A 111,718-nucleotide genomic window follows, 5' to 3' on the forward strand; every position below is an offset into this window, starting at 1 on the left:
GTTGTTGTACGCGCTGGTAACTCCGAGTCCTCGCAACGCTCTTGCTGCCGAGTATGGGTCCCGGCCTTCGCCGGGACGACGACGGGGTGTGTGGCGCCAGCGAAACCTACAACGCCTCGCCCTTCAGCAGCCGCGGCACCTCGCCCGTCAATCCCGCGGCCTGGCGGATGAAGAGGTTCTTCAGCGGCGGGGCGCGGTCGACGAGGCCGAGGCCGATGTCGCGGACGGTGCGCAGCAGCGTCGACTGGTTGGAGAACAGGAAGTTCAGCGAGTTGGTGGCAACGCCCATCGCCATGGTGTCGAAGCGGCGCCAGCGCTGGTAACGCTCGAGCACGTCGACGGCGCCGAGATCCATGCCGAGCCGCGCGGCATCAACCACGACTTCGGCCAGCGCCGCGACATCCTTCAGCCCCATGTTGAGGCCCTGGCCCGCAATGGGATGGATGACATGCGCGGCATCGCCGACCAGCGCGAGGCGGGTGGCGATGAAGGAGCGCGCGACGAAATAGGACAGCGGAAACGCGCGCGGCTTGTCGAGCGCCTTCACCTCGCCGAGATGCAGGCCGAAACGCTGCTCGAGCTCGGCGTGAAACTCTTCGTCGCTGAGAGCAATGATGCGCGCGGCCTCAGCTCGCCGCTCGGTCCACACCAGCGACGAGCGTTTTCCCGAGAGCGGCAGGATCGCGAACGGGCCTGCCGGCAGAAAATGCTCTTCGGCGCGGCCCTCGTGATCACGCTCATGGCCGACCGTGACGACGATGCCGGATTGGTCATACTCCCAGCCATGGGTGGCAATGCTGGCGCGCTCGCGCAGCTTTGACCTCGCACCATCGGCGGCAACCAGCAGGCTGGCCGCGATGACGCTGCCGTCCCCGAGCGTCACGTCGATGCCCTCGGCGCGCGCATCGTAGGATGCGACCGTGGTGGCGCGCAGATCGATGCCCTCGGCCTCGGCACGCACCACAAGCGCATCAATCAGGCGGCGGTTCTCGACCATGTGCGCGAAGGGCTCGCCCGGCGCGACATCGCCGGCAAAATTGAGGAAGACCGGACGAGTGGCATCTTCGAGTTTCGAGTCTGTGACGACCATGTCGAGGATCGGCTGCGCCTCGCTCCTGACGTCGTCCCAGGCGCCGATCGCCTCGAACAGGCGACGGCAGGCGGCCACGATCGCGGTGGCGCGGGGGTCGCGGCTCGGCCGGGTGGCGAGCGCGGGGTCGGCGACGATGACGGGAATCTCGGGCCCGAGCCCCTGTCGCAGCGCCAGGGCCAGCGCAAGCCCTGCAAACGCGCCGCCACCAATGACAATGCTACCCTGTACCGACATACCCAAATTCCCGGTCAAATCCTGGTCTTGCTAGCAGACTTGAGGTGGGCGAAACAGTGCGGTGAAACAAGGGCGGAACGGCCCATTGTGTCATTCCGGACCATCCGCCCCGGAACGACGGCGAGAAAGCTCACTCCATGTCCAAAAGCCTGATCGACCTCATTTCGATCCTCGACCTCGAGCAGCTCGAGGTGAATCTGTTCCGGGGCAACAGCCCGAAGACCAGCTGGCAGCGGGTGTTCGGCGGCCAGGTGATCGGGCAGGCGATGGTCGCGGCCTGCCGCACGGTCGAGGGCCGGCTGCCGCATTCGCTGCACTGCTATTTCGTCCTGCCGGGCGATCCGCAGATCCCGATCATCTACCAGGTCGAACGCCTGCGCGACGGCAAGAGCTATTCGACCCGCCGCGTCACGGCGATCCAACACGGCAACGCGATCTTCTCGATCATGGTGTCGTTCCACGCCGAAGAGGAGAGTGCGTTCGACCATCAGGACAAGATGCCCGACGTGCCACCGCCGGAGAAGCTCACGGCGGAGGAGGTGGCGAAGCAGCCGATGTTCAAGGAGATGCCGGAGTTCATCCGCCGCTATTATGAATCCGATCGTCCGATCGAGCTGCGTCCGGTCGAGCTCGGCCGTTATTTCGGCCAGAAGATCGACGACGGCCGCATCCACGTCTGGATCAAGACCGCCGCGAAGCTGCCTGACGATCCAGCGCTGCACATGTGCGCGCTCGCCTACGCCTCGGACTTCTCGCTGCTGGATGCAATCATGGCACGCTATGGCCGCACGCTGTTCGACAAGCGCATGATGCCGGCCAGTCTCGACCACGCGATGTGGTTTCACCGCCCGTTCCGCGCCGACGAATGGCTGCTCTACGCGCAGGATTCGCCGAGTGCGCGCGGCGGCCGCGGCCTGACCCGCGGCTCGATCTTCAAGCCGGACGGTACGCTGGTCGCCTCTGTCGCGCAGGAAGGCTCCGTGCGCGAACGGAAGTCCTAGACATTGGCGGCAGTGCTGCGCTCAATGAGCACGAATTGCGTCGTGCCCCAGGTAAAATACCAGCGCAGCAGCCACGGGATCGGAATGATGAAAAGACAGCCGAGGCAAAACGCGACTGTGCGCCAAAGCAGATCAAGACCAGTGGCGGTGAAGACCATCTCGTGGCGCGTCCCGCTGACGTGGCGGCAAATCCACCGCGTCCACGCGGCCATGACCCAGGCCCAGCCGATGATCGTGAAGACCGCGAGGAACGTCAGGATCTGCCAGCCGACGAAGCCCCAGACGCTGCCTGTGAACGTCATCGGAATCGGCTGACCGTTCGAACTGATATTGGCGACCACCCAGCGCATGACCATCCAGGACAAGAAGGCCTGGAGTGGAATCGTCGCAAGCTGAAAGAGGTCGTGGACGAGACCCGCATAGCCCGCCAGCGCAACCGCGATGAAGACGTACCAGATATCGCCGACCTGGCCGGTGAAGCTGATGTTCGGCCGCTGCGGAACGTGAACGCGAGGGAAGAGCCAGCGGTAGTAGCCGGTGGCGGTCCAGGGCGCCGGCACCACGACGGCGTTGCCGATCACCAGCAGGATGCACCATCCCAGAAACGACCACAGCGGCAGGTCCACCGACAGCCGGCCTTTCGCGTCGCCGCTCGAAGCCACCGCCGGCGATCCACCGGGCACGAGACCGGGGACCGCGCCGGCCTTCTGCCAGCCCGTCATCCCTTCGCTCCAGACCAGCGTATCTGATCGCACGATTCCCCGAGCGATCAGATCGCGGAACTGCGGCTCCGGAAACGGACCCTTCTGCTGGCCTTCAGATGCGTGAAACCAGATTCGATTGGACATCCTGGCTGCTCGCTACCGAAAGCCAGCAGCCATCACATGGCCGCCTGCGACCCGCGCGGCGCAAGAACGGTCTCCGACGCGAACCAGTTCATGATCCAGCGATACACCCACGGAATCGGGATGATCAGGCTGCACAGGATCGCGGCGACGATGCCGCGCCACAGGATGCCGAGACCACTGCCCTTGAACACGATTTCGCGCCGCGTGCCTTCGATGCTGCGGCAGAACCAGCGCATCTGGGCTGCGGCAACCCAGGCCCAACCGATGATGGTGATGATGGAGATCCCGAACAGCAGGCTCCAGCCGATATAGGCCCAGATCGAACCCGTGAAGCTCAAGCCCAGCGGCTGTCCGTTGGAGGCGAGGTTCGCGACCATCCATTTGATCAGGAGCCAGTAGAGCACGATCTGGACGATGAAGAGCAGATTGCTCAGCAGCTGGCTGCCGACGAAAGCTAGCGCGATGGCGAGAACGATGAAGCCGAAATACCACGGCACCAGCGTCATCGCACTGCCGGTGAAGCTGAGGTTCGGCCGCCCCGGGACCTTGACGCAGGACACGATCCATTGCGTGTACCAGACGAATGCCCACGGCGCCGGAATGACGAAGATCATTCCGATCATCAAGACGATGCTGCGCCAGGTGAACTCGAGGACGCCGAAATCGACCGCCAGCGATCCCGCCACTCCGCCTCCGCCGCCGGCATAACCACCGGAGCCCATCATCGGCGGGCCGCCCGCGGGGATCATTGGCGGCGCGCCGCCGCCCCCGACCAGGCCGGGGATTTCGGCGGCCTTTTGCCAGCCGGCCATGCCCTCGGTCCACACCAGCGTATCCGGGCGCACGACGCCCTGGGCGACGAGATCGCGGAATTGCCCTTCCGGAAAGGGCCCCTGCTGCTTGCCCTCGGATGCGTAGAACCAACTCGCCATGAAGCGTCCCCTCAAAATACTTATGTACCGCTTGGCAGGCGCGGGTTCACCGCATCCATGCCAAAAATGCATTGTGAAGGATGAACGGATGCCCTGTACAGAGGCGGCCGTTCATAAGCTCAAACGTTTTTCCGCTTCAGTCTGCAACTTTTTTGTGCCATTTGCCCGGAAAGATGCCAGATTGACGCTGCGCCGGGGACATACGGCGCGGCGCATCCCGGGGAATAGGCCTGACCATGAAACTCGTCGTCGCGATCATCAAACCTTTCAAGCTCGATGAGGTCCGCCAGGCCCTGACGGCGATCGGCGTCCACGGCATGACCGTGACCGAGGTGAAGGGTTATGGCCGGCAAAAGGGCCACACCGAAATCTACCGCGGCGCCGAATATGTCGTGAACTTCCTGCCGAAGCTGCGCATCGAGATCGCGGTCGCCTCCGACGTCGCCGACAAGGCGGTCGCCGTGATCACCTCGACCGCGCGCACCGGGCAGATCGGCGACGGCAAGATCTTCGTCACGCCGATCGACCACGCGCTGCGCATCCGCACCGGCGAGACCGACAGCGACGCGCTCTAGATCTTAGTTTTTGACGCGTTTTCTTCACGCGAACCGATATCCACTTCGCTTGAAAACGCTTTGATCTTCTTCGATCGCACCGGGCAACGACGCCACAATGTGCGACGCCAATTGATGCCGGGGGGAACGACATGGCGGGATATTTGCGCCGCGCAGCTGCCATGGCTGCGCCGATCGGACTTGTGTCGATCATGGCTTCGCCGGCGCGCGCCGCGGCCTCCGAGATCAACACGGCCGACACCGCCTGGATGATCGTCGCCACCGCGCTGGTGCTGATGATGACGATCCCGGGCCTGGCGCTGTTCTATTCCGGCATGGTGCGCAAGAAGAACGTGCTCGCCACCATGGCGCAGAGCCTCGCCGCCGTGACTTTGATCTCCATTCTCTGGGTCGCGTTCGGCTATTCGCTGTGCTTCGTCGGCGACGGCCCGTGGATCGGCACGCTCGACCGCTGGTTTCTCGCCGGCATGACCATGGACAGCGTCAACCCGGCCGCGAAGACCATCCCGGAAGCGCTGTTCATGCTGTACCAGATGACCTTTGCCATCATCACGGTGGCGCTGGTCGCGGGCTCGGTCGCCGACCGGATGCGGTTCTCCGCCTATCTCCTGTTCTCGGTCGCCTGGTTCATCTTCGTCTACATTCCGCTGGCGCATTGGGTGTGGGGCGGCGGCTTCCTCAACAGCATGGGCGTGCTGGATTTCGCCGGCGGTCTCGTGGTGCATCTGTCGGCCGGCACCGGCGGCCTCGTTGCGGCAAAGGTGATGGGGCGCCGTCACGGCTACGGCACCGAAAATCTCTCGCCGTTCGATCTTTCGCTCGCGGTGATGGGCACCGGCCTGTTGTGGGTCGGCTGGTTCGGTTTCAACGGCGGCTCGGCGGGCGCGGCCAATTCACGCGCCGTAATGGCGATCATCGCGACCCATCTTGCCGCCTGCTCCGGCGCGCTGACCTGGGGCGCGATCGAGTGGTCGACGCGGCGCAAGCCGTCCGTGCTCGGCATGATTTCCGGCGCGGTGGCCGGGCTCGGCACCATCACGCCGGCCTCCGGCTTCGTCGCACCCTGGCACGGCATCGTCATCGGCATCATTGCGGGGGCGGTTTGCTATTGGGCCTGCACCTGGCTGAAGCATCGCTTCAACTATGACGATTCGCTCGACGTGTTCGGCGTCCACGGCATCGGCGGCCTCACCGGGACCCTGCTCGCCGGCGTGTTCGCGACCAGCGCCATCGGCGGCACCGCCGGCCTGGTGGAGGGCCACCCGCAGCAACTCCTGATCCAGTTCTATGGCGTCGCCGTCACCTTCGTCTGGTCGGCTGGCCTGAGCTTCATCCTGCTCAAGCTGGTCGGCCTGTTCGTGCCCTTGCGCGTATCCCGTGAGCACGAACTCGAGGGGCTCGATATTTCGCAGCACGGCGAAGCCCTGCAATAAGCGGCGACGCTACTCAATTACCTCTACACTGCCCGGCGCATGAGCAATATTGTGTCGGCAGCCTGTCATGCTCGCATTTTGAGCAGGCATGACCACGTTTTGGGCGCGACGGAATAGCGCACTGCACCGCAATACGCGTTCATCGCGAAAACACCCGTTTTCATAGTCCGTTAGGCAATGCGCCCGATCTGGCACGGCATTTGATTCTAAGGGTCCAGGCTGTGCCCGCGTAGTGAACTTTCTCCCTCGTGGCGAACCAGTCGAGAACGCCCGGCCACGTCCGGACCGGGCCCAAGCGGGGATAGGACCCATGAAAATTGTTATGGCGATTATCAAGCCATTCAAGCTGGAAGAAGTCCGTGACGCCCTGACCGCCATCGGCGTTCACGGTCTCACGGTGACGGAAGTCAAGGGATATGGCCGCCAGAAGGGCCATACGGAAATCTATCGCGGCGCCGAATATGCCGTGAGCTTCCTGCCCAAGATCAAGATCGAGGTCGCTGTCGCCTCCGATCAGGTCGACAAGACTATCGACGCCATCACGTCCGCCGCGAAAACCGGACAGATCGGCGACGGCAAGATCTTCGTCATCAACCTCGACCACGCGGTGCGCATCCGCACCGGCGAGGCCGATGCCGCGGCCCTTTGATTTCGCGCTCAACCTTTATCCAATCAGGAGTGAATAATATGACGTTCAAGCGTCCCTATGGCGCGGGATTGGCGGCTCTCGCAGTCGGCCTGTTCGCTGCGACCGCGGCCTACGCCGAGCCAACGGTCAACAAGGGAGACAACGCCTGGATGCTGACATCGACAGTGCTGGTGCTGTTGATGACGATCCCCGGCCTCGCGCTGTTCTACGGCGGTCTCGTCCGTTCCAAGAACATGCTCTCCGTCCTGATGCAGGTGTTCTACACCGTCTGCGTCGTCACCGTGATCTGGGCCGTGTACGGCTACAGCCTCACCTTCACCGGCGGTTCCGACTTCATCGGCGGCTTCTCCAAGGCCTTCATGATGGGCGTCACCACCGATACGAAGGCCGCGACCTTCTCGGTCGACGCCAACATCTCGGAGCTCATCTATGTGTGCTTCCAGATGACCTTCGCGGCGATCACGCCCGCCCTCATCGTCGGCGCCTTCGCCGAGCGCATGAAGTTCTCGGCGATCGCCCTGTTCATCCCGCTCTGGGTCACGCTGATTTACTTCCCGATCGCGCACATGGTCTGGTACTGGCAGGGTCCGGACCTGATCCAGGATGCGGCCAAGGCGCTCGCTGCTGCCACTGATGCGGCCGCGAAGACCGCGGCGCAGGCCAAGCTCGACGAGATTAATGCCGACGCCGGCTGGATCTTCAAGAAGGGCGCGATCGACTTCGCGGGCGGCACCGTGGTGCACATCAACGCCGGCATCGCAGGCCTCGTCGGCGCTCTCCTGATCGGCAAGCGCGTCGGCTACGGCAAGGAGCTGATGGCCCCGCACTCGCTGACCATGTCGATGATCGGCGCCTCGCTGCTCTGGGTCGGCTGGTTCGGCTTCAACGCCGGCTCCAACCTCGAAGCCAATGGCGGCGCCGCCCTCGCCATGACCAACTCCTTCGTCGCCACCGCAGCCGCCGCGCTGTCGTGGATGTTCGCGGAGTGGATCATCAAGGGTCACCCGTCGGTGCTCGGCGTCATCTCCGGCGCTGTCGCGGGCCTCGTGGCGGTCACCCCTGCGGCCGGCTACTCCGGCGTCATGGGCGCGATCGTCCTCGGCCTCATCGTCGGCGTGGTCTGCCTGTTCTTCTGCACCGTCGTGAAGAACGCGCTCGGCTACGATGACAGCCTCGACGTGTTCGGCGTGCACTGCGTCGGCGGCATCGTCGGCGCCATCGGCACCGGCATCCTCGTCAACCCCGCCCTCGGTGGCGCTGGCGTCATGGACTACACCGCGATCCCGCCGAAGGTCGGCGACTACGACTTCGCGGCGCAGATGATGTCCCAGATCTGGGGCGTCGGCACCACGCTGGTGTGGTCGGGCATCGGTTCGGCGATCCTCTACAAGGTCGTCGACGTGATCGTTGGGCTGCGGACCAATGTCGAGAGCGAGCGTGAAGGCCTCGACATCACCGAGCACACCGAGCGCGCCTACAACATGTAAGTCTCCTCCCGGGCGCGGTCTCCCCGGAGACCACGTCCAGAACTACGGTTCGGGCACATACCCGGCAATGCCCTGACCGTTGAGGGGCTCCAGCGCAAGCTGGAGCCCCTTTCTTTTTGGCAGGGTGCTTTTTGATTTCACAGCCAAGAAAAGGATTGCCATTCCGCACCGCCGGCGCAGAAATATCGACCACAAGAAACGATAATCGGGGAGGTCGTCATGCGCTTGGAAGGCGGATGCTATTGCGGCGAAGTGCGTTACAAAGCCGAAGGTGATCCGATGATGCAGGCCCAGTGTCATTGCCGCGAGTGCCAGTACATCTCGGGCGGCGCACCCAACACCTTCATCGCGATGCCGGTGGCCGGCTTCAGCTACACCCTGGGGCAGCCCAAGCAGTTCACGCGCAAGGATCTCGAACGCGCCGTCACGCGCGAATTCTGCGCCGAATGCGGCACCCATCTGGTGACCAAGGTTCCAGGACTGCCGGCGGTGGTCGTGAAGGTCGGCACGCTGGATGATCCGACCCAGTTCCATCCGCAGATGGCGATCTACACCTGCGACATCCAGGAATTCCATGCGATCCCGGCGGGCATGAAGACATTCGAGAAGCTGCCGGGGCGCTGAAGTTCGAATCAAACCAAGGTGACGGTGCGCTCCCTCTCCCGCTTGCGGGGGAGGGCGGGGTGGGGGTGCCTCCGCGGGCGAGAACCCCAAGAGGAGAGAGCCCTCACCCGGCGCTACGCGCCGACCTCTCCCGCAAGCGGGAGAGGTTGGGGGCCTCGCATCCCGTTGTTATCCGGCCTCATTATTCCTGCTCTGGACGGACCCGCCCGCCGATGGTTAATCGCGTCTTAACCTCGCCCTATCTATGGTGAACTGAACCGCTTCCCGCCGGGGCCTTCGCGCGACCGGCTGTTCCGAGAGTGCTGGCGCCCAGAATGGTCATGACCGCTTCATCCCGTGCGCCACAGGCCAGTGGAAGCTCCGATACCGGACGCTCGCCCTTCGTCCGGCTGAACGAGCTGCTGGCGCCGCATCAACCCGGCAAACCCTTGATTTCGCTTGCGGTCGGCGAGCCGCAGCACCCCGTGCCTGATTTCGTCGACCCGGTGCTGGCCAAGCACATCGCCGATTTCGGCCGCTACCCGATGAATCAGGGCACCGACCCGTTCCGCCAGGCCGCGAGCGCTTGGCTGTCGTCGCGCTTCAAGCTGCCGCGACCGCTCGACCCCAAGAGCGAGATGCTCGTCCTCAATGGCAGCCGCGAGGGGCTGTTCCTCGCCGCGATCGCGGCCGTCCGCTATGTCGGCCCGCGCCCCGGCAAACCGGCGATCCTGATGCCGAACCCGTTCTATCCGGTCTACGGCGCCGGCGCGGGTGCTGCAGCGTGCGAACCGGTGTACCTGCCGACCACGGTCGAGAACGGCTTCCTGCCTGACCTCGATGCCATCGACGAGGCGACGCTGGCGCGCACGGTGGCATTCTATCTGGCCTCCCCCGCCAATCCGCAGGGCTCGGTCGCCTCGCGTGACTACTTCACGCGCCTGAAGAGCCTCGCCGATCGCTACGGCTTCATGGTCCTCAGCGACGAATGCTATTCGGAGATCTATACCCGCGAAGCGCCGGGCAGTGCGCTCGAATGCGCCGGCCCCGATTTCACCCGCGTGGCTGCGTTCCAGTCACTGTCGAAGCGCTCCAACCTGCCGGGCCTGCGCGTCGGCTTTGCCGCCGGCGACAAGAAATTCATCGGCATGTTCCTGGAGCTGCGCAACATCGCGGCGCCGCAGGTGCCGGTGCCGCTACAGCATGTCGCGACCTTTGCCTATGGCGACGAGGCGCATGTCGAGGAGAACCGCCGGCTCTACCGGATCAAGTTCGATCTCGCCGACCAGATCATCGGCAACCGCTACGGCTATCGCCGGCCTGATGCCGGCTTCTGCGTCTGGCTCAACACGTCCGAGATTGGAGATGACGTGTCGGTGACGCTGAAACTCTTCAAGGAAGCAGGCGTGCGCGTGGTGCCCGGCAGCTTTCTGGCGCGGCAACAGCCCGACGGCTTCAATCCCGGTGCAGGCTATATTCGCCTGGCGCTGGTGCAGGATGGCGAGACCACGGCGCAGGCGCTGCACCGGCTGGTCGAGACTCTGGGTTAGGCGGGGCCCATGAGCATGTCGGCAATCGAACGTGTCATTCCACTGGTCGGCCATCTGCCGCCCTCGATCCGCGAGGGGCTGGCGCGGCGCGTGCGCGAGCTCACCGGCTTCGGCCTGATCGCGTTGTCGGGCGTCGCCTCGGCAGCGCTGATGACCTGGTCGGTGCAGGACCCCAGCCTGAGCCACGCGACCTCGAGGCCGATCCGCAACATTCTCGGTTATGCCGGCGCGATCGGCGCCGACCTTGCGATGCAGATCCTCGGGCTCGGCGCCATCATGCTGGTCCTGACCGTCGCGGTCTGGGGCTGGCGCATGATGACCCACCGCCCGTTCGACCGCGAGGCGCTGCGGCTCGGCTCCTGGATTCTCTGCACGGTGATCGCGGCAGGCTTCGTCAGCTGCTGGCCGCATGGCGGCGCATGGCCGCTGCCGACCGGCCTCGGCGGCGTGGTCGGCGATGCGCTCGTACGCGCGCCCGCAGTGATTTTCGGGCCGGCCGGCACGATCTATCGCATCGTGCTGGGCACGATCCTGTTCGCTGCGATGGCCGCGACATTCCTGATCGCATGCGGTCTTGGCGCCCGCGAGCACGACGACGAGCTCTCGGAGATCGAGGACGACGACAAGCCGCTCGACGAGGACGAGGAGAACGATCGCGGCTCGGTGTCGCTGGGCTGGCTGTTCCATGCGCTGATGAGCACGAAGGCGCGGCTGATCTGGCTGTGCGGTGCCGCTTACCGCTCGCTGGTCTCGAGCGGCCCGAAGACCAAGGCCGTCGCGTTCAGCCGCCAGGAGCCGAATCTGGGCGGCGGCCGCGCCGCACCCTCGATCTCGCCGCAGTCCGAGGACGAGGACTACGAGGACCAGCACGAGGAAGAGGAAGAAGACGAGGAGGAAGAGGAGGAGCCCGCCGCGCGCGCCCCGCGCAAGAAGGCCGCCCCGAAAGCCGCCGCGAAGAAATCCTCCGACAAGTTCGAGCTTCCGTCCGTCTCCGTGCTGGCCGCGCCCAAGGCCGGCGATCGCCAGCCGCTCAGCAAGGCCGAGCTGGAAGCCAATTCGCGTTCCCTTGAAGGCGTGCTCCAGGACTTTGGCGTGCGCGGCGAGATCGTCAAAGCCAATCCGGGCCCCGTGGTCACGCTGTACGAGCTCGAGCCGGCGCCCGGCATCAAATCGTCGCGCGTGATCGGGCTTGCCGACGACATCGCCCGCTCGATGAGCGCGCTGTCGGCGCGTGTCGCCGTCGTGCCCGGCCGCAACGCCATCGGCATCGAGCTGCCGAACGCGCATCGCGAAAAGGTCTATCTGCGCGAGCTGCTGATCGCCAAGGAAGCCACCGAGACGGTGGCGAAGCTGCCGCTCTGCCTCGGCAAGACCATCGGCGGCGATCCTGTGATCATCGACCTCGCGCGCACGCCGCACATGCTGATCGCCGGCACCACCGGCTCCGGCAAATCGGTCGCCATCAACACCATGATCCTCAGCCTGGTCTACCGGCTGCGTCCGGACCAGTGCCGCCTGATCATGGTCGATCCGAAGATGCTCGAACTCTCCGTCTATGACGGCATTCCCCATCTGCTCACGCCCGTCGTGACCGACCCGAAGAAGGCGGTGGTCGCGTTGAAATGGGCCGTGCGCGAGATGGAAGAGCGCTACAAGAACATGGCCAAGCTCGGTGTGCGCAACATCGACGGCTACAACACGCGCCTGCTCGAATTGAAGGCCAAGGGCGAAGAGCCGACGCGCACGGTTCACACCGGCTTCGACAAGGAAACCGGCAAGGCGATCTACGAGGAAGAGAAGCTCTCGCTCGATCCGCTGCCCTACATCGTCATCATCGTCGACGAAATGGCCGACCTGATGATGGTCGCCGGCAAGGACATCGAAGGCGCGGTGCAGCGCCTCGCGCAGATGGCGCGCGCCGCCGGCCTGCACGTGATCCTGGCGACGCAGCGTCCGTCGGTCGACGTCATCACCGGCACCATCAAGGCGAACTTCCCGACCCGCATCGCCTTCCAGGTGACGTCCAAGATCGACAGCCGCACCATTCTGGGCGAGATGGGCGCCGAGCAGTTGCTCGGCCAGGGCGACATGCTCTACATGGCGGGCGGCGGCCGCATCAGCCGCGTGCACGGACCTTTCGCCTCCGACGACGAAGTCGAGAAGGTGGTGCGTCACCTCAAGACGCAGGGCCAGCCGGAATATCTCGAAGCCGTCACGGCCGAAGAGCCCACCGAAGACGAGGACGGTGCGGTGTTCGACGCCACCGGCATGGGTGGCGATGGCGGCGGCGACCTCTTCCAGCAGGCCGTTGCGATCGTCAAACGCGACCGTAAGGCCTCGACCAGCTACATCCAGCGCCGCCTGCAGATCGGCTATAACCGCGCCGCATCCTTGATGGAGCGCATGGAACTGGAAGGCATCGTCGGACCCGCCAACCACGCCGGCAAACGCGAGATTCTGGTCGAGGAAGAAGACAGCCATATGTGAGGCAGCCGCCTCCAGACATCATTTCACGCGAAATCGTTATCTGCTTTTGCCCGAAATCACGCTAAAAGACGCCCAGCCACGTTAGGACGACGCGTTGATCAGACATCCGGACATTCGATTCGCTGCCACCATTGCTGCGCGAAGCGCGCGCGTGGCCGGCGTGCTTCTCGTCACCGCTGCGATGGTGACGGCGTCCTCGTTCGCGCAGAACGTCCCGGTGCCGAAACCCGCGCCGAAGGGCCGCGACGGCGGAACGTCCGCCGGCGGCGGGCCCGCTGTCACCGGTGCGACTCAGGCGCCGCCGAATCCGGTGATCCCGGATCCGCGCCGCAACGTGCCGAGCAGCATCTTCCAGACCTTCGATGCCAACCAGAAGGCGCAGGCGGCCAAGGTCAGTGCCTATCTGTCGTCGCTGTCGACGCTGGTCGGGAATTTTGTCCAGGTCGGCCCCGACGGCAGCAAGACGCAAGGCGATTTCTACATCCAGAAACCGGGCAAGGTGCGCTTCGAATATGACGCGCCGAGCCCGATCGACATTGTCGCCGACGGATCCTCGCTGGTGGTGCGCGACCGCAAGCTCGCGACCCAGGACGTCTATCCGCTGTCGCAGACGCCGCTGCGTTTCCTGCTGTCGGATCGCATCGACCTGATGAAGGACACCAATGTCGTTGGCGTCTCGGCCGACGACGTCTTCGTCAGCGTCACCATCGAGGAGAAGCAGGCGCTGGTCGGCACCAGCCGCCTCCTCTTGATGTTCGGCGCCAAGGACGGTCAGTTGAAGCAATGGACCGTCACCGATCCGCAGGGCTACGACACCACGATCGCGGTCTACAATCTGGACTCGAGCAAGAAGCTCGATCCCGGCATGTTCAAGATCGATTTCACCAATTACGGCCCGGCACCGGGATAGGTCTCGTAGGGTGGGTAAAGGCGCACTTGCGCCGTGCCCACGATCTCTCGCCTCATGGCAGGCACGTGGGCACGCTTCGCTTTGCCCACCCTACGAGAGCGCGCTGTGGACAAGCATTTTCCCCGCGCCAATCCATGCTAAGACGCATTTCCCATGCGTTTTTCCCTGACAACCTGGAACATCAATTCGGTGCGGCTGCGCATCGATCTGGTCGCGAAATTCCTCAAGAGCGCGCGGCCGGACGTGCTGTGCCTGCAGGAGACCAAGTGCATCGACGATGCCTTTCCGCTGAAGCGCTTCAAGCGGCTCGGCTATGAGCACGTCGCGCTGAACGGGCAGAAGGGCTATCACGGCGTCGCCATCGTCTCGAAGATTCCGTTCGAATCGACGGACATCCGCACCTTCTGCGACAAGGTGGATTCGCGTCACATCTCCGTATCGTTCGGCGAGAAGGCCAACGTCGCAAAGCCGCTGGTCGTGCATAATTTCTACGTGCCCGCCGGCGGCGACATTCCCGATCCCGCGCTGAACGAGAAGTTCGACCACAAGCTTCGCTTCCTCGACGAGATGACGGCGTGCGAGCCGTTGCATCCGCGCGGGGAGGATCGCCACATCCTGGTCGGCGATCTCAACGTCGCCCCGCACGAGAACGATGTGTGGTCGCACAAGCAGCTTCTGAAGGTGGTCTCGCACACGCCGATCGAAACCGAAAAGCTGCAGGCCGCGCTGGCCGCCGGCGAATGGGTCGACGTCGCGCGCGAGCGGATTCCGATGTCGGAAAAGGTCTACACGTGGTGGAGCTACCGCTCCGCCGACTGGACCGTCGGCGATCGCGGCCGCAGGCTCGACCACATCTGGGTCTCGCGCGCGTTGAAGGATGCGGTCAGCGATTTCAGGATTCTTCGCGATGCGCGGAGCTGGGAGCGGCCGTCGGACCACGTGCCTGTCACGGTGACGCTGGAGGTGTGAGGTCCCGTAGCCCGGATGGAGCGCAGCGAAATCCGGGACAGTTTTTCCGCACGCCAGAATCCCGGATTGCGCTGCGCTTCATCCGGGCTACGACGTCAGCTCGTCAGCTTCGCACCCGCCATCAGGATGTCACTGGCGATCTGGCTGGAACGGACCGCGAATTCATCGCGCAGCCGAACCGCTGCGGCGGGGTCGCTTTCGAGCACGCGCTGAAACAGGCTGCGTGCGACGCGGATGACGGAGGAATGCTCCAGCGCGATCGCGCTCGACGGCCGCTTCATCGGCACCACCAGCGCAAGCTCGCCGATCAGCGCGCCGGGACCTGCGATCATCTCGGCGCCGGCGCCGTCATCGACCCGAAAGGCGCCGCGCTGGACCACGAAGCCGGCATCGGCGTCGTCGCCGAGATTGAACAGGGTATCGCCGCGGACGAAGTTACGCTGCTCGGAGCCGATCGCCAGCATGCGCAACGAGGCGTCTCCCAACAGGCGCAATGTCGGGACACGCTCGAGAAGCGCTACGTCGTCGTCGATTGACATTCAGATCCGAGGCTCAAAGGCATGCGATCTAAAACGATTCGCACGCCCTTCGAGCGTATCACGGCACCAGCTTGTAGCCACCGGCTTCCGTGACCAGGATTTCCGGGTTGGCGGCATCCTTCTCGATCTTCTGGCGGAGGCGGTAGATGTGGGTTTCCAGCGTGTGGGTGGTGACGCCGGAATTATAACCCCAGACCTCCTGGAGCAGGGTCTCGCGCGAGACCGGCATCTGGCCGGCGCGGTAGAGGAAGCGGAGGATCGCGGTCTCCTTCTCCGTCAGCCGCACCTTGCGCGCATTGGCGGCGGTGAGCATCTTGGAGCCGGGCCGGAAGGAGTAGGGGCCGACCGAGAACACCGCGTCCTCGCTGGCCTCGTGCTGGCGCAGCTGGGCGCGGATGCGGGCCAGCAGGACGGCGAAACGAAAGGGCTTTGCCACATAGTCGTTGGCGCCGGATTCAAGCCCCAAAATCGTATCGGAATCGGTGTCGTGCCCGGTCAGCATGATGATCGGAGCCTTGAAGCCGCCCTTGCGCAAGGAGCGGACCACTTCGCGGCCGTCGGTGTCGGGCAGGCCGACGTCCATCAGGACGAGATCGGGAGCATTGGCCTTGGCCGCGCTCGCGCCTTTGGCGCCGGTATCGACCGCGGAAGCTTCGAATTCTTCGTGTAGCGATAATTGCTCCACCAACGTGTCGCGCAGATCGGTATCGTCATCCACGATCAGGATCTTGCGGGCATTGGCCATAGGGGGTCATCCTTTTGGGGTCCGGCTCGGCGCGCATCCATGCTGCACCCAGCCGTGAGGGGAAGTTTAGGGGTCGCCGTTATTATTGTTGTTCGTGTTGAAGTAGTGGGCTGTTACCGATTCACAAGCCAGAAGCACTCTAACTCAGAATAGCAGGCCGGTTTGATGAATGTCCTGTAATGAATTCGACATTGCACGTTCACATGAAAAATAAAGCAGCTTCAGACAGTTACACCAAGAATCGAAGCGCCGGACCGCTCTCTGTGATCCGCGTTAAGCCTGCGGCCGGCAATCCGCGCCGAGGCTGGCTGACGGCGGGATCGCTGACCATACCGGTTGCGCTGGGGCGGGGCGGCATCCTGGCCAACAAGCGCGAGGGCGACGGCGGCACCCCCAGGGGCAGCTTCCGTCCGAGGCGCTTGTGGTGGCGGGGCGACCGGCACAGCCGTCCGCAGAGCTTCCTGCCGGCCCGGATCATCACCGCAGAAGACGCCTGGTGCGAGGACCCCAGGGATCGCCATTACAACCAGGGAATCCGGCTCGACGAGGGGCAGGGCGGTGACCGGCTCAAGCGGGCGGACCATCTCTATGACTTCATCATCGAAATCGACCACAACACGCGACCGCGGGTCGCCGGCCGCGGCAGCGCGGTATTCTTGCACCTGGCCCGCGACAATTTCGGCCCGACCGCGGGCTGCGTCTCCATGACGAAATCTGCGATGCTGCAATTGCTGCGGCGATTGGGGCCACGAACAAGAATCATCATCGGGTGAGGATGCATGCTCGACAGGGATCAGATCGCGGCCGCCTCGCGCGTGCTCGTTCAACATTGGCGCGACGGCACCAAGCTAGAGGTGCTGGAGCCGCGGTTGCGGCCACAGGACCGCGCGGAGGGCTACGCCATCCAGGCCGGGCTCGAAATATTGTCGCGCGGGACATTGTTCGGCTGGAAGATCGCGGCCACGAGCGTATCAGGACAGAAGCACATCAACGTCACGGGACCGCTGGCCGGTCGCATCATGAGCGACACCGTGATCGCCGATGGCGAGACTGCGTCGATGAAGGGCAACGAGATGCGCGTCGGCGAACCTGAATTCGCCTTCCGCATGGGACGCGATCTGCCGCCGCGTGCAACGCCCTACAGCGTCGATGAGGTGCTCGCCGCCGTCGACACTTTCCATCCTGCGATCGAGATTCCCGATTCGCGGTTTGCCGATTTCGCCAGTGCGGGCGAGGCGCAGCTGATCGCCGACAATGCCTGCGCGCATCTGTTCGTGCTGGGCGCGGCGACGACTGCGAACTGGCGTGGGATGGATCTCGTCGAGGAGCGGCCAAAGATCATGCTGCGCGGCGAGCGCTATGTCGGCCACGGCAAGAACGTGCTCGGCGATCCCCGCGTAGCGCTCGCCTGGCTCGCCAATGAGCTGCGCGGACTTGGACTGATCTTGCGGGCAGGGGAGGTGGTGACCACAGGCACGTGCCATCCGCCGCTGCCGATCCAGGCCGGCGATCATCTCGCGGCGGACTTTGGCGTGCTCGGGAAGGTATCGGTGGGATTTGTGTAGACCCGACCCACTCCACCGTCGTCCCTGCGAACGCAGGACCCATAACCCCAGGGAGAAGTTTGGCGAGGATTGGGAGTTACCTGAGTTTCGCCGGTACGAAGACCACCTATCAATCGGAGATCACGCGGTATGGGTCCCTGCGTTCGCAGGGACGACAACAACTATCTATGCCCGAAGATCGCACTCCCCACGCGCACATGGGTGGCACCTAGCATGATGGCATTGGCGAAATCCGCGCTCATGCCCATCGAGAGATTGGCCAATCCATTACGCGCGGCGATCTTGGCGGTCAGCGCGAAATGCGCCGCCGGCGGCTCGTCGACCGGCGGGATGCACATCAATCCAGAGATCGTCAGCCCATAGGTGTCGCGGCAGCTGGCGAGGAAGGCGTCGGCCTCGCCGGGCGCGATGCCGGCCTTCTGCGGCTCCTCGCCGGTGTTGATCTGGACGAAGAGTTGCGGGTGCTTGTTCTGGGATTCGATTTCCTTGGCTAACGCCTGGCAAATGCTCGGACGGTCGACCGAATGGATCGCATCGAACAGCGCGACCGCCTCTTTCGCCTTGTTGGACTGCAACGGTCCGATCAGATGCAGCGCGATGCCCGAGTAAACAGACGTTAACGCAGGCCACTTGCCTTTGGCCTCCTGCACCCGATTCTCGCCGAATACGCGCTGTCCGGCGTCGATAACCGGGGTAATTGCATCCGCGGCGAAAGTCTTGGACACCGCGATCAGCGTCACGGAGGCGCGATCGCGCCGCGCATCCTTGCAGGCACGGGCGATTTCGGCTTCGACCGCGGCGAGCGCGTTTGGTGAATGGCCGGTTATCGGCGCGGCGTTGGCTTCTGTCATGACGTCGATTGGCTGTGATCCTGACCGAGGTAAGTCCAATTTTACCGAGTTCAAGAAAGAGTTTTTGAACCCTTCGCTTTACCTTGGCCGACGGGGTGGGTAGCGAAGATGGCAACAATCAGTCTCAACCGCAAACGAGCGAAACTCAAGCAGGTTCTCGGAATCCGGGCGCGGCTTGCATTGCTCGCGGTGATTCTGGTGGCGCCCTTGATGCTCGAGCGCATCCGTTCGCTCGAAGATACCCGCACCCGGCAGATCGCACAGGCCACGGTTGAATTCACCACCGTCGCGCGGCACAGCGCCGATGCGCAACGCGAGGTGATCTCGTCGGTCGAGACCATTCTGAAATCGGAGGCCTTCATCCGCGCCTCCGCCGGCGGCGTCAGCAAGAGCTGCGACGTGCTGCGCGCGAGCCTGCCGTCGAACCTGCCCTGGATCCGCACGCTTTTGATCGCCGGCGCAGACGGGCGCATCCAGTGCGCGACGAACAATATGTATGTCGGCCTCGACCTGAGCGACCGGCCCTACTTTCAGCAGGCCCAAACGAGCGGCCGCTTCGTGCTGAGCGATTTCATCCTGTCGCGGCCGATAGCAGCACCGACGGTGATGGCGGCTTATCCCGTATCGGCTTTCAGCGGCGTGTCCGATGCCGTCGTCCTTGCCACGGTCAATCTCGACTGGATGTCGAAGGTCATGAGCAATCTGGGCGGCCGCGCCGGCATCACGGCCGTGCTGGTGGACAGCGCAGGCACCGTGCTGGCCGCGCCGGCCGATCAGCACAGCGCAGTCGGCCGTCCGCTCGACAACATGCCGCTGATGTCGGCGATCGCCGACAGGGCGCTGCGTTCCGATCAGGATGAAGGCTCACTGTCTTTCCTCGCCGCCGACGGCTCGCGCCGCGCGGTCAGCTACATCCGCATCTCCGGCACCAACGCCCGCCTGATCGCCAGCATCGACGAAGACAAGGTGTCCGCGGCGGTCAACCGCGACATCCGCACCGCCTATCTCCAGCTCGCTTTCGTCGTCGTGTTCGTCCTGCTCGGCGCGCTGATCGCCGCCGAAAAGCTTGTCATCAAGCCGATCGAGATGCTCGTCGACATGGCCAAGCGTCTCGGCGAGGGCGATCTGTCGGCGCGCGCGGCGCGCAATCGCCTGCCGGCCGAGTTCGTGCCGCTTGCCCGCGCGTTCAACGCGATGGCGGCGCAGCTGAGCCAGCGCGAGCGCGAGCTGATCGCGAGCAACGACCGGCTGACGGTGATGGCCTCGATCGACATGCTGTCGGGGCTCGCCAACCGGCGCGGCTTCCAGAGCCGGCTCGACTTCGAGTGGATGCGCGCGCAGCAATATGGCAGCGACCTCGCGCTGCTGATGATCGACGTCGACCATTTCAAGCTGTTCAACGACACCTATGGCCATCTCGAAGGCGATTCCTGCCTGACCAGGCTCGGCGAGTCGCTGTCCGGCATCGCCGCCGACACGATGGGCTTCGCGGCACGCTATGGCGGCGAGGAGTTCTGCCTGCTGCTGCCGAACACCGACGTGAACCGCGCCGTCGAAATCGGCGAGCTGGCCCGCGCGGCCGTGCTGAAGCTGTGCCTGCCGCACATCACCTCGGCCCACATGATCGTCACCGTCTCGATCGGCGTTGCCGCGACGAAGCCGAACGAGGCCTTGCGTCCCGGCGACCTGATCGAAGCCGCCGACGCCGCGCTCTACGCCGCAAAACACCGCGGCCGCAACAATGTCGTCGAGCACGGCGTGCAGGCGATCGAGACCGGCGCCGTCGAAATGATGATGGCGGCGAGCGCCTAGTCAGCTGTTGCTTCACCTCGCGCGCGAGCGGGGCGAGGAGCGCACCGACATCGTGGCGCGACCGCCTAACCCGCAGTCCCCACGCGATCGAGCTCGGTTTCCGTCACCACGCGATTGCGGCCGCTGCCCTTGGCGAGATAGAGCGCGCGGTCGCAACGCTCGATGAGATCGGTGATCGCTTCGCCGGCCCGGTACTGCGCCACGCCGATCGACACGCTGATGATGGGCAGGACCTCGCCGGTGGAGCGGCGTGTGATCGTGCACTCGGCGAGCGCGTGCCTGATCCGCTCGGCAATCTCGGCACAGGTGGCGAGATCGGCATCCGGCAGCACCGCGATCAGCTCCTCGCCGCCATAGCGGGCCGGCAGATCCTGCTCGCGAACCTTTTCACGCAGCACCTTCGCCATCAGGCGCAGCACCTGGTCGCCGACACCGTGGCCGAAATTGTCGTTGAAGGTCTTGAAGTGGTCGATGTCGAGCATCAGCACGCTGAGCGGCTCGCCCCACGCCGCAGTCGCCCGCGCCTTGCGCAGGAATTCGTCGAGCGCCCGCCGGTTTGCGAGGCCGGTCAGCGTGTCGGTCCGGGCGCGCTCCTCGGACCTCGATAGCGAATCGCGGATCACGTCGAGCTCGCGGGTCTTTTCCGCAAAGCCTGCTTCCAGCCGTGTCGCCCGTGTGGCGGCCCGCGCCAGCTCGTTCATGAGCTGGGCAACCAGCGCCTTCGGATCGACGCCGGCTTTGCCCTGGTCCGCCACCTCGCTGATGACCTGCATCTGCGAATGATTGTCGGCGATCGCGGTCGCCAGAAACTCCTTCGCGGCCCCCATGAGCGCCTGCAGCCGCTCGGACGTGTCGACCACCGCGGCACTCACCTGGGGCGCGACATAGGTCTTGAACAGGTCCTGATTGGTTCGGGCGTCGAACGGACGATTGTGGTCGATCAGGAGATCGATCGCGTTGCGCAGATCCTCATGGCCGTCCCCGAAATACAGGAACCAGACGGCAAAATTGGCCGGGGTCGGCGCAATCCGCTGTTCGGCCATGCTCCGCATCGCCCGTCCGGCAATGGACGCGGCATAGTCGTAATCGGGCTCGTCGAAGCTGGAATCCATCGCACTCATGCGGTCTCGTCGGGCCGCAAATTGGCATTGACCCCTTAATCACACCCCAACGCCGACCTTCGTAGTTATGCGGAGGCGCCGGCAAGGTTCCAAACCGCGGCAACCCATTGACCCCCTAAGGACTTCTATGGCCTAGTCCGCCGTCTTGAGACGGCCGAACCCACGAAAACCCCAACGATTCCATGACCTCCGAACGCTATAACGCCCGCGACGCCGAACCGCGCTGGCAACGCCTCTGGGACGAACAGGCGATCTTCGTCTCCAAGAACGACGATTCGCGGCCGAAATACTATGTGCTCGAGATGTTCCCCTACCCGTCCGGGCGCATCCATATCGGCCATGTCCGGAATTATACGCTCGGCGACGTGCTGGCCCGCTTCATGCGCGCCAAGGGGTTCAACGTGCTGCATCCGATGGGCTGGGACGCTTTCGGCCTGCCGGCCGAGAATGCCGCGATCGAGCGCAAGGTCGCGCCGAAAGCCTGGACCTACGACAACATCGCCGCGATGAAGAAGCAGCTCCGCTCGATCGGGCTGTCACTGGACTGGTCACGCGAATTCGCGACCTGCGACCCCAGCTACTACAAGCATCAGCAGAAGATGTTCCTGGACATGCTTGGCGCCGGCCTCGCCGAGCGCGAGAAGCGCAAGCTCAACTGGGATCCGGTCGACATGACCGTGCTCGCCAACGAGCAGGTGATCGACGGGCGCGGCTGGCGCTCCGGTGCGATCGTCGAGCAGCGTGAGATGAGCCAATGGGTCTTCAAGATCACGAAGTACTCGCAGGAGCTGCTGTCCGCGCTCGACGGGCTCGATCGCTGGCCCGACAAGGTGCGGCTGATGCAGCGCAACTGGATCGGCCGCTCGGAAGGGCTGCTGGTCCGTTTCGCGCTGGATCAGGCGACAACGCCCGCCGGCGAGAGTGAGCTGAAGATCTTCACGACGCGCCCGGACACGCTGTTCGGCGCGAAATTCATGGCTATCTCGGCAGATCATCCGCTGGCACAGGCAGCCGCCGCGAAGAACCCTGAGCTTGCGGAGTTCATTGCCGACATCAAGAAGATCGGCACCGCGCAGTCGATCATCGACACCGCGGAGAAGCAGGGCTTTGACACCGGCATCCGTGCGGTGCACCCGTTCGATCCGAATTGGAAGCTGCCGGTCTATGTCGCCAATTTCGTGCTGATGGAATACGGCACCGGCGCGATCTTCGGCTGCCCGGCGCACGACCAGCGCGACCTCGACTTCGTCAACAAGTACAATCTCGGCAATACGCCGGTGGTGTGCCCCGAGGGCCAGGACCCAAAATCGTTCGTCATCACCGACACCGCCTATGACGGTGACGGCCGCATGATCAATTCGCGCTTCCTCGACGGCATGACCATCGAGCAGGCCAAGGACGAGGTCGCCAAACGTCTGGAAAGCGAGCTGCGCGGCAACGCGCCGGTCGGCGAGCGCCAGGTGAATTTCCGCCTGCGTGACTGGGGTATCTCACGCCAGCGCTATTGGGGCTGCCCGATTCCCGTCATCCATTGCCCGAAATGTGATGTGGTGCCGGTACCGGATGCCGATTTGCCGGTCACGCTGCCTGACGATGCGACCTTCGATAAGCCCGGCAATGCGCTCGACCATCATCCGACCTGGAAGCACGTCACCTGCCCCAAATGCGGCGGCAAAGCCCAGCGCGAAACCGACACCATGGACACCTTCGTGGATTCGTCCTGGTACTTTGCGCGCTTCACCGATCCCTGGAACGAGACCGCGCCGACGACGCCTGCCGTCGCCAACCGGATGCTGCCGGTCGACCAATATATCGGCGGCGTCGAGCACGCGATCCTGCATCTGCTTTACAGCCGCTTCTTCACCCGCGCGATGAAGGCGACCGGGCACATCGCGCTGGACGAGCCGTTCGCCGGCATGTTCACGCAAGGCATGGTGGTGCACGAGACCTACCAGAAGGCCGACGGCACCTATGTGCAGCCGGCCGAGGTCAAGGTCGAGGTCGGCGGAAATGGGCGCCGCGCAACGCTATTGACGACGGGCGAAGACATCCAGATCGGCCCGATCGAGAAGATGTCGAAATCGAAGAAGAACACGGTCGACCCCGACGACATCATCGAGACCTACGGTGCCGATGTCGCCCGCTGGTTCATGCTGTCGGATTCCCCGCCCGACCGCGACGTGATCTGGAGCGACGAGCGCGTCCAGGGTGCCTCGCGTTTCGTGCAGCGGCTGTGGCGGCTGGTGAACGATTCCATCGAGCTCGGCAAAGCCGCGCCGGCGGCCCGGCCGGCCAGCTTCGGCCCCGACGCGACCGCCTTGCGCAAGGCCGCCCATGGCGCGCTCGACAAGGTCACCACCGGAATCGAGCGGCTACACTTCAACGTCTGCCTGGCCCATATCCGCGAATTCGCCAATACCTTCTCGGAGATCCTGCAGCGCTCCGGCCAGCCAACCCCCGATTTGGCTTGGGCGATCCGCGAAGCCGGTCAGATCCTGGTCCAGCTGTTCTCCCCGATGATGCCGCACCTTGCCGAAGAGTGCTGGCAAGCTCTGGGCCAGAGCGGGCTGGTTTCCGAGGCCAATTGGCCGCAAATCGAACGCGATTTGCTGGTTGAAGACAGCGTGACCCTCGTGGTCCAGGTCAACGGCAAGAAGCGGGGTGACGTCACAGTTGCAACAGCGGCCCAGAATCCGGAAATCGAGGCTGCCGTTTTGGCTCTCGATGCGGTAAAACTGGCCCTGGACGGCAAGCCCGTCCGCAAGGTGATCATCGTCCCCAAGAGGATCGTAAATGTTGTCGGCTAGGATCCGCATCGCAGCCCGCTTGCTGGCGGTCGCCGCATTGGCGGCGCTGACGGCTGGTTGCTTCCAGCCGATGTATGCCGAGCGTGGCGACGGCACCCCCGGCTTGCGCGAGAAGCTGATGGGGGTCGAGCTCCCGCCGATCGCCAAGCCCAATGCCTCCCGCGAGGCCCGTGTCGGTGTCGAAGTCCGCAATGCTCTCGCCTTCAAGCTCTACGGCACCGCGACCGGAATGCCGCCGACCCATCGGCTGGACATCCGCTTCACCTCCAGCCGTTCTTCGCTGATCGTCAGCGCCACGACGGGATTGCCGACCAGCGAAAACCTCGGCATCGACGCCCAGTACAATCTGATCGAGGTCGCGACCGGCAAGTCGGTGATGACCGGCACCACGTTCTCGCGCGTGTCCTATGACATGCCCGGGTCCTATCAGCGCTTCTCCCGCACCCGCGCCGTCCGCGACGCGGAGGATCGTGCCGCCAACGAGATTGCCGAGAACATCACGACCCGGCTCGCCTCGTTCTTCACCGCTGGCACCTGATTATTCCCGTCATTCGGGGCTCGCGAAGCGAGAACTACGGTGCGCAAGTGCGCACCTGAGAACCTCGATTCCCAACCTCTGGATTCCGGGTTCGCGCTTCGCGCGCCCCGGAATGACAAGGTAACAGGCAACATGGTCGCGCTGCGTGGAAAAGAGATCGACGCCTTCCTCGCCCGCCCCGATGCGGGCCGTCCGATCATCCTGCTCTACGGTCCCGATGCCGGCCTGGTGCGCGAGCGCGCCGATGCGCTGATCGCATCGGCCGTCGATGATCCCAACGATCCGTTCTCGCTGGTCAAGCTCGACGGCGACGAGCTCTCCGCCGAGCCCTCGCGCCTTGTCGACGAAGCCATGACGGTGCCGCTGTTCGGCGGCCGACGCGCCATCCGCATCCGCGCCGGCTCGCGCAGCTTTGCCAGCGGCATCGATACGCTGGCCGAGATGAGCGTGAAGGATTGCCGCATCGTGATCGAGGCCGGCGAGCTGCGCCCGGATTCGCCGCTGCGAAAAGCCTGCGAGAAGGCCAAGGCCGCCGTGGCGATCGGCTGCTATCCCGACACGGAGCGCGACCTCGCCAAGCTGATGGATGACGAATTGCGCATCGCAAATTTGCGCATCGCGCAGGATGCCCGTGCGGCGCTGATGTCGTTCCTCGGCGGCGACCGCCAGGCCTCGCGCAACGAGCTGCGCAAGCTGACGCTCTACGCGCACGGCAAGGGCGAGGTCACGCTGGATGACGTGATGGCCGTGGTCGCCGACGCCTCCGAGCTGAAGCTCGACCCGATCGTCGACGGCGCCTTTGCCGGACGGCCCGACATCGTCGAGACCGAATTCGCAAAAGCCATGATCGCCGGCACCTATCCCGGCGTGATCATTTCCGCCGCGCAGCGCCAGGCTGCGTGGCTGCACAAATCCGCGCTCGCGATCGCCGAGGGTCAGCCTGCCTCCGCTGTGCTCGACGGCGGCTATCCGCGCCTGCATTTCTCACGTAAGCCCGCGGTCGAAACGGCGCTGCGAAATTTCAGCGTGGCGCGGCTCGCCGCCATTATCGAGCAGCTCGCAACCGCGGCGCTCGACACCCGCAAGCAGTCCACGCTAGCCGCCGCCATCGCCCAGCGGACATTGATGGCCATTGCTGCGAATGCAAAGCGGCGGGGCTGAGCCACGCTGTCATCCCCGCGAACGCGGGGATCCATAATCACAGGAAGTGGTTTGGCGAAGACTTGCAGTCCGGTACTGCGCCCCGGCCCGATCGCTAAGTCACGCGGTATGGGTCCCCGCATTCGCGGGGACGACAGCGAGGGCGACGCCTACAGCGCGCCCTTGGCCAGCCGCTTCATCACCTCGTCGAGCTGATCGAGGTTGCGGTAGTTGATCTGGACCGAGCCGCCGGGGTCGCGGTGATTGACGGTGACCTTGAGACCGAGCGCATCGCTGACGCGCTTTTCGAGATCGATCGTATCAGGGTCTTTCTCCTTGCCCCCGCTGGCGCGCGCCTTCTGCGGCTTGCGCTCCGGCACGCCCTCTTCATGCGCGAGCGCCTCGGCCTGGCGGACGTTGAGGCCTTCCTCGACGATGCGCTTGGCGGCCGCGAGCGGATCCGGCACGCCGATCAGCGCGCGGGCGTGACCGGCCGTCAGCTCGCCGGTCGCGATGAAGGCCTGCACCTCCGCCGGCAGCTTCGTCAGCCGCATCATGTTGGCGACGTGGCTGCGGCTCTTGCCGACGACCTTTGCGATGTCGTCCTGGCTGCGTTTGAACTCGTTGGCGAGCGCGTGATAGCCCTGCGCCTCCTCCATCGGGTTGAGGTCTTCGCGCTGCACGTTCTCGACGATCGCGAACTCCAGCGCATCGCTGTCGCTGATGTCGACCGGGACGATCGGCACCTCGTGCAGGCCGGCCATCTGCGAGGCGCGCCACCGCCGCTCGCCGGCGATGATCTCGAAGCGATCCTGTGCGCCCTTCACCGGACGCACCACGATCGGCTGGATCACGCCGTGCTGCCTGATCGACTCGCTGAGCTCCTTCAGCTCGGTGTCCGAAAAGGTGCGGCGCGGATTGCGCGGATTGGCCTTGATGAACTCGATCGGCACCTTGCGCTGCGCGCGCGGCCGATCGACATGCTGGGCCTCGCCGCCGACATCACCGATCAGACTTGCAAGACCCCGGCCCAGTCGCGAACGCGCTTCGTCGGCCATCGCCAGCTCCCTTGGATTCACGGTGCAGCACTCCAGAACTGAATTTCGAAACTTGTAGGACGTAGGGCGGATTAGCGTAGCGAAATCCGCCGCCGGCTTGTTCGAGGCGAGATAGACGGCGGGTTACGCTGCGCTAACCCGCCCTACGGATCTCTCCGTCAATGCGTGACGCGCAGCTCGCGCTCGCGCTGAATCACTTCAGTGGCAAGCCGCAAATACGCTTCGCTGCCGACGCATTTGAGATCGTAGACCAGCACCGGCTTGCCGTAGGACGGCGCTTCGGAGATGCGCACGTTGCGCGGGATCATGGTCTTGTAAACCTTCTCGCCCATGAACTGCCGGACGTCGGCAACGACCTGGTTCGAGAGGTTGTTGCGCGAGTCGAACATGGTCAGCACGATGCCGTGGATCGACAGGTTCGGATTGAGCGTCGAGCGCACCTGCTCCACCGTCTGCAGCAATTGCGACAGACCTTCGAGCGCGAAGAACTCGCATTGCAGCGGCACCAGGATGGCGTCGGATGCGGCCATCGCGTTCACCGTGAGCAGGTTGAGCGAGGGCGGGCAGTCGATCAGCACATAGGTGTAGTCGGCATCCGGCGAGACGTTGTTGTTGAGCGCGCCGATCGCGTCGCGCAGCTTGAACGCGCGGCCGGGCGTGGTGCCGAGTTCGAGCTCGAGGCCGGAGAGATCCATGGTCGAGGGCGCGATGTGCAGCCGCGGCACCGCGGTCGAGACCACGGCCTCGCGCAGCGGGGCTTCACCAATCAGCACGTCATAGGTCGAGCATGAGCGGTTGCGGCGATCGATGCCGAGGCCGGTCGAGGCGTTGCCCTGCGGATCGAGATCGACGATCAGGACGCGCTCGCCGATCGCGGCGAGTGCCGTGCCGAGGTTGATCGCTGTGGTTGTTTTTCCCACACCGCCCTTCTGATTCGCCAGCGCCAGGATGCGCGGATGGCCGTGCGGCACCTCGCTTGTCGGTTCCTGGGTCGGCTCTTGGGTCTGCTCTTGCTGCGGCTCGTCAATCACGGTCATCGAAATTTCCCCACTCAACCCCTGAGCGCCTCAGCTGCGCCGTTCGGCGGCATCGAGCTCCACGATCCAGCCGTCACCCGTGCGGCTATGGTGGAGCCGAGGCTCGATATTCCAATATTTAGCGGCTTCGGTCAATTCAGCCTCTACATCTTGACCCTTAGGAAATAGCGCCTTTGCGCCCTGGCGCATCAGCGGCTCCGCAAAGCCGATGAGTTGATGTAGCGGAGCCAGCGCACGCGCGGTGACGCAATCGACGGGGCCGGTGATTCTATCCACATTATCCCCGATCTCAGCGAGATGTACGACTCCCGGAGATGTGGTGACGCGAATTGCTTCGCGCAGAAACGCCGCCTTCTTGGCAATTCGCTCAACGAGATGAACTTTCGCGCCCGGCGACGCCGCCATGGCGCAGGCCAGGACGACGCCGGGAAAACCGCCGCCACTGCCGAGATCGGCCCAGCGCTTTGCGGCGGGCGCGAGATCGACGAGCTGGAGCGAATCGGCGATGTGCCGGGTCCAGAGGTTTGGCAGGGTCGAGGGCGCGACGAGATTGGTCTTGGCCTGCCACTCCCGCAGCAATGCGATGTAGCGGTCAAGCCGGGCTTCCGTTTCATGTGAAACGGGGGCGAGCTTCAGCGCCTCACGTTTGTCGGCAGCGATGACGGAATCGAGCGACTGATCATTGGCGCTGGCCTTGTCGATCTTCGGTCTGGCCGGTGCCGGTTCAGATCGACGATCCGCGCCCTCGCCTGTCCCTGGTCGTCGCGTTAGCGGTCTGTCCCCGCCCGGTCCGCGCTGTTTCACGTGAAACGCCTATGCGATTGCCTGGGAGGATTTGCGGGCCTCGCGGCGGAGATAGGCCGCGAGAATGCCGAGCGCGGCCGGGGTCATGCCATCGATGCGGCCGGCCTGACCGACCGTGAATGGCCGTGCCTTCTCCAGCTTGGCGCGGACCTCGTTGGAGAGCCCGGGCACCTGCTGGTAATCGACCTCCGACAGCACCAGCCCCTCGTCGCGCCGGAAGGCCTCGACGTCGGCGCTCTGGCGCTCGAGGTAGACATCGTACTTGGCGTCGATCTCGAGATGGGTGGCGATAACAGGATCGATGGCCGACAGCTCCGGCCAGATTGCGCGGACCTGGCTCCAGCCGATATCCGGATAGGCCATCAGCGAGAACGCCGATCGGCGCTGGCCATCCCGGTTCAAGGACAGTCCGTGCTTGATCGCCTCGTTCGGGGTTATCGCCAGCGACTTCGAGAGCGCCCTGGCCGCGTTCAGGGCGTCCATCTTGGCGCGATGATGCTGGGTCCGGGCACTGCCGACGCACCCCAAAGCGATGCCCTTCTCGGTCAGGCGCTGATCGGCATTGTCAGCCCGCAGCGTCAGCCGGTATTCGGCGCGCGAGGTGAACATCCGATAGGGCTCGCTGATCCCGCGGGTCACGAGGTCGTCGATCATCACGCCGAGATAGCCGTCTGCGCGGTCGAACACGGTCAGTGCGGCCCCGCTCGCAGCCAGTGCCGCGTTCAGGCCGGCCACGATGCCCTGCCCGGCGGCCTCTTCGTATCCGGTGGTGCCGTTGATCTGTCCGGCCAGGAACAGGCCGCGCAGACGCTTGGTCTGCAGGGTCGGATCGAGCTCGCGGGGATCGATATGGTCGTATTCGATGGCATAGCCCGGGCGGACCATCTTGACCCGCTCCAGGCCAGGGATGCTGGCGAGGATCGCGAGCTGGACCTCCTCAGGGAGCGAGGTCGAGATGCCGTTGGGGTAGACCGTGCTGTCGTCGAGCCCTTCCGGCTCCAGGAAGATCTGATGACCGTCGCGATCGCCAAAGCGGACGATCTTGTCCTCGATCGAGGGGCAATAGCGGGGACCAGAGCTCTTGATCTGGCCGGAGTACATCGGCGAGCGATGGACATTGGCCCGGATCACCTCATGGGTCGCGGGCGTGGTCCGGGTGATCCCGCACTGGATCTGCGGGGTCGTGATCCGCTCGGTCATCACCGAGAACGGCTCCGGCGGCTCGTCGCCGGGCTGCATTTCGACCGCCGACCAGTCGATCGTGGTGCCGTCCAGACGCGGCGGAGTGCCGGTCTTGAGCCGTCCCAGGGTGAAGCCGGCGCGCTCAAACGAGCCGGAAAGACCCATCGCGGGCGCCTCATCGACGCGGCCGGCTGGCCAGTTCTTCTCGCCGAGATGAATGAGACCGCGGAGGAAAGTGCCCGTGGTGACGACCACAGCCCCTGCCCGAAGCTCACGGCCATCGGCCAGGCGAAGACCGGTGACTCGGCTATCGGCCACGATCAGCTCGTCAGCCTCGCCCTCGATGACCGAGAGACCCTCGGTCTGCCGGATCGCGGCCTGCATCGCGGCGGCATAGAGCTTCCGGTCTGCCTGGGCCCGAGGACCGCGGACGGCGGGACCTTTGCGGCGATTAAGCACGCGAAACTGGATGCCGCCGGCATCGCCCACGCGACCCATCAGACCGTCCAGCGCATCGACCTCCCGAACCAGATGACCCTTGCCGAGGCCGCCGATCGCGGGATTGCAGGACATCGCACCGATGGTGGAGAAACGATGCGTCACCAGAGCGGTCGTCGCGCCCATCCGGGCGGCCGCAGCTGCGGCTTCACAGCCGGCGTGGCCGCCGCCAATCACGATGACGTCGAAGCTCTCTCGCTCTGTTCGCATGGCGGACTTCTAACTCAGTGTCGGGAAAGCCGGAAGAAGAAACTGGTGGGTGGATGTTTCACGTGAAACACGGACCAAGGGGCCCAAGCGATTTCGCGAAAACAACCCCATGCACAGTAGAATTACAGTTGAATTGGCTCGTGTTTCACGTGAAACGAAATCGGCATTCCCCGGACAAAGTGCCGACCGGTGGATGCTGGATCCGCTAGCCGCCACACTCTTCATTGCGAGCAAAGCCAAGCAATCCAGAATCCCTTCTCGGAAGGCAGTGTGGATCGCTTCGTCGCATGGGCTCCTCGCTGGGAGCGAGCGTAGCGCCGCCGAAGCGGTCCTTTGTACGCAAAGAGAGGGAACTTCCATTCTGCTTCGCGCTGGCCCATCCGAACTCCAAAGCGGATCCAAATCGAGCGACAACGAGCCGTGGAATGTTTCACGTGAAACACAAGGAATGGAACGAGCGCTAGTTCTACAATGAAGAACTAGACTTACTTTCCGATACAGAACTTTCGGAAGATGGCTCCGAGGACGTCTTCGACATCCACCCGGCCCAGCAATCGGCCCAAGGCGTAAGCGGCAGCGCGCAGCTCTTCGGCCGCAAGCTCCTCGCCGTCTTCTACAAGGTCCAGACTCCGGCGCAAGCTTTCTGACGTCCGGACCAACAGATCACGCTGGCGAGCCCGGGTCACCAGCGCGCCCTCGGTGGCTCCGAAAAACTCAGAAGCGAATTTAACCAGCGCGTCCACAAGGTCCGGGACACCATCCCCCCGACTCGCCGAGATCCCGAACTCGGCCCGCGGCACGACGCCCTCGCTCAGGTCGATCTTGTTGCGGACGATCCAGACCGGTCCACCGGACGGATCGCCCTCATCAGACGTCCGCGGCGACCGCATCGCACTGGGATCGACGGCCTGCTCCCCCTCCACCAGCCACAGCACGAGGTCGGCGTCTTCGGCCCGCGCTCTCGCCCGGCGCACGCCCTCCTGCTCGACCGGATCATCGGTCTCGCGAATGCCGGCAGTGTCGATCACCGTGACGGGATAGCCATCGAGATCGAGCTGGACCTCGATCACGTCGCGTGTCGTGCCGGCATACGGCGAGACGATCGCGACCTCGCGGCGCGCGAGCTGATTCATCAGCGTCGACTTGCCGACATTCGGCTCGCCTGCGATCGCAACCACGACGCCCTCGCGCAGACGTTCAGAATGTCCCTGTGCTGCAAGGACTTCTGCAATTTCATCGTACAGCGCTTTGATCGCTTGCACCGCCGGCGCCCTCAGCTCCGCCGGCACATCGCCCTCATCGGAAAAATCGATGCCGGCCTCGATCAGCGCCGACGCCTCGATGATGCGCTCGCGCCAGTCGCGCGCACGGTCCCCGAGCAGGCCCTGAAGCTGGCGCAGCGCCTGACGGCGCTGGCGGTCGGTGTCCGCGTGGATGAGATCGTCGAGGCCCTCGGCTTCGGTGAGGTCGAGCTTGCCATTCTCGAAAGCGCGCCGCGTGAACTCGCCGGGCTCGGCCGCACGCGTATTCGGAATTACAGAAATAGCAGCAAGCAGCGCGGCCAGGACCGCGCGGCCGCCATGCACGTGGAATTCGGCGACATCCTCGCCGGTCGCGCTGGCCGGCCCCGGAAACCACAGCACGACCGCATCGTCGATCGGCTGGCCCGCGCCGTCACGAAGCAGCCGGCGGCTGGCCTGCCTCGACGCCGGCAGCTTCCCCGCCAGGGTCGTCAACGCCAAGCCGGCCTGCGGACCCGAAATGCGCACCACGGCGATCGCACTCGGCGCCCGGCCGGACGACAGTGCAAAGATGGTCTGGTCTCGCGGATGCATGGCCTATTTGTTCGGCTCGCGACGAAAAGGCAAACGGGGCCATTCCCTAGACCGCGGCGGGTCGGTTTTGCTGCGATTTTGCCGCAGCAAAGATCATATTGCCTTGCAGCAAAGACCCGGGAATTTGCTGCAAAAATCTCGCCGATTGGAAGGTCCACCCAACGCACGTCAAATATTGTGTAGACATATCAACATCTTCCGAGCAGCCCGGATCTGCGCTTCGATATAGCTCCATGCTGCACCTTCGCTGCAGCAAAGCTGCACAACGAAAAGGGCGCCCGAAGGCGCCCTAAATTCATACTGCACTGCAATCAGGTGTTCATGGAGTCGAAGAACTCCGAATTGCTCTTGGTCGAGCGCAGCTTGTCGAGCAGGAAGTCGATCGCGTCCATCGTGCCCATCGGGTTGAGGATGCGGCGGAGCACGTACATCTTCTTGAGCACCTGCGGATCGGTGATGAGCTCTTCCTTGCGGGTGCCGGAGCGCGAGATGTCGATCGCCGGGAAGGTGCGCTTGTCCGAGACCTTGCGGTCCAGGATCAGCTCCGAGTTACCGGTGCCCTTGAACTCTTCGAAGATGACTTCGTCCATGCGGCTGCCGGTATCGACCAGCGCGGTCGCGATGATGGTCAGCGAGCCGCCCTCCTCGATGTTGCGGGCGGCACCGAAGAAGCGCTTCGGGCGCTGCAGCGCGTTGGCGTCGACACCGCCGGTCAGCACCTTGCCGGATGACGGCACCACGGTGTTGTAGGCGCGACCGAGCCGCGTGATCGAATCGAGCAGGATCACGACGTCGCGGCCATGCTCGACCAGACGTTTTGCTTTTTCGATCACCATTTCGGCGACCTGGACGTGACGCACCGCCGGTTCGTCGAAGGTCGATGACACGACCTCGCCCTTCACCGAGCGCTGCATGTCCGTGACTTCTTCCGGACGCTCGTCGATCAACAGCACGATCAGATAGCATTCGGGGTGATTGTGCGTAATCGAGTGCGCGATGTTCTGCATCAGCACGGTTTTACCCGTGCGCGGCGGCGCGACGATCAAGGCGCGCTGGCCCTTGCCGATCGGCGCGACGATGTCGATCACGCGTGCAGACAAGTCTTTCCGCGTCGGATCGTCGATCTCCATGCGGAAACGCTGATTCGGAAACAGCGGCGTGAGGTTGTCGAAATTGACCTTGTGCTTGGCCTTTTCCGGGTCCTCGAAATTGAGCGTATTGACCTTCAGCAGCGCGAAATAGCGCTCGCCCTCTTTCGGGCTGCGGATGTGGCCTTCGATGGTATCGCCGGTGCGCAGGCCGAAACGGCGGATCTGAGACGGCGAAACGTAGATGTCGTCCGGGCCCGGCAGATAATTCGCATCGGGCGAGCGGAGGAAGCCGAAGCCGTCGGAGAGAACCTCGACGACGCCCTGGCCGACAATATCGGTCTCGGCGAGCGCGAGCTGCTTGAGGATGGCGAACAGCAGCTCCTGCTTGCGCATGGTGCTGGCATTCTCGACCCCATTCTCCTCCGCGAACGAGACGAGCTCGGCCGGCGTTTTGGACTTGAGGTCTTCGAGTTTAATTTCCCGCATTGGGGTGGTCCTGTGGGGTAACCTTGGGAGGGGTGCGAGGAGGCTCTGAAATGCGGACGTGAGAAGATAAGGTCCGCAGGTCTGGCAAGGTTAAGTGCCGATGAGGCTTCAAACCTGATGCGGTGTCCGGCCTCTGGAAAGCTCAGACACAACCACATCCGCCTGCGTTGGGTGGGATATCGATAATATAGAAAATCGCTCCCCGCTCCGCAAGCCGAAGCGCTGAGCTAATCGTCGCGCGTCTTGCCTAGAACGGCTTCACGATCACCATGATGACGATGAAAATCAACAAAACGGTCGGCACCTCATTGATAATTCTATAGAATTTCTGGGTCCGGGGGCGCCGGTCGGCAGCGAAATCCTTCAGCCAGCGAGAAAAAAAGCCGTGGACCGCCGACATCGCCAGGACCAGTGCCAGTTTTACGTGCAACCAGCCGAATGAGAACCAATGGCCGGACCAGGCGAGATAAAGGCCGGCGAGCCAGGTGACGGTCATGGCGGGGTTGATGATGGCCTTGAGCAGCCGGCGTTCCATGATCTTGAACGTCTCGGACTGCTTCGAGCCGATTTCGGCCTCGCTGTGATAGACGAACAGCCGCGGCAGATAGAGCATGCCCGCCATCCAGGCGATGACGGCAATCACGTGCAGCGCCTTGATCCAGAGATAGACGTCTTCAAACATTTTCTGCTTCCGGATTTCCGACCCAGCCGAGGGAACGCTGGGGATAGTAAGAACTCGTTAAGGTCTTGCCTGCACACATATCCGTCCGTAGCGCCTTCCTCAAATCTAGAATCTTAGATTCTTAAGGTTTGAGTCTATGTGACCGTGGATTGGACTCACACAATTCCGTCCGCGTGTTCACGCGCGCTTGTTCACATCCATCAACATATCCCTGATCGCTCTGGCGACTTGCGATAAGTCGGCCAGCTTCAAAGGCTTGCGCCTTTCTGTCGGCAGCTTATCAAGGGGGTTGTCCGCGCAATCCCGTTTACCTGCAGCGAGGGCGCCGGACTTGTCCTGACGGGCAGCGGTGTGAAGAAAATTGGCACTTGTCCCGCCCCTGGTGTCGCGCAACCCTTTCCGAGGGGTTAAGCTCCACAGAAATCCACAAATCGCCCCGCCTTCATCCAAAGAGTTTTCGTGCCAACCTCGAACAATTATTTCCATCTGCACCTCGTGTCCGACTCCACCGGCGAGACGCTGATCACCGTGGCGCGGGCCGTCGCCGCGCAATACGCCAACGTCACCCCGGTCGAGCACGTCTATCCGCTGGTGCGCAGCCAGAAACAGCTCGATCGCGTGCTCGACGAAATCGAGGAAGCGCCGGGGATCGTGCTGTTCACGCTGCTGGAGAAGGATCTGGTCTCCAGGCTCGAGGACAAGTGCAAGGAGATCAATGTTCCGAGCCTGTCGATCATCGGCCCGGTGATGCAGCTGTTCGAAGCCTATCTCGGGGCTGCGACCACCGGCCGCGTCGGCGCCCAGCACGTCCTCAACGCGGAATATTTCAAGCGCATCGATGCGCTGAACTACACCATGATCCATGACGATGGTCAGCATGTCGAAGGCCTCGACGATGCCGACGTCGTGCTGGTCGGCGTGTCCCGCACTTCCAAGACGCCGACGTCGATTTATCTGGCCAATCGCGGCATCCGCACCGCCAACGTGCCACTGGTTCCCGGCATTCCGGTGCCTTCGCAACTGGAGACGCTGACGCGGCCGCTGGTCGTCAGCCTGCACGCGACGCCGGAACGCCTGATCCAGATCCGTCAGAATCGCCTGCTCTCGATGGGGACCGATTCCGGCAACGACACCTATACCGACAGGCAGTCGGTCACCGAGGAAGTTGCGTTTGCGCGCAAGCTCAGCGCCAAGCACGATTGGCCGCTGCTGGACGTCACGCGACGCTCGATTGAGGAAACCGCGGCGGCGATCATGAAGCTCTACAGCGATCGCCAGCGCAACCGGCCTTCCGGATAGCTTTCGCGATGGGTCTGTGGCTCGGCAAATCTCCGTTGATCCTGGCCTCGCAGAGCAGCGCGCGAAAAATGCTGCTGGCCAATGCCGGGCTGGAGTTCAAGGCTGTTACCGCCGATATCGACGAGCGCGGTATTCAAGCCGCTTCAGCGCTTTCAAATCCGCGCGAGATCGCTCTGCTGCTGGCGCGCGCAAAGGCCAAGGCGATCTCGGCCAATCATCCCGGAAGTTACGTGATCGGGGCCGATCAGACACTGGCCCTTGGCAACCGTCTTTTCAACAAGCCTGCAGGCCGTCCGCAGGCATTGGCGCAATTGCGCGATCTCGCCGGCAACAGCCATGAGCTGAATTCCGCCGTGGCCGTGGCACATGACGGCCAGATTGTTTTCGAAGACGTCGCGGTCGCCCGCATGACCATGCGCGAGATGACCGAGGACGAGCTTTCAGCCTATCTGGACGCTGCCGGTGACGCCGTCACCACGAGCGTCGGGGCCTATCAGCTTGAAAGCCTGGGCATCCATCTGTTCGAGCGGATCGAAGGCGATCATTTCACCATTCTCGGTCTGCCGCTGCTGCCGCTGCTTGCGTTCCTGCGAGGCGAGCGGCTAGTTGCGGTGTGAATGACAGACAGGGCTGAGCGCTGATGCGGATCCTGGGACTGACCGGCTCGATCGGGATGGGAAAATCCACCACCGCGAAACTGTTCGCGGAGGCCGGCGTACCCGTCTACGATGCCGATGCAGCCGTGCATCAGCTCTATGAGGGGGAAGCGGCGCCCGCCATCGAGGCAGCTTTTCCCGGCACCACCGCGAACGGCAAGGTGGACCGGCCAAAACTGTCGGCGCGCGTCGTGCACGATCCGGCCGCAATCAAGCAGCTCGAGCAGATCGTCCATCCGATGCTCGGTGCGTCCCGGCAAAAGTTCTTCGCCGCGGCGGAAGCCGCCAAGGCGCCGGTCGTGGTGCTGGACATCCCGCTGCTGTTCGAGACCGGCGGCGAGAAGCGGGTCGACGCCGTGGTCGTGGTCTCGACCTCGCCGGAACTCCAGCGCGAGCGGGTGCTGGCCCGCGGCACGATGGACGAGGCCAAGCTCGACGCGATCATCGCCAAGCAGACGCCGGACGCGGACAAGCGCAAGCGGGCCGATTTCGTGGTGGATACGTCACATGGACTTGACCCGGTGCGCGCGCAAATCGCCCACATCCTGGCCGAGGTCGTTAAGATGCCGCAGCGGCGGGCCTGATTCGCCGCCGCACACGACTCTCAAGACGCTGCTCTCACGCCACTGATCTCAAGACATGCGCGAAATCGTTCTCGATACCGAAACCACCGGCCTCGATCCGCTTCGCGGCGATCGTCTGGTCGAAATCGGCTGCGTCGAGATCCTCAATCGCATGCCGACCGGGCAGACGTACCACGTCTATATCAATCCTGAACGGGACATGCCGGCGGAAGCCTTTGCGGTGCATGGGCTGTCGGCCGAATTTCTGTCGACCAAGCCGCTGTTCCACGAGGTCGTCGATGCGTTTCTGGAGTTCATCGGCGATGCGCCGCTGGTGATCCACAATGCCTCGTTCGACATCGGCTTCATCAATGCCGAGCTCGACAAGATCAAGCGCGCGGCGATCCCGCGCGAGCGGCTGGTCGATACGCTGCTGCTGGCGCGGCGCAAGCATCCCGGCGTGTCCAACCGGCTCGACGATCTCTGCTCGCGCTATGCGATCGACAATTCACACCGCACCAAGCACGGCGCGCTGCTGGACGCCGAGCTGCTGGCCGAGGTCTATGTCGATCTGGTCGGGGCGCGGCAGTCGCAGCTGCTCCTGGCGTCGGACGCTCAGGAGATTCGCGTCAATGCGGCGGGTGATGCGCCGCGGCGGCAGCGGCTGGTGCCGCTCGCGCCGCGGGTTTCCGATGCCGAGCGCGAGGCCCACAAGGCCTTCATTGCTACGCTCGGCGACAAGGCGATCTGGAACGAGTTTTTGCCCGCTCCAGCTCCTCCGGCTGGTTAGGCCTGGCCGCTCGGCTGAGCGGCCATTTGCCGCTCCATGTTCTGGCGATAGAGACCGACGAAGTCGACCGGATCCAGCATCAGGGGCGGGAACCCGCCGTCGCGCACCGCGGTCGCGATGATCTCGCGGGCGAACGGGAACAGCAGGCGCGGGCACTCGATCATGACCAGCGGATGCAGATTCTCCTTCGGCACGTTGGCGATGCGGAACACGCCGGCATAGGCGAGCTCGAACGAGAACATGATCTTGCCCGCGGTCTCGGCCTTGCCTTCGACCGACAACGTCACCTCGAACTCCTGTTCGCTGAGATTGTTAGCGCTGACATTGATCTGGATGTTGATCTGGGGGGGCTGGCTCTGCTGCTGGAGCGAGCTGGGCGCGTTCGGATTTTCGAACGAAAGGTCCTTGGTATATTGCGCCAGCACGTTGAGCTGGGGAGCCTGGGCCGCCTCGGGAGGGGTGCCGTTACCGTTGGTCATGAGAGTCTCTCCTTACCCGATTTGGGCTGAATTTCGCGGCGGTTGGCTAACATAGGGCCGCCTCGTTCCACAAGGACGAACGGTCCCGGAGGCGGGATTCCGGCCGCGCCGCAACTGCCGCGTTCATCCTGCCTTTTCCGCAAATCTGCGCCTTAAATGATTGAAGATGCGCGATTTCCGGGCAGGATCGGGTTTCCCCTTAAGCATAAAACGCGCTACACTCGGTGCTGTGCCAAAAGGCGCCATTGGCCGGGCAAGATTTCGTGCCTACATCCCACGGACCTGACGCGGACCTAAAATGGTGATGTAGACTTGCCGTTCCCGTATGGAACGGTCTACTGGCCGGATTGATTTTCCCGGCGACGACCCCAAAGCAAAGACCCAGAGCAAAGACCAGAAAGCGAATCCGACGTGGACATCTACACCATCATCTTCCTGGCGCTAGCGGTCTTCATCTTTCTGCGGCTGCGCAGCGTGCTCGGGCAGCGGACCGGCAACGAGCGGCCGCCGTTCGATCGGACTGCCGCGCGCAATGCGCTCGGGGGTACCCAGGACAACAACGTCGTGACCATGCCGGGCAAGGTGATCGACCAAGCCCCGCTGGCGCCGACGGCCGAGCCGACCCCGCCCTCCGATCGCTGGAAGGGCCTGACCGAGCCGGGCACCGCGCTGGCGCAGGGCCTCGATGCCATCGTCGAAAAGGATTCCACCTTCGACCCGCGGCATTTCATCTCGGGCGCCCGCGGCGCCTACGAGATGATCGTGCTGGCCTTTGCCAATGGCGACCGCCGCGCGCTGCGCGACCTGTTGTCGTCGGACGTCTATGACAGCTTCGAGGCCGCGATCAAGGAACGCGAGAAGAACGAGCAGAAGACCGAGACCCGCTTCGTCTCGATCGACAAGGCCGAGCTCGTCGGCGCCGAGCTGCGCGACCGTACCGCCCAGCTCACGATCCGCTTCGTCTCGCAGATGATCTCGGCCACCCGGGACAAGGCCGGCAACATCGTCGACGGCAGCGCCGACACGGTCGCCGACATCACCGACATCTGGACTTTCGCCCGCGACGTCACCTCTCGCGATCCGAACTGGAAGCTGGTTGGCACCGGAAGCGCGAATTAAGGTCTATCTGAAGACCGGCGCGACGGCGCTTTGCGCAGGTGTCGTCGTGCTGTCGTCGTTTTCGCTCGGCGCCGAGGCGGCGCGGCGCCACTATCGCAGCCATCACCATCATGCTCCAGCGTTGCCTGCCGCTCCGCCGCGGGCCTTGCCCTATCCGCAGCTCCCGCTGCCGTTCGAAATTCCGGGCGCGCAATATCTGCCGCTGGCTTGGGCGGACGTGAAGGGCTGGAGCGATGACAATCATCTCGCGGCGTACAAGACGTTCCGCGCCAGCTGCAAGACGATCAATGCACAAACCGGCGCGGCTGAACCGAAGGCGCTGGCAGGCTCGCTGAACGAACCTTGCCGCGCGGCGAAATCGCTCGAGCTCACCGACGACGCCAAGGCAAAGACCTTCTTCGAGGAGAACTTCGCACCGCTGCGGATCTCGCGCCTCGGCGAGCCCGACGGTTTCGTCACCGGCTATTACGAGCCGGTGCTGGAGGGATCGCGCACGCAGACCGACGTCTACAACGTTCCGGTCTATCGCCGTCCCTCGAATCTGTTCGTGCGCGGCTACAAGCAGGATTCGGTGAGCCTGCCCAACAAGGGCCCGGTCTATCGCAAGATCGGCCGCCGCAAGCTGGTGCCCTATTACGACCGCGGCGAGATCGAGGACGGCAAGATCGCCGGCCGCGGGCTCGAGATCGCCTGGCTGAAGGATCCGACCGATCTGCTGTTCGCGCAGATCCAGGGTTCGGCGCGGATCAAGTTCGACGACGGCAGCTCGGTTCGGCTCAATTACGACGCTTATAACGGTTATCCCTACACCGCCGTCGGGCGCATCCTGATCGAGCGCGGCATCATTCCGAAGGAAGAGATGTCGATGCAGAAGATCAGGGAGTGGATGACGCAAAACCCTGATGGCGCCAAGGAGCTGCGGCGCGCGAACCGCGCCTACATCTTCTTCGGCGAGGTCAATCTCTCCGACAAGGACGAGGCTGTGGGCGCACAAGGCATTCCGCTAACGGCGGGACGCTCGATCGCGGTCGACAAGGCGCTGCATGTCTACGGCACACCGTTCTTCATCGAGGGCGAGCTGCCGATCGATTCCGAGCGCTCCAAGACACCGTTCCATCGGCTGATGATCGCGCAGGACACCGGCTCGGCCATCATCGGACCCGCGCGCGCCGATCTGTTTTTCGGCGCGGGCCAAGAGGCCGGCCGCGTCTCCGGCCGGCTGCGCCATCCCATGCATTTCGTGATGCTGGTGCCGAAGGGCCTCGATCCCTCGGCGCGGGCTGTGCGGCTGCCGGTGCCCGATCCGCGGCCCTCGGAGAAGATCGCAAAGCTGTTTCCGCAGACCGATCCTGGGAAGGTGACGGCCAAGCCCGCTGCTGCCGCCGGTCCTGTGGAAGCCAAGACCGACACGGTCGCCATCGCGGGTCCAGTCCCGCTGCCCACGCCGCGTCCCGTGATCGAGCCCGCTTCCGAACCGCAGCGGCCGGCGAAGAAACGTCCCCATCGGCAGCAATGAAGCGATCGTCCCGTCCGCCCGTGCTGGAGCCTCGCCCTTCGCCGCGCCGCCGCGCGCTGAGCGAGGAGGAGCGCGCGCTGTGGGAGGTCGTTGCCAAGCAGGTCAAGCCGCTGAGGAAGCACCGCGCGGCGAAGGCGCATGCCGCTCCGCGCACCGAGCCTTTGCCCGCAGCCCCGGTCACGCGGCCTGCGTCATCGCCACGGCCGGTCGCTGCTGCACCGGCGCCGCGCGCCGCAAAACCGGCCGTCCCGCCGCTGGCGCCGCTCGGCAAGCGCGAGCGTACAAAACTGTCGCGCGGCCGCAGCGAGATCGAGGCGCGGCTCGATCTGCACGGCATGACCCAGACCCGCGCGCATCGCGCCCTGACCGGCTTCCTGCACCGCGCTCATCACGACGGCATGACCTTCGTGCTCGTCATCACCGGCAAGGGCCGCAGCGGCGGCGAAAGCGGCGTGCTGCGCCGCCTGGTGCCGGAATGGCTGAGCCTGCCGGAATTCCGCGCCTTCGTCGTCGGCTTCGAGACGGCGCATATCGGCCATGGCGGCGAGGGCGCGCTGTATGTGCGGATCAGGCGGGCGAGATTCTAAAACGGCCGGACGATTCCGACGCGCGGGATCAGCGTGAGGATCAGGCCGAAGATATTCGTCTTCTGATCCTCTGCCGGAATCAGCGGCGCCTCACGCGCGGCCGGCAGCATCTTCACCGCATGCAGGATCAGGAACATGCAGACCGCCCAGTTCGAGATCCAGCGCGAATAGTCGAACACCATCGCGAACATCACGAGATAGGCGAGGCTGACGCCGGTCAACGCCGCGAGCACGAGGCGGCGGTGCGTCTCGCTTGCGAGCGCGGCGATCAGCTTGGTAAAATAGCGCCACAGCGGCGTGTGCAGCCAGATCAGCAGCGCGAACACGGGCACGCCGAGGATGTTGTGCGGCAGGCGCCCCCAGGTGTCCGAGACCTCCTTCGCCAGCGGCTGGTACCAGATGTAAGCGAATTGCAGCAGGTCGGTTCGCGACGGGTCGGCCATCCGCGTTTTCAGATACGCGACGAAATCCGCTTCGGGAATTGGCATCGTTCCCAAAAATTGCGCCACAAAGAACAGCACCGCGACGATGAGCAGGGCGACGATGCCGAAGGCGACGTTGCCGCGATTGAGCCCGCAAGCGAGATAGTGCCTGATCACGACGATGGTGACGATCGTCGGCACATACATCAGCAGGTGAATGTGGTGGATCAGCACGAGAACGATCGCGAACAGCGCAGCCGTCGCCACGAACAGCAGCGATCCCGCCGGCATCAGCAGCAGGACGATCGCCAGCGCACAACCATAGATGTCGAAATGGCCGAGCGTGTGCATGAAGTTCTTCAGGAAGAACGGCGAGCCCGCGACGAAGACGAACAGCGGCAGCGTCTTCGCGGTGAAGCCAAAGCTCTTCTGAAACAGCCTTGCGTAGAGGGCCAGCGTCACCAGCCACGTCACCCCGCCGATCGCGAACACCGACCAGACCGGCACCTTGTCCGTGAACAGCGCGACGATGGCCCCGATCAGCGCGCGCTTGATGAAGCCGAAATGGTAGTCGACCACGAGATGGATGTAGGGGACGTAAGGCGGCAGCTGGATCTTGTGAACGAACACGCCGACGAGGATGGCGGCGTTGACCACAAGCAGAAGGCGCCAGGGATTCTTCTGAATTTGAGCGATCACGCCGCACCTGAGCTGGCGCGACCGACCTCCGCTGTCGTCCCGGGCAAGCGAAGCGCGACCCGGGACCCATAACCACAGGACGCTGTTTGAGGCAGGGCTGGAGCTACTATCTGTTTCAACAAGGACCGCTGGTGGTTATGGGTCCCTGCTTTCGCAGGGACGACAACCGATTGATAGCGTGACCGCCCAAAATTACAAAATAAACCGGCTCAAATCCGCGTTCTTGGCGAGATCACCCACGTGCTTCTGCACGAAATCCGCATCCACCTTGACGGTCTCGCCGCTGCGGTCGGGGGCGGTGAAGGAGATCTCGTCCAGCACCCGCTCCATCACGGTCTGCAGCCGCCGCGCGCCGATGTTCTCGACGGTGGAGTTGACGGCGACCGCGACGTCGGCGAGCGCGTCGATGGCGCCGTCGGTGATGTCGAGCGTCACGCCCTCGGTCTGCATCAAGGCGACATATTGCTTGATCAGCGAGGCCTCGGGCTCGGTCAGGATGCGGCGCATGTCGTCGCGGGTCAGCGCCTGCAATTCGACGCGGATCGGCAGGCGGCCCTGCAATTCCGGCAGCAGGTCCGACGGCTTTGCGACGTGGAAGGCGCCGGAGGCGATGAACAGGATGTGGTCGGTCTTGACCGCGCCGTGCTTGGTCGAGACCGTGGTGCCCTCGATCAAGGGCAACAGATCGCGCTGCACGCCCTCGCGCGAGACGTCGCCGGCGGCACGGCCCTCGCGCGCGCAGATCTTGTCGATCTCGTCGAGGAACACGATGCCGTTGTTCTCGACCGCATTGATCGCCTCCAGCGTCAGCTGATCGGTGTCCAGCAGCTTGTCGGATTCCTCGTTGACGAGGATCTCGTGCGAGCCCTCGACCGTCAGCCGCCGCGTCTTGCTGCGCCCGCCCAGCTTGCCGAAGATATCGCCGATCGAGATCGCCCCCATCTGCGCGCCCGGCATGCCCGGGATCTCGAACATCGGCATGCCGCTGCCGCCGCCTTGCGTCTCGATCTCGATTTCCTTGTCGTTGAGCTCGCCGGCACGCAGCTTCTTGCGGAAGGATTCACGCGTCGCCCCGCTGGCATTGGCACCGACCAGCGCGTCGAGCACGCGCTCCTCGGCGGCGAGCTGCGCGCGGGCGTGCACGTCCTTGCGCTTCTTCTCGCGGACCTGGGCGATCGCGACCTCGACGAGATCGCGCACGATCTGCTCGACGTCGCGGCCGACATAACCGACCTCGGTGAATTTGGTCGCTTCCACCTTCAGGAACGGCGCATTGGCGAGCTTGGCGAGCCGCCGCGCGATTTCCGTCTTGCCGACGCCGGTGGGGCCGATCATCAGGATGTTCTTCGGCAGCACCTCCTCGCGCAAGGAGCCTTCGAGCTGCTGCCGGCGCCAGCGGTTGCGCAGCGCGATCGAGACGGCGCGCTTGGCGTCGGCCTGGCCGACGATGAAACGGTCGAGTTCGGAAACGATTTCGCGGGGAGAGAAGTCTGTCATGTCTGTCTAGCTAGGGCGGGAGGCGGTCAAGGACAAGTCGCTTTTTGGGTCAGATGATGGGCGGACCCGATTGCCATTGCTTCACGGCTTCGATCGGATGGATCAGCATCAGGATATTGAGCGTCAGATTGTCGCGAATGTGCAGCGCCAGCATGATCTCGAAGGCGAGGCCGATCAGGACGGTCGCGCTGACAGGCAGCGCGCGTGCGGCGAGGAACCCCAGCATCATGGCCAGATTGTCGGAGACCGAATTGACGATGCTGTCGCCGAAATAATCCAGCGAGATCGTGCCGGCGCGGTAGCGCTCGATGATGAAGGGCGAGTTCTCGACGATCTCCCAGGCGCCTTCGATCAGCATGGCGATGATCAGGCGGGCCGGCCAGGACAGAGACAGCAGGGGCAATCGCGCAAACAGCAGCCAGGTCAGGCCGTAGAACAGGAAGCCGTGGAGGACATGCGAGAAGCTGTACCAGTCGGCGATATGCTGGGAATTCTCCGAGCTGTTCACCACGCCGTGCCACAGCTTGACATAGCCGCAGGTGCAGATCGGCACCCGCCCCATCGCGAACAGGATCGCGGCCTGCAGCGCCAGCAGCAGCAGCGCGATGCCGGCCCAGGCGAGCGGCGGAAACGCCGTCCTGACGGTGGGGGTTGCGGCAAGCGTCATGGCTCTCGGATCATCAGGAGGGCGGGACCATCAGGCGTAACGATCTCGTGCTGCGGCACGAATCCAGCCTTCTCATAGGCACGAATTGCGCGCGGATTGGCGGGGCTGGGATCGATCACGATGCGCGGCACGCCGCCGGCAAAGAGTTGGTCGATGAAGGCGCGGATGAAAGCGGAGCCGTGGCCGCATCCAAGCATGTCGGCCTCGCCGATGAACTGATCGAGGCCGCGGGTCCCCACGGGCTGCGGGCCGAAGCTGACATGCCAATCGCTCATCTGGTAGCACTGCAGATAGGCGAAAGACCGGCCGTCAAGGCTGACGATGAACTGCGCCAAGTCGGGATGCTCGAGGTCTCCGCCGACGAACTCGAGCGTCTCCGGATCATGCCACCATTCGGCAACATGCGGCGCGTCCAGCCAGCGCCGGATCATCGGCAGATCGGCCGCGGTCATCGGGCGGAAGGTGTAGGCGGGCGCCATGGCCTATCCCGCTGCCAGGCTCTCGATCGTCAAATTCCGGTTGGTGTAGACGCAGATGTCGGCGGCGATGTCGAGGGAGCGGCGGACGATGGTCTCGGCGTCCTTGTCGGTGTCGAGCAGGGCCCGTGCCGCCGCCAGCGCGTAATTGCCGCCGGAGCCGATCGCCATCACGCCGGCCTCGGGTTCGAGCACGTCGCCGGTGCCTGTCAGCACCAGGGAGACGTCCTTGTCGGCCACGATCATCATGGCCTCCAGCCGCCGCAAATAACGGTCGGTGCGCCAGTCCTTGGCCAGCTCGACCGCGGCCCGGGTCAGCTGCCCCGGATATTGCTCGAGCTTGGCTTCCAGCCGCTCAAACAGGGTAAAGGCGTCGGCGGTGGCCCCGGCAAAGCCGCCGATCACGTCGCCCTTGCCCAGTTTCCGGACCTTCTTGGCGTTGGACTTGATCACGGTCTGGCCGATCGAGACCTGGCCGTCGCCGCCGACCACCACCTTGCCGCCCTTGCGGACGGTCAAGATCGTGGTGCCGTGCCAGCCTGGCGAGCTGTTCTGGGAATCCTGCATGAATGATCCTCGTTGTTCGGCCTGATTTAGGCGGTCGGGGGCGGGGGCACAACGGGCCGTTCCGGGCCGAATTTCGCTCACCATAGGTGGAAGTGCCGGCCTGCCAAGGCGATCCCGCGGTAGCGAAGGCGTCATTTGGCTGTTAAAAGACCGGCGTTTTCGGCCCCGAGCCAGGATGAGAGCTAGTTTCAATGCGCACCGCGACGATCAAGCGCAAGACCAAGGAAACCGACATCGAGGTCTCCGTGAACCTCGATGGCACCGGCGTGGCCAGCATCGCGACCGGCATTGGCTTTTTCGACCATATGCTCGATCTCCTCGCCCGCCATTCCCGTATCGACCTCACGGTCAAGGCGGTGGGCGATTTGCACATTGATTACCACCATACCACCGAAGACACCGGCATCGCGCTCGGCCAGGCGGTCAAGCAGGCGCTCGGCGACATGGCGGGCATCACCCGCTATGCCGGCGTGCACATGCCGATGGACGAGACGCTGTCGCGCGTGGTCATCGACATCTCGGGCCGCCCGTTCCTGGTGTTCAAGGCCGACTTCCCCCGCGACAAGATCGGCGAGTTCGACACCGAGCTGGTGCGCGAGTGGTTCCAGGCCTTCGCCATGAACGCCGGCGTGACTCTCCACGTCGAGACCCTATATGGCGATAACAGCCACCATATCGCCGAGTCCTGCTTCAAGGGCCTGGCGCGGGCGCTGCGCACCGCGGTCGCGATCGATCCGAAAGCGGCGGGAGAAATCCCGTCCACCAAGGGCTCGCTCGGCGGCTGACCTCTTTCGGCCGGGCGGCTGCGCGCCGCTTGCGGCATCACTGAATCCTTAAGAACGGGGCATCACCATGCCTGTCTACACAGTTCATGCTCCCTCCCCTGCCGGAGCCGATCTGCGCGCGACCGACAAGTTTGTGTTCGTGCGCGACGGATTCCATTTCTGGGCGATGATCCTCGGTCCGTTCTGGCTGCTGTGGAATCGGCTGTGGCTGGCGCTGATCGGCTGGGTGGTTTTCGTCGCGGCGTTCAATGCGGGACTGTCGAGCCTCGGCGTCGGACGCGGCTCGATCTTCTTCGCCGATCTCATCGTCGCGCTGCTGATGGGCTTCGAGGCCTCGAGCCTGCGTCGCTGGACGCTGTCGCGCGGAAAATGGCGGCAGCTCGACGTGGTGGTTGGCGATGACGAGGACACCGCCGAGCGCCGCTTCTTCGAGCGCTGGAGCCAGAAGCAGCACGGCATCGTCAACGATCAATGGGCGGTCGATCGCGGTGGCCCGCCGCCGACCCGCAGCGTGCCGGGTCAGCAATTCTCGAATCCGCCGCCGCTTCCGGCCGGCGGCATCATCGGGTTGTTTCCAGAACCGGGAGGGTCAAGATGAGCGTCGCCATCATCGATTACGGTTCCGGCAATCTGCATTCCGCCGCCAAGGCGTTCGAGCGCGCCGCGCGCAGCCTCGAAAATCCGCAGAAGGTCTTCGTCACCAGCGATCCCGATCAGGCTTACGAGGCTGACCGTCTGGTGCTGCCGGGCGTCGGCGCCTTTGCCGATTGCCGGCGCGGGCTCGACGCCGTCAACGGCATGGTCGAGGCGATCACGGAGGCGGTGCGCGTCAAGGCGCGGCCGTTCTTCGGCATCTGCGTCGGCATGCAGTTGATGGCGACACGTGGCAAGGAGCATGTCACGACCGATGGCCTGAACTGGATCGGCGGCGATGTCGAGAAGATCACGCCGCGCGACGAAAGCCTGAAGATCCCGCACATGGGCTGGAACACGCTCGACGTGCTGCAGGAGCATCCGGTGCTGAACAAGCTGCCGCTCGGTCCGAAGGGCCAGCACGCTTATTTCGTGCACTCCTACCACCTCAACGCCGCCAACGAAGCGGACGTGCTCGCGCGCGCCGATTATGGCGGGCCTGTCACCGCGATCGTCGGCAAGGACACCGCCATCGGCACCCAATTCCACCCCGAGAAGAGCCAGCGCTTTGGCCTCGCTCTGATCTCGAACTTTTTGCGATGGAAACCGTGATGCCTACCGCTCTTGTTACCTCCCCCCTTGTGGGGGAGGTCGAATGCGCAGCATTCGGGAGGGGGGTAGCGGCAACGGCGGTGCCCGTGGCTTATCCCTCTCCCCAACCCTCCCCCACAAGGGGGGAGGGAGCGCACCGTGTGCGCGGAAAAATCCTGGCTCAATCATGATTCTCTTTCCCGCGATCGATCTCAAGAACGGCCAATGCGTGCGCCTCGAGCAAGGCGACATGGCGCGCGCGACGGTGTTCAACCTCAATCCTGCGGCGCAGGCGCAGAGCTTTGCCGAGCAGGGCTTTGAGTATCTCCACGTCGTCGACCTCGACGGTGCCTTCGCCGGCAAGCCGGTGAATGCCGAGGCCGTCGAGGCGATGCTGAAGACGATCAAGATCCCTGTGCAGCTCGGTGGCGGCATTCGCGATCTCGCCACCGTCGAAGCCTGGCTCGACAAGGGCATCACCCGCGTCATCATCGGCACCGCCGCGGTGCGCGATCCGGAGCTGGTGAAGGCTGCCGCGAAGAAATTCCCCGGCCGTGTTGCGGTCGGGCTCGACGCCCGCGACGGCAAGGTCGCGGTCGAAGGCTGGGCCGAAACCTCGCAAGTGACCGTGCTGGAGATCGCAAAGCGCTTCGAGGATGCCGGCGTTGCCGCCATCATCTTCACCGACATCGCGCGTGACGGCCTGCTCAAGGGCCTGAACCTCGATGCGACCATTGCGCTGGCCGACGCCATCTCGATTCCCGTGATCGCCTCCGGCGGCCTCGCCTCGATCGAAGATGTGAAAGCCATGCTGACGCCGCGCGCCAGGAAGCTCGCCGGCGCGATTGCCGGCCGGGCGCTCTATGACGGCCGGCTCGATCCAGCTGCGGCCCTCACCTTGATCCGCGACGCGCGCAGGAGCTGACACATGTTCAAGGTGCGCGTGATCCCTTGCCTCGACGTCAAGGACGGCCGCGTCGTCAAGGGCGTCAACTTCGTCGATCTCAGAGATGCCGGCGACCCCGTCGAAGCCGCCATCGCCTATGACGCCGCCGGCGCTGACGAGCTCACTTTCCTCGACATCACCGCGACCCATGAGAATCGCGGCATCATGCTGGACGTGGTCCGGCGCACGGCGGAAGCCTGCTTCATGCCTGTGACCGTCGGCGGCGGCGTGCGTGAGGTCAACGACATCAAGACGCTGCTGCGCGCCGGTGCGGACAAGGTCTCGATCAACAGCGCCGCTGTATCCCGGCGCGAGTTCGTCAAGGAAGCGGCGGAAAAATTCGGCGAGCAGTGCGTGGTGGTTGCGATCGATGCCAAGCGCGTCAAGCGCCCCGGCGGGGACCGCTGGGAGATCTTCACCCATGGCGGGCGCAACTCGACCGGCATCGACGCGATCGAATATGCCCAGGAAGTGGTCTCGCTCGGTGCCGGTGAAATTCTGCTGACGTCGATGGACCGCGACGGCACGAGGCAGGGATTCGACATCCCGCTGACCCGGGCGATCGCCGACAGCGTTGCCGTCCCCGTGATCGCCTCGGGCGGCGTCGGCAATCTCGACCATCTCGTCGACGGTATCCGCGACGGCCACGCCACGGCCGTGCTGGCCGCCTCGATCTTCCATTTCGGGGAATTCACCATCCGCGAAGCCAAGGAGCACATGGCCCGGCGCGGACTGGCCATGCGCCTCGATGCATGACGACTCCAGTTCATAAAAGTGCTACATGAGGTAGCGGGGAATGGCCTCCGTGGCCAAGTGTGTTGCCAAGCGTGTTTCCGAGTAATTCCGATGCCGCGTTTCACGATCCACGATCTGGCCGAGACCATCGACGCCCGCGCGGCGGCGGGCGGCGAAGCGTCCTATACCCGCAAGCTCCTCGACAAGGGCGCCGAGCATTGCGCCAAGAAGTTCGGTGAGGAAGCAGTCGAAACCGTAATCGCAGCAGTCGAAAACGATCGCGCGCATCTGATCGCGGAGAGCGCCGACCTGCTCTATCACTTCCTTGTCTTGCTCAAGGCCCGCGGCGTAAAGCTGGAAGAGGTGGAAGCGGCGCTCGACAAGCGGACGAATATGTCAGGGTTGGAAGAGAAAGCGTCGCGTAAGGGCTAGTATAAGCCGCAACGGAAAGGTCGCGTTATGGATATCCGCGCACCCGAGCAGCAGTATAATCCGTACCGCATCTATTCGCGCGAGGAGTGGGCGCGTCTGCGCGACGATACGCCGATGACGCTGGAGCCGGGCGAGTTCGACAGGCTGCGCTCGCTGCACGATCGCCTCGATCTCAAGGAAGTCGAGGATATTTATCTTCCGTTGTCACGCCTGCTCTCGATCTATGTCGATGCGATGCAGCGCCTGTATTATGCGGAGCGCCAGTTCCTCAACATCCGCGACCGCAAGGTGCCCTACATCATCGGCGTCGCCGGCTCGGTCGCGGTCGGAAAATCCACCACGGCCCGCGTGCTCCAGGCCCTGCTGGCGCGCTGGTCGCCGCGTCCGAAGGTCGAACTCATCACCACCGACGGATTCCTCTATCCGAACGCCGTGCTCGACCGGCAGGGCATCATGCAGAAGAAGGGCTTTCCGGAAAGCTACGACCTGCCGCTGCTGCTCAGCTTCCTGTCCGACATCAAGTCCGGACGCCGCCATGTGCGTGCGCCGGTCTACTCGCATCTGACCTACGACATCGTGCCGAACCAGTGGGCCGAGATCGACCAGCCCGACATCCTGATTGTCGAGGGCGTCAACGTGCTGCAGACCGGCAAGCTGCCGCGCGACGGCAAGGCGGTGCCCGTGGTCTCCGACTTCTTCGATTTCTCGGTCTATATCGACGCCGACGAAGCCGCGCTGCGGCAATGGTACATCAAGCGCTTCCTGGCGCTGCGCGACACCGCATTCACCAATCCGAAGTCCTACTTCAACCGCTATGCGCTGTTGTCGGACGAGGAAGCCACTGCCACCGCGATCGCGATCTGGGAACGCACCAACCTCGCCAATCTCGAGGACAATATCCTGCCGACCCGCCCTCGCGCGACGCTGATCCTGAAGAAGGGCGCCGACCACACCGTGGAGAGCGTGGCGCTCAGGCGTCTGTAATCGCGGCGTTCGGCGGATCCTGCGCGTTCGTGCAGCGGTGTCTTTTGTTGCAGACCGACGAGAGGTATTGGGCTAAGACCTTGGAAAACGCGAGGTCTCGATGGTTGATCGTCTCAGAAGTGCTGCGGAACAACTCGAAGCACCGACCTGTCCGGATTGCCATGTCGAGATGAGGTGGTTCCGCTCGGAACTGCTCGCGGACGAGCCGGTTCCGGTGATCGCGCATCTCTTCGTATGCCCGCATTGCAAGCGGGCGGCAAAGACGGACACCGTCTTCCAGGGCACTTCGGGGCCGCCCGACAAGCTCTCCGCGCCGCGCTTCATCGCTTACGCCGCGTAGCAGGTCATTTCCGGGCTTCCTGTTGCTCTTTCGAGCGGACGTAGACCTGCCAGGCCGTCAGGAACATGGCCGCGACGAGTGGGCCGATGACGAAGCCGTTTGCACCGAAAGCCGCAAGGCCGCCCAGGGTGGCGAGCAACACAATGTAGCTTGGCATCCGGATCGACTGCCCGACCAGGATGGGGCGAAGAAAGTTGTCCGCAAGGCCAATCACGAAGGTGCCAAAAGCGAGCAGGATGATTCCCTTCGTGACTGAGCCTGCCACGAGCAGATAGAGCCCGGCCGGAAACCACACCAGCGCGGAGCCGAGCACGGGCAGAAGCGAGAGCAGCGCCATCAGCGCGCCCGCCAGGAGCGGTGCGGTCAGTCCGAGCAACCAGAAGATCACCCCGCCAAGCGCGCCCTGAATCAGGGCAACGAGGATGATTCCCTTGATCGTCCCGCGTACCGCCAGGGTGAACGCAGTCAGAATCTCGGCGCTGTGGCTCGCACGCAGCGGCAGGGCGTCGCGGATGCGCGCGTTCAGCTCGTCACCGTCGCGCAGCAGAAAGAACAGCAGGTACAACATCACGAGCAAGCTTGCGACGAATTCGAGGGTCAACTGACCGATGTTGATCGCGTGCCCGGCCAGCTGCTGGCCGGCCGGGACGAGCAGACCCGACAGGCGTTCCTTCAGGGCCGAAAAATCGATGCTGGCGAGGCGATCCGCCATAGGGGCAGCCCAGTCGGGCAGCGCGGATTTCAGCTGCTGAAGCGGATGAGCAAAGCTGATCTCCCCCGACTGAACCCGCTGATACAGCTCCCCTCCCTGGTCGATGAGCGAGGCGATGACGATCGCGACAGGGATCAAGACGATTACCACCACGACGACGACGGTGGAGAATGCGACAAGGTTACGCTTTCCCGGGAGGATTTCCAGGAAGCGTCGATAGAGCGGGGCGAAGATGATGGCCAGCAGCGTGGCCCACAGCAATGCTCCGGAGAAAGGCCAAAGCACCCAGCCAAACGCGACCGTGATTGCGGCAAGCAATACGAGAAATGAGCGGTCTTCCGATGTTCTCACGTGTTCGCCAGCCTTTCAGTCGGAACTCGCAAGACGTGGGTATCACAAGACGATCGTGCGGGGGCAAGTCGGACAACGTCAATCTGTCCGCGGCGTGTCGGCAATGTCCCGGCAAATCTCAATTGCCGAGTCATCGGCCGGACACCCTCCAGGTGAGCCGGCTCGTCGGGAGCCCGGGGAAATCCGGCCCCTCCATCACACCAGCGAACAGGGTCGAATGCGGGCGCTTCACTTGCCGGCTTTGGCGCTCCAATCTGCAGGCTTGATGCGTCCGGCAAAGGTGGCGGGGCCGGAGATGCCGGCCTTGTAAACGAAGGCCTCGCCTTCCCCGACGTCACCGGCCTCCTTGCCGAAGGCATCGGCGATGTTCGTCTTGTGGGTGACCAGGAAATTGTTGGTACCAGCTTTCGGCGGCGCGTCGACGAGCTGGCGCACCGCCTGTCCGGCCTTTGCATCGGCGCCGGTCGGGTTTGCCATTCCCGATGCGCTGGCGTTGCTGCTGTCCGTCAACGCGTCAACCGGCTTGACTTCGCGGCCGGAGATCAGCTTGCCGGCCTCGATCGCACGGTTGAGTCGGCTGGTGTAGACATCGCCGATCGGGATCTCGAGGTCCTTGACCGCTGCCCCGATCTGGCGCGCCATGTCCCTGCCCTTTTCGCTGAGCTGACGCTGGGCGCTCATGTCGTCGAACTTGAAGGGGTAGACGTCCTTTTGACTGTCGTCGGTGGCGGTGTGCCGAAAGATCAGCACGTAGCCGCCTTGCTTGAGCGAGGCGATGAGCTCCGGCGTATCGGCCGCGGCGTGTCGGGAAAATCCAGCGAGAAGAACAATGAATACGAGGCGGCAAAGCACGTTCATGCGCGAAACCCTCCTGCAAAGGCCCCCGGAGGATGGTGGCGCGCAACGCGGTCGATTTCAATTATCGATTGCTGATGGGATGAGGTTCCCGTGAGGTTTTCGGATCAGACAGCCAGCCGCCGTGACGCCGCCAGCCCTGCCAGCGCTTCGTCCAGCTTGTCGCGATCGAGCGGCTTGATCAGGAATCCGTTCATGCCCGCCTCGAAGCAGGCATAACGGTCCTCCACCAGCGTATTGGCGGTGAGCGCGAGGATCGGCGTGTGGTGGCCGCCGGTCGCGGCCTCATGCGCGCGGATGCGCTTCGTCGCCTCGATGCCGTCGAGCTGCGGCATCTGGATGTCCATCAGCACGAGATCATAGGGCGTGCCGGCCGATGAAGCGGCGAGCCAGGACTCCAGCGCGGCCTCGCCGTGGACGGCGATGACGACGCGATGGCCGAGCTTCGTCAGCAGCGAGCGCATCAACAGCGCGTTGATCTCGTTGTCCTCGGCGACGAGGATCGACAGGCCTTTGGTCGCTGCTTTGGCCGGTGTCGCGCCGGCAGCTTCCGCCGGTGGTTCCGGCGCCAGATCGGGCGAGGCCACCTCCGGCGTCATCGCAAGGCGCGCGGCGAGCGAGGCCGCCCGCAGCGGCTTCACCAGAAAACCGGTGAAGGCCGGCGACAGCTTTTCGTGGCGCGAGCTGGAGGTCAGCAGCACGAGGCGCTGCAGCGCATGCGCGCGGGCCAGTTCGCCCAGCTGGTCGGCCGCGGCAGGGCCGATCGCACGATCGATCAGCACCGCGTGCCATGAGCGTTCCGGCAGCAGCGCTTCGGCAACCGCGGCATCCGCAACCATGCAGGTCTGGCCACCCCAGCGCTCGAGGCGCCGCGCGATCAGCGAGGCCTCGATGCCGTCGGCGACGAGGAGCATCGACTTGCCGGTGAGGTCGGGGCTCGGAAAGGCCGTCTGTCCCGCACTGGCTTGCGAGGGCGGAAGCGGCACCGCGATCTCGAAGGTCGAGCCTTTGCCCGGCTCGCTTGCGAGCGTGATCCGGCCGCCCATGCGCTTGACGATGCGTTCGCTGATGGCAAGGCCAAGCCCGGTGCCGCCATAGGTGCGGGCGACGCGCTCGTCGGCCTGTTCGAATTCGCGGAAGATGCGCTGCTGCGCCTCCGGCGCAATGCCGATACCGGAGTCGCGGACCAGGAAGCTGATCTCGTTCGGCCAGATACCGGGCTCGACGATCAGCGCGACGCCACCGCTCCCGGTGAACTTGATGGCGTTGCCGGCGAGATTGAGCAGCACCTGGCGCAGCCGCGCCGCATCGCCGACCACCTCCAGCGGCAGGCGCTCGTCGACATAGGCGGCGATCTCCAGCGTCTTGGCCTGCGCGCGGGGCGCGAGCAGCTCGGTGATCTCCTCGACCAGGGTCGAAAGCGCGAAGGGACGCTGCTCCAGATCAAGCTTGCCGGCCTCGATCTTGGAATAGTCGAGCAGTTCCTCGATCAGCGCCATCAAGGCTTCGCCCGAGGTTTTCACCGCTTTGGCGTAGGTCGCCTGCTCCGGGGTCAGATTGGTGTCGAGCAGGAGGCCGCCCATGCCGATGATGCCGTTCAGGGGGGTGCGGATTTCGTGCGAGGCCATCGCGAGGAAGCGCGATTTCGCGCGGTTGGCAGCGTCGGCCTGGTCGCGCGCGTCGGACAGAGCGCGTTCGGTCTCGGTGCGGTCGGTGACGTCGCGCCCCACGCTCTGCAATTCGGCGGGCTGTCCGGCATCGAGGCGGACATAGCCTTCGCGCCAGGCGATCCAGCGCGCGCCGAGCGGGGTTGCGATCTTCTGGTCGTGGATGCGTGTGCCGCTGCTTTCGCGGGCGCTGTCGCCCTGCTCCAGCACGTCGAAATCGAAACGCGTGCCGACCAGCGCGCTGCGCGCCTGTCCTGCGAGCGCGCAATAGGCTTCGTTGGCAAAGGTGATGCGGCCATCGGTAGCGCGCAGCACGATGAGGTCGCCCTGTTGCTCGAACAGGCTGCGGGCGCGTTCTTCCGCTTCCTTCAGCTCCCAATTGCGGTCGATCAGCGCCTCGTTGTGGGCGGCGAGGGTGCGCAGCCGCTTGTTCACGAAACGCAGGCGCATGCTCAGCGTCGCAAGGCCGAGGCAGGCGAGCGCGAACAGGAAGCTCGCGCCGATCGCAAAGGTGTGGGGATCGTAGCCGGAGCTTTCGGACCGGCTGCCGGACACGAAACCATAGGCGCCGCCGAACGTCGCCGAGAAGATCATGAAAGAGCGGATCGCGAAGGCGATGCGGGGATGCTGTCGCCTGAAACGGCGCATGCGCACCTTGATCCGGAACGTCCGACCCATCGCACCGACCCCGACTCTTTTTCGAATCCCGCCACCCGCCGTCTGCGACGATGTCGCGCCGATCTTGCGAACAGCTTGAGGCTTTGGCGCTGCCTCCAAACAGGACTAACGAGGTGTTAACGCTTCAGAGCGAGGCGGCCTGGAGCGGGAGCGGGCGATGGCCGCCATGGGCGCCGACGATCAGCGCTGCGGCCTCGCGCTGCGAGAACGACTTCGAGCGCACATAGATGCGGTAATCCGCCGGCCCTTCGGTGGAGAGATAGATCACCTGGCCGCCATCGACGGGCTGAGCGGCAATCGAGACGAGGCGCGTCGAGGGATTGGCCTGACAGGAATCCGGCTCGGAACCGAGACCGTCGTCGACCACGGCGAAGTCCGCAGTATCGGCGTCGTCGGTGATCTGAACCCGCACCGTGGCGCGGGCGGGATCTTCGGTGAAGGCGACATGGACGGCGGCCGTCCAGAACAGGGAGGTGAGCTCGACCGAGGTTTCGCCGAGGGCGATGCAGGGATGCGAGACCGAACCGATCTCCGCGCGGGCGAACACCGCAGCCGCCAACAAGGGAACAACCGAGGTCAGGATCTTGAAACGCAACATGACACTCTACTCGCCGGGGCCCCGGGAACTCGTAATCGAAACTTAGCGGGCCTTATGGTTTGCAGAGCGTAAAGGAAACTCGTTACCGCCGGGTTGATGCGCGGAATGATCAAGCCATCTGCCGCACATCCTCCGCGAGTGCGCGGTAGGACAAGGCTTCGGCGAGATGCAGCCGGCCGATCTTGTCGGCGCGATCGAGGTCGGCCAGCGTGCGCGCCACCCGCAGCACGCGGTGATAGCCGCGCGCGGACAGCCGCATGGTCTCGGCGGCGTCGCGCAGCAGCTTCTGGCCCTGCGCGTCCGGCTTTGCGATCTCCTCCAGCACGGAGGCTGGGGCCTCGGCATTGGTCCGAACCTTGGGCAGGCCGGCATCGGCATAACGCGCGAGCTGAATGTCGCGCGCCGCGGCCACGCGGGCGGCGACCTCGGCGGAGCCTTCCGCCGGCGGTGGCAGGATCAGATCCGCCGCGGTCACGGCCGGCACTTCGATGCGCAGGTCGATGCGGTCCATCAGCGGGCCGGAGATGCGCGCCTGATAGTCGCCGGTGCAGCGGTCGACGCGGCCGCGCTTGCAGGCATAGCCCGGCTCGAACGCGTTGCCGCAGCGGCACGGATTCATCGCCGCGACCAGCATGAAGCGGGCAGGGTAGGTGACGCGGTGATTGGCGCGCGACACCGCGACTTCGCCGTTCTCCAGCGGCTGCCGCAGTGAATCCAGCACGCGCGGATCGAACTCCGGCAATTCGTCGAGGAACAGCACGCCCTGATGCGCCAGCGAGATCTCGCCGGGTTTTGCACGCATGCCGCCGCCGGTGAGCGCGGCCATGCTGGCGGAATGATGCGGCGAGCGGAACGGCCGCCGTGCGGTCAGCGCGCCGCCCTCGATCTCGCCGGCGACGGAGGCGATCATCGAGACCTCGAGCAGCTCGCTCGGTGACAGCGGCGGCAGGATCGAGGGCAGGCGCGCCGCCAGCATCGACTTGCCGGCGCCGGGCGCGCCGATCATGAGCAGATGATGCCCGCCGGCGGCGGCGATCTCCAGCGCGCGCTTGGCGCTTTCCTGGCCCTTGATGTCGCGCAGGTCGAGCGTCGAGGCGGCGGGCTCATGCACCTTCGGTGATGGCCGCGACAGCACCTGCGTGCCCTTGAAGTGGTTGGCGATCTGGATCAACGAGCTTGCCGCGATGATCTGGATGTCCGGGCTCGCCCACGCCGCTTCAGAGCCGCACGAGACCGGGCAGATCAGCCCTTCCTCGCGCATATTGGCGCCGAACGCGGCGGGAAGAACGCCGGCCACGGGCGCGATCGAGCCGTCGAGGCCGAGCTCGCCGAGCACGGTGAAGCCGGTCAGCGCATCCGGCGGGATCGCGCCGATCGCCGCCATCAGGCCGAGTGCGATCGGCAGGTCGTAATGACTGCCTTCCTTCGGCAGGTCGGCCGGCGCCAGATTGACGATGATCCGCCGCGCCGGCAGCGCCAGGCCGGAGGCGATCAGCGCCGAGCGCACCCGCTCGCGCGCCTCCGACACCGCCTTGTCCGGCAGGCCGACGATCGCGAAGGCCGGCAGGCCCGGCGCGACCTGCACCTGCACGTCGACCGCACGGGCCTCGATCCCCTCAAAGGCGACGGTGGAAACCCGCTGAACCATGCTCAAACCAGCCTGCCCCTCTCGCACAATTAGGGGTAGCAGAGGCGGGCCGCTTCCGCAAGAACAATACGGGAACGATCTGAGGCGGGGAGCAAGCCCTAACCAGTCGTAAACGACATGCCGACACTAAGCCTCGAATGCCAGCTTCTGTCCTCAGCACATTCCAACGAATGTCCGCTACTCCTAAGGCTGCGGGATGGGCCGTGGTCTAACGGGTGAACAATTCAAATGCTTGCAAATCGCCGGAGAAGCGAACGTCGGGTGTGCAGCCGGCTCGCCAAGATCCATTTTGGCGCGGGCTCGCTGCCGCGGGACTGCACGATCACCGATATTTCGGATGGCGGCGTGAAAGTGGTGGCGGAATTCCTGGAAGTGCCGCCGCAATTCACCATCATCTTCGCACCCGATTATTCCCGCCAGTGCCGCCTGCGCTGGCGCATCGGCTGCGAATTCGGTGCCGAGTTCACCGACTAAAGCGCGCCGCGATGAGGATGAATCGCATCGCGCTTTAGGTTATTGTTCAAGCATGATCTTCTCGGAAAACCGCTGCGCACTTTTCCGGATCATGCTTTGAGATCTCCCAAGCCGCGTCCTTAACGGGACTTTAGCGTTAATCGGTAAGCATCTCTGATCAGTTGCCGAGTGATCAGAGTATGTCCAAGCGTTCGTCCCTCGCCTCTCCCCCGGCGAGATTGCTGCTTCCCGCACTTCTGGTGCTCGCCTTGGGTGGCTGCCAGACCGCCGGCATCGAGGATGTGACCGGCGCGCTCGGTGTCAGATCGGAAACGGCCGTCAAGGCCGATGCCAAGCCGGAAATGGATGCGTTGCGCGAGCGCTATCGCGCCAAGCCCAGTGATCCCAACGTTGCGCTCGCCTACGGCAAGGCGCTGCGCGAGTCCGGCCAGCGCGCGCAGGCGGTTGCGGTCATGGAGCAGGCGGTGCTCGCCCATCCCAGCAACAAGGCGCTGCTCGCCGGCTATGGCCGCGCGCTCGCCGACAGCGGCAATTTCCAGCAGGCCTTCGACGTCCTCAGCCGCGCGCATACGCCCGAGGATCCGGACTGGCGCATCCTGTCGGCGCAGGGTGCCGCGCTCGATCAGCTTGGCCGCAACGAGGAGGCGCAGCAATATTATGCCGCGGCGTTGAAGATCGTGCCGGACGAGCCGACCGTGCTGTCCAATCTCGGCCTGTCCTATATGCTGCAAAACAATTTGCCGAAGGCCGAACAGGTGCTCGGCCGCGCTTATCAGCGCAATCAGAACGATGCGCGGGTCCGCGCCAATCTCGCGCTCGTGCTGGGCTTGCAGGGCCGCGAGGCCGAGGCCGAAATCCTAGTGAAGGCCGATTTGCCGCCGGACCAGGCCGCGGCCAAGGTCGCGGCGCTGCGGCAGCTGCTGGCGAAGAAGCAGCAGCGGGCGGACAAGTAATCCGCCCCTCCTGGTGTACGCTTACGACGCCTTGCGATGCGGCGCCGAGTTGCGGCTTGACTTGCCCTTCAGCTTCTTCAGCAGCGGTCCGAGCAGCGAGCGCTTCGGCTTCTTCACCTCGCCGCGCCCGGCGAGGCGGTTCGCCATGTTCTGGAACAGCTCGGTGGTGCGGTGGCTCTTGGAGACCTCCGCGATCATCTGGCCGTTATTGGCTGCGGTGGAGAACAGTTTCGAATCGAACGGGATCACCGCGATCGGCTGGCTTTCCATGGTCTTGGCGAACGCCTTGACTTCGATCTCCGCGCGCTTGTGCATGCCGACCTGATTGAGGCAGTACAACGGCGGCCGGTCGTTCGGCCGCGCCGCCTTCAGCACGCTCAGCATGTTCTTGGTGTTGCGCAAATTGGCGAGATCGGGCTCGGCCACGATGACGATGTCGTCGGCGTTCACCAGCGCGCGCCGCGTCCAGCCGGACCATTGGTGGGGAACGTCGAGCACGATGCAGGGCGTGGTCATGCGCAGCGTGTCGAACACGGCGTCGAAAGCTTCGGCGCCGAAATCATAGACGCGGTCGAGGGTGGCAGGCGCCGCGAGCAGGCTGAGGCGCTCGGTGCATTTGGAGAGCAGGCGCTCCATCAGCGCCGTGTCCGGCCGGTCCTGCGACAGCACCGCGTTGGCGATGCCCTGCACGGGGTCCTGGTTGTAGTCGAGGCCCGCCGTGCCGAAGGCGAGGTCGAGGTCGATCACGACGGAATCGAGCGCGAGGTCACGCGCGATGGTCCAGGCCACATTGTGTGCGACCGTGGAGGCGCCGACGCCGCCCTTGGCGCCGACCACCGCGATGACCCGGCCGGTGATGATGGCCTCGGAGGCCGAGAACAGGCTGCAGATCGAGCGGACGACATCGAGGGTTTCAACCGGTCCCACCACATAGTCGTTGACGCCGCGACGCACCAGCTCGCGATAGGGCGCGGTGTCGTTGGGGTTGCCGATCACGACCACGCGGGTGCCGGGGTCGCAGACGCCGGCGAGGTCGTCCAGTCCCTCGAGGATGTCGCGCGTACCGTCGGATTCGATCACGATCACGTTCGGCGTCGGCATCGATTCATAGACTTCGATCGCCGCGGCAAGGCCACCGTCCTTGGCGGTGAGGTGCGCCTTGGCGAGCCGGCGGTCCTGCCCTGCCGCGGTCACCGCGGCGAGCGTCTTATCGGTCTCGCAAAAAGCCTGCACCGAGATGCGGGGAACCGGCGCAATGTGTTCCTCGGGGTGCTGCGGATCGTCCGCTTCTTCGTCGTGAATGCCCGTCATTTGCCTGTGTCGCTGAGCTTGGCCTTGTCGGCCTCGGAATTGGGAGTCGAGATCGCAGTGCCCTTGCGATAGCGATCAAAGGCGATGTCGCGCCGCGCGGTATAGGCCGGCGTCTCGGATCGAGGCTGTTCCAGGTCGGCCGGATTGTCGATCATCGCGGCGAGATTGCGCTGGCTGGCGCAGCCCAGATTGAAGTAGGGCCGATTCTCGTTGTAGCCGGGATCGAGGATGTTGGGACCGAGGTCTTCCGGCCACAGCCCGCAAGGGCCGGCGACCGCGGCGATCTTCGAATAGCTCAGACGGATGGTGGGCAGCAGCCCGGGATCCTCAGGGCGATAGGGGTGCTGGACGATGGCACGCGACGGCACGCCGCCGGATGCGAGCACGGAACGGATTTCCCGATAGGTCGCAGCCGCCGCGCGCGAATTCGCGCTGTCGACGGGAACGTCGACGACGACGGAGCCGGTGCCTTCTCGCACCCAGTCCCGGGCGATGCCCGCGACGTCCGAATGCTGTGCGGCCGACAGGCCACCCCTCGCCTTGCCGACGAAGATCACGATCGACTTCTTGCCTTCCTGCACCGCGATCGGGTGGCGCTGGCGATAGTCGGTCGGCACCGTCTGGGTGACGATCTCGCCGGTGGTGTTGCAGGCGCCCAGCATGACGGAGAGTCCCGTCAGTGCCAGCGCGACGCCCAGATTGCGACGTCGATCGGCTATCGTCTTCGTCATCGCTTCATCCCCTCTTGCCCCAAATCCCGCCCCGTTCCCCAGCCGTCCGTTCGTCTCAGTCGATGATGAAGCCGAAATCGCCGGGCGCGCCGGCGATCGGATCGACGCGACGCGCGATGCCATAGAGGCGGTTCATGCGGCCGAGCAGCGCGGTCTGCGCGTCCGAGGCCGGGGCGAAGCCGTCGTCGGGCCGCGCCAATTCCTTCTGGGCAACCGCGCGCACCACATAGGGCGTCACGATTACCATCAGCTCGGTCTCGTTGTTGACGAAGTCCTGGCTGCGGAACAGCGCGCCGATGATCGGCACCTGGTCGACGCCGGGCAGGCCGTTGATCGCCTGCTTGGTCTGTTGCTGGATCAGGCCGGCCATCGCCATCGAGCCGCCGGAGGGAATCTCCAACGTCGTCTCGGCGCGGCGGGTCTGGATCGAGGGGATGGTGATCGAGTTGCTCGAGGTCGAGGACACCGCCTGCGTCAACGTGATCGAATTCGTATTCGACAGCTCCGAGACCTCGGTCATCACGCGCAGGCTGATGCGGCCTTCGCTGAGCACGACCGGGGTGAAGTTCAGGGAGATGCCAAACTTCTTGTAGGTGACCTGGGTGGTGCAGACGTGGGTGACCGGATCGCAGGAATAGCCTGCCGGAATCGGGAATTCGCCGCCGGCAATGAAGGTGGCGGATTCGCCTGAGATCGCGGTCAGGCTCGGTTCGGCGAGCGTGCGCATGACGCCGGCGCTTTCCATCGCGCGCATGGTGGCGCTGACGGTGGCGACGCCCTTGGCGAGGCCGGCAACGCCGAGCCCGTTGCTGCCGACGATCGGTCCGCCCGAGACCGAGAACGGGTTGGAATTGTTGAAATTCACCACCGCGGTGCCGGCGTTCAGGCTGGCGCTGAGATCGACGCCGAGCTGCTTGACGATGTCGCGGCGCACTTCGCCGACGACGACCTTGAGCATCACCTGGTCGCGGCCGCGCACGACGATGCTGTTGACGACCTTGTCCGAGCCGCCGACCAGCTTTGCGGCGACCTCGCCGGCCTGCTGAGCTTCGACCGGGCTCGACACCGATCCGGTCAGCATCACGCTGTCGCCGACGCCTTCGATCTGGACGCCCGGCAGCGACTGGCGCAGGGCCGCGCGCATGCCGTTGAGGTCGCGTTTCACTGCGATGTCATAGGAGGCGACCTGCTGGCCGTCGGCGGTGAAGAATACGACGTTGGTCTGGCCGACCTGACCGCCGATGATATAGGCGCGCTGGGCCGAGCGGATCACTGCATTGGCGATCTTGGGATCGGCCACCAGCACGTCCTTGACCTCGCGCGGCAGGTCGATGACGACGGATTTGCCGACGCCAAGCGAGAGAAAACGCGTCTTCGCCGGTGCGATGGTCGCGACCGACGACACGCCGAAATCCGGTGCCTGCATCGGCGCCTGGTCGCCGACCGGCGCATCCGTCGCGCTGACCAGGTCGGGGGCTGCGAGCAGCCCCAGCATCAGCATCGTCCCCGTCCAGAACGAGCGCGTGCGCTTCCCCCGAAGGCGCACGCCCGTCCGATCATCCCCGTAGTTCATGCTATCCCCATCATCACTTCTGTGACGTCAATTGCCTTGCCTGCACCCCGTAGCGGATCACGTTCACGCCGCCCGCGCGCTTGATCCCCTGGTCCTCAGGTGTGCCGTCCACTGCGTTGGCATCGACGATGCTCCGCAGCGCGAGCTGGAGCGTGCCGCCCTGACGCGCGGCTGCGAGCACTGCGACCTGGTCGGGCCGGAGCTCAAGCGTGACGGTCTTGCCGACGACGGCGTTCTGGCCGTCCTTCTCCTTCGGCGCCTGGTCGATCGCGAGCACGCGGATATTGGTCAGGATGACCTCGGACAGGACGAGATCGTTGCCGCCGGTCGGACCGTTATTGTTGGCGCCGTCGGGGTTCTTCAGACGGCGGGTCAGGACGATGTCGACGCGGTCATTCGGAAGGATGAAGCCGCCAGCGGCGGTCTCGGCTGAGATCTCGGTGGAAACGGCGCGCATCCCGGCGGGCAGGATCGCGGCCATGAATCCGGAGCCGTCGGCCTTGACCAGCTTCTGCTCGCGGATCGGCTCACCCTGCATCAGCGGGACGCGGGCGATCGAGCCGGCGATCTGGGTCTGCGCCTCGGGCCTGCTGTCGCGGCGGATGAAGGCGCTGCTCGCGGTCGCTGCCGGCCAGGCCTGCCATTGCAGGTCCTCGGGCTTCACCGCCTGGCCGAGCCCGATGTCGGACTTGGCGACGAGGACCTCGACGGTCGGCAGCTTCTCGGCGGCGGGCAGAACGGGCGCGGGCTTGTTGTCGAAGCCGCTCGCCAGATACGCCGCGACGCCGCCGGCGCCCAGCGCGATGACGAGAACGACAATGCGTGCGGTATTCATACGCTTTTACTCATACGCGGGGCACTCGAACCGCACCTGGCGTGTTCCCCCGCGTCGATGAGTAGGGAGTAAAAGTATAAGGGGTGTTGCGAGGCCGAATGCGATGGCCGGCCACGATGCTGGTTTTCGGCAGATGGTGAACGCGGCGTTATCCGGTCGGCCAGCGGCCCCGTAGATTCACGCAGTACGGAACGTCCGTTCGAATGACATGCGCGGCGTCATGGTGAATGGGTGGTTAGTGGTGGGTGGGTGCGATCATGCCAATGGGATCGCAGCAGCGCTCCACAATATCGGTGTCGTCCCGGCGAACGCCGGGACCCATAACCCCAGGGAGCAATTTGACGAAGATTGAGCGCCCGGTACCGCGACCAAGCTCCCTGGATAGATTCCGCGGTATGGGTCCCGGCGTTCGCCGGGACGACGTTGAGGAGAGTTCGCGCGCTCCCCAACGTCATCATTGCAGAGTGCTACTTCGCCCGCTTCTGCTCGATCACGTCCCACACCTTCGCCGCCACATCCGGCCCGCCAAGCCGCGCGATCGCGCGGATGCCGGTCGGCGAGGTCACGTTGATCTCGGTGAGGTTGCCGTTGATGACGTCGATGCCGACGAACAGCAGGCCGCGCTCACGCAGCGCCGGGCCGACGGTGGCGCAGATCTCGCGCTCGCGCGGGGTGAGCTCGGTCTCCTGCGCAGCGCCGCCGCGCACCATGTTGGAGCGGAGGTCGTCGGTGGCCGGCACGCGGTTCACCGCGCCGGCGAACTCGCCGTTGACCAGGATGATGCGCTTGTCGCCGTGCTTCACCTCGGGGATGAATTGCTGGATCACCCAGGGCTCCCGGAACGTCACCGAGAACATGTCGAACAGCGAGCCGAAATTCATGTCCTGCGGCATCACGCGGAATACCGCCGCGCCGCCATGGCCGTGCAGCGGCTTCATCACGACGGCGCCGTGCTTGTCGCGGAAGGCGTTGATCTCATCTAAGTCGCGCGAGATCAGGGTCGGCGGCATCAGCTGCGGAAAATTCATCACGAACAGCTTTTCCGGCGCGTTGCGCACGGAAGCTGGATCGTTGACCACCAGCGTCTTCGGATGGATGCGCTCCAGAAGATGCGTCGAGGTGATGTAGGCGAGGTCGAACGGCGGGTCCTGGCGCAGCAGCACCACGTCGAAGCCGTTCAGCGCCTCGCGCCTGGGTTCGCCGAGCGTGAAATGGTCGCCGGACTCGTCGCGCACGGTCAGGAGCTGAACCGGCGCCACGATCTCCTCGCCGACCATCGAGAGCTTGTCGGGCGTATAATAGGACAGGCCGTGGCCGCGCTTCTGCGCCTCCAGAAGCAGCGCAAAGGTGGAATCGCCCTTGATGTTGATGCGGGCGATGGGGTCCATCTGGACGGCGACGTTCAGTTTCATGGTCTGCCTTTCAGGTCGAGGCGTCGAATGCCGCCAACACATGGCGCGGAAGTGAGCGCGGCGCAATCAGCATGGCGTCGAATCGCAATTCGAATTCGGCATGCTCGGGATGCGCCACGAGCCAGCCTTGCGCGGCGGCGATGATGCGCTGCTGCTGGCGCGGCGTCACGGCGAAGGCGGCGTCATCCAGCGTGGCCCGCGCCTTGACCTCGACGAAGGCGATCAGACTGCGGCGGCGTGCCACGATGTCGATCTCGCCATGCGGGGTGCGGTAGCGTTTGGCCAGGATGCGGTAGCCCTTGGCCATCAGATAGGCCGCTGCGCGGCTCTCCGCGGAGATGCCGGTGTGAAACGCGGCGACGCGCTCGGGCGAGGGGACCTTCGGTTCCACCGGGACCTCAGTCTTCGCCATCGCCGCCCCTTGAGTTTTTGGCGAGCTCGAGCGCGCGGGCATAGACCTCGCGGCGCGGCCGGCCCGAGAGTGCGACCGCATGCGCCACGGCGTCCTTGACGCTGTGCGCGGCGAGCTGCTCGCGCAACAAATCGTCCAGCGCATCCGATGTCAGCACCTCGGCGTCGGCCGCTGGCGGAGCGATCACCAGCACGAACTCGCCGCGCGTCTCCAGCGTATCGGCCTCGCGCGCCAGCTGGCTCAACGGTGCGCGCGAAACCTCCTCGTGCAGCTTGGTCAGCTCGCGGCAGATCGCGGCCTCGCGCGCCCCCATGATCTCGGCGAGCTCTGCGAGCGTGTCCTGCACGCGGTTGCCCGACTCGAACATCACCAGCGTCGCGTCGATGCGCGCGAGCTCGGTCAAGCGCGCCTTTCGCGCGGCGGACTTTGCCGGCAGGAAACCCTCGAAAAAGAAGCGGTCGGTCGGCAGTGCCGCGACCGACAGCGCCGCCAGCACCGAGGACGGGCCGGGCAGGGCATACACCGCATGGCCGGCGGCGCAGACCTCGCGCACCAGCTTGAAGCCGGGATCGGAGATCAACGGCGTGCCGGCGTCGGAGACCAGTGCAATCGAGCCGCCCTGCCCCAACGCCTCCAGGATTTTCGGGCGCGCGGCTTCCGCATTGTGCTCGTGATATTGCTTGAGCTGCGCGGCGATGGCGTAGCGCTCGGTCAGGCGCCGGGTGATGCGGGTGTCCTCGCAGGCGATGACGTCGACGCCGGCGAGGGTCTGCAGCGCCCGCAGCGTGATGTCGCCGAGATTGCCGATCGGGGTTGCGACCAGATGGAGGCCCGGTGCCGCCTTCGGCGCCGCAAGCCGATGGGCATCGATGGAGAAACCGCGCGAGGCGGCGTCTTGAGCTTCAGGCGTATTTATCGGGGCCGGCTTTGCGCGCATAATGAAAGCAACTTAGGCACGATCCGCAGGGCTGGGAACCGGCTCGCCGAAAAAGATCGTGCCGAGGTGAGGGGCGAGGAACGGACGGGAATGTGATCGATCCAGGATCACGTCGAGGGGGAGTGAGGGCTCTCACGCCATATTCGCGACCGAAACGCCGCCTTGATGCTGAATGAGCGAGGGCAAACAGCTGCCGGGACAGCAAGGCGGCCGCGTTAAGCGGCTATTATCCTTTTGTTTCGGTTAACTATTTGCCGACAATATGCCTGAATCCGCGACTTGTGTCGTGGAAGGAATGTCGTGACCGGCCGGCGCCGGCGGGTCAGAAGAGAAGCTGCATGGTGGGCCCGCGTTATCCAAAATCTCCCGTTCCGGGGTCCCTGATGTCAGGGGCGACCCGCCGGAGCGCGCTCGGCCTGTTGCTCGGCACGCCCCTGCTGTCGGCCTGCGCCGGCGTGCAGCAGAGCCTGAGCCAGTTCTCCAACCCGTTCTCGAGCTCGACGCCGCCGGCTCAGCCCGCAGGTCCCCCGCAACAGGCGACGACCGCCGGCACCGGCGGCGTGAAGGTCGCCGTGATCCTGCCGCTCTCGGCCGCCGGCAATGCCGGCTTGGCCGCACAATCCATGCGCAACGCCGCCGAGATGGCGCTGGCCGAGTTCCAGAACCCGAACATCCAGCTGCTGATCAAGGACGACAATGGCAGCCCGCAGGGCGCGCAGGCGTCCGCGCAGCAGGCCGTCGACGAAGGCGCCGAGATCATTCTGGGACCGCTGTTCGCGCAATCGGTGCCGGCGGTGGCGCAGGTCGCGCGCACGCGCGGCATCTCGGTGATCGCGTTCTCGACCGATTCCAGCATCGCCGGCCGCGGCGTCTATCTGCTCTCCTTCCTGCCGGAGTCCGACGTCAACCGCATCGTCGAATATTCCGCCAGCATCGGAAAGCGCTCCGTCGCCGTGCTCGTGCCCGACAATGCCTATGGCAATGTCGTCGAGGCCGCGGTGAAGGCGGCCGTGCCGCGGCGTGGCGGGCGCATCGTCGCCTTCGAGAAATACGGCGCCGATCGCGCCACACCGGCACGCACCGTGGCGCAGCAGCTCGGCAGTGCGGATGCGTTGTTCATTGCCGATGACGGCGATGCCGTGGTGACGGTCGCAGATGCGATGACGGCGGCGGGCGCGAACTTGCGCAACATCCAGCTGCTCGGCACCGGCCTGTGGGACAATCCGCGGGTCTATGCCAATGCGAACCTGCAAGGCGGCCTCTATGCCGCGCCCGACCCGGCCGGCTTCCGCGCCTTCTCCGGTCGCTACCGCACCAAATACGGCGCGGAGCCGATTCGCACCGCAACGCTGGCCTATGACGCGGTCGCTCTGGTCGCCGCGCTGGCGCGTACGCAAGGCACCACGCGCTTCTCGCCCGACGTGCTCACCAACCCCTCCGGCTTTGCCGGCATCGACGGCCTGTTCCGTTTCCGTGCGGATGGCACCAATGAGCGCGGGCTTGCGGTGATGAAAGTGACGAACGGCGGCGGCGTTGCGGTTGCGGGCTCGCCGAAGAGTTTTGGGGCGTAGCGAGAGACGATGGTGCCGTAGGGTGGGCAAAGCGAAGCGTGCCCACGAACTTCATGCGAATTGCTGAGAGATGGTGGGCACGGCGCAAGTGCGCCTTTGCCCGCCCTACGAGATCTCGCTACGCCGCGAGATCCGCGACCACCGCATCCAGCACCGGAAAACCGCTGCTGGTCACGCGCAGCCGGCCCGTCGCATCCACCGTGATCGCGCCTTCCTCGCGCAGCAGCGCGATGCGCTTGGGATCGAGCGGGCGACCGGAGAGGGCTTTGTAGCGCTCGGGGTCGATGCCTTCGGCGAGACGCAATCCCATCAGCAGGAATTCGTCGGCGCGCTCTTCGCTGTTGAGGAGATCGTCGGTGACGACACCATGGCCGTTGGTCTCGACCCGCATCAGCCAGGCCTCGGGACGCTTCTCGGTGGCGGTCGCATGCCTGACGCCGTCGATGTCGAGCCGGCCATGCGCGCCGGGGCCGATGCCGGCATATTCCTCACCGCGCCAGTAGACCAGATTGTGCCGGCACTCGGCGCCGCGCCGCGCGTGATTGGAGATCTCGTAGGCGGGCAGGCCGAGCTTGTCGCAGGTCTCCTGCGTGACGTCGTAGAGCGCGCGCGAGACCGCTTCGTCCGGCGTCTTCAATTTGCCGGCCTGGTGCAGGCCGAAGAACGGCGTGCCCTCCTCGATCGTCAATTGATAGAGCGACAGATGCTCGGCCGCTTCGTCGATGGCGAGACGCAGTTCATCGGCCCACATCGCCGGCGTCTGGTCGGGACGGGCGTAGATCAGATCGAACGAATAGCGATCGAACGAGCGGCGTGCGATCGCGACCGCATCGAGCGCCTCGCGCGCGCTGTGCAGGCGGCCCAGCGCTTTCAGCGAGGCATCATCGAGCGCTTGTACGCCGAGCGAAACGCGGTTGACGCCGGCGGTGCGATAGCCGGCAAAGCGGGTAGCTTCGACGCTGGTCGGATTCGCCTCCAGCGTCACCTCGACATCGCCGGCGACGGTCCAGTGCTTGCCGATCGCGTCGAGCACCGCGCCGACGGTTGCGGGCTGCATCAGCGAGGGCGTGCCGCCGCCGAGAAAGATCGAGGTGACTTCACGGCCGGGCGAGCGCTCGGCGGTGGCCGCGATCTCCTGCGCGAAGGCGGATGCGAAGCGCGCCTCGTCGATCGCGGCGTGACGGACATGGCTGTTGAAGTCGCAATAGGGACACTTCGACAGGCAGAACGGCCAGTGCACGTAGACGCCGAAGGCTGCGGATTCTTGTTTTGACGCGTTTTCCTGGCGCGAACCGGTATCCACTTCGCTCGAAAACGCTCTATCGCGGCTCAAGGCAGATCTCCGCCAGTTTCACGAAGGCGCGGGCGCGATGCGACAGGCCGAGGCCAAGCGGCGGCAGGCCGTGCTTCTCGATGCTCTCCATCTCGCCGAAGGTGCGATCATATCCGTCAGGCAGGAACATCGGATCGTAACCAAAACCGGCGGTGCCGCGCGGCGGCCAGACCAGCGTGCCGTCGACGCGCGCCTCGACCTCATCGAGATGATCGTCGGGCCAGGCGACGCAGAGCGCGGAGACGAAATGCGCCTTGCGCTTCTCCGGGGTCGTCGCGCCACGCTCCTGCAGCAGGCGTTCGATCTGTGCCATCGCCGCGTTGAAGTCTTTGCCTGGGCCGGCCCAGCGCGCGCTGTAGATACCGGGCGCACCATCCAGTGCGTCGACCACGATGCCGGAATCGTCGGCGAAGGCGGGAAGCCTGGTCGCCTGCGCCGCCGCGATCGCCTTGATCGCGGCATTGCTGCGGAAATCGTTGCCGGTCTCGTCCGGTTCGGCGAGGCCGAGCTCACCGGCCGACACCGCCTCGATGCCGTACGGCGCGAGCAGCTCCTTCATCTCGGCCAGCTTGCCGGGATTATGGGTGGCGATGACGAGCTTTCCGGTGATTCGGCGGTGCATGGGCCTATTGACTACGCCACAGCCAGTTTCTGCAAGTCCACGAGACGCGCGATGCCTTTTTGCGCCAGGGCGATCAGCTTCAGGAACTCGTCCTGCGTAAAAGGCTCGCGTTCCGCGGTGCCCTGCACCTCGATGATGCGGCCATCGCCGGTCATGACGAAATTGGCGTCGGTCTGGGCTTCCGAATCCTCGGCATAGTCGAGATCGAGCACCGGCGTGCCGTTGTAGATGCCGCAGGAGATCGCGGCGACGTTGTCGCGCATCACGTTGGCCTTGATCATGTTGCGCGCCTTCATCCAGTTGATGCAATCGGCGAGCGCGACCCAGGCACCGGTGATCGAGGCCGTGCGCGTGCCGCCGTCGGCCTGGAGCACGTCGCAATCGACCGTGATCTGGCGCTCGCCGAGCGCTTCGAGATCGACGATGGTGCGAAGCGAGCGGCCGATCAGGCGCTGGATCTCGACGGTGCGGCCGCTCTGCTTGCCGGCGGAAGCCTCGCGGCGGGTGCGCTCGGAGGTCGCGCGCGGCAGCATGCCGTATTCAGCGGTGACCCAGCCGCGGCCCTGGCCCTTCAGCCACGGCGGCAGACGATCTTCCAGCGTGGCGGTGACCAGCACATGGGTGTCGCCGAACTTCACCAGGCAGGAGCCTTCCGCATATTTGACCACGCCGCGCTCCAGCGTCACGGGGCGCAATTCGTCGGGCGCACGGCGGCTTGGCCGCATGGGAAATCCTCCAAAACTCGTCGGTATAGGGCTGTTCGCGGTGCTTGTAGGTGGGGTGAGGGTATGCGGCAAGGGGAAAGGACAAGGCTTTTTCACCCCCGGTTTTCCACCCTGCAAACGCGACGCTTGTCAGAACCCTCCTGGATGGACAAATTATGAGCATCTGAGAGGAGTTACCGTCTGTGGCCCATCACGATCCGATCCATCTGATCGCGCCGCGCGCAGGCCTCGCCCAGCTCAACGAGCGTTCTCGCGACATCTTTCGTCAAATTGTCGAAAGTTATCTCGCGACCGGCGAGCCGGTGGGCTCGCGCAATATCTCGCGCCTCATCGCCATGCCGCTATCGCCGGCCTCGGTCCGCAACGTCATGGCCGATCTGGAACAGCTCGGTCTGATCTACGCCCCGCACACCTCCGCCGGCCGGCTGCCGACGGAACTCGGGCTGCGTTTCTTTGTCGATGCCCTGATGCAGGTCGGCGACCTCAACGAGGCCGAGCGTCAATCGATCCAGAGCCAACTCACCTCCGTCGGCCAGCCCCAATCGGTCGAGGCAGCGCTGGACCAGGCGCTGACGCGGCTGTCCGGCCTCACGCGGGCCGCCGCGGTGGTGCTGACGCCGAAATCCAATGCGCGGCTGAAGCATATCGAATTCGTCCGGCTGGAACCCGAGAGGGCGCTGGTGATCCTGGTCGGTGAGGACGGCCAGGTTGAAAACCGCGTGCTGTCGCTACCCCCCGGAGTTCCCTCCTCGGCAATCACCGAGGCCGGCAATTTCCTCAATGCGCGCATCCGTGGCCGCACCCTGGCCGAGGCGCGGCTCGAGCTCGAGACGGCACTTGGACAGGCCCGCGCCGAGCTCGATCAGCTTGCACAGAAGGTGATTTCCGCCGGCATCGCCAGCTGGTCCGGCGGCGAGAACGAGGATCGCCAGCTCATCGTCCGCGGCCACGCCAATCTGCTCGAAGACCTGCACGCGCTAGAGGATCTGGAACGAGTGCGCCTGCTGTTCGACGATCTCGAGACCAAGCGCGGCGTGATCGACCTGCTGGGGCGCGCCGAGACCGCCGAGGGCGTGCGCATCTTCATCGGCAGCGAGAACAAGCTGTTTTCGCTCTCGGGGTCCTCCACCATCATCTCGCCGTATCGGGATGCCGCCGGCCATATCGTCGGCGTTCTGGGCGTGATCGGGCCGACACGGCTGAATTATGCCCGTGTGATCCCGACCGTGGACTACGCCGCCCGTATCGTCAGCCGCCTTTTGGGAGGCTGACCGGCGTTTCCGCCGATCACGGGCGCTTGATTTTCGGCGCTTTAGGCACGATATCCGGGCCAACAATCCCTGGAAACGAGTTCGAGATTAGAGCCGATGACCGAGCAAGACCGGCAACCCGAAGACACGACTGCAGCGACCGGCGAGCCCGTGGTGTCAAAACCCTACATCATGCCCGACGATCCCGAGCCCGGCTCGGTCGAGCTGTTGCAGAAGGAAGCCGCCGAGGCGCGCGACCGCATGTTGCGGACGCTGGCCGAGATGGAGAATCTGCGCAAGCGGACCACCAAGGAGGTCGCCGACGCCCGGCTCTACGGCATCACCGGCTTTGCCCGCGACGTGCTCGACATCGCCGACAATCTCCAGCGCGCGCTCGATGCCGTTCCGGCCGAGGCCCGTGCCGCAGCCGATCCCGGCCTGATCGCGCTGATCGAGGGCGTCGAGCTCACCGAGCGTTCGCTGCTCAACGCGCTGGAAAAGCACGGCGTCAAGAAGCTCGATCCGCAGGGCCAGAAGTTCGACCCGAACTTCCACCAGGCGATGTACGAAGTGCCCGATGCGTCGGTGCCGTCGGGCACCGTGGTGCAGATCATGCAGGCCGGCTACACCATCGGCGAGCGCGTGCTGCGCCCGGCTCTGGTCGGTGTCGCCAAGGGCGGCGCGAAGGCGGCGGCCGCGGCGAACAACAACGAGTCGAGCGGCGCGGCGAATTGAGTTTCAGACCCTCATGGTGAGGAGCCGCGCGTTTGCGCGGCGTCTCGAACCATGAAGGCCAAGATGTAACGGCGGGGCCTTCATCCTTCGAGACGCGCGCGAAGAAGCGCGCTCCTCAGGATGAGGGTCTGACAGTGTCGCGCGAGTCCTACGCGCTCACCGCGATATCCGCGGACTGAATCCGCTTCACGCCGGCCTTGGCCATATCGGCCCAGGCTTTTGCCAGCGAGCCCTGATTGTCGATGCCGCGGCAGGCGTCTTCCACCACATAGACCTCGAAGCCAGCCTTGCGCGCGTCGAGCGCGGTCCAGGCGACGCAGAAATCCGTCGCGAGCCCTGCGACGAAGACGCGCTTGATCTTGCGTCCCCTCAGATAGCCGGCAAGTCCGGTCGAGGTCTTGCCGTCGGCTTCGAGGAAGGCCGAATAGCTGTCGACGTCCTTGTGAAAGCCCTTGCGGATGATCAGCTCGGCGTGCGGGATCGCAAGGTCCTTCGACAGCGAAGCGCCGTCGGTGCCCTGCACGCAATGGTCGGGCCACAGCACCTGCTTGCCGTAGGGAAGGTCGACGGTCTCGAACGGCTTCTTGCCGGAATGCACCGACGCAAACGAGATGTGGCCCGGCGTGTGCCAGTCCTGCGTCATCACCACGTTGGCAAACGCCTTCGAGATCTTGTTGATGACGGGCACCACCTGCTCGCCTTCCTTCACGGCGAGGCTGCCGCCCGGCAGGAAGCAGTTCTGCACGTCGATCACCAGCAGCGCGGAGGCATCGTCCGGCTTGATCGATGCCGCTGCAAAGAGCGCGTTGGGCGCGAGAGTCACCAGCGCCGTCGTTCCAAGCATTGCCAAGACTTGTCGCCGATCCAGCATCGTTCGCCTCCCTCCAGGATGATCCAACGGAGACGAAGCCTAGTTCCGTTCGTATACGAACAGAAGCCCGAAAATGCGGCCGGTATTGGCGAGGGGGTGGGCTCTTGTCGCGTGCTCGGTGCAACCTCTCCCGCTTGCGGGGGCGGTCGGCGCGAAGCGCCGGGTGGGGGCTCTCTCCACATCGGGAGTGCCAGCACCCTCTCCCCACCCTCCCCCGCAAGCGGGGGAGGGTGCGCATTTCGGTCGGAGATGTAGCCTAGCCCTTCGGTTGAATCCCGTCGCGCACGGCGCGGAAGCGGGTGAAGGCGGCCAGCCACTGGTCGCGCGGCGCGCTGGCGATGATGCGCAGCGAGGCGCCGCCGCTTGAGAAGCGGATCCACTGCACCACGGTCACCGGGACCTTGTCCTTGCCGCTGACGCCGTCGATCCGGGTCTCGAAGCCTTGCTGGCCGTTGATGCGGATCGGCTCGGACATGGTGACGCGCGATTCGCGAACGCCGGGGATCTGCAGCGCCGCCTCCTGGGCGAAGCGGGCGCGGTCGTCGGCGGCTTGCGGCGTGGCGCCGATCAGACCGAGGATCATGAATGGCTTCGACTCATAGCCTGCGCTCTCATTGCCGTCGGCGAGGATGATGCTGCTGCCCGGCGCGAGGGTCCGGATGTCCTTGAATTCGGCGAGATCGGTGATCCTGAACGGCATCAGCGCGATCTGCTCCTCGACCGAGACCTGCTTGCGGGTGACGGTGCTGGCGAACATCTGCCGCACCGCTTCATCCGTGTAGATCTTGGTCGCATTCTCCGGGACCTGCACCGCGACATAGCCGGAGAAGCCGGCGCCTGGCACGATCATCGAATAGCGCTTTACCGGGGTATCGCCGGCCTTGCCGCTTTCGGTGGTGAAATAGGCGAGGCCCGCCGGCGTCTCGATCTTGTCCTGCTTGACGCCGCCGGCGCCGGCCGGATTGGAATTGAAGGCGCTCACGACCTCGCCATAGGCCGCCGGCGGCAGCTCGGTGATCAACACCTTGACGCTGCCGTCCTCGCTCTCGAAGCCCGGAAAGGTTTTTGCCGTGCTGAGACCGACCAGCGGCACCATGCCGAGGCGCAAGCCGGGCGGAAACACGGCATCGGCCGCGAGGGCCGGAAACGCGGAGGCGATCAGGAGGGCGAGCGCGGCGAGGGGGCGGATCAGCTTCATGGGCACTCTGATTGGTTCACATTGAGGCCGTTCGATGGTCGGCCACCGGGCCGCATTGTCGCGCGAAGCAGCCGTGGCGGCTGACCGGCCGGTCCGCCTTTTACCGGGTTTGGGCGTGCGGCAACAGGGCGGGCGGACTTGCGGTAGCGGGGGGCTTGCTGACGCCTGAACCTGTTAATAATTCCTCACCCGCAAGGGCGGTTGAGCCCGGATATCATCGTCCAAAACCCAATGTTTTCACGGCAGAAACGTAGCTTCGGTCCTTGCGGGCCCCTCCCCCCCTCCTATATGAGCCTCAATCATCGCAATATCGCGGATGTTTGATCTTAGGGGGTTTCGGTCGGGTGCCTTCTGGGCCCAGCCAACCTGCCGCAAAAACAAGGATATCAGGACCATGGGAAAGGTCATTGGGATCGACCTCGGCACCACGAATTCGTGCGTCGCCGTGATGGATGGCAAGAACGCCAAAGTCATCGAGAATTCCGAAGGCATGCGCACGACGCCTTCGATCGTCGCCGTGACGGACGACGGTGAGCGCCTCGTCGGCCAGCCGGCCAAGCGCCAGGCCGTCACCAATCCCGAGCGCACCTTCTTCGCAGTGAAGCGCCTCATCGGCCGCCGCTACGATGACCCGATGGTCGAGAAGGACAAGAAGCTCGTCCCCTACAAGATCGTGAAGGCTTCCAACGGCGACGCCTGGGTCGAGGCCGACGGCCAGACCTACTCGCCCTCGCAGGTCTCGGCGTTCATCCTGCAGAAGATGAAGGAGACCGCGGAAGCCCATCTCGGCCAGAAAGTCGATCAGGCCGTCATCACCGTTCCCGCCTACTTCAACGACGCCCAGCGCCAGGCGACCAAGGACGCCGGCAAGATCGCGGGCCTCGAAGTGCTGCGCATCATCAACGAGCCGACCGCGGCCGCGCTCGCCTATGGCCTCGACAAGACCAAGACCGGCACGATCGCCGTGTACGATCTCGGCGGCGGCACGTTCGATATTTCGATCCTCGAGATCGGCGACGGCGTGTTCGAGGTAAAGTCGACCAACGGCGACACCTTCCTCGGCGGCGAAGACTTCGACATGCGCCTGGTCGGCTATCTCGCCGACGAATTCCAGAAGGAGCAGGGCATCAATCTGCGCAACGACAAGCTCGCCTTGCAGCGCCTGAAGGAAGCCGCTGAAAAGGCCAAGATCGAGCTGTCCTCGACGACGCAGACCGAGATCAACCTGCCCTTCATCACCGCGGACCAGACCGGCCCGAAGCATCTGACGATGAAGCTGACCCGCGCCAAGTTCGAAGCGCTGGTCGACGACCTCGTCCAGAAGACCGTCGAGCCCTGCCGCAAGGCGCTGAAGGACGCCGGCGTCACCGCCGGTGAGATCGGCGAAGTGGTTCTGGTCGGCGGCATGTCGCGCATGCCGAAGGTCCAGGAAGTCGTGAAGCAGCTGTTCGGCAAGGAGCCGCACAAGGGCGTCAATCCGGACGAAGTCGTGGCGATCGGCGCTGCGATCCAGGCCGGCGTGCTCCAGGGCGACGTCAAGGACGTGCTGCTGCTCGACGTCACCCCGCTGTCGCTGGGCATCGAGACGCTGGGCGGCGTGTTCACCCGCATCATCGACCGCAACACCACGATCCCGACCAAGAAGAGCCAGGTGTTCTCGACCGCCGAGGACAACCAGAACGCGGTCACCATCCGCGTCTTCCAGGGCGAGCGTGAAATGGCGGCCGACAACAAGATGCTCGGCCAGTTCGACCTGATGGGCATTCCGCCGGCTCCGCGCGGCATGCCGCAGATCGAGGTGACCTTCGACATCGACGCCAACGGCATCGTCAACGTCTCGGCCAAGGACAAGGCCACCGGCAAGGAGCAGCAGATCCGCATCCAGGCCTCCGGCGGCCTGTCGGAAGCCGACATCGAGAAGATGGTCAAGGACGCCGAGGCCAATGCCGAGGCCGACAAGAAGCGCCGCGAGGCCGTCACCGCCAAGAACGAGGCGGATGGTCTGGTGCATTCGACCGAGAAGGCTTTGGCCGAGCACGGTTCGAAGGTCGGCGAGACCGAGCGCCGCGCCATCGAGGATGCCGTCGGCGACCTCAAGGAAGCGCTGAAGGGCGACGATGCCGAGGCGATCAAGGCCAAGACCCAGACGCTGGCCCAGGCTTCGATGAAGCTCGGCGAGGCCATGTACAAGCAGCAGGCCGAGGCCGACGCCAAGAAGGACGCGGCCAAGGACGACGTCGTCGACGCGGAATTCACCGAAGTCGACGACGACAAGAACAACAAGAAGTCCGCCTGAACCCCAAGAGGGTCATGATGCGGACGGCTTGGACCCCACACGCTCTACCGGCCTCCTCCTTCGCGGGGGAGGCCGCCGTGTCGGGACGGACGGGCGGGTCGCCCGTTACGATCGATCAATTCCCAGCCGTTATGCTGAACGCCGCCGCGCCGCCCTCTGCCGCCAAGCAGAAGGCTGCCTATATCGTCGTGTGGCGACGTCGTTTCGCTCCGACTTGAATCGCGATTGGATAGACCGAGTCCCACATGTCCACGTCCACCAAGCGCTGCTATTACGAAACCCTCGAAGTCGAACGCGATGCCGACGAATCCGTCTTGAAATCGTCGTTCCGCAAGCTGGCGATGAAGTTCCACCCGGACCGCAATCCCGGGGACGACACCAGCGAAGTCAAGTTCAAGGAAATCAACGAGGCCTACGAGGTCCTGAAGGACAAGGACAAGCGCGCGGCCTATGACCGCTACGGCCATGCCGCCTTCGAGCAGGGCGGCGGTGGCGCCGGCTTCGGCGCGGGTTTCGCCTCTTCCTTCTCCGACATTTTCGAAGATCTGTTCGGCATGGCCGGGCAGCGCGGCCGCGGCGGCCGCGAGCGCGGCGCCGACCTGCGCTACAACATGGAAATCACGCTGGAGGAAGCCTTCGGCGGCAAGACTGCGCAGATCGAGATCCCGGTCTCGGTCACCTGCGAGGCCTGCTCAGGCATCGGCGCCAAGGCGGGAACCAAGCCGAAGACCTGTTCGAGCTGCGGCGGCGCCGGCCGCGTGCGGCAGTCGCAGGGCTTCTTCACGCTGGAGCGGACCTGTCCGGGCTGCCAGGGCCGCGGCCAGATGATCGAGGATGCCTGCCCGTCCTGCTCGGGCCAGGGCCGCGTCACCCGCGAGCGGAATCTTTCGGTCAACATTCCCCCGGGTGTCGAGGACGGCACAAGGATCAGGCTCGCCGGCGAGGGCGAGGCCGGGGTCCGCGGCGGTCCGCCCGGCGACCTCTATATCTTCCTGTCGCTGGCCCAGCACCAGTTCTTCCAGCGCGATGGCGCCGATCTGCATTGCCGTGTGCCGATTTCGATGGTCACGGCCGCGCTCGGCGGCGAATTCGAGGTGCCGACCATTGAGAAGAGCAAGGCCAAGGTGAAGGTGCCGGCCGGGACCCAGTCGAACCGCCGGTTCCGCATTGCATCAAAAGGCATGCCGGTGCTGCGGTCGCGCCAGATGGGCGACATGTATGTTCAGGTCGTGGTCGAGACCCCGCAGAACCTCACCAAGAAGCAGCAGGAATTGCTGGCCGAGTTCGAAAAGCTGTCAAGCGGCAACACCCAACCGGAATCCGAGGGCTTCTTCGCCAAGGTCAAGGATTTCTTCGGTAATCGGGCGAGTTGACCCGGCTTGACCATACCGCTTTCGGCCTATACGTCTTTATGACCATTTTCTGACACGCGGTCCCGCGGTCCCGTCCGGTCCTGACATGCCATTGCCATCGTCCGCGCGTGCGTTGAAGAAGCCTCGTCTTGATGACGAGGTGCGCTTCCTCAGATCATGGATCGAAAAGCCCCTGCACATGGGCGCCGTGATGCCGTCGGGCAAGCTGCTGGCCCGGACCATGGCCCATTATGTCGATGTCGATTCAGACGCGCCCGTGGTCGAGCTCGGGCCTGGCACCGGCGCAATCACCTCAGCCCTGATCGAACGCGGCGTCGACCAGAAGCGTCTCGTCCTCGTCGAATACAATCCCGGCTTCTGCGCGCTGCTGCGCGACCGCTATCCGCAGGCCAAGGTTGTGCAGGGCGACGCCTATCGCCTGCGTGACACGCTCTGGAACGTCCTGAGCGCGCCGGCCTCCGCGGTCGTCTCCGGCCTGCCGCTCGTGACAAAACCGATGCTGACGCGGCTGCGGCTGATCCGCGACGCCTTCACGGCGCTCGCGCCGGGCGCGCCCTTCGTCCAGTTCACCTATGCGGTGGTACCGCCGATCCCGAAATCGCTGCCCGGCGTGTCCACAGAGGCGTCGGAACGGATCTGGATGAACCTTCCGCCGGCCCGCGTCTGGGTGTATCGCAAGGACTAATTCCGCCGGCTTGGTTCTTTGCGCGGCGGGCTCGTTTCGCCGAACGCATTGGATTGAATGTCAGCTCCCAAGATCCTGATCATTCCCGGCTCGCTGCGCACCGGCTCGCACAATGCGAAGCTGGCGGCCGTCATAGCCTATGAATTCGCCCGGGCCGGCGTGGACGTCACCCGCATCTCGCTCGCCGATTTTCCGCTGCCGATCTATGACGGCGATCTCCAGGCCAAGTCCGGCCTGCCGAAGCACGCGATCAACCTCAAGCGCATGATCGGCGCGCATCATGGCGTGCTGATCGTCTCGCCCGAATACAACGCTTCGGTGCCGCCGCTTCTCAAGAACGCGATCGACTGGGTCAGCCGCGTGCATGATCTGCATGAGGCGCGCGGCGATGTGTTTCGCAACCGCGCCTTCGCGCTCGCCGGCGCCTCGCAGAGCCGGCTCGGTGCGGCTCGCGCGCTGCAGGCGTTGCGGCTGATCCTGACCTCCTGCCACGCCAATGTGATTGCCAGCCAGCTCACGCTCGCCTTTGCCGACCAGGCCTATGACGATATGGACAGGCTCAAGAACGAGGGTGATATCGCCGCGTTGAAGGAGCTGGTCGCGCAATTGATCGACATTTCCCAACGCATGATGTGAGGTGACATGACGCCAGCCGAGATCGCCCCCAAGGACCGCTTGATCGTCGCGCTCGATCTGCCCAGCGTCGATGCTGCGGAGGCGACGATCAACCGCCTCGGCGACAGCGTCAGCTTCTACAAGATCGGCTACCGACTCGCTTATGCCGGCGGATTGCCGCTGGTCGGCAGGCTCGCCGACAAGGGCAAGAAGGTCTTTCTCGATCTCAAGCTGCACGACATCGGCAACACCGTGATGCAAGGCGTCGAAAGCATCACCAGGCTTGGCGCCACATTCCTCACCGTGCACGCCTATCCGCAGACCATGAAGGGCGCGGTCGAAGGCCGCGGCAATTCCAGCCTGAAGATCCTCGCCGTCACGGTGCTGACCTCCTACAACGAGGACGATCTGCACGCGGCCGGCTATCGGCTCGGCGTCTCCGAGCTGGTCGAGGCCCGCGCGCAGCAGGCCCAGGTGCTTGGCATCGACGGACTGGTGTCCTCGCCCGAGGAGGTTGGGGCCTTGCGCAAGATCGTCGGGCACCAGATGCATCTCGTCACCCCCGGCATCCGGCCGGTCGGTTCGGCGACCGGCGACCAGAAGCGCATCATGACGCCGGGCCGCGCGATCGCGGCCGGCGCCGATTATCTTGTCGTCGGACGCCCGGTCGTCGAAGCCGCCGATCCGAAGGCGATTGCGGAAGCCATCCAGGCCGAGATCGCGCAAGCGCTCGGCTAATCAACAAACAAGGGAGAAGAACAATGGCAAAAGGCTACTGGATCGGGCGCGTCGATGTGAGCAGTGACGAGGGCTACAAGCCCTATGCCGTCGCCAATGGTCCGATCTTCAAGAAGTGGGGTGGCCGCTTCGTTGTCCGCGCCGGCAAGTTCACCACCGTCGAAGGCGCCAGCCGCACCCGCAACGTCGTGATCGAATTCCCGGACTACGAGACCGCGATCGCCTGCTACAATTCGCCGGAATACCAGGCCAACATCAAGGTGCGCCAGCCCCACTCGGTCGCCGATCTCATCATCATCGAGGGGTATGACGGCCCGCAGCCGTCTGACTCGTAGATTCGACTGCGGCGCTCTCTTACCCTCCCCTGGAGGGGGAGGGTCGATCGCGCGCAGCGCGAGCGGGGTGGGGTGATCTCTCCACTCGGGCACTGTGCGCCGGGGGGAGACCGTCACCCCACCCCGCTGTGCATTCCGCTTCGCTGCATGCCCAGCGCCCACGAGCGAGCTACGCTCGTCTCGGACCCCTCCAGGGGAGGGTGCAAGCATGCCGCGCGTTCCTGCCCCTCGGTTGCCGGAACTGCGTCCCCCCGCTACAACGGCCGTGAGAGGATCACACCATGTCCGACATGCGCCTGATTGTTGCTGGAGCCGGTGGCCGGATGGGCCGCGCGCTGGTGCGGGCGATTGCCGAGAGCAAAGGCGCGGTGCTGGCCGGCGCGCTCGAGGCCCCCGGCTCGGAGCTGCTCGGCAAGGATGCGGGTGTGCTCGCAGGGCTGCCGGCCAACGACATCAAGCTCTCCGCTGACCTCTGGGCGATGTCGAAGGAGGCCGACGGCATCCTCGACTTCACCGTTCCGGCGGCGACCATTGCAAATGTCGCGATCGCGGCACAGCGCGGGATCGTGCATGTCGTCGGTACGACCGGATTGTCCGGCTCCGACAACGCCGTGATCAAGAGCGTCACCAACCGTGCCGTCGTGGTGCAATCAGGCAATATGAGCCTCGGCGTCAATCTACTGGCCGCCGTGGTCAAGCGCGTCGCCAAGGCGCTCGACCAGAGTTTTGATATCGAGATCGTCGAGACTCATCACCGGATGAAGGTCGATGCGCCGTCCGGCACCGCGCTGATGCTGGGGCAGGCCGCAGCCAGCGGCCGCGGTGTCACCCTCGATGACCATTCGGAGCGCGGCCGTGACGGCATCACCGGCGCGCGCAGGCCGGGCAATATCGGCTTCGCCTCGTTGCGCGGCGGCACCGTCGCCGGCGATCACAGCGTCACCTTCCTCGGCCCGTTCGAGCGCCTGACGTTGTCGCATCAGGCCGAGGACCGCATGCTGTTCGCCCATGGCGCGCTGAAGGCGGCGCTCTGGGCACACGGCAAGAAGCCCGGGCACTACTCCATGGCCGACGTGCTCGGCCTGTCCGACATCTAATCGAACCTAACGGAAAGCAGTCAATGAGCGAACGTCTTCTCGTGCTCGTGCGCCACGGCCAGAGCGAATGGAATCTGAAGAACCTGTTCACGGGTTGGAAGGACCCTGACCTCACCGAGCTCGGCGTCAAGGAAGCCACGGAAGCCGGCCGCAAGCTGAAGGCGCAGGGCCTCATGTTCGACGTCGCCTACACTTCGGTGCTCACGCGCGCGCAGCACACGCTCGATCTCATTCTCGGCGAGCTCGGCCAGGAGGGCCTGCCGACGGCCAAGAACCTCGCGTTGAACGAGCGCGACTACGGCGATCTCTCCGGCCTCAACAAGGACGACGCTCGCAAGAAATGGGGTGAGGACCAGGTGCTGATCTGGCGCCGCTCCTACGACGTGCCGCCGCCCGGCGGCGAAAGCCTGAAGGACACCCTCGCGCGCGCGCTGCCGTATTACGTGCAGGAGATCCTGCCCGGCGTGCTCAACGGCAAGCGTACCCTCGTCGCCGCCCACGGCAATTCGCTGCGCGCGCTGATCATGGTGCTGGAAAAGCTCTCGCCCGAAGGCATCTTGAAGCGCGAGTTGGCGACGGGTGTGCCGATCATCTACCGCCTCAACGCGGATTCGACCGTGGCCTCGAAGCTCGATCTGGCGGGTTAAGGACGGTCCGGTAGGGTGGGCAAAGGCGCACAGCGCCGTGCCCACGATCTTTCCATGATAGCTGACGTAAGGTGGGCACGCTTCGCTTTGCCCACCCTACGGCAGTGTGCTTGCGGTGCCTACTGCATCCCCAGCTGTCCGGCCTCCCAGCCCAGCATCGCCTGTTTGCGGGTGATGCCCCAGTGATAGCCGGTGAGCGTGCCGCTCTTGCCGAGCGCGCGGTGGCAGGGCACGACGAACGAGACCGGGTTCTTGCCAACCGCCGCGCCGACGGCACGCGAGGCCTTCGGGCTGTTGATGTTGCAGGCGATGTCGGAATAGGACACTGCGCGTCCCATCGGGATCTTCAAGAGCGTCTCCCATACCCGCACCTCGAAATCGGTGCCGATCATCACCACGCGCAGCGGCTGGTCCGGCCGCCACAGCTTCGTATCGAAGATGCGCGCAGCCAGCGGCGCGGTGCCTTCGTGATCCTCGACATAGGTGGCGTTCGGCCAGCGCCGGGTCATGTCAGCGAGCGCAACCTTCTCCTCGCCGTGATCGGCGAAGGCAAGCCCCGACAGGCCGCGGTCGGTCGCGATCACGATCGCGGTGCCGAACGGCGAGGGGTGAAAGCCGTAACGCAGGGTCAGGCCGGCGCCGCCGTTCTTCCATTCGCCCGGCGACATGGCTTCGTGGGTCACGAAGAGATCGTGCAGCCGTCCCGGGCCTGACAGCCCGGAGTCGAGCGCGGCGTCGAGAATGCTCGCGGAATCGCGCAAGAGGCCTTTGGCGTGATCGAGCGTCAGCGCTTGCATGAAAGCCTTCGGCGTGATCGAGGCCCAGCGGCGGAACAGATGGTGCAGCTCATCCGGCGTGACCCCGGCCGCATCCGCCATCGCCTCGATGGTCGGCTGCGCGCGCCAGTTCTCCGAGATGAAGGCGATCGCCCGGCGTACCGAATCATAGTCGCGCAGCGCGGCGTTCTGGGTGCCCGGCCTGGCCAGGCGCTGGTCATGTATGGCGAGTGTCATCATGACTGGAAATGTAGGAGAGGGACGGGTGGGAAACCACCCGATTTCTGACTGCGCTCAGGTCACCGGATTGTAGGTCGGGCCGCGCCGGGCGGCATTCAGGGCGCCGACCAAGGCATTGTAAAAACTCGCTTTTTCCTCTGGCCCGAGAAAGCCGGCAATGAGAATCCGGCGGCCGCGCGAGATCAGATAGAGGTGCTCGATGCCGTATTCCTCGTCGACCTCCTGGTCGATCCGGACCCAGAGCGGATTGAATGTCCATTCCGAGACCTGGCCGCGATGGCTGACGCGGCGCACGCGCAGCTCCGACGGCGTGACCACGATCTCCTCGCTGGCCCGCGCCGCGCGGAAATTGGCCTTGAAGGCCCACCAGATCACGAGAACGTCGAGGCCGAAGAAACCGAACACCGGCCAGGCACCCATCATCAGGAAGGCGAGGCCCGTGACGAAGCTGACCACGCTCAGGAACAGCATCACGGCGAGGAAGCCGGTGCGGTTCAGCGAGCGGTGCGGCGTCAGCCGCGCGGAGAAGATCTGCGCGTCGCGCGGATCAGGACCGCTGCCGTCAATTTCGTTGCCTGTGCTCATCGTCCCTCAGTATATCCCGATCATGGCGAAAATCACCCGCAAGCCGGCTCCGCGCAAAGCGTCCGTGCCGAAGAAGAAGGCAAAGGCGGTCGTCGCAAAGCCGAACGCGCCCGCCAAAAAGACGCTCAAGGCGATCAAGCGCTGGACGCCCGCCGAGGTCCATGAGGTCTTCAGCCGTTTCCGCAAGGCCAATCCGGAGCCGAAGGGCGAGCTCGAGCACGTCAATCCGTTCACGCTGCTGGTCGCCGTGGTGCTGTCGGCCCAGGCAACCGACGCCGGCGTCAACAAGGCGACGCGCGCCTTGTTCGAGGTCGCCGACACTCCGCAGAAGATGCTCGATCTCGGCGAGGAGTCTTTACGCGAGTACATCAAGACGATCGGCCTCTACCGCACCAAGGCCAGGAACGTGATCGCGTTGTCGGCCAAGGTGCTCAGCGAGTTTGGCGGCGAGGTGCCGCGCACGCGCGCCGAGATCGAGTCGTTGCCCGGTGCGGGACGCAAGACCGCCAACGTCGTGCTCAACATGGCCTTCGGCGTGCACACCATGGCGGTCGACACGCATGTCTTCCGCGTCGGCAATCGCACGGGACTTGCGCCCGGCAAGACGCCGCTCGAAGTCGAGCTTGGTCTCGAAAAGGTGATCCCGGCCGAGTTCATGCTGCATGCCCATCATTGGCTGATCCTGCATGGCCGCTATACTTGCCTCGCACGCAAGCCGCGCTGCGAGGTCTGTCTGATCAACGATCTGTGCCGGTGGCCGGAGAAGACGGTGTGATGGCGGTGAGAGCAGAGCGTCTTGGGGTAAAATCGTGAGTCAACAGGAACAAGTCCCGCCCCCGGCTGCCGCCGCAACGCCTGCCCCACCACCGAAGCCGACGCAGCGGCCAGCCACTTCACTGTGGAGCCGGTTCGCGATCCCGCTATTCGCTGTGATCGTCGCGCTCGGCTTCGTCGCGCTGGCGACGCTGCGCTTCGACGAATGGGTCGGCAATGCCGTGATCCAGACCACGAATGATGCCTATGTGCGCGCCGAGTTGACACGGCTTTCGAGCCGCGTCTCGGGTGAAGTGCTGACCGTCGCCGTCACCGACTTCCAGCGGGTCAAGGCCGGTGATCTCCTGATCCAGATCGATCCCGCCGATTACGAGGCCCAGGTCGCGCAGTCCGAAGCTTCGGTCGCCGCCGCTCAGGCCGCGCTCGACAATCTGGCCAACCAGGTCGAGCTGCAATATGCGACGATCGCGCAGGCGCAGGCGGCGCGGCTTTCCGCGGAAGCCATGGAAGTCGAGGCACGGCAGGAGCAGGAGCGTCAGCAATCGCTGTCGCAGACCGAATCCGGCACGCGGCAGCGGCTCGAGCAGGCGGTGGCTGCTTACGCCAAGGCGCAGGCCGATGTGCGTGCGAGCCGCGCCGTGATCGCCGCCCAGCAGCACCAGCTCGAAGTCCTGCAAGGCACCCGGAAGCAGCGCGCCGCCGATGTCGCAGCGGCCAAGGCAACGCTGGCGGGTGCGAAGCTCAAGCTCGGCTACACCAGAATATCGGCGCCGTTCGACGGCGTCGTCGGCGAGCGCCAGGTGCAACCTGGCGACTACGTCAATATAGGCACCAACCTCATCAACGTGGTGCCGCTGCCGCAGGTCTATGTGATCGCGAATTACAAGGAGACCCAGCTCACTCATGTGCAGCCGGGCCAGCCGGTCGAGATCACCGTCGACAGCTTTCCGCGCGAGACGCTGCGCGGCAAGGTCGAGCGCATCGCGCCGGCGACGGGCGCGCAAGTGGCGCTGCTGCCGCCTGATAACGCCACCGGCAATTTCACCAAGGTGGTGCAGCGTATTCCCGTCCGCATCCAGCTCGATGATAACCAGCCGCTGCTGGCGCGGCTGGTGCCGGGCATGTCGGTCGTCACCCGCATCGACACCAAGGCCGGCAATGGCGGAAAATGACGACACAGACCGCGGACCGCTCTCGCGCGGCGGCGTCGCGCCGCAGCCGCTGTTCGCCGTGGCGGCGGTCCTGCTCGGCTCCTTCCTCGCCAATTTCGACAGCCGGCTGACCACCGTCGGCCTGCCCGATTTGCGTGGCGCGTTCTCGCTCAGCTTCGACGAGGGCGCCTGGCTCTCCACCGCCGGCATCGGCTCGCAGATCTTCATCGCGCCCGCAGTGGCATGGCTCGCGACCGTGTTCGGGCTGCGCCGCGTGCTTGGCATTCCGAGCCTGATCTATGCCGTCGTCTCGCTGATCCTTCCCTTCGTGCACGATTATCCAACGCTGCTCGCGCTCAGCGTCGTGCATGGCCTGCTGCTCGGCACCTTCGTGCCGGCGACGCTGATGATCGTGTTCCGCAATCTGCCGATCCGCTGGTGGCTGCCGGCGATCTCGATCTATTCGATCCGCGTCGGCTTCGCATTGGATACCTCGACCTCGCTGGTCGGCTTCTATGTCGACCATCTCGGCTGGCAATGGCTGTACTGGCAGAGCGTCGTGATCGCGCCGCTGATGGGCCTGATGGTCTATCTCGGCACGCCGAACGAGCCCGTGAATCGCGCGCTGCTGCGCGAGGCCGATTGGGGCGGCATGCTGCTGCTCGGCGCATCCGTTTCGATGATTTATGCCGGGCTTGATCAGGGCAATCGATTGGACTGGCTCGGCTCGGGGACGGTGATGGCGCTGCTCGCCAGTGGCGCGGTGCTGTTCGCAGGCTTCCTCCTCAACGAGTCGCTGGTGCGGCAGCCCTGGGCGCATGTGAACGTCTTGTTTTCACGCAATATCGGATTGGGGCTGGTGCTGATCCTGCTCTACACGTTGACGAGCCTGTCCAACGCCTCGCTGGTGCCGAATTTCCTCGCCGCCATCGCCCTGCTCAGGCCCGAGCAGAGCGGCATGCTGCTGCTCACCTATGGCGCGCTGCCGATGTTCGTGCTGGTGCCGCTCTCGATCTGGCTGCTCAGGCATTTCGATACGCGCACGGTGATTGTCGTGGGTTTCGCCTGCTTCGCCGCTGCCAATCTCTGGGGCACGCAGCTCACCCATGACTGGGCGCGCGAGGACTTTGTCGGCATCGTGCTGCTTCAGGCGATCGGGCAGTCGCTGACCCTGCTGCCGCTGATCATCACCCTGCTGTCGAACTCCGATCCGAGCCGCGCCACTTCCTTTGCCGCCTATATCCAGATCATGCGGCTCGGCGGCGCCGAGATCGGTGTGGCGCTGATGGGGACATGGCTGCGCGTGCGCGAGCAGGTCCATTCCTTCTATCTCGGCCAGAGCCTCGGCGTCGGCGACGTCGATGTGGTCCGCGTCCTGAAGCAGCTTGCCGATCACTTCGCTGCCCACGGCGCCGGGCTGGCGCAGCCGCGCGCGCTCGGCACGCTGGCGGGCATCGTGCAGCGCGAGGCCAATGTGCTCGCCTATATCGACGGATTCTGGCTGTGCTTCTGGCTCGCGGTGGCCGCGCTCGGTGTCCTCGCGTTGATCACCCGTGCGCCGGCCGGCCCGTTCACGCCGGCGCCATTCGGCTTCGCCAAGACGGTGCTGCGGAAGTGCGGGATGCAGGTGACGTGAAGCGCGTTACCGCATCTGCCGCGCCGGCTCGATCAGCTCGGGCCTCGGGCCCGACAGCCGCTTGTGCATGTGGACCATGAAGGCCATGCCGAAGATCGGCGTCGCCAGATTCACGATCGGGATCGAGACGAAGGCGGCGATGAAGAGGCCGGCGGTGAAGATCGTGGCGGCATTGTCGCGCCGCATCGCCTTGGCCTCTTCCGGCGATCGGAAGCGCATCGCGGCGAGCTCGAAATATTCGCGGCCGAGCAGCCAGGCGGCGGCGATGAAGAAGATCAGGAAGCCTGCGCCGGCGAAAAGCACCAGCGGCAACGCGATCAGATAGACCAGGATGGTCAGGAGCGCGGTCTTGATGCCCTCGAAGATGGCCTGGCTGAACGGCAGCGCGAGCCCCGGCTGCTCGGCGGGATAATGCTCGCGCTCGACGATGTCGGCGACGTCGTCGACGAACAGGCTCGCCACCAGCGAGGTGATCGCGGGCATCAGGAAGACGCCGCCGAACACGACGCCGAGGCCCGCCGCGATCGAGACGATCCAGGACAAGACCTCGAGAGAGGTGTGCCAGCCCGGCCCGAGCAGGCCTTCCAACCAGACCTCGCCATGGGTCGCAAACCAGCTGAGCAGCCGCTGCAAGCCGATCGCCAGCGCGGTGATCAGCACGAGCGCAAGCCCGATCGACCGCCACAGGATCGAGCGCATCGGCGGCGAGATCATTTGCGACAGCGCCTTTACGGCGGCATCCAGCATCGGAGGGGCCCTCTGAGGTAAACACTGCGCGAGAGGTAGACACCCAATGCGGCTTCGGCAAGGGAGGGCTTGCCGCGCTGCTGACGGCCGCAAACGCGGCGCGAGCCCTTGCTTACCCTCCCCTGGAGGGGGAGGGTCGGCTCACATTGAGCGCAGCGAAATGTGAGACGGGGTGGGGTGATCCCTCCCCACGGGCACTGTTCGACGCGGAGAGACCGTCACCCCACCCCGCTCGCGCTGCGCGCGATCGACCCTCCCCCTCCAGGGGAGGGTAAGAGCCGCTACGCTTTCCTAGAATAGACTACTCGTGCCGGTGCCCATGCTTTCGCGCCTTCACCGCCTTGCCTTCGCCGGTCGGGATCATCACCACGCGGCCGTAGCGGACGCCGCGTTCGGCGATGATATGGTCGGCGAAATGCTTGACCTCATCCGCCGACCCCCGCAGCGCCGTCATCTCCATGCAATTGTTGTCGTCGAGATGGACGTGCAGCGTTGCCAGCGCGAGGTCGTGATGGCCGTGGAATTCCTGCACCAGGCGTTTTGACAGATCGCGGGCGGCGTGGTCGTAGACATAGACGAGACCGGCCACGCATTGGCCGGTCTGCGCGGTGTCCTCGGTGCTCTGCTGCAGGCCGGCGCGGGCGAGGTCGCGGATGATCTCGGAGCGGTTCTGGTAGCCGCGCGCTTCCGCCGCCGCGTCGATCTCCGCCAACAGATCGTCCTCGATCGTGATGGTAATTCGCTGCATCAGATATTCCCCGCGTGCCTCGCCTGTGTTCCGTGAACCGTAGCCCGGATGGAGCGAAGCGCAATCCGGGACGGTACCAATTTGCGGGCAAGACCCCCGGATTTCGCTTGCGCTCCATCCGGGCTACGCAGTGTCCTCACAGCCGCGTCGCCCGCAGCCGCAGCGCATTTCCGACCACGCTCACCGAGGACAGCGCCATCGCCGCCGCGGCGATGATCGGCGAGAGCAGCACGCCGAAGGCGGGATAGAGGATGCCGGCCGCGATCGGAATGCCGGCGGCGTTGTAGATGAAGGCGAAGAACAGGTTTTGCCGGATGTTGCTCATCGTCGCCTGCGACAGCTTTCGCGCCCGGACGATGCCGACGAGGTCGCCCTTGAGCAGGGTCACGCCGGCGCTCTCCATCGCCACATCCGTGCCGGTGCCCATGGCGATGCCGACTTCCGCGGCGGCCAGCGCCGGCGCGTCGTTGACGCCGTCACCGGCCATGGCGACGCTGCGGCCGGCCTTTTGCAGCTTCGTCACCACCGCGCTCTTCTGATCCGGCAGCACCTCGGCCTCGACCTCGGCGATGCCGAGCCGGCGCGCCACCGCTTCCGCCGTGGTGCGGTTGTCGCCCGTCAGCATGATGACCTTGATGCCTTCGGCAGCTAACGCCTTCAGTGCCTCCGGCGTCGAGGCCTTGACCGGATCGGCGATCGCGAACAGGCCGGCGAGCCGGCCGTCGACGGCCATGTTGATCACGGTGGCGCCGTCCTGGCGTAGCCGTTCGGCTTCAGTGTCGAGCGCGGTAGTGTCGATCCGGATCGACGTCAGATATCTGGCATTGCCGAGCACGATGGTCTTGCCGTCGACCTTGCCGGTGGCGCCCTTGCCGGTCGGCGAGTCGAAGTGCTCGACCTGGCCGAGGGCCAGTTGCTTCTCCTTGGCCGCGCGCACGATCGCGTCGGCCAAAGGATGTTCGCTGGCGCGCTCGACGCTGGCGGCAAGCTTGAGGATGTCATCCTCCGCAAAGCCTGACGCCGGCACGATCGCGACCACCTTGGGCTTGCCCTCGGTCAGGGTGCCCGTCTTGTCGACCACCAGCGTGTCGATCTTCTCCATCCGCTCCAGCGCCTCGGCGTTCTTGATCAGCACGCCGCCTTGCGCCCCGCGGCCGACGCCGACCATGATCGACATCGGGGTTGCGAGGCCCAGTGCGCAGGGGCAGGCGATGATCAGCACGCTGACGGCGGCGACGAGACCGAAGGCCAGCCGCGGTTCCGGACCGAACCAGGCCCAGGCGCCGAAGGCCGCGAGGGCGACGACGATCACCATCGGCACGAACCAGCCCGCGACCTGATCGGCCAGCCGCTGGATCGGCGCGCGCGAGCGCTGCGCGTCCGCGACCATCTGCACGATCTGCGACAGCAGCGTCTCGCGTCCGACCTTGTCGGCGCGCATGATGAAGCTGCCCGACTGGTTCAGCGTGCCGGCGATCACCTTCGCGCCGGCCTCCTTGGTGACTGGCATGGACTCGCCGGTGACCAGCGATTCGTCGAGCGAGGAGCGGCCCTCGAGGATCACGCCGTCAACCGGCACCTTTTCGCCGGGGCGGACGCGCAGACGTTCGCCGGCATGGAGCGCATCGATTTCGACCTCGTGCTCGCTGCCGTCGTCATCGACGCGGCGCGCGGTCTTCGGCGCAAGCTGAAGCAGCGCCTTGATCGCGCCCGAGGTCGCATCGCGGGCGCGCAGCTCCAGCACCTGGCCGAGCAGCACCAGCACGGTGATGACGGCAGCCGCCTCGAAATAGACGGCGACCGCACCCTCATGGCCGCGGAACGTTGCGGGGAAGATCTGCGGCACGACGGTGCCGATGATGCTGTAGACATAGGCAACGCCCGTGCCCATCGCGATCAGCGTAAACATGTTGAGGTTGCGCGTCAGCAGCGACTGCCAGCCGCGAACGAAGAACGGCCAGCCGGCCCACAGCACCACGGGGGTGGCGAAGGCGAGCTGGATCCAGTTCGACAGCGTCTGATCGATCCAGCTGTGCGGGCCCGCGAGATGGCCGCCCATCTCCAGCACCACGGCCGGCAGCGCCAGCGCGGCGCCGATCCAGAACCGCCGCGTCATGTCGGCGAGCTCGGGGTTGGGGCCGGTCTCCAGGCTTGCCACTTCCGGCTCCAGCGCCATGCCGCAGATCGGGCAGCTGCCAGGTCCGACCTGGCGGATCTCCGGATGCATCGGGCAGGTGTAGATCGTGCCCGCGGGCATCTCCGGCTCGGGCGCCTTGTCCTTGGCGAGATATTTTGCGGGATCGGCGGCGAACTTGGTGCGGCAGCCGGCCGAGCAGAAATGGAAGGTCTCGCCGTGATGGTCGAAGCGGTGCTTCGAGGTCGTGGGATCGACAATCATGCCGCAGACGGGATCGTGCACCTTGCTGACCGCATCGCCATGGTCATGCGCGTGATGATGGTCGTGGCCGGCATGATCGCCGTGCCCGCCGCAGCAGGAGGCCGCCGGCTTGGTCGCTTCCGTCTTGGCCGCTTCCGTCTTGCCGGAACAACCGCATCCGGAATGTCCGTCCGCGCCCTGATGATGCCTGTGTTCGTTCATTGCCTTGCTCCGGCCTTATACCCCAGGGTCTTGCAACCCATACCCGGTAGGGGTATATAGACCCCATGCGCAAGGACATCAAGGCATCTGTCGGAAAACGCCTCGGCCGGATTGAAGGTCAGGTTCGCGGCCTCTCGAAAATGGTAGAGGAGGACCGCTACTGCATCGACATCGTGACGCAGATCTCGGCGGTGCGAGCCGCACTGCGCCGGGTCGAGGAGGAGGTCCTGAAGGACCACGTCGCCCATTGCGTCGAGCACGCGATCGCGAGCGGCGACAAGGCCGACCAACGCGAGAAGATCGCGGAGCTGATGGCGGTGATCGGGCGGGCGGAGCGGTAGGTCTTTACTCCCGTCATTGCGAGCGAAGCAATCCAGACTGTCCCTGAGGAAGTAGTCTGGATTGCTTCGTCGCAAGAGCTCCTCGCAATGACGGAGTTTGCTCGCGCCACACTCACAGGCGTCGTCCCCGCGAACGCAAGGACCCATAACCCCAGGGAAGGGTTTGACGAAGACTGGGAGTTCCGGATTTCTACCGTGCGCAGCCGATAGATCACGCGGTAGAGGTCCCTGCTTTCGCAGGGACGACAGCCGTTACGCCGCCCTCTCGCGCACCCGGCCACGGCGCCTCGGGCGGTACATCGCCAGCTTCTTCAGCAGCGGGACATGCCCGGGAACGCGTTCAGACGTCCCCGCAAGGCACTCACTCATTTGCGCAGCCGGAATTTCAGCCGGCGCTTCTTGGTCAACCGCCTCAGGAACGAGCGGCGGCGCACTGATCGTTTCTGGAAACACACTGAATGTGCCCGCTACCTCCTCGAGCGGCTTCTGCTTGTCGGCCCAGTGCAGGGCGGTGTAGTCGAACCCGTGCACGATGGTGGGTTTGACGACTTCGAAATAGGGCGAGATGTCGAAGTCGCGGGGCATGTAGAGCGAGGAATCGCGGATGTGCAGGATCTCGCGGCGGGCCGCGCGGCTGCCGGCCTTGGTGATCTTCGGCAGGATCGGATAGCGCACCGCGTCGAACGCCTGTGCGATCAGCGCCGAGCAGATGATCTTGGTGGGATCGCCCGAGCCGATCGCGATCATGCGTCGCCGCCAGCGCTGCGGCACCGGCAACGGGAACAGAAAGCGCATGAGGTCGACGATGTTCTTGGTGTCGTAGCCGAAGCCGATGCGGTTGATCGCATAGCGGCAGACGGTGGTGCGGTCCTCGTAGGACAGCCCGACCGGGCGGCAGACCCGGGTGTGATAGGGGAAATATTTCGACAGTGGGGCCGAGGTGACGCCTTCGCCGATATTGGCCTCGATCAGCACATGCGGCTCGCCGTCAGGCTCCGCGGCGCCCTCGACCGGGCCGACATAGAGCGCGGCATGCGACCAGGTCGACTGCGTCAGATATTTGATGATGCCGGAGATGCGGTTGTTGCCCTCGACCAACAGCACGTCGCCTGGCTCGATCACGCCGCGCAGGTGCTCCGGGTCGCTCGGCGTGAACGGCTCGTAGCCCGGCACCTCCTTGGAGAGGTACGCGGCAATCAGCTTGCCGACTGAATCTAGGACCGTCCCCATTTCCAACTCCCCCCACGGCCTTTTGCGGCCGTCTTTTTCCCTTCTCTATCATGGTCGAAACGTGTTGCAATTCGGTTCATCACTCCGTGACATCAAGCACGATTGATTCACCATGATGGTTGCCGTGCAACATCAGATGCGGCAAGGTTCGCTGACTGTTCCCGTTCGCCGCAAGTCCTCGGAAACCATGACATGACAATCACGCGCCGCGGTTTCCTTGTCGCGTCGGCGGGCCTTGCCGCGATGCCGGTCCTGCGCGCATCCGCCGCGCCTCTGCCGCGCGAGGCCGACATCGTCGTGATCGGTGCGGGAGCCGCGGGAATCGCTGCGGCGCGGCGCATCATGGCGACGGGCCGCAAGGTCGTCGTGATGGAAGCGGCATCGCAAGTCGGCGGCCGCTGTATCACCGACAGCACAACCTTCGAGGTGCCGTTCGACCGCGGCGCACGCTGGATGCACAATCCCGACACCAATCCGATGATCCGGCTGGCGCGCAGTGTCGGGCTGGACGTGCTGCCGGCGCCATCGGGCCAGAAGATGCGCATCGGCCGCCGTAACGCGCGCGCGGGCGAGACCGAGCAATTCCTGGCGGCGCTGGTGCGCGCCAACCGCGCCATCGACGATGCCTCGCGGGCTAAGCTGGATACCTCTTGCGCCTCCGTGCTGCCGAAGGATCTCGGCGACTGGGCGGGCGCGGTCGAGTTCATGCTGGGCGCGGGCTTTGCCGGCAAGGACCTGAAGGAGCTGTCCGCGATCGACAAGGGACGCGCGCAGGATCGCAACGCGGCGATCGCCTGCCGTCAGGGTCTGGGCACGCTGATCACCAAACTCGGGGAGCAGGCGCCGGTGGCGCTGTCGACGCCGGCGAGCCGCATCAGTTGGAGCAACCGCGACGTCAGCGTTGAGACGCCAGCCGGCAAGATCGCCGCACGCGCCGCCATCGTCACGGTCTCGACCAACGTGCTGACATCGGGCGCGATCAAGTTCACGCCCGACATTCCCAAACGCACGCTGGACGCGGCGTCGAAGCTCGGCCTCGGCAGCTATGATCGCATCGTGCTGCAATTGCCCGGCAATCCGCTCGGCCTGTCGCGCGACGATATCCTCATCGAGCAAAGCAATTCGACACGCACGGCGTTGATGTTCGCCAATATCGGCGGCTCCTCGCTGTGCTCGATCGACGTCGGCGGCGCGTTCGGCCGCGATCTCTCCGAGCAGGGTGAGAAGGCAATGGTCGCCTTCGCCAGGGAATGGATCACGAAATTGTTCGGTAGCGAGGCTGCGGCTACCGTCGGGAAGACCAGCGCCACGCGCTGGAACGCCTCGCCCTACGTTCTGGGTGCGATGTCGGCGGCTTCCCCCGGCGGTCAGCTGTCGCGCAAAACCCTGAGCGAGCCGATTGGCAATGTGTTCCTCGCCGGCGAAGCTACGCACGAGACGCTGTGGGGCACCGTCGACGGCGCCTGGGAAAGCGGCGAACGCGCCGCGGACGCAGCCTTGCGCAAGATCGGTGCGCTCAAGGACGATTCGGCGGATGTGCCGACGCAGTCGACGAAGAAGCGCCGCGTGCCGCGGCAGTAAGCCAGTCAAGCCGCCAAACACTCCGCCGTCGTCCCTGCGAACGCAGGGACCCATAACCACAGGGAGACGTTTGACGATGCCTCGCAGTTGAGAGATCGTCGTCGGGACTGTCACTTGTGTCTTATCGATAGATCACGCGGTATGGGTCCCTGCGTTCGCAGGGACGACAGCGGAGATAATCAGCGCAACACCCGGTCCAGCACCGGCAGTCCCGCGATCACCGCCATCGCGATCAGCCCGTAGCAAATCGCGCGAAACACCCGCTCGCTGGCGCGGCCGAACAGCGAGGCGCCGAATGCGACGCCGATCGCATAGACCGGGCCGACGATCAGCGAGAGCGCGAGCGATTCGCGGCTGATCAGCCCCGTGGCCGCGTAGCTGATCATCGAGAAGAAGTCAGACGCGCCGAAGAACAGCACGATGTTGGCGCGCGCGACGATCGGCGCGATCGGGCGGCCGAGCCAGTAGCCGACGATCGGCGGGCCGCCGGTCTGCGCGAGACCGCTGCAGAAGCCGGAGAGGCCGCCGATGCCGACCGAAAGCCAGGTGTGGTCCTTGCCACGATAGCGCCAGCCCGACAGCAGCAGGAGCAACAGCGCCGCGACGAAGCAGGAGATGATCCAGCGCGTGGTGACGGGTTCGAGTACGCTGAGAAAGTATGTGCCGACGGGCACGCCGACCAGCGCGCCCAGTACAATCACCGCGGTCGCCTTGCGGTCCGCCTTCCGCCACGCGTCCGGCAGCAGCGGCGCCGCCGCGACGAAATCGATCACCAGAAGCAAGGCGGCGACGAGCCGTGGCGCAGCAATGCTGCTTGCCAGCGGCATGAAGATCAGCGCCGAGCCGAAGCCCGAGAAGCCGCGTGCAGTGCCGGAAACGAAGGCGACGGCGCAGAGCGCCATCGCAATGGTGAGGCTGACGTCCTTCGGAAGGAAGTCCGCAAGGGTCATGCTTTATTTCCGGAGCATGATGTTGTCCGAAAACCGCTTCGCACTTTTCGGCATCATGCTCTCAGCGTGCCGCCGGTCTTCTTCGTGACCTCGGCCACGACCTTCGCCGCGACAGCCTCGATCTCCTGATCGGTCAGCGTCTTCTCGCGCGGCTGGATCGTCACCGCGATTGCGATCGACTTCTTGTCGTCGTCGATGCCCTTGCCCTCGTAGACGTCGAACACGTTCACGCCGGTGATCAGCTTCTTGTCGACACCCTGCGCGGCGCGCACGATGTCGCCCGCCTTCACGGTGCGATCGACGATGAAGGCGAAGTCACGCGAGACCGGCTGGAACGCCGAGAGCTCGATCAGTGGCTTGGCGCGGGTCGGCTTCTTCTTCGCTTCCGGAATACGGTCGAGGATCACCTCGAACACCATCAACGGGCCGTCGGCGCCGAGCGCCTCGAGCGCTCTGGGGTGCACCTCGCCAAAATAGCCGAGCACGTTCTGCGGTCCGATCTGGATCGTGCCGGAACGGCCCGGATGCAACCATGCCGGACCGCCGGCGACGATCTGCAGCGCCTGCATCGGCGCACCGGCGGCTGCCAGCACAGCCAGCGCGTCCGCCTTGGCGTCGAACACATCAGCCTGGGCCGAGCCCGACCAGTGCCGTCCCAGACCTTCCGAGGAGGCAAAGCCGCGGCGCACGCCGCTCGCGGCGATGAACTGATCCTGCGGGCGATCGCCCTTGAAGATTTGTCCAACCTCGAACAGCGCGACATCGCTGGCGCCGCGATTGGCGTTCGCCTGTGCGGCCGCGATCAGGCCCGCGAGCAGCGTCGGGCGCATGTCGGAGAGATCAGACGCGATCGGGTTGGCGACTTCGAGCTCGCGCTGGCCGCCGCCGAACAGTTTTGCCGCGGACTTCGTGATGAACGACCAGGTCACCGCTTCGATGATGCCGCGGCTTGCGAGCGCGCGCCTGGCGCGGCGGGTGCGCAGCTGCAGTGGCGTCAGCACCGGTTTGCGCGCGTCCTCGCCGCGCTCGAACGGCGTCATCGGCACCTTGTCGACGCCGAAGATGCGGACGATCTCCTCGACGATGTCGGCCTTGCCGTGCACATCCGTGCGCCACGAGGGCACCGCGACCTTCACCACCGGGCCGGGGCCCGCCATCATGAAGCCGAGATGGGTCAGGATGCGCTTCATCTCGACCTGCGGCACCTCGATGCCGGAGAGACGCTTGACCTCGGTGACGGGGAAGTCGATCACGCGGTCGTCGCCGAAGGATTTGCCGACCACGACGGTCTCGGACGGCGTGCCGCCGCACATCTCCATCACCAGCTTGGTCGCCAGCTCCAGACCCGGCACCATGAAGGCCGGATCGACGCCACGCTCGAAGCGGTAGCGCGCGTCTGAATTGATGCCGAGCTTGCGGCCGGTCTGGGCGATGTTGATCTCGTTCCACAGCGCCGATTCGATCAGCACGTCGGTGGTATCATCGTCGCAGCCGGAGGCTTCGCCGCCCATGATGCCGGCGAGCGATTCGACGCCGTGCTCGTCCGCGATCACGCAAATGGCGGGATCGAGATTGTAGGTGCGGCCGTCGAGCGCCAGCAGCGTCTCGCCGTCACGCGCGCGGCGCACGACCAGATTGCCCTTCACCTTCCTGGCGTCGAACACGTGCAGCGGCCGCGCGCGGTCGTAGGTCATGAAGTTGGTGATGTCGACCAGCGCGTTGATCGGGCGCAGCCCGATCGCGGTCAGCCGCTTCTGCAGCCATTCCGGCGACGGACCGTTCTTGACGCCACGCACGAGGCGGAGCGCGAAGCCCGGACACAGCGTGGAATCCTCGACCGTGACCTTCACAGGGCACGCGAATTCGCCCTTGATCGGCTTGATCGCGGGATCCCTGAACTTGCCCATGTCGGCGGCGGCAAGGTCGCGCGCGATGCCGTGCACGCCGGTGCAGTCCTGCCGGTTCGGCGTCAGGTTGATCTCGACCACGGGATCGCCGAGCGCGGCCCATTCGGTATAGCCGGCGCCAACAGGCGCATCCGCCGGCAATTCCATGATGCCGTCATGGTCGTTGGAGATCTGCAGCTCGGCCGCCGAGCACAGCATGCCGCGGCTCTCGACGCCGCGGATGGTGCCGACGCCCAGCGTGATGTCCTTGCCGGGAATGTAGGTGCCGGGCGGCGAGAACACGCTGACGAGACCCGCACGCGCATTCGGCGCGCCGCAGACGACCTGCACCGGCGCGCCGCCGTCACCGGTATCGACCATGCAGACGCGCAGGCGATCCGCATTCGGATGCTGCTCGGCCGAGATCACCTTCGCAATCGTGAAAGGCTTCAGCGCCTTCGCCTTGTCCTCGATGTTCTCGACCTCGAGCCCGATCATAGTGAGCTTCTCGGCGAGCTTGTCGAGCGGCTCGTCGGTCTCGAGATGATCCTTCAGCCAGGAGAGGGTGAATTTCATGGCTGTTTCTTCTCCACGGAGACGGTCTGCTCCCTCTCCCGCTTGCGGGGGAGGGTTGGGGTGGGGGCTCTCTCCGCGACGGTGGTCGCGATTATTTCAAGAACGCCGCCACGATTGGTCATGACATCGAGGTTGCTGAAGCGGAGCACCTTGAAGCCCATCGCTTCGATTGCGCTAGAGCGACGCGCGTCGGCGCGCTCGCCATCATTCGAGAAGTGTTGGCCGCCATCGAGCTCGATGACGAGCTTGGCTGCGTGGCAGATGAAATCGGCGATGTAATTCTCGATCGGCACTTGGCGGCGGAAGCTCACGCCATTCAGCCGGTTGCCACGTAGCTCCGACCAGAGGATTCGCTCTGCATCTGTTGAGTCGCGCCTGAGCGCACGAGCATTGGCTCGCAGCTTGGCCGATACCTTCCAGTCCGGATGCTTGGGATCAACCATCGGCAGCCCCATTGCGGAGAAACCCTCTCCCCAACCCTCCCCCGCAAGCGGGGGAGGGAGCTCGACCTGTCGAGCGGCAGGAGAATACGTACCCATACGACGAACGCCACACACGCGCTCTATCCATTCCCTCCCCCGCTTGCGGGGGAGGGGCAGGGAGAGGGCTGTCTCCGCAGAGGGAACGGAGAGAGTCTTCGCATGCCCGATCATCGCCATCACGAGCTCAGCCCTCCAGCCAGCGTCGGCACCTCCAGCGGCTTGAAGCCGTAGTGGCTCAGCCAGCGGACGTCGCTGTCGAACAGCTGACGGAGGTCGGCGATGCCGTATTTCAGCATGGCGATGCGGTCGATGCCCATGCCCCAGGCGAAGCCCTGATACTCGTCGGGATCGATGCCGCAGGCGCGCAGCACGTTCGGATGCACCATGCCGCAGCCGAGAATCTCGAGCCAGTCCTCGCCCTCGCCGAAGCGGATCTCGCCCTTGTCGCGGCGGCACTGGATGTCGACTTCCAGCGACGGCTCGGTGAACGGGAAGAACGACGGTCGGAAGCGCATGTTGATATGGTCGACCTCGAAGAACGCCTTGCAGAACTCGTGCAGGATCCATTTGAGGTGGCCGAGATGCGAAGTCTTGTCGATGACGAGGCCTTCGACCTGGTGGAATTGCGGCGTGTGGGTCGCGTCCGAATCGATGCGGTAGGTGCGGCCCGGGCAGATCACGCGGATCGGCGGCTTCTGGCTCAGCATCGTGCGCACCTGCACCGGCGAGGTGTGGGTTCGCAGCAGCATACGCGAGCCGTCCTCCTTCGGATGGAAGAAGAAGGTGTCGTGCATCTCGCGCGCCGGATGGCCTTCCGGAAAATTCAGCTTGGTGAAGTTGTAATCGTCGGTCTCGATGTCGGGGCCTTCGGCAACCGAGAATCCCATGTCGGCGAAGATGGTGGTCAGCTCGTCCCAGACCTGGCTCAGCGGATGAATGCGGCCGGCTTCCGTCGGCGCATCGCCCAGCGGCAGCGTGACATCGACGGTCTCGGACGCGAGCCGCGCATCGAGCGCGGCCGATTTCAGCACGTCGCGCCGGGCGGCGAGCGCCTGGGTGACCTCGTCCTTGGCCTGGTTGATCGCAGCGCCTTGCGTCTTGCGCTCGTCCGGCGACATCTTGCCGAGCGTTGCCAGCAAGGCTGAGATCGAGCCCTTCTTGCCGAGCGAGGCAACGCGGACGGCTTCGAGGGCCGTTTCGTCGCCGGCAGCACTGATCTGCGCGAGGATGGATTGAACGAGACTGGCGAGGTCGGACACGGTCGGATCCCTCAAACTTGCAAAAGGCTGCCGGGTTGTGGCCGCAGCCGGGGCGGAACGTCAAGCCGAATGGACGTCGTAAACGCGGGGCATTTGAACCGTAAAGGCATGGCTGGCACCAACCTGAACGCGAAGGAGGGGACGATGCGTTTGCGATCCTGCGTGGCCGGCCTGGCCCTGGTTCTCTTGCAAGGCTTTCTGGGAGGCGCGGCTCTCGCCGCCGAAGAATGCCAGGTCAAATCCACGTCGATGGATGACATCATCGTGGCCCTGAACGCGGCGCCGGGCTGCGAGCGTGCCATGAAGCAGTTCGAAGCCTGCGCATACGGCGCCAGCGGCGACGTACAGTTCGGTGAGGTGGTCGAGAAGAAGTGCGAGGCCGATTTCATCGGTCAGCTGCAGCCGCCACAGAAGCTCAGCTACCAACGCGAGTTGCGGGTCTGCGACCAGAAGTACCGGAGCAAGTCCGCCACCATGTATATCTCGGCCACGGCCTTCTGCCGGGCGGAGGTCGCCCAGCGCTACTCGCAACGTGCGCTGAAGGCCGGCAAAGCCGGCCGCTAGCGCCGCAGGGCTCAGGCCGCGAGCGCAGCCTTGGCCTTCTCGGCGATCGCCTGGAACGCCGCGGGCTCGCTGATCGCGAGATCCGACAGCACCTTGCGGTCCACGGTGATCCCGGACTTGGCCATGCCGTCGATAAATCGGCTGTAGGTCAGGCCGAACGGACGGACGGCAGCGTTGATGCGCTGGATCCAGAGCGCGCGGAAGGTCCGCTTCTTGCGCTTGCGATCACGGAACGCGTACTGCTGGGCCTTTTCCACGGCCGGCTTGGCGGCGCGGATGGTGTTCTTGCGGCGGCCGTAGAAACCCTTGGCGGCCTTGTAGACTTTCTTGTGCTTGGCGTGGGCGGTCACACCGCGTTTGACGCGAGACATGACAAAATCCTTCAGAGATGACTTTGGTTATCGGATTGCCGCGCAAGACGCGGCACGGTTGGCAATGATCGTGGACGCGATCAGGCGTTCGGCAAGAAGTACTTCTTGACGTTGTCGCCGTCGGTCTTGAACAGCACCGCGGTGCCGCGCAGCTGACGGATCTGCTTCTTCGTCCGCTTGATCATGCCGTGACGCTTGCCGCGATGGGCGAACATCACTTTGCCGGTGGCAGTCACCTTGAAGCGCTTTTTAGCGCCCGATTTGGTCTTCAGCTTGGGCATTTGGCTCTCCTAATGGCCACAGAGTTCCGCCCGCGAAGGCGGCTGGCCGTCAAAATGCTCGTTAGAGCGTTGATTGTGCTCAGGTTTTTACGAACAAGCGCAAAACCCGCACGAAACACCGCCACGGCAGCCCTTAATCAGCCGGGCGATGAAGGCTGGGCTTATGACAGAGGACAGGCCGATTGGCAACGATGAACCGGCAGAACCAGCCCGGCGACTATTCGGAATTGCGACCTCATGTCCAAGCCTGTCGCCTGGAGCAGGACCAAAATGGCCCATTTTTCCCGATCGCTTCCCTCTTTGACTGCTTTCGCCCGTCCGCGCCATCTGGCGCTTCTGGCCGTGCTCGCCACGACCGCGCTGCCGTCGACGGCCGATGCCCGCGTCGGCGGCTATGACGGCGTCTGGAATGTCACCTTCGCCACCACGCGGGGCAATTGCAGCTCCGGCTACAGCGTCCCCTTCACGGTGACCGGCAGCCGGGTGTCATCCGCCGGCGGCGGCCGGGTCTCCGGCAAGGTCAATCGCGGCGGTGCCGTTGCGGTCCAGGTCTCGGTCGGCGCGTCCCATGCCAGCGGCGGCGGCCGGCTAGCCGGCGTGAACGGAGCCGGCTCGTGGAGAGGTGTCATTTCCGGTGACCAGTGCAGCGGCACCTGGCAGGCGACACGGACGTAGCTGTCGCCGGGAAAGCTGCTGCGCACCTCCCTGCCTGCAGGGAGGTGAAAACAAAACGGCCCGCCGGAGATCCGGACGGGCCGTTGAACTCTTGAGTTCCAAACAACCGGCGTCAGCGCGGCGCCAGAACCATGACGACCTGACGGCCCTCGAACCTGGCGTCCTGCTCGACCTTGGCGAGCTCGGCGACGTCGGTCTTGATCTTGTCGAGCAACTTGGTGCCGATCTCCTGGTGCGCCATTTCGCGGCCGCGATAGCGCAGCGTGATCTTGACCTTGTCGCCCTCTTCGAAGAACCGCTGCATCGCGCGCATCTTCACGTCGTAATCGTGGTCGTCGATCATCGGGCGGAGCTTGATCTCCTTGATCTCGACGATCTTCTGCCGCTTGCGGGCTTCGGCGGCTTTTTTCTGGGCCGAATACTTATACTTCCCGTAGTCCATGATCTTGCAGACGGGAGGGCTGACGTTCGGCGAGATCTCGACCAGATCCATGCCGGCTTCCTGGGCCATCCGGATGGCCATGACGGTCTCGACCGTGCCTTTGTTGTCACCGGCCTGATCGATCAGCTGGATCTGCGCATTGCGAATATCATCATTGATGCGCGGCCCATCTTTGCTGGCGACGGGCGGGGCTTTATTGGGACGGCGAATGGGTGGTTCTCCAAAGTTGTGAAAGAGGCTGCTATTTTGCAGGAAGATGCGTTTGCCGGCAAGCAATTCGCTCCTGCGCGAAACGAAAAACCCTCAAATGCGAGGTATTTCGGCCACGCCTGGGCACGCTGACCGACATAGACACCTTGCTTCCGTTCCGCAAGCGTCCCAAAGGGACAATGCCGGTCTCCGGCGCTGCGGAAGACGACCCGACAGCTCAAACCGCGCAGCCAGGTTAAACGTTCCATGAGCCATGCAATTCCCGATGCCGTACTCGATACCATCGACGTGGGTGAGGGCCCGTCAGCACGCAGGATCGCGGTGCGCAGCCGGCGCGGGCAGGGGCCCGGGCTGGTCTGGCTCGGCGGATTCAAATCGGACATGCAGGGCAGCAAGGCCCTGGCACTGGACGCCTGGGCCCGAGACCACGGCCGCGCCATGGTCCGGTTCGACTATTCCGGTCACGGCGAATCCGGCGGCGATTTCGCCGATGGAACCATCGGACGCTGGCTGGAGGAGTGCGTGGCGGTGTTCGAACGGTTCTGCGATGGCCCGCAGGTCCTGATCGGCTCCTCCATGGGCGGCTGGATGGCCCTGCTGCTCGCGCGCGAGATCAGGAAGCGATCCGGCGCGGCCTCGCTCGCGGGCTTGGTGCTGATCGCGCCAGCGCCGGACTTCACCGAGGAGCTGATGTGGAAGAATTTTTCGCCGGCGGTGAAGCAGGAGATCGAGACCAAGGGTCTCTGGCTGCGGCCATCCGAATATGGCGACGGCTCGCCCTATCCGATCACGCGGAACCTGATCGAGGAAGGCCGCAATCATCTCGTGCTCGGCAGCGCCATCGATCTCGGCTGCCCGGTCCGCATCCTGCAAGGTGCGAAGGATCCTGATGTCCCCTGGCAGCACGCTTTTGCGCTGACGCATCGCCTGCCGGCCGACGACGTCGTGCTGACCATGATCCAGGACGGCGATCACCGCCTCTCGCGCCCGCAAGACATCGCGCGCATTCTTGCCGCGGTGGCTGAGATCGGGTGAAGTGCCTTCTTCCTTCAGGAGGCAATCAATGACCACCACCGCCATGCTGCGCGCCTTCTGCGATGCGGTCGAGCAGCGCAACGGCAAAGCGTTCGCCGAGCTGTTCACCGAGGACGGCGTCTATCACGACGTGTTCTACGGCGCTTTCGCAGGCCGCGAGAAGATCGCCGCGATGATCGACGACTGGTTCTATCGCACGGCGACCGATTTCCGCTGGGACATGCACGATCCCGTCACCGACGGCACCACGCTCTATGCGCGCTACACCTTCAGCTATCGCTCGATCTTGCCGGAAGCTGGCGGTGCGCGGGCGATGTTCGAGGGCGTTGCGATCATGACGCTGAACGGCGGCAAGATCGTCAGCTATCACGAGGTCGCCAATACCGCGCCGGCATTCATCGACCTGAAGTTCGCACCCGAGCGGATTGCCAAGATCGTCGCCAAGCAGGGCGCGGCGCTGAAGGCGCGGCCGGAGATGCAGCGGCATCTCGCCTAGTCGTCATTCCGGGGCGCGCGGAGCGCGAACCCGGAATCTCGAGCTTGCTGCGCGAGATTCCGGGTTCAGCCCTGCGGGCTGCCCCGGAATGACGGCAAGCTCCTATCGCTTCGAAGGATTGGCCATCGGCTTGCGCTGCGCCAGCGCGGCCACCGTCGCGGTGCCGATCGGACCCTGTTCGTCATAAAGCCAGCATTCGCCGATCGCGACGCCGTCGGTAGCGTGATGGTTCACCACCTCGAAGCCGATCCAGTTCGTCACCGGCAAGCGATGCAGATAGATCGTCACGTCGCTGTTGATGTAGCCGAGCCCGTTGTCGCCGGCGTTGGCAAAGGGGCTGGCGAAATCGGCGCCGGTGGCAACGTGGACGAACGGCGTCATCGGCACGCCCGCGACGAGCTCGCGCACCTCGCTCATCCAGAGTTTTCGCGGACCGAGCGAGCCCATATGACCGACAATGGGGCGCGTCGTCCATTTGCCGTTCATGCCGAGCCTGGGATCGGTGGGTTTTGGAATGTCGGCCGGCTTCGGCACGTCCCAGTTCGGCGGCGACCAGACATTGCCATCAGGATTTTGCGTCTTGCGCAGCAGCTGGCACGAGGCCCGCGCCATGCTAACGCCGCCGGAGACGAATTCCGCTTCGACCACGCGGATGCGCAGGCCGTCACGCACGAGGCGCGTCGTTACCTCGATCGGCTTGTCGATGGTCGGCAGCCGAAACATGTCGACGGTGAGCCGCGCCGGCACCAATTCGGGACCCGAATGGCGCTCCTCGATGGCGAAGCCGAGCAGCCCGACGACGACGCGTCCATGCAGCGATTTCGGATCCCATGGGCCGTTGGCGGCTTCCGTCGGATGGAATGTATCGCTGTTGCGGGTGAAGAAAGGCAGGTTTGTCATGCGCGCGAGATTGAAGAAACGCGCGGGGAAATCAAGGGTGGTGGTGCCGTCGTGAGAGTCAGGCCGCGCAAGCTATCGCCACAACAACAGGTGTCTTCGCCCGCGAAGGTGGGCGATCCAGACTCCGAGACCGCGGTGATTGAGTCGAGAAGCCGCGGCGTACTGGATTCCCCGCCTTCGCGGGGAATGACACCGAGGGTTAGGCGACGGTCTGCCACTCCTCGCGCACGCTGTCGTCGCGTTCGTGATCTAATGCAGCGCCCTTCATCGCCTCAAACTCTTCCCGTCCTAGCAACTGCCCCAGCGCCCACACCGCAGCGCCACGCACCAGCGGGCTCGCATCCTCCAGCAACCGTCGCGCTTCCTCGGCCAGCGCCGCCTCGCCCGAGTTACCAATCGCAATCAGCACATTCCGCAAGAACCGATCGCGACCAATCCGCTTCACCGGCGACTTCGTGAACAGCGTGCGGAACGCGGCGTCGTCGAGGCGTGCCAGCTCGGCGAGACCAGGCGCGCGCAATTCGCTGCGCGCGGCGAGCTTGGCCTCGCGCCCCTCCTGCGCGAACTTGTTCCAGGGACACGCCGCGAGGCAATCGTCGCAGCCATAGATGCGGTTGCCGATGGCTTTGCGAAACTCGTGCGGGATCGGTCCCCTGTTCTCGATGGTGAGATAGGAAATGCAGCGCCGCGCATCGAGCTTGTAGGGCGCGGGAAACGCCGCCGTCGGGCAGATGTCGAGACAGGCCCGGCACGAGCCGCAATGATCGATCTCGGCGGCGTCGCGCGGCAACTCCAGCGTGGTGTAGATCGCGCCGAGGAACAGCCACGAGCCGAATTCGCGCGAGACGAGGTTGGTGTGCTTGCCCTGCCAGCCGAGACCCGCGGTCTGCGCCAGCGGCTTCTCCATCACCGCGGCGGTGTCGACGAACACCTTCACGTCCGACGGCGCGGTCGCGACCAGCCAGCGCGCCAGCGCCTTCAGCCGCTTCTTGATGAGATCGTGATAGTCGTCGCCCTGCGCATAAACCGAGATCGCCGCGCGCGCGCGCTGCTCGAGAATCGCGAGCGGATCCTGGTCCGGGCCGTAATTGACCCCGAGCATGATCACCGAGCGCACGTCAGCCCACAGCCCGCGCGGATCGACACGACGCTCCGGCTGCGCGGCGAGCCAGTCCATGTCGCCATGACCGCCGGAGGCAATGAATTCCAGAAAGTATTTTCCGGAGGTCTCGATCGTGCCTGGCTTCGTGATGCCGATGCAGTCGAAGCCGAGCGCCCGCGCCTCGCGCGTGAGCGCCGCCTTCAGTTCAGTCGGATCGGAGTTCAGAAATCCAGGTCCACGTAGGTCCGCGACGCCGGCACGCCGGCCAGCCATTCGCTCAGCAGCGGACGGAACGACGGGCGGGACTTCACCCGCGCGTACCACGCCTTTGCTGCGTCGTCCTCGCTCCATGGCACGTCGCCCAGATAGTCGATCGCCGAGAGATGCGCCGCGGCGGCGAGATCCGCGTAAGTGAGCCGGTCGCCGGCGAGGAAATTACGGGTCTGCGCCAGCCAGCCGATATAGGCCAGATGATAGCGCACATTGGCCTTGGCGGCGCGCATTACGTCGGCCGAAGGGGGCCCGCCGCCGTTCTCCTCGCTCATGAAGCGCTTGTAGATGCGCTCGGTGACGAGAGGATGCGAGACCTCCTCGAAAAATTTTTCGTTGAACCAGGCCATCAGCCGGCGCACCTCGACGCGCTCGCCGATGGATTCCGGCATCAGGCGCTTGGGTCCCATCTCGGCGCCATAGGCCTCGTCGACATATTCGGCGATGATCGCAGCGCCCGGGATCGGCGGCTGCTCGTCGTCCACCATCACAGGCGTCGTGCCTGCCGCATTGAGCAACAGAAACGCCTCGCGCCGCTCCCAGCTGCGCTCTTCGACCAGCTTGAGGTCGAGCCCATATTCGCCCGCGATCAGGCGGATGAAACGCGAATGCGGACAGAACGGATGATGAAACAGCGTAAACATGAAGCCTTTGACTATTTGATGGTGCTTAAGATTCCATCAATGTTTGTGCGGCGCCACACTAGTCCTTCAAAACCGCGAGGCAAGGGCGTGATTTCGCATTTTGCGATTGCGGCATGGGGACGAATAGGCGAGAAGGGCCCCGCTTTTCCAGCCGAAATGGACCGTAAATATGTCAGACGCAATACGGGCAGTGATCCTCGGCATCATCGAGGGTGTGACCGAGTTCCTTCCCGTATCCTCGACCGGCCATTTGCTGCTCGCGGAACGCTTCTTCCATCTCGGCGAAGGCGCCTTCTGGGATTCGTTTACGGTTTTGATCCAGCTCGGGGCGATCCTCGCGATCGTCGGGCTGTACTTCAAGAAGCTCTGGGATGTCGTGATCGGCTTCTTCACGGGCGACACCTATTCGCGCCGCTTCGTGCTCGGCGTGCTGGTCGCGTTCCTGCCCGCTGTGATCGTCGGCCTCGTCGCCGGCAAATACATCAAGAGCGTGCTGTTCAATCCCTGGGTCGTGTGCTTCACGCTGATCGTCGGCGGCGCCATCCTGCTCTGGGTCGACAAGCTCGATCTCAAGCCGCGCGAGCATGACGCTACGAGGTTTCCGCTGCTGATGTATCTCTATATCGGCATCGCGCAGTGCGTGGCGATGATCCCGGGCGTGTCGCGTTCCGGCGCCAGCATCGTAGCCGCGATGTTCCTCGGCGCCGACAAGCGCGCGGCGGCGGAGTTCTCGTTCTTCCTCGCCATCCCCACCATGATCGGTGCGTTCGCCTACGACTTCTACAAGAGCCGCTCCGAGATGACGATGGACCATATGGGCATCGTCGCGATCGGCTTCGTGGTGTCGTTCATCACCGCGATCATCGTGGTCAAGACGTTCCTGGAATATGTCACCCGCCACGGCTTCGTGGTGTTCGCCTGGTGGCGCGTCATCGTCGGCACGCTCGGCCTGATCGCGCTGGCGCTGGGGCGGTAGGTGTAGGCCTGTAGCCCGGATGAAGCGCAGCGTAATCCGGGGCCAGCGTTCCTTGTGGCAGGATCCCCGGATTGCGCTGCGCTCCATCCGGGCTACGACTCCACCAGGCCTTCAACGCAAAATAAGCTTTTGATCGGTAGTCAGTTCCAACGCGGGGCGGCGCGCGCCCGGCACAGGAGCTGAGCCATGACCCTCGTCAGCGGCTGGGGCCGGTTCCCGGTCGTCGATAGCGACGTGCTGCGCCCGCGCTCGTTCGCGGCGGTCGGCGAGGCTGTCTCGGCCGGCACCGTCGCGCGCGGCAATGGCCGCGCCTATGGCGATGCCGCGATCGGCGCCGTCAGGACCGTCGCGATGACCGGCTTCGACCGGGTCAGGTCGTTCGATCCGGCAACCGGGCGCATCCGCCTCGAAGCCGGGGTTCTCCTCTCGGACCTGATCGACACCTTTGGCCCGCGTGGCTTTTTGCCCTTCGTCGTGCCCGGCACCCGCTTCGTCTCGATCGGCGGCGCCATTGCCGCCGACGTCCACGGCAAGAACCATCATTGCGAGGGCGGCTTCGGCCGCTACGTCGACAGCCTCCTGCTGCGCACCGGGCAGGGCGAAGTCATCGAGGCCTCGCGCGAGCAGAACTCCGACGCCTTCTTCGCGAGCGTCGGCGGCATGGGCCTGACCGGCATCATCCTCGAAGCGACGATGCGGCTGCGCCGGGTCGAGACCGGGTGGATCCGCGAACGGGTGATCTCCGCGTCCGATCTCGATGCCGCGATGCGCGCGCTCGAGGCGGGGGATGCCGCGACCTATTCGGTGGCCTGGATCGATTGCGCGGCACGCGGGCGCGATCTCGGCCGTTCGCTGATCTATCTCGGCGAGCACGCGGGCAGGGGCGAACTGGCGGAAGGCGTCGATGCATTTCCGGTCGGCAAGAAGTCTCGCCTCAGTGTGCCGGTCGACCTGCCGTCGATGGCACTTAACCGCACCAGTGTCCGCGCCTTCAACGAGCTTTACTATCGCATGGGCGCGCGGCGCGCCGGCGGCAGCCATGTGGTCTCGCTCTATCCGTATTTCTTTCCGCTCGACAGCGTCGGTGAGTGGAATCGCATCTATGGCAAGCGCGGCTTCCTGCAGCATCAATGCGTGATCCCGCAAGCCGGCGCGCGCGCCGTGCTCGGCGATATACTCGATCGCGTCGCACGGCGCGGCGATGCCTCCTTCCTCGCCGTGCTCAAGAAGCTCGGACAGGGCGACGGCATCCTGTCGTTCCCGCTGCCCGGCTACACGCTGGCGCTGGATTTCCCGGTGAAGGGCGACATCCTGAATTTCCTCGACGAGATCGATCGGCTGGTCGTCGCGGCCGGCGGCCGGCTGTATCTGGCGAAAGACGCACGCCAGTCGCGTGCGGCCTTCGCGGCGGGCTATCCTGCCGTGCCGCGTTTCAACGCGATCCGCAAATCGCTCGATCCCGCCGGCAACATCCGCTCGAAACTTTCACAGCGTCTGTTTGATGAGGTCTAGGCCGTGACGTCACGCAAATCTGTATTGGTGCTCGGCGGCTCCTCCGACATCGGCCGCGCCGCCGCGCGTGCCTTTGCCAAAGCCGGCTACGATGCCGGCCTCGCAGGCCGCGACGTCGCCGCGCTGGAGCCTGACGCGGCCGATCTGCGCGCGCGTTACAATGTCGACGTCGGTCTCTACAAATTCGACGTGCTCGACACCACCACGTTCGAAAGCTTTGTGAACGGCCTGCCGGCATTGCCCGACGTCGTCATCTCGATCGTCGGCCTGCTCGGTATGCAGCAAAATGCCGAGAGCGATCTCGCCCACGCCACCGCGATCATGCGCTCGAACTACGAAGGCCCGTCGCTGATCCTCGGCCTGTTCGCCGAAAAATTCTTAGGCCGCGGCACCGGCACGCTTGTCGGCGTGTCCTCCGTCGCCGGCGACCGCGGCCGTGCCTCGAACTATGTCTATGGCTCGGCCAAGGCTGGCTTCTCCGCCTTCCTGTCGGGCCTGCGCGCCCGCGCCAGTCGTGGCGGCGTGCATGTCGTCACGGTCAAGCCTGGCTTCGTCCGCACCAAGATGACTGATGGCATGAAGCTGATCGGCCCGCTCACCGTCGAAGCGCCGGTGGTTGGCGATGCCATTCTCCGGGCAGTCGAGAACAAGACCGACGTCGTCTATGTCAGCGGCAAATGGCGCCTGGTGATGCTGATCATCAAGACGCTGCCGGAAGCGGTGTTCAAGAAGCTGAAGTTCTAAGTCGCCGGCCGCGCCGGTGGTGCACTGAGGGTTAGTGAGGGGGTCTCTCCGCGGCCGAGAACCCCCAAGAGGAGAGAGCCCTCACCCGATCGCTTCGCGATCGACCTCTCCCGCAAGCGGGAGAGGTCGAACCACCCTCACACGCTCATACGCTGGAACTGACCGGCGGCGCGGAAGCGCCAGAGATATTGCGGGGCAATCGCTTCCAGCGAATCCGGCGTGATGCCGAGCCCTTCCAACGTGAGCCCGGCGGCCTTGGCCGCGTCCGACACCACATTGTCGCGCTCGAGCATGGTGACCTGGTCCGGCGTCAGCTTGAAGGCGCCCGGCGCGAATTGCAGGAAGTTCGCCTGGAAGCGGGCGAGGCCGAACGGCAGCGGGATCAGCGCCGGCTTGCGCGCGGTGATCTCGAGGATGGCCTCGATGATCTCGCGCATGGTCAGCACTTCCGGCCCGCCGAGCTCGTAGGTCGCGCCCGCCTTGGCCTTGCCGTCGACGGCGTCCGCGATCGCGGTGGCGACGTCGCCGACATAGACCGGCTGCATCCTGGTCTCGCCGCCGATCAGCGGCAGCACCGGCGACATCCGGGCCAGCGCGGCAAAACGGTTGGTGAACTGGTCCTCGGGGCCGAACATCAGGGAGGGGCGGAAGATCGTCGCCGACGGCACCGCTGCCCTCACCGCGGCTTCGCCGGCCGCCTTGGCCTTGGCATATCGCGAGGGCGATTCGGCATCGGCCCCGATCGCCGAGACATGCACCAGGCTGGCGCCGGCCGCGGCCGCCGCCTTGGCGACGGTTTCGGCGCCCTTGGCCTGGACCGCGTCAAAGGTCTGCGCGCCGCTCTCGGTCAGGACGCCCACGAGGTTGATGACGACGTGCGAATCACGCAGCGCCGCCTCGACCGAGGCCGGATAGCGTAAATTCGCCTGCACGGTATGGACCTGCCCGACCTTGCCGGAGGGCTGGAGGTATCCGGCGAGTTCCGGCCGCCGCACCGCGACCCGGACCCGGTAATCCCGCTTGCACAGCGCGCGGACGACATTCCGGCCCAAAAACCCCGATCCGCCGAAAACCGTGACGAGCGTGTCCAGATTCGATGCCATGGGAGCCGTTCCTGCGGAAAAGAGTGCGTCTTGTCAGGC

At 64.8% G+C, this 111,718-nt stretch carries 111 protein-coding genes; 56 read left to right on the forward strand and 55 right to left on the reverse strand.

The window, feature by feature from the left end; genetic code table 11:
• Positions 1–106 precede the first annotated feature (106 nt).
• Positions 107–1,327, reverse strand: coding sequence for a ubiquinone biosynthesis hydroxylase (locus tag GGD65_RS21305; protein WP_183236521.1), 1,221 nt, complete (start codon positions 1,325–1,327; stop codon positions 107–109).
• A 137-nt stretch (positions 1,328–1,464) separates the two neighbouring features.
• On the opposite strand from GGD65_RS21305, the gene tesB reads away from it, so the two are divergent.
• Positions 1,465–2,328: an acyl-CoA thioesterase II gene (gene tesB, locus GGD65_RS21310; protein WP_018323567.1), complete on the forward strand. Its 864-nt coding sequence runs from the start codon at positions 1,465–1,467 to the stop codon at positions 2,326–2,328.
• Here tesB and GGD65_RS21315 read toward each other — a convergent pair.
• Entirely contained in the window at positions 2,325–3,176 is an 852-nt protein-coding gene (locus tag GGD65_RS21315; protein WP_183236522.1) for a DUF4339 domain-containing protein, read from the reverse strand. The two genes, tesB and GGD65_RS21315, sit on opposite strands and share 4 nt — an antisense overlap.
• A 32-nt stretch (positions 3,177–3,208) precedes the next feature.
• Entirely contained in the window at positions 3,209–4,108 is a 900-nt protein-coding gene (locus GGD65_RS21320; protein ID WP_018323565.1) for a DUF4339 domain-containing protein, read from the reverse strand.
• Between the two features lie 236 nt (positions 4,109–4,344).
• Between GGD65_RS21320 and GGD65_RS21325 the strand changes: the two genes are divergently transcribed.
• The 9 genes from GGD65_RS21325 to xth all read left to right on the forward strand — a co-directional run bounded on the left by GGD65_RS21325 (position 4,345) and on the right by xth (position 14,771).
• On the forward strand, positions 4,345–4,683 hold the full coding sequence (locus GGD65_RS21325) for a P-II family nitrogen regulator (RefSeq protein ID WP_018323564.1): 339 nt from the start codon (positions 4,345–4,347) through the stop codon (positions 4,681–4,683).
• A gap of 131 nt (positions 4,684–4,814) precedes the next feature.
• The gene (locus tag GGD65_RS21330) at positions 4,815–6,116 is read left to right on the forward strand and encodes an ammonium transporter (RefSeq protein ID WP_183236523.1); all 1,302 of its coding nucleotides are present in this window, start codon (positions 4,815–4,817) and stop codon (positions 6,114–6,116) included.
• 310 nt (positions 6,117–6,426) lie between these two features.
• Positions 6,427–6,765 carry a P-II family nitrogen regulator gene (locus GGD65_RS21335; RefSeq protein WP_008142813.1) on the forward strand — a complete coding sequence of 113 codons (339 nt, stop codon included), beginning with the start codon at positions 6,427–6,429 and terminating at the stop codon, positions 6,763–6,765.
• Between the two features lie 38 nt (positions 6,766–6,803).
• Entirely contained in the window at positions 6,804–8,252 is a 1,449-nt protein-coding gene (locus GGD65_RS21340; RefSeq protein WP_018323562.1) for an ammonium transporter, read from the forward strand.
• A 219-nt stretch (positions 8,253–8,471) separates the two neighbouring features.
• Positions 8,472–8,876, forward strand: a complete 405-nt coding sequence (locus tag GGD65_RS21345) for a GFA family protein (RefSeq protein ID WP_183236524.1) — start codon at positions 8,472–8,474, stop codon at positions 8,874–8,876.
• 314 nt (positions 8,877–9,190) lie between these two features.
• On the forward strand, positions 9,191–10,405 hold the full coding sequence (locus tag GGD65_RS21350; RefSeq protein WP_183236525.1) for an aminotransferase class I/II-fold pyridoxal phosphate-dependent enzyme: 1,215 nt from the start codon (positions 9,191–9,193) through the stop codon (positions 10,403–10,405).
• 9 nt (positions 10,406–10,414) lie between these two features.
• Entirely contained in the window at positions 10,415–12,892 is a 2,478-nt protein-coding gene (locus GGD65_RS21355) for a DNA translocase FtsK (RefSeq protein ID WP_018323559.1), read from the forward strand.
• Between the two features lie 151 nt (positions 12,893–13,043).
• A complete protein-coding gene (locus GGD65_RS21360; protein WP_179733022.1) occupies positions 13,044–13,802 on the forward strand; it encodes an outer membrane lipoprotein carrier protein LolA in 759 nt (252 codons plus the stop codon).
• A 153-nt stretch (positions 13,803–13,955) separates the two neighbouring features.
• On the forward strand, positions 13,956–14,771 hold the full coding sequence (gene xth / locus GGD65_RS21365) for an exodeoxyribonuclease III (RefSeq protein ID WP_183236526.1): 816 nt from the start codon (positions 13,956–13,958) through the stop codon (positions 14,769–14,771).
• A gap of 95 nt (positions 14,772–14,866) precedes the next feature.
• Here the strand turns inward: xth and GGD65_RS21370 are convergent, their stop codons facing one another.
• Both GGD65_RS21370 and GGD65_RS21375 read right to left on the reverse strand, forming a co-directional pair.
• Positions 14,867–15,310 (reverse strand): cyclic nucleotide-binding domain-containing protein, encoded by a 444-nt coding sequence (locus GGD65_RS21370; protein WP_018323556.1) that lies wholly within the window; start codon positions 15,308–15,310, stop codon positions 14,867–14,869.
• Positions 15,311–15,368: 58 nt separating this feature from the next.
• Positions 15,369–16,055 carry a response regulator transcription factor gene (locus GGD65_RS21375; protein ID WP_007598630.1) on the reverse strand — a complete coding sequence of 229 codons (687 nt, stop codon included), beginning with the start codon at positions 16,053–16,055 and terminating at the stop codon, positions 15,369–15,371.
• Positions 16,056–16,258: 203 nt separating this feature from the next.
• On the opposite strand from GGD65_RS21375, the gene GGD65_RS21380 reads away from it, so the two are divergent.
• Together GGD65_RS21380 and GGD65_RS21385 are read left to right on the forward strand one after the other, a co-directional pair.
• On the forward strand, positions 16,259–16,828 hold the full coding sequence (locus GGD65_RS21380; protein WP_183236527.1) for a L,D-transpeptidase: 570 nt from the start codon (positions 16,259–16,261) through the stop codon (positions 16,826–16,828).
• Positions 16,829–16,834: 6 nt separating this feature from the next.
• A complete protein-coding gene (locus GGD65_RS21385) occupies positions 16,835–17,620 on the forward strand; it encodes a 2-keto-4-pentenoate hydratase (RefSeq protein WP_183236528.1) in 786 nt (261 codons plus the stop codon).
• A 161-nt stretch (positions 17,621–17,781) separates the two neighbouring features.
• Here GGD65_RS21385 and GGD65_RS21390 read toward each other — a convergent pair whose 3' ends face one another.
• Positions 17,782–18,471 (reverse strand): YggS family pyridoxal phosphate-dependent enzyme, encoded by a 690-nt coding sequence (locus GGD65_RS21390; RefSeq protein WP_183236529.1) that lies wholly within the window; start codon positions 18,469–18,471, stop codon positions 17,782–17,784.
• Positions 18,472–18,579: 108 nt separating this feature from the next.
• Between GGD65_RS21390 and GGD65_RS21395 the strand changes: the two genes are divergently transcribed.
• Positions 18,580–20,283 carry a diguanylate cyclase domain-containing protein gene (locus tag GGD65_RS21395; RefSeq protein ID WP_092251310.1) on the forward strand — a complete coding sequence of 568 codons (1,704 nt, stop codon included), beginning with the start codon at positions 18,580–18,582 and terminating at the stop codon, positions 20,281–20,283.
• Between the two features lie 65 nt (positions 20,284–20,348).
• Here the strand turns inward: GGD65_RS21395 and GGD65_RS21400 are convergent, their stop codons facing one another.
• Positions 20,349–21,395: a GGDEF domain-containing protein gene (locus tag GGD65_RS21400; RefSeq protein ID WP_183236586.1), complete on the reverse strand. Its 1,047-nt coding sequence runs from the start codon at positions 21,393–21,395 to the stop codon at positions 20,349–20,351.
• Positions 21,396–21,586: 191 nt separating this feature from the next.
• Between GGD65_RS21400 and leuS the strand changes: the two genes are divergently transcribed.
• From leuS to holA, 3 genes are all read left to right on the forward strand, one after another.
• Positions 21,587–24,211: a leucine--tRNA ligase gene (gene leuS / locus GGD65_RS21405; RefSeq protein WP_183236530.1), complete on the forward strand. Its 2,625-nt coding sequence runs from the start codon at positions 21,587–21,589 to the stop codon at positions 24,209–24,211.
• Positions 24,198–24,749 (forward strand): LPS assembly lipoprotein LptE, encoded by a 552-nt coding sequence (gene lptE / locus GGD65_RS21410; RefSeq protein ID WP_018323549.1) that lies wholly within the window; start codon positions 24,198–24,200, stop codon positions 24,747–24,749. Before leuS ends, lptE begins: the two co-directional genes overlap by 14 nt.
• A 132-nt stretch (positions 24,750–24,881) precedes the next feature.
• Positions 24,882–25,910: a DNA polymerase III subunit delta gene (gene holA / locus GGD65_RS21415; RefSeq protein ID WP_092251317.1), complete on the forward strand. Its 1,029-nt coding sequence runs from the start codon at positions 24,882–24,884 to the stop codon at positions 25,908–25,910.
• Between the two features lie 149 nt (positions 25,911–26,059).
• Here holA and GGD65_RS21420 read toward each other — a convergent pair whose 3' ends face one another.
• The 8 genes from GGD65_RS21420 to GGD65_RS21455 form a co-directional block, all read right to left on the reverse strand.
• A complete protein-coding gene (locus GGD65_RS21420) occupies positions 26,060–26,947 on the reverse strand; it encodes a ParB/RepB/Spo0J family partition protein (protein WP_026202946.1) in 888 nt (295 codons plus the stop codon).
• A 158-nt stretch (positions 26,948–27,105) separates the two neighbouring features.
• Positions 27,106–27,984, reverse strand: a complete 879-nt coding sequence (locus GGD65_RS21425; protein WP_018323546.1) for a ParA family protein — start codon at positions 27,982–27,984, stop codon at positions 27,106–27,108.
• Positions 27,985–28,014: 30 nt separating this feature from the next.
• On the reverse strand, positions 28,015–28,686 hold the full coding sequence (gene rsmG / locus GGD65_RS21430; protein WP_179733034.1) for a 16S rRNA (guanine(527)-N(7))-methyltransferase RsmG: 672 nt from the start codon (positions 28,684–28,686) through the stop codon (positions 28,015–28,017).
• A gap of 111 nt (positions 28,687–28,797) precedes the next feature.
• Complete coding sequence (mnmG, locus tag GGD65_RS21435; protein ID WP_183236531.1) at positions 28,798–30,678, reverse strand: tRNA uridine-5-carboxymethylaminomethyl(34) synthesis enzyme MnmG; 1,881 nt, start codon at positions 30,676–30,678, stop codon at positions 28,798–28,800.
• Positions 30,679–31,163: 485 nt separating this feature from the next.
• Positions 31,164–32,513 carry a tRNA uridine-5-carboxymethylaminomethyl(34) synthesis GTPase MnmE gene (gene mnmE / locus GGD65_RS21440; protein ID WP_183236532.1) on the reverse strand — a complete coding sequence of 450 codons (1,350 nt, stop codon included), beginning with the start codon at positions 32,511–32,513 and terminating at the stop codon, positions 31,164–31,166.
• A 311-nt stretch (positions 32,514–32,824) separates the two neighbouring features.
• Entirely contained in the window at positions 32,825–34,090 is a 1,266-nt protein-coding gene (gene rho / locus GGD65_RS21445; RefSeq protein WP_008133567.1) for a transcription termination factor Rho, read from the reverse strand.
• Positions 34,091–34,337: 247 nt separating this feature from the next.
• On the reverse strand, positions 34,338–34,772 hold the full coding sequence (gene hemJ / locus GGD65_RS21450) for a protoporphyrinogen oxidase HemJ (protein ID WP_183236533.1): 435 nt from the start codon (positions 34,770–34,772) through the stop codon (positions 34,338–34,340).
• A gap of 177 nt (positions 34,773–34,949) precedes the next feature.
• Complete coding sequence (locus GGD65_RS21455) at positions 34,950–35,258, reverse strand: hypothetical protein (RefSeq protein ID WP_246783373.1); 309 nt, start codon at positions 35,256–35,258, stop codon at positions 34,950–34,952.
• Here GGD65_RS21455 and GGD65_RS21460 point away from each other — a divergent pair.
• From GGD65_RS21460 to dnaQ, 4 genes are read left to right on the forward strand one after another with little or no spacing between them, the layout of a single operon-like run.
• The gene (locus GGD65_RS21460; protein WP_018323540.1) at positions 35,232–36,071 is read left to right on the forward strand and encodes a pyruvate, water dikinase regulatory protein; all 840 of its coding nucleotides are present in this window, start codon (positions 35,232–35,234) and stop codon (positions 36,069–36,071) included. The two genes, GGD65_RS21455 and GGD65_RS21460, sit on opposite strands and share 27 nt — an antisense overlap.
• A gap of 8 nt (positions 36,072–36,079) precedes the next feature.
• Positions 36,080–36,688: a Maf family nucleotide pyrophosphatase gene (locus GGD65_RS21465; RefSeq protein ID WP_183236534.1), complete on the forward strand. Its 609-nt coding sequence runs from the start codon at positions 36,080–36,082 to the stop codon at positions 36,686–36,688.
• A gap of 23 nt (positions 36,689–36,711) precedes the next feature.
• A complete protein-coding gene (gene coaE / locus GGD65_RS21470) occupies positions 36,712–37,311 on the forward strand; it encodes a dephospho-CoA kinase (RefSeq protein WP_183236535.1) in 600 nt (199 codons plus the stop codon).
• Between the two features lie 55 nt (positions 37,312–37,366).
• Entirely contained in the window at positions 37,367–38,080 is a 714-nt protein-coding gene (gene dnaQ, locus GGD65_RS21475; protein ID WP_018323537.1) for a DNA polymerase III subunit epsilon, read from the forward strand.
• Here dnaQ and secB read toward each other — a convergent pair.
• On the reverse strand, positions 38,077–38,559 hold the full coding sequence (gene secB / locus GGD65_RS21480; protein ID WP_018323536.1) for a protein-export chaperone SecB: 483 nt from the start codon (positions 38,557–38,559) through the stop codon (positions 38,077–38,079). The genes dnaQ and secB overlap by 4 nt on opposite strands.
• A 411-nt stretch (positions 38,560–38,970) precedes the next feature.
• On the opposite strand from secB, the gene GGD65_RS21485 reads away from it, so the two are divergent.
• Genes GGD65_RS21485 through GGD65_RS21495 form a run of 3 tightly spaced genes read left to right on the forward strand, consistent with a single transcriptional unit; the run spans position 38,971 to position 41,781 of the window.
• Positions 38,971–39,678, forward strand: coding sequence for a Tim44/TimA family putative adaptor protein (locus GGD65_RS21485; protein WP_092251324.1), 708 nt, complete (start codon positions 38,971–38,973; stop codon positions 39,676–39,678).
• Entirely contained in the window at positions 39,656–41,194 is a 1,539-nt protein-coding gene (locus GGD65_RS21490; RefSeq protein WP_183236536.1) for a murein transglycosylase A, read from the forward strand. The genes GGD65_RS21485 and GGD65_RS21490 overlap by 23 nt, the downstream gene beginning before the upstream one ends.
• Positions 41,191–41,781, forward strand: coding sequence for a Smr/MutS family protein (locus GGD65_RS21495; RefSeq protein WP_092251326.1), 591 nt, complete (start codon positions 41,191–41,193; stop codon positions 41,779–41,781). Before GGD65_RS21490 ends, GGD65_RS21495 begins: the two co-directional genes overlap by 4 nt.
• On the opposite strand, the gene GGD65_RS21500 is transcribed toward GGD65_RS21495, so the two are convergent.
• The 5 genes from GGD65_RS21500 to hslV all read right to left on the reverse strand — a co-directional run bounded on the left by GGD65_RS21500 (position 41,778) and on the right by hslV (position 46,109).
• Positions 41,778–42,902, reverse strand: coding sequence for a hypothetical protein (locus GGD65_RS21500; RefSeq protein WP_183236537.1), 1,125 nt, complete (start codon positions 42,900–42,902; stop codon positions 41,778–41,780). The two genes, GGD65_RS21495 and GGD65_RS21500, sit on opposite strands and share 4 nt — an antisense overlap.
• A gap of 192 nt (positions 42,903–43,094) precedes the next feature.
• Positions 43,095–44,399, reverse strand: a complete 1,305-nt coding sequence (gene hslU / locus GGD65_RS21505; RefSeq protein WP_183236538.1) for an ATP-dependent protease ATPase subunit HslU — start codon at positions 44,397–44,399, stop codon at positions 43,095–43,097.
• A 49-nt stretch (positions 44,400–44,448) separates the two neighbouring features.
• Entirely contained in the window at positions 44,449–45,066 is a 618-nt protein-coding gene (locus GGD65_RS21510; RefSeq protein WP_183236539.1) for a DUF2585 domain-containing protein, read from the reverse strand.
• Positions 45,063–45,545, reverse strand: coding sequence for a GNAT family N-acetyltransferase (locus GGD65_RS21515; protein ID WP_018323529.1), 483 nt, complete (start codon positions 45,543–45,545; stop codon positions 45,063–45,065). Before GGD65_RS21515 ends, GGD65_RS21510 begins: the two co-directional genes overlap by 4 nt.
• 3 nt (positions 45,546–45,548) lie before the next feature.
• On the reverse strand, positions 45,549–46,109 hold the full coding sequence (gene hslV / locus GGD65_RS21520) for an ATP-dependent protease subunit HslV (RefSeq protein WP_018323528.1): 561 nt from the start codon (positions 46,107–46,109) through the stop codon (positions 45,549–45,551).
• A gap of 191 nt (positions 46,110–46,300) precedes the next feature.
• Here hslV and hisB point away from each other — a divergent pair, with 191 nt between their 5' ends.
• From hisB to GGD65_RS21560, 8 genes are all read left to right on the forward strand, one after another.
• Complete coding sequence (hisB, locus tag GGD65_RS21525; RefSeq protein ID WP_183236540.1) at positions 46,301–46,894, forward strand: imidazoleglycerol-phosphate dehydratase HisB; 594 nt, start codon at positions 46,301–46,303, stop codon at positions 46,892–46,894.
• A 67-nt stretch (positions 46,895–46,961) separates the two neighbouring features.
• A complete protein-coding gene (locus tag GGD65_RS21530) occupies positions 46,962–47,492 on the forward strand; it encodes a DUF2628 domain-containing protein (RefSeq protein ID WP_018323526.1) in 531 nt (176 codons plus the stop codon).
• Positions 47,489–48,139: an imidazole glycerol phosphate synthase subunit HisH gene (hisH, locus tag GGD65_RS21535; RefSeq protein WP_183236541.1), complete on the forward strand. Its 651-nt coding sequence runs from the start codon at positions 47,489–47,491 to the stop codon at positions 48,137–48,139. Before GGD65_RS21530 ends, hisH begins: the two co-directional genes overlap by 4 nt.
• A gap of 166 nt (positions 48,140–48,305) precedes the next feature.
• On the forward strand, positions 48,306–49,043 hold the full coding sequence (gene hisA / locus GGD65_RS21540) for a 1-(5-phosphoribosyl)-5-[(5-phosphoribosylamino)methylideneamino]imidazole-4-carboxamide isomerase (protein ID WP_092251334.1): 738 nt from the start codon (positions 48,306–48,308) through the stop codon (positions 49,041–49,043).
• Between the two features lie 3 nt (positions 49,044–49,046).
• Positions 49,047–49,820 carry an imidazole glycerol phosphate synthase subunit HisF gene (hisF, locus tag GGD65_RS21545; RefSeq protein ID WP_018323523.1) on the forward strand — a complete coding sequence of 258 codons (774 nt, stop codon included), beginning with the start codon at positions 49,047–49,049 and terminating at the stop codon, positions 49,818–49,820.
• 90 nt (positions 49,821–49,910) lie between these two features.
• Entirely contained in the window at positions 49,911–50,231 is a 321-nt protein-coding gene (locus tag GGD65_RS21550; protein ID WP_018323522.1) for a phosphoribosyl-ATP diphosphatase, read from the forward strand.
• 27 nt (positions 50,232–50,258) lie between these two features.
• The gene (gene coaA, locus GGD65_RS21555) at positions 50,259–51,215 is read left to right on the forward strand and encodes a type I pantothenate kinase (RefSeq protein ID WP_018323521.1); all 957 of its coding nucleotides are present in this window, start codon (positions 50,259–50,261) and stop codon (positions 51,213–51,215) included.
• A gap of 100 nt (positions 51,216–51,315) precedes the next feature.
• The gene (locus GGD65_RS21560) at positions 51,316–51,555 is read left to right on the forward strand and encodes a hypothetical protein (RefSeq protein ID WP_026202945.1); all 240 of its coding nucleotides are present in this window, start codon (positions 51,316–51,318) and stop codon (positions 51,553–51,555) included.
• Positions 51,556–51,559: 4 nt separating this feature from the next.
• Here the strand turns inward: GGD65_RS21560 and GGD65_RS21565 are convergent, their stop codons facing one another.
• The 5 genes from GGD65_RS21565 to GGD65_RS21585 all read right to left on the reverse strand — a co-directional run bounded on the left by GGD65_RS21565 (position 51,560) and on the right by GGD65_RS21585 (position 58,064).
• Positions 51,560–52,618, reverse strand: a complete 1,059-nt coding sequence (locus GGD65_RS21565; RefSeq protein ID WP_183236542.1) for an AI-2E family transporter — start codon at positions 52,616–52,618, stop codon at positions 51,560–51,562.
• A gap of 228 nt (positions 52,619–52,846) precedes the next feature.
• A complete protein-coding gene (locus GGD65_RS21570) occupies positions 52,847–53,476 on the reverse strand; it encodes a histidine phosphatase family protein (RefSeq protein ID WP_183236543.1) in 630 nt (209 codons plus the stop codon).
• A gap of 104 nt (positions 53,477–53,580) precedes the next feature.
• Positions 53,581–55,818 (reverse strand): PAS domain-containing hybrid sensor histidine kinase/response regulator, encoded by a 2,238-nt coding sequence (locus GGD65_RS21575; RefSeq protein WP_183236544.1) that lies wholly within the window; start codon positions 55,816–55,818, stop codon positions 53,581–53,583.
• A 124-nt stretch (positions 55,819–55,942) separates the two neighbouring features.
• Positions 55,943–56,416, reverse strand: coding sequence for a hypothetical protein (locus GGD65_RS21580; RefSeq protein WP_018323517.1), 474 nt, complete (start codon positions 56,414–56,416; stop codon positions 55,943–55,945).
• A gap of 109 nt (positions 56,417–56,525) precedes the next feature.
• Positions 56,526–58,064, reverse strand: a complete 1,539-nt coding sequence (locus GGD65_RS21585) for a YifB family Mg chelatase-like AAA ATPase (RefSeq protein WP_018323516.1) — start codon at positions 58,062–58,064, stop codon at positions 56,526–56,528.
• 228 nt (positions 58,065–58,292) lie between these two features.
• On the opposite strand from GGD65_RS21585, the gene GGD65_RS21590 reads away from it, so the two are divergent.
• Together GGD65_RS21590 and GGD65_RS21595 are read left to right on the forward strand one after the other, a co-directional pair.
• Positions 58,293–58,538, forward strand: a complete 246-nt coding sequence (locus GGD65_RS21590) for a PilZ domain-containing protein (RefSeq protein WP_011083489.1) — start codon at positions 58,293–58,295, stop codon at positions 58,536–58,538.
• Positions 58,539–58,717: 179 nt separating this feature from the next.
• Positions 58,718–59,491 carry a tetratricopeptide repeat protein gene (locus GGD65_RS21595; RefSeq protein WP_179732501.1) on the forward strand — a complete coding sequence of 258 codons (774 nt, stop codon included), beginning with the start codon at positions 58,718–58,720 and terminating at the stop codon, positions 59,489–59,491.
• 21 nt (positions 59,492–59,512) lie between these two features.
• On the opposite strand, the gene GGD65_RS21600 is transcribed toward GGD65_RS21595, so the two are convergent.
• From GGD65_RS21600 to rsmI, 7 genes are all read right to left on the reverse strand, one after another.
• Positions 59,513–60,802 carry an AAA family ATPase gene (locus GGD65_RS21600; protein WP_092251357.1) on the reverse strand — a complete coding sequence of 430 codons (1,290 nt, stop codon included), beginning with the start codon at positions 60,800–60,802 and terminating at the stop codon, positions 59,513–59,515.
• Positions 60,799–61,533, reverse strand: a complete 735-nt coding sequence (locus GGD65_RS21605; protein WP_018323513.1) for a CpaD family pilus assembly protein — start codon at positions 61,531–61,533, stop codon at positions 60,799–60,801. The genes GGD65_RS21600 and GGD65_RS21605 overlap by 4 nt, the downstream gene beginning before the upstream one ends.
• A gap of 55 nt (positions 61,534–61,588) precedes the next feature.
• Positions 61,589–63,106, reverse strand: a complete 1,518-nt coding sequence (locus GGD65_RS21610; protein ID WP_018323512.1) for a type II and III secretion system protein family protein — start codon at positions 63,104–63,106, stop codon at positions 61,589–61,591.
• 13 nt (positions 63,107–63,119) lie between these two features.
• Positions 63,120–63,941, reverse strand: a complete 822-nt coding sequence (gene cpaB / locus GGD65_RS21615; RefSeq protein WP_183236545.1) for a Flp pilus assembly protein CpaB — start codon at positions 63,939–63,941, stop codon at positions 63,120–63,122.
• A gap of 467 nt (positions 63,942–64,408) precedes the next feature.
• Entirely contained in the window at positions 64,409–65,353 is a 945-nt protein-coding gene (gene gshB / locus GGD65_RS21620) for a glutathione synthase (RefSeq protein ID WP_018323509.1), read from the reverse strand.
• Between the two features lie 10 nt (positions 65,354–65,363).
• On the reverse strand, positions 65,364–65,765 hold the full coding sequence (locus GGD65_RS21625; protein WP_183236546.1) for a YraN family protein: 402 nt from the start codon (positions 65,763–65,765) through the stop codon (positions 65,364–65,366).
• A complete protein-coding gene (rsmI, locus tag GGD65_RS21630; protein WP_183236547.1) occupies positions 65,752–66,702 on the reverse strand; it encodes a 16S rRNA (cytidine(1402)-2'-O)-methyltransferase in 951 nt (316 codons plus the stop codon). The genes GGD65_RS21625 and rsmI overlap by 14 nt, the downstream gene beginning before the upstream one ends.
• Positions 66,703–67,040: 338 nt before the next feature.
• On the opposite strand from rsmI, the gene GGD65_RS21635 reads away from it, so the two are divergent.
• Positions 67,041–68,273, forward strand: coding sequence for a penicillin-binding protein activator (locus tag GGD65_RS21635; protein WP_018323506.1), 1,233 nt, complete (start codon positions 67,041–67,043; stop codon positions 68,271–68,273).
• 118 nt (positions 68,274–68,391) lie between these two features.
• On the opposite strand, the gene hemW is transcribed toward GGD65_RS21635, so the two are convergent.
• From hemW to rph, 3 genes are read right to left on the reverse strand one after another with little or no spacing between them, the layout of a single operon-like run.
• Entirely contained in the window at positions 68,392–69,576 is a 1,185-nt protein-coding gene (hemW, locus tag GGD65_RS21640) for a radical SAM family heme chaperone HemW (protein WP_092251371.1), read from the reverse strand.
• A gap of 16 nt (positions 69,577–69,592) precedes the next feature.
• The gene (gene rdgB / locus GGD65_RS21645) at positions 69,593–70,228 is read right to left on the reverse strand and encodes an RdgB/HAM1 family non-canonical purine NTP pyrophosphatase (RefSeq protein WP_018323504.1); all 636 of its coding nucleotides are present in this window, start codon (positions 70,226–70,228) and stop codon (positions 69,593–69,595) included.
• A gap of 11 nt (positions 70,229–70,239) precedes the next feature.
• A complete protein-coding gene (gene rph, locus GGD65_RS21650) occupies positions 70,240–70,953 on the reverse strand; it encodes a ribonuclease PH (protein WP_018323503.1) in 714 nt (237 codons plus the stop codon).
• Between the two features lie 182 nt (positions 70,954–71,135).
• On the opposite strand from rph, the gene hrcA reads away from it, so the two are divergent.
• Both hrcA and grpE read left to right on the forward strand, forming a co-directional pair.
• A complete protein-coding gene (gene hrcA / locus GGD65_RS21655) occupies positions 71,136–72,224 on the forward strand; it encodes a heat-inducible transcriptional repressor HrcA (protein ID WP_183236548.1) in 1,089 nt (362 codons plus the stop codon).
• A gap of 96 nt (positions 72,225–72,320) precedes the next feature.
• Positions 72,321–72,938, forward strand: a complete 618-nt coding sequence (grpE, locus tag GGD65_RS21660) for a nucleotide exchange factor GrpE (protein WP_018323501.1) — start codon at positions 72,321–72,323, stop codon at positions 72,936–72,938.
• A 148-nt stretch (positions 72,939–73,086) separates the two neighbouring features.
• Here the strand turns inward: grpE and pncA are convergent, their stop codons facing one another.
• Positions 73,087–73,809 carry a bifunctional nicotinamidase/pyrazinamidase gene (pncA, locus tag GGD65_RS21665; RefSeq protein WP_183236549.1) on the reverse strand — a complete coding sequence of 241 codons (723 nt, stop codon included), beginning with the start codon at positions 73,807–73,809 and terminating at the stop codon, positions 73,087–73,089.
• Between the two features lie 256 nt (positions 73,810–74,065).
• Positions 74,066–75,007 carry a hypothetical protein gene (locus tag GGD65_RS21670; protein ID WP_026202941.1) on the reverse strand — a complete coding sequence of 314 codons (942 nt, stop codon included), beginning with the start codon at positions 75,005–75,007 and terminating at the stop codon, positions 74,066–74,068.
• A 394-nt stretch (positions 75,008–75,401) separates the two neighbouring features.
• On the opposite strand from GGD65_RS21670, the gene dnaK reads away from it, so the two are divergent.
• From dnaK to GGD65_RS21710, 8 genes are all read left to right on the forward strand, one after another.
• The gene (dnaK, locus tag GGD65_RS21675) at positions 75,402–77,303 is read left to right on the forward strand and encodes a molecular chaperone DnaK (protein ID WP_092251376.1); all 1,902 of its coding nucleotides are present in this window, start codon (positions 75,402–75,404) and stop codon (positions 77,301–77,303) included.
• 245 nt (positions 77,304–77,548) lie between these two features.
• Entirely contained in the window at positions 77,549–78,676 is a 1,128-nt protein-coding gene (gene dnaJ, locus GGD65_RS21680; RefSeq protein WP_018323497.1) for a molecular chaperone DnaJ, read from the forward strand.
• Between the two features lie 85 nt (positions 78,677–78,761).
• Positions 78,762–79,361 carry a class I SAM-dependent methyltransferase gene (locus tag GGD65_RS21685; protein ID WP_018323496.1) on the forward strand — a complete coding sequence of 200 codons (600 nt, stop codon included), beginning with the start codon at positions 78,762–78,764 and terminating at the stop codon, positions 79,359–79,361.
• A 57-nt stretch (positions 79,362–79,418) separates the two neighbouring features.
• Positions 79,419–79,997 (forward strand): NADPH-dependent FMN reductase, encoded by a 579-nt coding sequence (locus GGD65_RS21690; RefSeq protein WP_018323495.1) that lies wholly within the window; start codon positions 79,419–79,421, stop codon positions 79,995–79,997.
• Between the two features lie 6 nt (positions 79,998–80,003).
• Positions 80,004–80,714: an orotidine-5'-phosphate decarboxylase gene (pyrF, locus tag GGD65_RS21695; protein WP_018323494.1), complete on the forward strand. Its 711-nt coding sequence runs from the start codon at positions 80,004–80,006 to the stop codon at positions 80,712–80,714.
• A gap of 23 nt (positions 80,715–80,737) precedes the next feature.
• The gene (locus GGD65_RS21700; RefSeq protein ID WP_092251380.1) at positions 80,738–81,049 is read left to right on the forward strand and encodes a DUF1330 domain-containing protein; all 312 of its coding nucleotides are present in this window, start codon (positions 80,738–80,740) and stop codon (positions 81,047–81,049) included.
• A gap of 281 nt (positions 81,050–81,330) precedes the next feature.
• A complete protein-coding gene (gene dapB / locus GGD65_RS21705) occupies positions 81,331–82,146 on the forward strand; it encodes a 4-hydroxy-tetrahydrodipicolinate reductase (RefSeq protein WP_026202940.1) in 816 nt (271 codons plus the stop codon).
• Positions 82,147–82,169: 23 nt separating this feature from the next.
• On the forward strand, positions 82,170–82,793 hold the full coding sequence (locus GGD65_RS21710; RefSeq protein WP_183236550.1) for a 2,3-bisphosphoglycerate-dependent phosphoglycerate mutase: 624 nt from the start codon (positions 82,170–82,172) through the stop codon (positions 82,791–82,793).
• A 119-nt stretch (positions 82,794–82,912) separates the two neighbouring features.
• Here the strand turns inward: GGD65_RS21710 and GGD65_RS21715 are convergent, their stop codons facing one another.
• Together GGD65_RS21715 and GGD65_RS21720 are read right to left on the reverse strand one after the other, a co-directional pair.
• Positions 82,913–83,809: a bifunctional helix-turn-helix domain-containing protein/methylated-DNA--[protein]-cysteine S-methyltransferase gene (locus tag GGD65_RS21715; RefSeq protein ID WP_018323490.1), complete on the reverse strand. Its 897-nt coding sequence runs from the start codon at positions 83,807–83,809 to the stop codon at positions 82,913–82,915.
• 54 nt (positions 83,810–83,863) lie between these two features.
• Entirely contained in the window at positions 83,864–84,394 is a 531-nt protein-coding gene (locus GGD65_RS21720) for a DUF2244 domain-containing protein (protein ID WP_026202939.1), read from the reverse strand.
• A gap of 22 nt (positions 84,395–84,416) precedes the next feature.
• Between GGD65_RS21720 and nth the strand changes: the two genes are divergently transcribed.
• Genes nth through GGD65_RS21735 form a run of 3 tightly spaced genes read left to right on the forward strand, consistent with a single transcriptional unit; the run spans position 84,417 to position 87,955 of the window.
• A complete protein-coding gene (gene nth / locus GGD65_RS21725) occupies positions 84,417–85,169 on the forward strand; it encodes an endonuclease III (RefSeq protein ID WP_183236551.1) in 753 nt (250 codons plus the stop codon).
• 34 nt (positions 85,170–85,203) lie between these two features.
• Positions 85,204–86,340 carry an HlyD family secretion protein gene (locus tag GGD65_RS21730; protein ID WP_183236552.1) on the forward strand — a complete coding sequence of 379 codons (1,137 nt, stop codon included), beginning with the start codon at positions 85,204–85,206 and terminating at the stop codon, positions 86,338–86,340.
• Positions 86,327–87,955: an MFS transporter gene (locus tag GGD65_RS21735; protein WP_183236553.1), complete on the forward strand. Its 1,629-nt coding sequence runs from the start codon at positions 86,327–86,329 to the stop codon at positions 87,953–87,955. The genes GGD65_RS21730 and GGD65_RS21735 overlap by 14 nt, the downstream gene beginning before the upstream one ends.
• Positions 87,956–87,961: 6 nt before the next feature.
• On the opposite strand, the gene GGD65_RS21740 is transcribed toward GGD65_RS21735, so the two are convergent.
• The 3 genes from GGD65_RS21740 to GGD65_RS21750 all read right to left on the reverse strand — a co-directional run bounded on the left by GGD65_RS21740 (position 87,962) and on the right by GGD65_RS21750 (position 92,049).
• Positions 87,962–88,702: a sulfate transporter family protein gene (locus GGD65_RS21740; RefSeq protein ID WP_179732520.1), complete on the reverse strand. Its 741-nt coding sequence runs from the start codon at positions 88,700–88,702 to the stop codon at positions 87,962–87,964.
• Positions 88,703–89,003: 301 nt separating this feature from the next.
• The gene (nikR, locus tag GGD65_RS21745) at positions 89,004–89,450 is read right to left on the reverse strand and encodes a nickel-responsive transcriptional regulator NikR (protein ID WP_018323485.1); all 447 of its coding nucleotides are present in this window, start codon (positions 89,448–89,450) and stop codon (positions 89,004–89,006) included.
• Positions 89,451–89,586: 136 nt separating this feature from the next.
• Positions 89,587–92,049, reverse strand: a complete 2,463-nt coding sequence (locus GGD65_RS21750; RefSeq protein WP_183236554.1) for a heavy metal translocating P-type ATPase — start codon at positions 92,047–92,049, stop codon at positions 89,587–89,589.
• Between the two features lie 65 nt (positions 92,050–92,114).
• Here GGD65_RS21750 and GGD65_RS21755 point away from each other — a divergent pair, with 65 nt between their 5' ends.
• Positions 92,115–92,390 carry a metal-sensitive transcriptional regulator gene (locus GGD65_RS21755; RefSeq protein WP_007598521.1) on the forward strand — a complete coding sequence of 92 codons (276 nt, stop codon included), beginning with the start codon at positions 92,115–92,117 and terminating at the stop codon, positions 92,388–92,390.
• 252 nt (positions 92,391–92,642) lie between these two features.
• On the opposite strand, the gene GGD65_RS21760 is transcribed toward GGD65_RS21755, so the two are convergent.
• A complete protein-coding gene (locus GGD65_RS21760) occupies positions 92,643–93,620 on the reverse strand; it encodes a YiiX/YebB-like N1pC/P60 family cysteine hydrolase (RefSeq protein WP_179732524.1) in 978 nt (325 codons plus the stop codon).
• A 192-nt stretch (positions 93,621–93,812) separates the two neighbouring features.
• Between GGD65_RS21760 and GGD65_RS21765 the strand changes: the two genes are divergently transcribed.
• Entirely contained in the window at positions 93,813–95,201 is a 1,389-nt protein-coding gene (locus tag GGD65_RS21765) for an NAD(P)/FAD-dependent oxidoreductase (RefSeq protein ID WP_183236555.1), read from the forward strand.
• 179 nt (positions 95,202–95,380) lie between these two features.
• Here GGD65_RS21765 and GGD65_RS21770 read toward each other — a convergent pair whose 3' ends face one another.
• From GGD65_RS21770 to pheS, 4 genes are all read right to left on the reverse strand, one after another.
• Complete coding sequence (locus GGD65_RS21770) at positions 95,381–96,151, reverse strand: sulfite exporter TauE/SafE family protein (protein ID WP_018323481.1); 771 nt, start codon at positions 96,149–96,151, stop codon at positions 95,381–95,383.
• Between the two features lie 53 nt (positions 96,152–96,204).
• Positions 96,205–98,613 carry a phenylalanine--tRNA ligase subunit beta gene (gene pheT / locus GGD65_RS21775; RefSeq protein ID WP_183236556.1) on the reverse strand — a complete coding sequence of 803 codons (2,409 nt, stop codon included), beginning with the start codon at positions 98,611–98,613 and terminating at the stop codon, positions 96,205–96,207.
• Positions 98,610–99,056, reverse strand: coding sequence for an endonuclease domain-containing protein (locus tag GGD65_RS21780; RefSeq protein ID WP_183236557.1), 447 nt, complete (start codon positions 99,054–99,056; stop codon positions 98,610–98,612). The genes pheT and GGD65_RS21780 overlap by 4 nt, the downstream gene beginning before the upstream one ends.
• Before the next feature lie 215 nt (positions 99,057–99,271).
• A complete protein-coding gene (pheS, locus tag GGD65_RS21785; protein WP_183236558.1) occupies positions 99,272–100,354 on the reverse strand; it encodes a phenylalanine--tRNA ligase subunit alpha in 1,083 nt (360 codons plus the stop codon).
• A gap of 69 nt (positions 100,355–100,423) precedes the next feature.
• On the opposite strand from pheS, the gene GGD65_RS21790 reads away from it, so the two are divergent.
• Positions 100,424–100,918, forward strand: a complete 495-nt coding sequence (locus GGD65_RS21790; protein ID WP_312017728.1) for a hypothetical protein — start codon at positions 100,424–100,426, stop codon at positions 100,916–100,918.
• Between the two features lie 11 nt (positions 100,919–100,929).
• On the opposite strand, the gene rplT is transcribed toward GGD65_RS21790, so the two are convergent.
• The gene (gene rplT, locus GGD65_RS21795; RefSeq protein WP_027561620.1) at positions 100,930–101,289 is read right to left on the reverse strand and encodes a 50S ribosomal protein L20; all 360 of its coding nucleotides are present in this window, start codon (positions 101,287–101,289) and stop codon (positions 100,930–100,932) included.
• Positions 101,290–101,369: 80 nt separating this feature from the next.
• The gene (rpmI, locus tag GGD65_RS21800; RefSeq protein WP_008143958.1) at positions 101,370–101,570 is read right to left on the reverse strand and encodes a 50S ribosomal protein L35; all 201 of its coding nucleotides are present in this window, start codon (positions 101,568–101,570) and stop codon (positions 101,370–101,372) included.
• A gap of 270 nt (positions 101,571–101,840) precedes the next feature.
• Here rpmI and GGD65_RS21805 point away from each other — a divergent pair, with 270 nt between their 5' ends.
• Positions 101,841–102,245, forward strand: coding sequence for a hypothetical protein (locus GGD65_RS21805; protein WP_183236559.1), 405 nt, complete (start codon positions 101,841–101,843; stop codon positions 102,243–102,245).
• 112 nt (positions 102,246–102,357) lie between these two features.
• On the opposite strand, the gene infC is transcribed toward GGD65_RS21805, so the two are convergent.
• Entirely contained in the window at positions 102,358–102,897 is a 540-nt protein-coding gene (infC, locus tag GGD65_RS21810; protein ID WP_080670072.1) for a translation initiation factor IF-3, read from the reverse strand.
• A 246-nt stretch (positions 102,898–103,143) separates the two neighbouring features.
• Here infC and GGD65_RS21815 point away from each other — a divergent pair, with 246 nt between their 5' ends.
• Together GGD65_RS21815 and GGD65_RS21820 are read left to right on the forward strand one after the other, a co-directional pair.
• The gene (locus tag GGD65_RS21815; RefSeq protein WP_179732536.1) at positions 103,144–103,932 is read left to right on the forward strand and encodes a carboxylesterase; all 789 of its coding nucleotides are present in this window, start codon (positions 103,144–103,146) and stop codon (positions 103,930–103,932) included.
• 28 nt (positions 103,933–103,960) lie between these two features.
• Positions 103,961–104,428, forward strand: a complete 468-nt coding sequence (locus GGD65_RS21820; RefSeq protein ID WP_018323473.1) for a nuclear transport factor 2 family protein — start codon at positions 103,961–103,963, stop codon at positions 104,426–104,428.
• 102 nt (positions 104,429–104,530) lie between these two features.
• Here GGD65_RS21820 and GGD65_RS21825 read toward each other — a convergent pair whose 3' ends face one another.
• The 3 genes from GGD65_RS21825 to GGD65_RS21835 form a co-directional block, all read right to left on the reverse strand.
• The gene (locus tag GGD65_RS21825) at positions 104,531–105,328 is read right to left on the reverse strand and encodes an acyl-CoA thioesterase domain-containing protein (protein ID WP_092251405.1); all 798 of its coding nucleotides are present in this window, start codon (positions 105,326–105,328) and stop codon (positions 104,531–104,533) included.
• A gap of 199 nt (positions 105,329–105,527) precedes the next feature.
• A complete protein-coding gene (gene queG, locus GGD65_RS21830; RefSeq protein ID WP_183236560.1) occupies positions 105,528–106,703 on the reverse strand; it encodes a tRNA epoxyqueuosine(34) reductase QueG in 1,176 nt (391 codons plus the stop codon).
• On the reverse strand, positions 106,652–107,344 hold the full coding sequence (locus GGD65_RS21835) for a glutathione S-transferase family protein (RefSeq protein WP_018323471.1): 693 nt from the start codon (positions 107,342–107,344) through the stop codon (positions 106,652–106,654). The genes queG and GGD65_RS21835 overlap by 52 nt, the downstream gene beginning before the upstream one ends.
• Before the next feature lie 169 nt (positions 107,345–107,513).
• Here GGD65_RS21835 and GGD65_RS21840 point away from each other — a divergent pair, with 169 nt between their 5' ends.
• The 3 genes from GGD65_RS21840 (at position 107,514) to GGD65_RS21850 (ending at position 110,576) form a co-directional block, all read left to right on the forward strand.
• A complete protein-coding gene (locus GGD65_RS21840) occupies positions 107,514–108,320 on the forward strand; it encodes an undecaprenyl-diphosphate phosphatase (protein WP_179732544.1) in 807 nt (268 codons plus the stop codon).
• 186 nt (positions 108,321–108,506) lie between these two features.
• Positions 108,507–109,832 (forward strand): FAD-binding oxidoreductase, encoded by a 1,326-nt coding sequence (locus GGD65_RS21845; RefSeq protein WP_183236561.1) that lies wholly within the window; start codon positions 108,507–108,509, stop codon positions 109,830–109,832.
• A gap of 3 nt (positions 109,833–109,835) precedes the next feature.
• Positions 109,836–110,576 (forward strand): SDR family oxidoreductase, encoded by a 741-nt coding sequence (locus tag GGD65_RS21850; protein ID WP_183236562.1) that lies wholly within the window; start codon positions 109,836–109,838, stop codon positions 110,574–110,576.
• Positions 110,577–110,713: 137 nt separating this feature from the next.
• Here GGD65_RS21850 and GGD65_RS21855 read toward each other — a convergent pair whose 3' ends face one another.
• Positions 110,714–111,679, reverse strand: coding sequence for a complex I NDUFA9 subunit family protein (locus GGD65_RS21855; RefSeq protein ID WP_092251411.1), 966 nt, complete (start codon positions 111,677–111,679; stop codon positions 110,714–110,716).
• Between the last annotated feature and the right edge of the window lie 39 nt (positions 111,680–111,718).

The organism is Bradyrhizobium sp. CIR18 (assembly GCF_014198295.1).
Classification (GTDB): domain Bacteria; phylum Pseudomonadota; class Alphaproteobacteria; order Rhizobiales; family Xanthobacteraceae; genus Bradyrhizobium.

Coding starts and splice junctions, on each gene's coding strand:
- GGD65_RS21825 (WP_092251405.1), bottom strand. CDS start 105,328: ATGACAAACCTGCCTTTCTTCACCCGCAACAGCGATACATTCCATCCG.
- gshB (WP_018323509.1), bottom strand. CDS start 65,353: ATGAAACTGAACGTCGCCGTCCAGATGGACCCCATCGCCCGCATCAAC.
- GGD65_RS21570 (WP_183236543.1), bottom strand. CDS start 53,476: ATGAACGTGCTTTGCCGCCTCGTATTCATTGTTCTTCTCGCTGGATTT.
- mnmG (WP_183236531.1), bottom strand. CDS start 30,678: ATGCGAACAGAGCGAGAGAGCTTCGACGTCATCGTGATTGGCGGCGGC.
- GGD65_RS21600 (WP_092251357.1), bottom strand. CDS start 60,802: ATGACGGGCATTCACGACGAAGAAGCGGACGATCCGCAGCACCCCGAG.
- GGD65_RS21395 (WP_092251310.1), top strand. CDS start 18,580: ATGGCAACAATCAGTCTCAACCGCAAACGAGCGAAACTCAAGCAGGTT.
- pheT (WP_183236556.1), bottom strand. CDS start 98,613: ATGAAATTCACCCTCTCCTGGCTGAAGGATCATCTCGAGACCGACGAG.
- GGD65_RS21835 (WP_018323471.1), bottom strand. CDS start 107,344: ATGTTTACGCTGTTTCATCATCCGTTCTGTCCGCATTCGCGTTTCATC.
- GGD65_RS21575 (WP_183236544.1), bottom strand. CDS start 55,818: ATGGGTCGGACGTTCCGGATCAAGGTGCGCATGCGCCGTTTCAGGCGA.
- GGD65_RS21380 (WP_183236527.1), top strand. CDS start 16,259: ATGAAAAATAAAGCAGCTTCAGACAGTTACACCAAGAATCGAAGCGCC.
- pyrF (WP_018323494.1), top strand. CDS start 80,004: ATGACGCCAGCCGAGATCGCCCCCAAGGACCGCTTGATCGTCGCGCTC.
- rpmI (WP_008143958.1), bottom strand. CDS start 101,570: ATGCCCAAGCTGAAGACCAAATCGGGCGCTAAAAAGCGCTTCAAGGTG.
- rsmI (WP_183236547.1), bottom strand. CDS start 66,702: ATGCGCGCAAAGCCGGCCCCGATAAATACGCCTGAAGCTCAAGACGCC.
- dnaJ (WP_018323497.1), top strand. CDS start 77,549: ATGTCCACGTCCACCAAGCGCTGCTATTACGAAACCCTCGAAGTCGAA.
- GGD65_RS21335 (WP_008142813.1), top strand. CDS start 6,427: ATGAAAATTGTTATGGCGATTATCAAGCCATTCAAGCTGGAAGAAGTC.
- coaA (WP_018323521.1), top strand. CDS start 50,259: ATGGATATCCGCGCACCCGAGCAGCAGTATAATCCGTACCGCATCTAT.
- holA (WP_092251317.1), top strand. CDS start 24,882: ATGGTCGCGCTGCGTGGAAAAGAGATCGACGCCTTCCTCGCCCGCCCC.
- GGD65_RS21750 (WP_183236554.1), bottom strand. CDS start 92,049: ATGAACGAACACAGGCATCATCAGGGCGCGGACGGACATTCCGGATGC.
- GGD65_RS21550 (WP_018323522.1), top strand. CDS start 49,911: ATGCCGCGTTTCACGATCCACGATCTGGCCGAGACCATCGACGCCCGC.
- dapB (WP_026202940.1), top strand. CDS start 81,331: ATGTCCGACATGCGCCTGATTGTTGCTGGAGCCGGTGGCCGGATGGGC.
- queG (WP_183236560.1), bottom strand. CDS start 106,703: ATGGCTGGCCGGCGTGCCGGCGTCGCGGACCTACGTGGACCTGGATTT.
- rdgB (WP_018323504.1), bottom strand. CDS start 70,228: ATGCACCGCCGAATCACCGGAAAGCTCGTCATCGCCACCCATAATCCC.
- GGD65_RS21815 (WP_179732536.1), top strand. CDS start 103,144: ATGAGCCATGCAATTCCCGATGCCGTACTCGATACCATCGACGTGGGT.
- GGD65_RS21345 (WP_183236524.1), top strand. CDS start 8,472: ATGCGCTTGGAAGGCGGATGCTATTGCGGCGAAGTGCGTTACAAAGCC.
- xth (WP_183236526.1), top strand. CDS start 13,956: ATGCGTTTTTCCCTGACAACCTGGAACATCAATTCGGTGCGGCTGCGC.
- nikR (WP_018323485.1), bottom strand. CDS start 89,450: ATGCAGCGAATTACCATCACGATCGAGGACGATCTGTTGGCGGAGATC.
- secB (WP_018323536.1), bottom strand. CDS start 38,559: ATGACCAACGGTAACGGCACCCCTCCCGAGGCGGCCCAGGCTCCCCAG.
- GGD65_RS21685 (WP_018323496.1), top strand. CDS start 78,762: ATGCCATTGCCATCGTCCGCGCGTGCGTTGAAGAAGCCTCGTCTTGAT.
- GGD65_RS21495 (WP_092251326.1), top strand. CDS start 41,191: ATGAAGCGATCGTCCCGTCCGCCCGTGCTGGAGCCTCGCCCTTCGCCG.
- GGD65_RS21740 (WP_179732520.1), bottom strand. CDS start 88,702: ATGCTGGATGCCGCCGTAAAGGCGCTGTCGCAAATGATCTCGCCGCCG.
- GGD65_RS21515 (WP_018323529.1), bottom strand. CDS start 45,545: ATGGCGCCCGCCTACACCTTCCGCCCGATGACCGCGGCCGATCTGCCG.
- GGD65_RS21385 (WP_183236528.1), top strand. CDS start 16,835: ATGCTCGACAGGGATCAGATCGCGGCCGCCTCGCGCGTGCTCGTTCAA.
- GGD65_RS21720 (WP_026202939.1), bottom strand. CDS start 84,394: ATGAGCACAGGCAACGAAATTGACGGCAGCGGTCCTGATCCGCGCGAC.
- GGD65_RS21355 (WP_018323559.1), top strand. CDS start 10,415: ATGAGCATGTCGGCAATCGAACGTGTCATTCCACTGGTCGGCCATCTG.
- GGD65_RS21805 (WP_183236559.1), top strand. CDS start 101,841: ATGGCCCATTTTTCCCGATCGCTTCCCTCTTTGACTGCTTTCGCCCGT.
- GGD65_RS21840 (WP_179732544.1), top strand. CDS start 107,514: ATGTCAGACGCAATACGGGCAGTGATCCTCGGCATCATCGAGGGTGTG.
- hisH (WP_183236541.1), top strand. CDS start 47,489: ATGAGCGTCGCCATCATCGATTACGGTTCCGGCAATCTGCATTCCGCC.
- tesB (WP_018323567.1), top strand. CDS start 1,465: ATGTCCAAAAGCCTGATCGACCTCATTTCGATCCTCGACCTCGAGCAG.
- GGD65_RS21350 (WP_183236525.1), top strand. CDS start 9,191: ATGGTCATGACCGCTTCATCCCGTGCGCCACAGGCCAGTGGAAGCTCC.
- rho (WP_008133567.1), bottom strand. CDS start 34,090: ATGCGGGAAATTAAACTCGAAGACCTCAAGTCCAAAACGCCGGCCGAG.
- GGD65_RS21400 (WP_183236586.1), bottom strand. CDS start 21,395: ATGGATTCCAGCTTCGACGAGCCCGATTACGACTATGCCGCGTCCATT.
- GGD65_RS21390 (WP_183236529.1), bottom strand. CDS start 18,471: ATGACAGAAGCCAACGCCGCGCCGATAACCGGCCATTCACCAAACGCG.
- pncA (WP_183236549.1), bottom strand. CDS start 73,809: ATGCTGGATCGGCGACAAGTCTTGGCAATGCTTGGAACGACGGCGCTG.
- GGD65_RS21605 (WP_018323513.1), bottom strand. CDS start 61,533: ATGACGAAGACGATAGCCGATCGACGTCGCAATCTGGGCGTCGCGCTG.
- GGD65_RS21820 (WP_018323473.1), top strand. CDS start 103,961: ATGACCACCACCGCCATGCTGCGCGCCTTCTGCGATGCGGTCGAGCAG.
- GGD65_RS21340 (WP_018323562.1), top strand. CDS start 6,804: ATGACGTTCAAGCGTCCCTATGGCGCGGGATTGGCGGCTCTCGCAGTC.
- coaE (WP_183236535.1), top strand. CDS start 36,712: ATGCGGATCCTGGGACTGACCGGCTCGATCGGGATGGGAAAATCCACC.
- GGD65_RS21610 (WP_018323512.1), bottom strand. CDS start 63,106: ATGAACTACGGGGATGATCGGACGGGCGTGCGCCTTCGGGGGAAGCGC.
- hslU (WP_183236538.1), bottom strand. CDS start 44,399: ATGACAGACTTCTCTCCCCGCGAAATCGTTTCCGAACTCGACCGTTTC.
- GGD65_RS21530 (WP_018323526.1), top strand. CDS start 46,962: ATGCCTGTCTACACAGTTCATGCTCCCTCCCCTGCCGGAGCCGATCTG.
- cpaB (WP_183236545.1), bottom strand. CDS start 63,941: ATGAATACCGCACGCATTGTCGTTCTCGTCATCGCGCTGGGCGCCGGC.
- rplT (WP_027561620.1), bottom strand. CDS start 101,289: ATGTCTCGCGTCAAACGCGGTGTGACCGCCCACGCCAAGCACAAGAAA.
- GGD65_RS21770 (WP_018323481.1), bottom strand. CDS start 96,151: ATGACCCTTGCGGACTTCCTTCCGAAGGACGTCAGCCTCACCATTGCG.
- GGD65_RS21715 (WP_018323490.1), bottom strand. CDS start 83,809: ATGATGACACTCGCCATACATGACCAGCGCCTGGCCAGGCCGGGCACC.
- GGD65_RS21375 (WP_007598630.1), bottom strand. CDS start 16,055: ATGGCCAATGCCCGCAAGATCCTGATCGTGGATGACGATACCGATCTG.
- GGD65_RS21760 (WP_179732524.1), bottom strand. CDS start 93,620: ATGGGGACGGTCCTAGATTCAGTCGGCAAGCTGATTGCCGCGTACCTC.
- hslV (WP_018323528.1), bottom strand. CDS start 46,109: ATGCAGGATTCCCAGAACAGCTCGCCAGGCTGGCACGGCACCACGATC.
- mnmE (WP_183236532.1), bottom strand. CDS start 32,513: ATGCATCCGCGAGACCAGACCATCTTTGCACTGTCGTCCGGCCGGGCG.
- GGD65_RS21590 (WP_011083489.1), top strand. CDS start 58,293: ATGCTTGCAAATCGCCGGAGAAGCGAACGTCGGGTGTGCAGCCGGCTC.
- GGD65_RS21305 (WP_183236521.1), bottom strand. CDS start 1,327: ATGTCGGTACAGGGTAGCATTGTCATTGGTGGCGGCGCGTTTGCAGGG.
- GGD65_RS21635 (WP_018323506.1), top strand. CDS start 67,041: ATGGTGGGCCCGCGTTATCCAAAATCTCCCGTTCCGGGGTCCCTGATG.
- GGD65_RS21790 (WP_312017728.1), top strand. CDS start 100,424: ATGGACGTCGTAAACGCGGGGCATTTGAACCGTAAAGGCATGGCTGGC.
- lptE (WP_018323549.1), top strand. CDS start 24,198: ATGTTGTCGGCTAGGATCCGCATCGCAGCCCGCTTGCTGGCGGTCGCC.
- GGD65_RS21690 (WP_018323495.1), top strand. CDS start 79,419: ATGTCAGCTCCCAAGATCCTGATCATTCCCGGCTCGCTGCGCACCGGC.
- GGD65_RS21425 (WP_018323546.1), bottom strand. CDS start 27,984: ATGACCGTGATTGACGAGCCGCAGCAAGAGCAGACCCAAGAGCCGACC.
- dnaQ (WP_018323537.1), top strand. CDS start 37,367: ATGCGCGAAATCGTTCTCGATACCGAAACCACCGGCCTCGATCCGCTT.
- GGD65_RS21510 (WP_183236539.1), bottom strand. CDS start 45,066: ATGACGCTTGCCGCAACCCCCACCGTCAGGACGGCGTTTCCGCCGCTC.
- hemJ (WP_183236533.1), bottom strand. CDS start 34,772: ATGTTTGAAGACGTCTATCTCTGGATCAAGGCGCTGCACGTGATTGCC.
- grpE (WP_018323501.1), top strand. CDS start 72,321: ATGACCGAGCAAGACCGGCAACCCGAAGACACGACTGCAGCGACCGGC.
- dnaK (WP_092251376.1), top strand. CDS start 75,402: ATGGGAAAGGTCATTGGGATCGACCTCGGCACCACGAATTCGTGCGTC.
- GGD65_RS21420 (WP_026202946.1), bottom strand. CDS start 26,947: ATGGCCGACGAAGCGCGTTCGCGACTGGGCCGGGGTCTTGCAAGTCTG.
- GGD65_RS21315 (WP_183236522.1), bottom strand. CDS start 3,176: ATGTCCAATCGAATCTGGTTTCACGCATCTGAAGGCCAGCAGAAGGGT.
- GGD65_RS21625 (WP_183236546.1), bottom strand. CDS start 65,765: ATGGCGAAGACTGAGGTCCCGGTGGAACCGAAGGTCCCCTCGCCCGAG.
- leuS (WP_183236530.1), top strand. CDS start 21,587: ATGACCTCCGAACGCTATAACGCCCGCGACGCCGAACCGCGCTGGCAA.
- hisF (WP_018323523.1), top strand. CDS start 49,047: ATGTTCAAGGTGCGCGTGATCCCTTGCCTCGACGTCAAGGACGGCCGC.
- GGD65_RS21465 (WP_183236534.1), top strand. CDS start 36,080: ATGGGTCTGTGGCTCGGCAAATCTCCGTTGATCCTGGCCTCGCAGAGC.
- GGD65_RS21710 (WP_183236550.1), top strand. CDS start 82,170: ATGAGCGAACGTCTTCTCGTGCTCGTGCGCCACGGCCAGAGCGAATGG.
- GGD65_RS21700 (WP_092251380.1), top strand. CDS start 80,738: ATGGCAAAAGGCTACTGGATCGGGCGCGTCGATGTGAGCAGTGACGAG.
- GGD65_RS21595 (WP_179732501.1), top strand. CDS start 58,718: ATGTCCAAGCGTTCGTCCCTCGCCTCTCCCCCGGCGAGATTGCTGCTT.
- GGD65_RS21845 (WP_183236561.1), top strand. CDS start 108,507: ATGACCCTCGTCAGCGGCTGGGGCCGGTTCCCGGTCGTCGATAGCGAC.
- GGD65_RS21755 (WP_007598521.1), top strand. CDS start 92,115: ATGCGCAAGGACATCAAGGCATCTGTCGGAAAACGCCTCGGCCGGATT.
- hisB (WP_183236540.1), top strand. CDS start 46,301: ATGCGCACCGCGACGATCAAGCGCAAGACCAAGGAAACCGACATCGAG.
- GGD65_RS21320 (WP_018323565.1), bottom strand. CDS start 4,108: ATGGCGAGTTGGTTCTACGCATCCGAGGGCAAGCAGCAGGGGCCCTTT.
- GGD65_RS21670 (WP_026202941.1), bottom strand. CDS start 75,007: ATGAAGCTGATCCGCCCCCTCGCCGCGCTCGCCCTCCTGATCGCCTCC.
- GGD65_RS21560 (WP_026202945.1), top strand. CDS start 51,316: ATGGTTGATCGTCTCAGAAGTGCTGCGGAACAACTCGAAGCACCGACC.
- GGD65_RS21855 (WP_092251411.1), bottom strand. CDS start 111,679: ATGGCATCGAATCTGGACACGCTCGTCACGGTTTTCGGCGGATCGGGG.
- GGD65_RS21330 (WP_183236523.1), top strand. CDS start 4,815: ATGGCGGGATATTTGCGCCGCGCAGCTGCCATGGCTGCGCCGATCGGA.
- nth (WP_183236551.1), top strand. CDS start 84,417: ATGGCGAAAATCACCCGCAAGCCGGCTCCGCGCAAAGCGTCCGTGCCG.
- hisA (WP_092251334.1), top strand. CDS start 48,306: ATGATTCTCTTTCCCGCGATCGATCTCAAGAACGGCCAATGCGTGCGC.
- GGD65_RS21325 (WP_018323564.1), top strand. CDS start 4,345: ATGAAACTCGTCGTCGCGATCATCAAACCTTTCAAGCTCGATGAGGTC.
- GGD65_RS21370 (WP_018323556.1), bottom strand. CDS start 15,310: ATGTCAATCGACGACGACGTAGCGCTTCTCGAGCGTGTCCCGACATTG.
- GGD65_RS21585 (WP_018323516.1), bottom strand. CDS start 58,064: ATGGTTCAGCGGGTTTCCACCGTCGCCTTTGAGGGGATCGAGGCCCGT.
- rph (WP_018323503.1), bottom strand. CDS start 70,953: ATGCGGCCAAGCCGCCGTGCGCCCGACGAATTGCGCCCCGTGACGCTG.
- GGD65_RS21580 (WP_018323517.1), bottom strand. CDS start 56,416: ATGTTGCGTTTCAAGATCCTGACCTCGGTTGTTCCCTTGTTGGCGGCT.
- GGD65_RS21735 (WP_183236553.1), top strand. CDS start 86,327: ATGGCGGAAAATGACGACACAGACCGCGGACCGCTCTCGCGCGGCGGC.
- GGD65_RS21765 (WP_183236555.1), top strand. CDS start 93,813: ATGACAATCACGCGCCGCGGTTTCCTTGTCGCGTCGGCGGGCCTTGCC.
- GGD65_RS21455 (WP_246783373.1), bottom strand. CDS start 35,258: ATGGAAATAATTGTTCGAGGTTGGCACGAAAACTCTTTGGATGAAGGC.
- GGD65_RS21780 (WP_183236557.1), bottom strand. CDS start 99,056: ATGGTTGATCCCAAGCATCCGGACTGGAAGGTATCGGCCAAGCTGCGA.